The 113,158-nt window shown below is 66.6% G+C and carries 103 protein-coding genes and 1 tRNA gene (1 of these 104 cut by a window edge); 62 read left to right on the top strand and 42 right to left on the bottom strand.

Translation table 11 applies throughout. The features are described 5' to 3' along the window. The 3 genes in view from QRN34_RS10135 to QRN34_RS10125 are tightly spaced (each overlapping or abutting the next) and all read left to right on the top strand, a layout consistent with a single transcriptional unit that may run on beyond the window. Positions 1-1,515 carry the 3' end of an efflux RND transporter permease subunit gene (locus QRN34_RS10135; protein ID WP_285404166.1) on the top strand. The gene continues 1,692 nt to the left of window position 1, outside the view, so the window shows 1,515 of its 3,207 coding nt (coding positions 1,693-3,207); its start codon lies beyond the left edge, outside the window; its stop codon occupies positions 1,513-1,515. Next, positions 1,505-2,680 carry an efflux RND transporter periplasmic adaptor subunit gene (locus QRN34_RS10130; protein ID WP_285404164.1) on the top strand — a complete coding sequence of 392 codons (1,176 nt, stop codon included), beginning with the start codon at positions 1,505-1,507 and terminating at the stop codon, positions 2,678-2,680. The genes QRN34_RS10135 and QRN34_RS10130 overlap by 11 nt, the downstream gene beginning before the upstream one ends. Further along, the gene (locus tag QRN34_RS10125; protein ID WP_285404162.1) at positions 2,667-4,088 is read left to right on the top strand and encodes an efflux transporter outer membrane subunit; all 1,422 of its coding nucleotides are present in this window, start codon (positions 2,667-2,669) and stop codon (positions 4,086-4,088) included. Before QRN34_RS10130 ends, QRN34_RS10125 begins: the two co-directional genes overlap by 14 nt. Here QRN34_RS10125 and QRN34_RS10120 read toward each other — a convergent pair whose 3' ends face one another. Next, on the bottom strand, positions 4,089-4,268 hold the full coding sequence (locus QRN34_RS10120; RefSeq protein WP_285404355.1) for a hypothetical protein: 180 nt from the start codon (positions 4,266-4,268) through the stop codon (positions 4,089-4,091). It abuts the gene before it with no gap. Here QRN34_RS10120 and QRN34_RS10115 point away from each other — a divergent pair. After that, a complete protein-coding gene (locus QRN34_RS10115; RefSeq protein ID WP_285404346.1) occupies positions 4,185-5,555 on the top strand; it encodes a coniferyl aldehyde dehydrogenase in 1,371 nt (456 codons plus the stop codon). The genes QRN34_RS10120 and QRN34_RS10115 overlap by 84 nt on opposite strands. 310 nt (positions 5,556-5,865) lie before the next feature. On the opposite strand, the gene tal is transcribed toward QRN34_RS10115, so the two are convergent. From tal to QRN34_RS10100, 3 genes are all read right to left on the bottom strand, one after another. Beyond that, positions 5,866-6,819 (bottom strand): transaldolase, encoded by a 954-nt coding sequence (tal, locus tag QRN34_RS10110; RefSeq protein ID WP_285404161.1) that lies wholly within the window; start codon positions 6,817-6,819, stop codon positions 5,866-5,868. A gap of 88 nt (positions 6,820-6,907) precedes the next feature. Next, positions 6,908-9,082, bottom strand: coding sequence for a primosomal protein N' (locus QRN34_RS10105; protein WP_285404160.1), 2,175 nt, complete (start codon positions 9,080-9,082; stop codon positions 6,908-6,910). A 370-nt stretch (positions 9,083-9,452) separates the two neighbouring features. Beyond that, complete coding sequence (locus QRN34_RS10100; RefSeq protein WP_285404159.1) at positions 9,453-10,625, bottom strand: DUF3667 domain-containing protein; 1,173 nt, start codon at positions 10,623-10,625, stop codon at positions 9,453-9,455. 85 nt (positions 10,626-10,710) lie between these two features. On the opposite strand from QRN34_RS10100, the gene QRN34_RS10095 reads away from it, so the two are divergent. Then, positions 10,711-12,099: an MATE family efflux transporter gene (locus QRN34_RS10095; protein WP_285404158.1), complete on the top strand. Its 1,389-nt coding sequence runs from the start codon at positions 10,711-10,713 to the stop codon at positions 12,097-12,099. 53 nt (positions 12,100-12,152) lie between these two features. Beyond that, positions 12,153-14,084, top strand: a complete 1,932-nt coding sequence (sppA, locus tag QRN34_RS10090) for a signal peptide peptidase SppA (protein WP_285404157.1) — start codon at positions 12,153-12,155, stop codon at positions 14,082-14,084. A gap of 3 nt (positions 14,085-14,087) precedes the next feature. On the opposite strand, the gene QRN34_RS10085 is transcribed toward sppA, so the two are convergent. Together QRN34_RS10085 and QRN34_RS10080 are read right to left on the bottom strand one after the other, a co-directional pair. Further along, entirely contained in the window at positions 14,088-14,309 is a 222-nt protein-coding gene (locus QRN34_RS10085; protein WP_285404156.1) for a hypothetical protein, read from the bottom strand. A gap of 49 nt (positions 14,310-14,358) precedes the next feature. Next, positions 14,359-15,159, bottom strand: a complete 801-nt coding sequence (locus QRN34_RS10080) for an ATP-binding cassette domain-containing protein (RefSeq protein WP_285404155.1) — start codon at positions 15,157-15,159, stop codon at positions 14,359-14,361. A gap of 46 nt (positions 15,160-15,205) precedes the next feature. Here QRN34_RS10080 and QRN34_RS10075 point away from each other — a divergent pair, with 46 nt between their 5' ends. Continuing rightward, positions 15,206-15,988, top strand: a complete 783-nt coding sequence (locus QRN34_RS10075) for an SDR family oxidoreductase (protein WP_285404153.1) — start codon at positions 15,206-15,208, stop codon at positions 15,986-15,988. 12 nt (positions 15,989-16,000) lie between these two features. Here QRN34_RS10075 and QRN34_RS10070 read toward each other — a convergent pair whose 3' ends face one another. Further along, positions 16,001-16,639 carry a DUF4124 domain-containing protein gene (locus QRN34_RS10070; RefSeq protein ID WP_285404152.1) on the bottom strand — a complete coding sequence of 213 codons (639 nt, stop codon included), beginning with the start codon at positions 16,637-16,639 and terminating at the stop codon, positions 16,001-16,003. Positions 16,640-16,656: 17 nt separating this feature from the next. Further along, complete coding sequence (locus QRN34_RS10065; RefSeq protein WP_285404151.1) at positions 16,657-17,601, bottom strand: DegV family protein; 945 nt, start codon at positions 17,599-17,601, stop codon at positions 16,657-16,659. Positions 17,602-17,795: 194 nt separating this feature from the next. Here QRN34_RS10065 and QRN34_RS10060 point away from each other — a divergent pair, with 194 nt between their 5' ends. The 3 genes from QRN34_RS10060 to QRN34_RS10050 all read left to right on the top strand — a co-directional run bounded on the left by QRN34_RS10060 (position 17,796) and on the right by QRN34_RS10050 (position 20,318). After that, positions 17,796-18,581 carry an AMP nucleosidase gene (locus tag QRN34_RS10060; RefSeq protein WP_036138136.1) on the top strand — a complete coding sequence of 262 codons (786 nt, stop codon included), beginning with the start codon at positions 17,796-17,798 and terminating at the stop codon, positions 18,579-18,581. A gap of 201 nt (positions 18,582-18,782) precedes the next feature. After that, positions 18,783-19,430, top strand: a complete 648-nt coding sequence (locus QRN34_RS10055) for a hypothetical protein (RefSeq protein WP_285404150.1) — start codon at positions 18,783-18,785, stop codon at positions 19,428-19,430. Positions 19,431-19,448: 18 nt separating this feature from the next. After that, positions 19,449-20,318 carry an EamA family transporter gene (locus QRN34_RS10050; protein ID WP_285404149.1) on the top strand — a complete coding sequence of 290 codons (870 nt, stop codon included), beginning with the start codon at positions 19,449-19,451 and terminating at the stop codon, positions 20,316-20,318. A gap of 144 nt (positions 20,319-20,462) precedes the next feature. Here QRN34_RS10050 and QRN34_RS10045 read toward each other — a convergent pair whose 3' ends face one another. After that, positions 20,463-23,585: a TonB-dependent receptor gene (locus QRN34_RS10045; RefSeq protein WP_285404148.1), complete on the bottom strand. Its 3,123-nt coding sequence runs from the start codon at positions 23,583-23,585 to the stop codon at positions 20,463-20,465. Between the two features lie 476 nt (positions 23,586-24,061). Here QRN34_RS10045 and QRN34_RS10040 point away from each other — a divergent pair, with 476 nt between their 5' ends. Continuing rightward, positions 24,062-25,720: a Na+/H+ antiporter gene (locus QRN34_RS10040; RefSeq protein ID WP_285404147.1), complete on the top strand. Its 1,659-nt coding sequence runs from the start codon at positions 24,062-24,064 to the stop codon at positions 25,718-25,720. A gap of 6 nt (positions 25,721-25,726) precedes the next feature. Here the strand turns inward: QRN34_RS10040 and QRN34_RS10035 are convergent, their stop codons facing one another. Further along, positions 25,727-26,512, bottom strand: coding sequence for a TatD family hydrolase (locus QRN34_RS10035; RefSeq protein WP_285404145.1), 786 nt, complete (start codon positions 26,510-26,512; stop codon positions 25,727-25,729). Positions 26,513-26,848: 336 nt separating this feature from the next. Here QRN34_RS10035 and QRN34_RS10030 point away from each other — a divergent pair, with 336 nt between their 5' ends. The 18 genes from QRN34_RS10030 (at position 26,849) to QRN34_RS09945 (ending at position 52,455) form a co-directional block, all read left to right on the top strand. After that, complete coding sequence (locus tag QRN34_RS10030; RefSeq protein WP_285404144.1) at positions 26,849-28,807, top strand: S8 family serine peptidase; 1,959 nt, start codon at positions 26,849-26,851, stop codon at positions 28,805-28,807. 122 nt (positions 28,808-28,929) lie between these two features. Continuing rightward, positions 28,930-29,373, top strand: coding sequence for a hypothetical protein (locus QRN34_RS10025; protein ID WP_285404143.1), 444 nt, complete (start codon positions 28,930-28,932; stop codon positions 29,371-29,373). Continuing rightward, entirely contained in the window at positions 29,370-31,352 is a 1,983-nt protein-coding gene (locus tag QRN34_RS10020; protein ID WP_285404142.1) for a PA domain-containing protein, read from the top strand. The genes QRN34_RS10025 and QRN34_RS10020 overlap by 4 nt, the downstream gene beginning before the upstream one ends. A 225-nt stretch (positions 31,353-31,577) precedes the next feature. After that, the gene (locus QRN34_RS10015) at positions 31,578-36,914 is read left to right on the top strand and encodes an ESPR-type extended signal peptide-containing protein (protein ID WP_285404140.1); all 5,337 of its coding nucleotides are present in this window, start codon (positions 31,578-31,580) and stop codon (positions 36,912-36,914) included. A 200-nt stretch (positions 36,915-37,114) separates the two neighbouring features. Next, positions 37,115-38,839, top strand: coding sequence for a type II secretion system ATPase GspE (gspE, locus tag QRN34_RS10010; RefSeq protein WP_285404138.1), 1,725 nt, complete (start codon positions 37,115-37,117; stop codon positions 38,837-38,839). Between the two features lie 10 nt (positions 38,840-38,849). Continuing rightward, positions 38,850-40,067, top strand: a complete 1,218-nt coding sequence (gspF, locus tag QRN34_RS10005) for a type II secretion system inner membrane protein GspF (RefSeq protein ID WP_285404137.1) — start codon at positions 38,850-38,852, stop codon at positions 40,065-40,067. A 27-nt stretch (positions 40,068-40,094) separates the two neighbouring features. Continuing rightward, positions 40,095-40,520: a type II secretion system major pseudopilin GspG gene (gene gspG / locus QRN34_RS10000; protein ID WP_081916322.1), complete on the top strand. Its 426-nt coding sequence runs from the start codon at positions 40,095-40,097 to the stop codon at positions 40,518-40,520. Between the two features lie 24 nt (positions 40,521-40,544). Continuing rightward, a complete protein-coding gene (locus tag QRN34_RS09995; protein WP_285404135.1) occupies positions 40,545-40,985 on the top strand; it encodes a GspH/FimT family pseudopilin in 441 nt (146 codons plus the stop codon). Then, positions 40,982-41,404, top strand: coding sequence for a prepilin-type N-terminal cleavage/methylation domain-containing protein (locus QRN34_RS09990; protein WP_285404134.1), 423 nt, complete (start codon positions 40,982-40,984; stop codon positions 41,402-41,404). The genes QRN34_RS09995 and QRN34_RS09990 overlap by 4 nt, the downstream gene beginning before the upstream one ends. After that, positions 41,401-42,066: a prepilin-type N-terminal cleavage/methylation domain-containing protein gene (locus tag QRN34_RS09985; RefSeq protein ID WP_036138108.1), complete on the top strand. Its 666-nt coding sequence runs from the start codon at positions 41,401-41,403 to the stop codon at positions 42,064-42,066. Before QRN34_RS09990 ends, QRN34_RS09985 begins: the two co-directional genes overlap by 4 nt. After that, positions 42,066-42,917, top strand: a complete 852-nt coding sequence (locus QRN34_RS09980) for a type II secretion system protein GspK (protein WP_285404133.1) — start codon at positions 42,066-42,068, stop codon at positions 42,915-42,917. Before QRN34_RS09985 ends, QRN34_RS09980 begins: the two co-directional genes overlap by 1 nt. Beyond that, on the top strand, positions 42,914-44,152 hold the full coding sequence (locus QRN34_RS09975; RefSeq protein ID WP_285404132.1) for a PilN domain-containing protein: 1,239 nt from the start codon (positions 42,914-42,916) through the stop codon (positions 44,150-44,152). Before QRN34_RS09980 ends, QRN34_RS09975 begins: the two co-directional genes overlap by 4 nt. After that, positions 44,142-44,744: a type II secretion system protein GspM gene (gene gspM / locus QRN34_RS09970; protein WP_036143564.1), complete on the top strand. Its 603-nt coding sequence runs from the start codon at positions 44,142-44,144 to the stop codon at positions 44,742-44,744. The genes QRN34_RS09975 and gspM overlap by 11 nt, the downstream gene beginning before the upstream one ends. Then, entirely contained in the window at positions 44,741-45,520 is a 780-nt protein-coding gene (locus QRN34_RS09965) for a hypothetical protein (protein ID WP_051938488.1), read from the top strand. The genes gspM and QRN34_RS09965 overlap by 4 nt, the downstream gene beginning before the upstream one ends. Before the next feature lie 39 nt (positions 45,521-45,559). Beyond that, complete coding sequence (gspD, locus tag QRN34_RS09960) at positions 45,560-47,749, top strand: type II secretion system secretin GspD (RefSeq protein ID WP_285404131.1); 2,190 nt, start codon at positions 45,560-45,562, stop codon at positions 47,747-47,749. 44 nt (positions 47,750-47,793) lie between these two features. Then, positions 47,794-50,304 (top strand): ATP-dependent helicase HrpB, encoded by a 2,511-nt coding sequence (gene hrpB / locus QRN34_RS09955; protein WP_285404130.1) that lies wholly within the window; start codon positions 47,794-47,796, stop codon positions 50,302-50,304. Between the two features lie 106 nt (positions 50,305-50,410). Then, positions 50,411-51,610 carry a hypothetical protein gene (locus tag QRN34_RS09950; protein WP_285404129.1) on the top strand — a complete coding sequence of 400 codons (1,200 nt, stop codon included), beginning with the start codon at positions 50,411-50,413 and terminating at the stop codon, positions 51,608-51,610. Beyond that, positions 51,607-52,455 (top strand): hypothetical protein, encoded by an 849-nt coding sequence (locus QRN34_RS09945; protein ID WP_285404128.1) that lies wholly within the window; start codon positions 51,607-51,609, stop codon positions 52,453-52,455. The genes QRN34_RS09950 and QRN34_RS09945 overlap by 4 nt, the downstream gene beginning before the upstream one ends. A 16-nt stretch (positions 52,456-52,471) precedes the next feature. Here the strand turns inward: QRN34_RS09945 and dbpA are convergent, their stop codons facing one another. From dbpA to QRN34_RS09905, 8 genes are all read right to left on the bottom strand, one after another. Beyond that, positions 52,472-53,848, bottom strand: coding sequence for an ATP-dependent RNA helicase DbpA (gene dbpA / locus QRN34_RS09940; RefSeq protein WP_285404126.1), 1,377 nt, complete (start codon positions 53,846-53,848; stop codon positions 52,472-52,474). A 55-nt stretch (positions 53,849-53,903) separates the two neighbouring features. Next, positions 53,904-54,983: a hypothetical protein gene (locus QRN34_RS09935; RefSeq protein WP_285404125.1), complete on the bottom strand. Its 1,080-nt coding sequence runs from the start codon at positions 54,981-54,983 to the stop codon at positions 53,904-53,906. 11 nt (positions 54,984-54,994) lie between these two features. Next, complete coding sequence (locus QRN34_RS09930; protein ID WP_285404124.1) at positions 54,995-56,089, bottom strand: hypothetical protein; 1,095 nt, start codon at positions 56,087-56,089, stop codon at positions 54,995-54,997. 11 nt (positions 56,090-56,100) lie between these two features. Next, positions 56,101-57,084, bottom strand: coding sequence for a hypothetical protein (locus QRN34_RS09925; RefSeq protein ID WP_285404123.1), 984 nt, complete (start codon positions 57,082-57,084; stop codon positions 56,101-56,103). Continuing rightward, on the bottom strand, positions 57,081-58,211 hold the full coding sequence (locus QRN34_RS09920) for a hypothetical protein (RefSeq protein ID WP_285404122.1): 1,131 nt from the start codon (positions 58,209-58,211) through the stop codon (positions 57,081-57,083). Before QRN34_RS09920 ends, QRN34_RS09925 begins: the two co-directional genes overlap by 4 nt. Before the next feature lie 137 nt (positions 58,212-58,348). Continuing rightward, complete coding sequence (locus tag QRN34_RS09915; RefSeq protein ID WP_285404121.1) at positions 58,349-59,068, bottom strand: pseudouridine synthase; 720 nt, start codon at positions 59,066-59,068, stop codon at positions 58,349-58,351. 3 nt (positions 59,069-59,071) lie between these two features. Continuing rightward, complete coding sequence (locus tag QRN34_RS09910) at positions 59,072-59,845, bottom strand: ABC transporter permease (RefSeq protein ID WP_036138087.1); 774 nt, start codon at positions 59,843-59,845, stop codon at positions 59,072-59,074. After that, on the bottom strand, positions 59,842-60,774 hold the full coding sequence (locus QRN34_RS09905) for an ABC transporter ATP-binding protein (RefSeq protein WP_036138085.1): 933 nt from the start codon (positions 60,772-60,774) through the stop codon (positions 59,842-59,844). The genes QRN34_RS09910 and QRN34_RS09905 overlap by 4 nt, the downstream gene beginning before the upstream one ends. An 82-nt stretch (positions 60,775-60,856) precedes the next feature. Between QRN34_RS09905 and QRN34_RS09900 the strand changes: the two genes are divergently transcribed. Then, complete coding sequence (locus QRN34_RS09900; protein ID WP_285404120.1) at positions 60,857-61,603, top strand: FAD-binding oxidoreductase; 747 nt, start codon at positions 60,857-60,859, stop codon at positions 61,601-61,603. 11 nt (positions 61,604-61,614) lie between these two features. Then, entirely contained in the window at positions 61,615-62,895 is a 1,281-nt protein-coding gene (locus QRN34_RS09895) for a flavohemoglobin expression-modulating QEGLA motif protein (RefSeq protein WP_051938486.1), read from the top strand. Between the two features lie 44 nt (positions 62,896-62,939). Here the strand turns inward: QRN34_RS09895 and QRN34_RS09890 are convergent, their stop codons facing one another. Continuing rightward, complete coding sequence (locus tag QRN34_RS09890; RefSeq protein ID WP_285404119.1) at positions 62,940-64,817, bottom strand: reprolysin-like metallopeptidase; 1,878 nt, start codon at positions 64,815-64,817, stop codon at positions 62,940-62,942. A gap of 222 nt (positions 64,818-65,039) precedes the next feature. Between QRN34_RS09890 and QRN34_RS09885 the strand changes: the two genes are divergently transcribed. From QRN34_RS09885 to QRN34_RS09875, 3 genes are all read left to right on the top strand, one after another. After that, entirely contained in the window at positions 65,040-67,340 is a 2,301-nt protein-coding gene (locus tag QRN34_RS09885; protein ID WP_285404118.1) for an NADP-dependent malic enzyme, read from the top strand. Positions 67,341-67,480: 140 nt separating this feature from the next. Continuing rightward, the gene (gene aceE / locus QRN34_RS09880; RefSeq protein WP_285404117.1) at positions 67,481-70,174 is read left to right on the top strand and encodes a pyruvate dehydrogenase (acetyl-transferring), homodimeric type; all 2,694 of its coding nucleotides are present in this window, start codon (positions 67,481-67,483) and stop codon (positions 70,172-70,174) included. A 155-nt stretch (positions 70,175-70,329) separates the two neighbouring features. Further along, the gene (locus QRN34_RS09875) at positions 70,330-70,665 is read left to right on the top strand and encodes a DUF4377 domain-containing protein (protein WP_285404116.1); all 336 of its coding nucleotides are present in this window, start codon (positions 70,330-70,332) and stop codon (positions 70,663-70,665) included. A 75-nt stretch (positions 70,666-70,740) separates the two neighbouring features. On the opposite strand, the gene QRN34_RS09870 is transcribed toward QRN34_RS09875, so the two are convergent. Beyond that, on the bottom strand, positions 70,741-71,064 hold the full coding sequence (locus tag QRN34_RS09870) for a hypothetical protein (protein WP_285404115.1): 324 nt from the start codon (positions 71,062-71,064) through the stop codon (positions 70,741-70,743). 95 nt (positions 71,065-71,159) lie between these two features. Continuing rightward, positions 71,160-71,843, bottom strand: a complete 684-nt coding sequence (locus tag QRN34_RS09865) for a glutathione S-transferase (protein ID WP_285404114.1) — start codon at positions 71,841-71,843, stop codon at positions 71,160-71,162. A gap of 119 nt (positions 71,844-71,962) precedes the next feature. Between QRN34_RS09865 and QRN34_RS09860 the strand changes: the two genes are divergently transcribed. Then, positions 71,963-72,271: a DUF3247 family protein gene (locus QRN34_RS09860; RefSeq protein WP_285404113.1), complete on the top strand. Its 309-nt coding sequence runs from the start codon at positions 71,963-71,965 to the stop codon at positions 72,269-72,271. A 24-nt stretch (positions 72,272-72,295) separates the two neighbouring features. On the opposite strand, the gene QRN34_RS09855 is transcribed toward QRN34_RS09860, so the two are convergent. Both QRN34_RS09855 and QRN34_RS09850 read right to left on the bottom strand, forming a co-directional pair. Next, the gene (locus QRN34_RS09855; RefSeq protein ID WP_285404112.1) at positions 72,296-73,600 is read right to left on the bottom strand and encodes a thioredoxin family protein; all 1,305 of its coding nucleotides are present in this window, start codon (positions 73,598-73,600) and stop codon (positions 72,296-72,298) included. A 59-nt stretch (positions 73,601-73,659) separates the two neighbouring features. Next, positions 73,660-74,919, bottom strand: coding sequence for an MFS transporter (locus QRN34_RS09850; protein WP_285404111.1), 1,260 nt, complete (start codon positions 74,917-74,919; stop codon positions 73,660-73,662). A 100-nt stretch (positions 74,920-75,019) separates the two neighbouring features. Here QRN34_RS09850 and QRN34_RS09845 point away from each other — a divergent pair, with 100 nt between their 5' ends. After that, on the top strand, positions 75,020-75,724 hold the full coding sequence (locus QRN34_RS09845) for a hypothetical protein (protein WP_285404109.1): 705 nt from the start codon (positions 75,020-75,022) through the stop codon (positions 75,722-75,724). Here QRN34_RS09845 and QRN34_RS09840 read toward each other — a convergent pair whose 3' ends face one another. Both QRN34_RS09840 and QRN34_RS09835 read right to left on the bottom strand, forming a co-directional pair. Then, positions 75,725-76,546 (bottom strand): ferritin-like domain-containing protein, encoded by an 822-nt coding sequence (locus QRN34_RS09840; RefSeq protein WP_285404107.1) that lies wholly within the window; start codon positions 76,544-76,546, stop codon positions 75,725-75,727. Positions 76,547-76,617: 71 nt separating this feature from the next. Beyond that, positions 76,618-77,031: a universal stress protein gene (locus tag QRN34_RS09835; protein WP_285404105.1), complete on the bottom strand. Its 414-nt coding sequence runs from the start codon at positions 77,029-77,031 to the stop codon at positions 76,618-76,620. Positions 77,032-77,225: 194 nt separating this feature from the next. Here QRN34_RS09835 and QRN34_RS09830 point away from each other — a divergent pair, with 194 nt between their 5' ends. From QRN34_RS09830 to QRN34_RS09810, 5 genes are all read left to right on the top strand, one after another. Beyond that, positions 77,226-77,684, top strand: coding sequence for a hypothetical protein (locus QRN34_RS09830; protein WP_285404104.1), 459 nt, complete (start codon positions 77,226-77,228; stop codon positions 77,682-77,684). A gap of 111 nt (positions 77,685-77,795) precedes the next feature. Next, positions 77,796-78,320, top strand: coding sequence for a peroxiredoxin (locus QRN34_RS09825; RefSeq protein ID WP_036138060.1), 525 nt, complete (start codon positions 77,796-77,798; stop codon positions 78,318-78,320). A gap of 2 nt (positions 78,321-78,322) precedes the next feature. Next, entirely contained in the window at positions 78,323-78,862 is a 540-nt protein-coding gene (locus QRN34_RS09820; protein WP_285404101.1) for a hypothetical protein, read from the top strand. Positions 78,863-78,922: 60 nt separating this feature from the next. Continuing rightward, on the top strand, positions 78,923-79,675 hold the full coding sequence (locus QRN34_RS09815) for a DUF2884 family protein (RefSeq protein ID WP_285404099.1): 753 nt from the start codon (positions 78,923-78,925) through the stop codon (positions 79,673-79,675). A 66-nt stretch (positions 79,676-79,741) separates the two neighbouring features. Further along, positions 79,742-80,176, top strand: a complete 435-nt coding sequence (locus QRN34_RS09810; protein ID WP_036138055.1) for a PA2169 family four-helix-bundle protein — start codon at positions 79,742-79,744, stop codon at positions 80,174-80,176. A 16-nt stretch (positions 80,177-80,192) separates the two neighbouring features. On the opposite strand, the gene QRN34_RS09805 is transcribed toward QRN34_RS09810, so the two are convergent. Together QRN34_RS09805 and QRN34_RS09800 are read right to left on the bottom strand one after the other, a co-directional pair. Next, positions 80,193-80,432 (bottom strand): hypothetical protein, encoded by a 240-nt coding sequence (locus QRN34_RS09805; protein ID WP_285404097.1) that lies wholly within the window; start codon positions 80,430-80,432, stop codon positions 80,193-80,195. A gap of 107 nt (positions 80,433-80,539) precedes the next feature. After that, positions 80,540-83,482 carry an ATP-binding protein gene (locus QRN34_RS09800; protein WP_285404096.1) on the bottom strand — a complete coding sequence of 981 codons (2,943 nt, stop codon included), beginning with the start codon at positions 83,480-83,482 and terminating at the stop codon, positions 80,540-80,542. A 107-nt stretch (positions 83,483-83,589) separates the two neighbouring features. Between QRN34_RS09800 and QRN34_RS09795 the strand changes: the two genes are divergently transcribed. Both QRN34_RS09795 and QRN34_RS09790 read left to right on the top strand, forming a co-directional pair. Continuing rightward, positions 83,590-84,228, top strand: a complete 639-nt coding sequence (locus QRN34_RS09795; protein ID WP_285404095.1) for a response regulator — start codon at positions 83,590-83,592, stop codon at positions 84,226-84,228. 115 nt (positions 84,229-84,343) lie between these two features. Further along, complete coding sequence (locus QRN34_RS09790) at positions 84,344-85,180, top strand: DUF2884 family protein (RefSeq protein WP_285404094.1); 837 nt, start codon at positions 84,344-84,346, stop codon at positions 85,178-85,180. A gap of 50 nt (positions 85,181-85,230) precedes the next feature. Here QRN34_RS09790 and QRN34_RS09785 read toward each other — a convergent pair whose 3' ends face one another. Both QRN34_RS09785 and QRN34_RS09780 read right to left on the bottom strand, forming a co-directional pair. Continuing rightward, positions 85,231-86,175: a D-2-hydroxyacid dehydrogenase family protein gene (locus QRN34_RS09785; protein ID WP_285404093.1), complete on the bottom strand. Its 945-nt coding sequence runs from the start codon at positions 86,173-86,175 to the stop codon at positions 85,231-85,233. Between the two features lie 12 nt (positions 86,176-86,187). Further along, complete coding sequence (locus tag QRN34_RS09780; RefSeq protein WP_285404092.1) at positions 86,188-86,577, bottom strand: VOC family protein; 390 nt, start codon at positions 86,575-86,577, stop codon at positions 86,188-86,190. 194 nt (positions 86,578-86,771) lie between these two features. Between QRN34_RS09780 and QRN34_RS09775 the strand changes: the two genes are divergently transcribed. Further along, the gene (locus QRN34_RS09775; protein WP_285404091.1) at positions 86,772-87,323 is read left to right on the top strand and encodes an isochorismatase family protein; all 552 of its coding nucleotides are present in this window, start codon (positions 86,772-86,774) and stop codon (positions 87,321-87,323) included. 78 nt (positions 87,324-87,401) lie between these two features. Here QRN34_RS09775 and QRN34_RS09770 read toward each other — a convergent pair whose 3' ends face one another. Both QRN34_RS09770 and QRN34_RS09765 read right to left on the bottom strand, forming a co-directional pair. Continuing rightward, positions 87,402-87,914: a cupin gene (locus QRN34_RS09770; RefSeq protein ID WP_285404089.1), complete on the bottom strand. Its 513-nt coding sequence runs from the start codon at positions 87,912-87,914 to the stop codon at positions 87,402-87,404. A 77-nt stretch (positions 87,915-87,991) separates the two neighbouring features. Next, a complete protein-coding gene (locus QRN34_RS09765) occupies positions 87,992-88,684 on the bottom strand; it encodes a hypothetical protein (RefSeq protein WP_285404087.1) in 693 nt (230 codons plus the stop codon). Positions 88,685-88,921: 237 nt separating this feature from the next. Between QRN34_RS09765 and QRN34_RS09760 the strand changes: the two genes are divergently transcribed. From QRN34_RS09760 to QRN34_RS09745, 4 genes are read left to right on the top strand one after another with little or no spacing between them, the layout of a single operon-like run. Continuing rightward, on the top strand, positions 88,922-89,518 hold the full coding sequence (locus QRN34_RS09760) for an aminodeoxychorismate/anthranilate synthase component II (RefSeq protein ID WP_036143549.1): 597 nt from the start codon (positions 88,922-88,924) through the stop codon (positions 89,516-89,518). Positions 89,519-89,537: 19 nt separating this feature from the next. Beyond that, on the top strand, positions 89,538-90,569 hold the full coding sequence (gene trpD / locus QRN34_RS09755) for an anthranilate phosphoribosyltransferase (RefSeq protein WP_285404085.1): 1,032 nt from the start codon (positions 89,538-89,540) through the stop codon (positions 90,567-90,569). 49 nt (positions 90,570-90,618) lie between these two features. Then, complete coding sequence (gene trpC, locus QRN34_RS09750) at positions 90,619-91,458, top strand: indole-3-glycerol phosphate synthase TrpC (protein ID WP_285404083.1); 840 nt, start codon at positions 90,619-90,621, stop codon at positions 91,456-91,458. A gap of 55 nt (positions 91,459-91,513) precedes the next feature. Then, positions 91,514-92,173: a haloacid dehalogenase-like hydrolase gene (locus QRN34_RS09745; RefSeq protein WP_051938482.1), complete on the top strand. Its 660-nt coding sequence runs from the start codon at positions 91,514-91,516 to the stop codon at positions 92,171-92,173. Positions 92,174-92,192: 19 nt separating this feature from the next. Here the strand turns inward: QRN34_RS09745 and QRN34_RS09740 are convergent, their stop codons facing one another. Continuing rightward, complete coding sequence (locus QRN34_RS09740; RefSeq protein WP_285404081.1) at positions 92,193-92,939, bottom strand: sulfite exporter TauE/SafE family protein; 747 nt, start codon at positions 92,937-92,939, stop codon at positions 92,193-92,195. 140 nt (positions 92,940-93,079) lie between these two features. Here QRN34_RS09740 and QRN34_RS09735 point away from each other — a divergent pair, with 140 nt between their 5' ends. Next, a complete protein-coding gene (locus QRN34_RS09735; RefSeq protein WP_285404079.1) occupies positions 93,080-94,030 on the top strand; it encodes a bifunctional helix-turn-helix transcriptional regulator/GNAT family N-acetyltransferase in 951 nt (316 codons plus the stop codon). Between the two features lie 15 nt (positions 94,031-94,045). Here QRN34_RS09735 and crp read toward each other — a convergent pair whose 3' ends face one another. Further along, a complete protein-coding gene (gene crp / locus QRN34_RS09730; RefSeq protein ID WP_216165444.1) occupies positions 94,046-94,660 on the bottom strand; it encodes a cAMP-activated global transcriptional regulator CRP in 615 nt (204 codons plus the stop codon). A gap of 414 nt (positions 94,661-95,074) precedes the next feature. On the opposite strand from crp, the gene speD reads away from it, so the two are divergent. Continuing rightward, complete coding sequence (gene speD, locus QRN34_RS09725; protein ID WP_036109987.1) at positions 95,075-95,860, top strand: adenosylmethionine decarboxylase; 786 nt, start codon at positions 95,075-95,077, stop codon at positions 95,858-95,860. Between the two features lie 46 nt (positions 95,861-95,906). Here the strand turns inward: speD and QRN34_RS09720 are convergent, their stop codons facing one another. Beyond that, positions 95,907-96,791: a LysR family transcriptional regulator gene (locus QRN34_RS09720; protein WP_285404343.1), complete on the bottom strand. Its 885-nt coding sequence runs from the start codon at positions 96,789-96,791 to the stop codon at positions 95,907-95,909. 137 nt (positions 96,792-96,928) lie between these two features. Between QRN34_RS09720 and QRN34_RS09715 the strand changes: the two genes are divergently transcribed. Together QRN34_RS09715 and QRN34_RS09710 are read left to right on the top strand one after the other, a co-directional pair. Further along, positions 96,929-97,801, top strand: a complete 873-nt coding sequence (locus QRN34_RS09715; RefSeq protein ID WP_285404069.1) for an aldo/keto reductase family oxidoreductase — start codon at positions 96,929-96,931, stop codon at positions 97,799-97,801. 40 nt (positions 97,802-97,841) lie between these two features. Next, positions 97,842-98,528 carry an extensin family protein gene (locus QRN34_RS09710; RefSeq protein ID WP_285404067.1) on the top strand — a complete coding sequence of 229 codons (687 nt, stop codon included), beginning with the start codon at positions 97,842-97,844 and terminating at the stop codon, positions 98,526-98,528. On the opposite strand, the gene coq7 is transcribed toward QRN34_RS09710, so the two are convergent. Further along, positions 98,525-99,166 (bottom strand): 2-polyprenyl-3-methyl-6-methoxy-1,4-benzoquinone monooxygenase, encoded by a 642-nt coding sequence (gene coq7, locus QRN34_RS09705; protein WP_285404065.1) that lies wholly within the window; start codon positions 99,164-99,166, stop codon positions 98,525-98,527. The genes QRN34_RS09710 and coq7 overlap by 4 nt on opposite strands. Positions 99,167-99,436: 270 nt before the next feature. Here coq7 and rplM point away from each other — a divergent pair, with 270 nt between their 5' ends. The 6 genes from rplM (at position 99,437) to QRN34_RS09675 (ending at position 102,999) form a co-directional block, all read left to right on the top strand. Continuing rightward, positions 99,437-99,865, top strand: coding sequence for a 50S ribosomal protein L13 (rplM, locus tag QRN34_RS09700; RefSeq protein ID WP_036109995.1), 429 nt, complete (start codon positions 99,437-99,439; stop codon positions 99,863-99,865). A gap of 9 nt (positions 99,866-99,874) precedes the next feature. Continuing rightward, positions 99,875-100,267, top strand: a complete 393-nt coding sequence (gene rpsI / locus QRN34_RS09695; RefSeq protein WP_036138010.1) for a 30S ribosomal protein S9 — start codon at positions 99,875-99,877, stop codon at positions 100,265-100,267. Positions 100,268-100,321: 54 nt separating this feature from the next. Further along, positions 100,322-100,395 (top strand) — tRNA-Gln (locus QRN34_RS09690). A gap of 81 nt (positions 100,396-100,476) precedes the next feature. Further along, positions 100,477-101,940: a DUF6538 domain-containing protein gene (locus QRN34_RS09685; RefSeq protein WP_285404060.1), complete on the top strand. Its 1,464-nt coding sequence runs from the start codon at positions 100,477-100,479 to the stop codon at positions 101,938-101,940. Between the two features lie 41 nt (positions 101,941-101,981). Continuing rightward, a complete protein-coding gene (locus QRN34_RS09680) occupies positions 101,982-102,413 on the top strand; it encodes a hypothetical protein (RefSeq protein ID WP_285404058.1) in 432 nt (143 codons plus the stop codon). A gap of 328 nt (positions 102,414-102,741) precedes the next feature. Next, positions 102,742-102,999 carry a hypothetical protein gene (locus QRN34_RS09675; protein ID WP_285404056.1) on the top strand — a complete coding sequence of 86 codons (258 nt, stop codon included), beginning with the start codon at positions 102,742-102,744 and terminating at the stop codon, positions 102,997-102,999. Between the two features lie 42 nt (positions 103,000-103,041). Here QRN34_RS09675 and QRN34_RS09670 read toward each other — a convergent pair whose 3' ends face one another. The 5 genes from QRN34_RS09670 to QRN34_RS09650 form a co-directional block, all read right to left on the bottom strand. After that, entirely contained in the window at positions 103,042-103,347 is a 306-nt protein-coding gene (locus QRN34_RS09670) for a hypothetical protein (protein WP_285404055.1), read from the bottom strand. A gap of 44 nt (positions 103,348-103,391) precedes the next feature. Then, positions 103,392-104,111, bottom strand: coding sequence for a hypothetical protein (locus tag QRN34_RS09665; protein WP_285404054.1), 720 nt, complete (start codon positions 104,109-104,111; stop codon positions 103,392-103,394). Positions 104,112-104,117: 6 nt separating this feature from the next. Then, positions 104,118-104,552: a type II toxin-antitoxin system antitoxin SocA domain-containing protein gene (locus tag QRN34_RS09660; protein ID WP_285404053.1), complete on the bottom strand. Its 435-nt coding sequence runs from the start codon at positions 104,550-104,552 to the stop codon at positions 104,118-104,120. Between the two features lie 255 nt (positions 104,553-104,807). Then, positions 104,808-105,107, bottom strand: a complete 300-nt coding sequence (locus QRN34_RS09655; protein WP_285404052.1) for a hypothetical protein — start codon at positions 105,105-105,107, stop codon at positions 104,808-104,810. Between the two features lie 173 nt (positions 105,108-105,280). Next, entirely contained in the window at positions 105,281-105,811 is a 531-nt protein-coding gene (locus QRN34_RS09650; protein WP_285404051.1) for a hypothetical protein, read from the bottom strand. Positions 105,812-106,056: 245 nt separating this feature from the next. Here QRN34_RS09650 and QRN34_RS09645 point away from each other — a divergent pair, with 245 nt between their 5' ends. Beyond that, a complete protein-coding gene (locus QRN34_RS09645; RefSeq protein ID WP_285404049.1) occupies positions 106,057-107,727 on the top strand; it encodes a MobA/MobL family protein in 1,671 nt (556 codons plus the stop codon). A 1,249-nt stretch (positions 107,728-108,976) separates the two neighbouring features. Then, positions 108,977-109,420 carry a hypothetical protein gene (locus QRN34_RS09640; protein WP_285404048.1) on the top strand — a complete coding sequence of 148 codons (444 nt, stop codon included), beginning with the start codon at positions 108,977-108,979 and terminating at the stop codon, positions 109,418-109,420. 4 nt (positions 109,421-109,424) lie between these two features. Here QRN34_RS09640 and QRN34_RS09635 read toward each other — a convergent pair whose 3' ends face one another. Further along, a complete protein-coding gene (locus QRN34_RS09635) occupies positions 109,425-111,014 on the bottom strand; it encodes a site-specific integrase (protein ID WP_285404047.1) in 1,590 nt (529 codons plus the stop codon). A gap of 737 nt (positions 111,015-111,751) precedes the next feature. On the opposite strand from QRN34_RS09635, the gene QRN34_RS09630 reads away from it, so the two are divergent. Continuing rightward, positions 111,752-112,444 carry a hypothetical protein gene (locus QRN34_RS09630; RefSeq protein ID WP_285404046.1) on the top strand — a complete coding sequence of 231 codons (693 nt, stop codon included), beginning with the start codon at positions 111,752-111,754 and terminating at the stop codon, positions 112,442-112,444. 12 nt (positions 112,445-112,456) lie between these two features. Here the strand turns inward: QRN34_RS09630 and QRN34_RS09625 are convergent, their stop codons facing one another. Further along, on the bottom strand, positions 112,457-112,966 hold the full coding sequence (locus QRN34_RS09625; RefSeq protein ID WP_285404045.1) for a hypothetical protein: 510 nt from the start codon (positions 112,964-112,966) through the stop codon (positions 112,457-112,459). 93 nt (positions 112,967-113,059) lie between these two features. On the opposite strand from QRN34_RS09625, the gene QRN34_RS09620 reads away from it, so the two are divergent. Further along, a partial coding sequence (locus tag QRN34_RS09620; RefSeq protein ID WP_285404341.1) for a transposase occupies positions 113,060-113,158 on the top strand: 99 nt, incomplete at its 3' end.

Raw genomic sequence — 113,158 nt, 5'->3', positions numbered from 1 at the left:
TTCTTCCCGTCGGTGGATTCCGGCCAGATCCTCATGCATGTGCGGGCGCCGGTCGGTTCGCGCGTGGAGGAAAGCGCGCGCATCTTCGCGCAGGTGAGCAACGCCGTGCGCCGCATCATCCCGCGGGAAGAGCTGGGTACGCTGGTGGACAACATCGGCCTGTCCAACTCGGGTATCAACAACGCGTACAACAACACCGGCACCATCGGTGCGCAGGACGGCGACATCCAGATCGCATTGAACGAGGGGCACGCGCCCACGGCCGATTACATCCGCACGCTGCGCGAAAAACTTCCGCGGGAATTTCCGGGTACGACGTTCTCGTTTCCGCCCGCGGACATCATCAGCCAGATCCTGAACTTCGGCTCGCCGGCACCGATCGACCTGCAGGTGCGCGGCCCCAACCTGTCGGCCAACTTCGCCTACGCCGATCGCCTGTTGCGTGACATCCGCCGCGTGCCCGGCGTAGCCGATGCGCGGATCCAGCAATCGCAGGCCAACCCCACGCTGAACGTGAACATGGACCGCAGCCAGGCCCAGCAGGTCGGCATCACCGCGCGCGACGTCACCAGCAGCCTGGGCGTGAACCTGGCCGGCTCCAGCCAGATCGCGCCCACCTACTGGCTCAATCCGCAGAACGGCGTGTCGTATCCCATCGTGATGCAGACGCCGCAATACGCCATGGACTCGCTGGCCGACCTGCAGAACGTGCCGGTCACGCCCAGCAGCGGCACGGCGGGTTCCCAGATCCTCGGTGGCTTCGCCACCATCGAGCGGACGGCCACCAACGCGGTGGTCAGCCAGTACAACATCCAGTCGATGGTGGAGATCTACGCCACTACGCAGGATCGCGACCTGGGCGCCGTGGCCGCGGACATCCAGCGCATCATCGACGCGCACAAGAAGGACCTGCCCAAGGCGTCGAGCGTGGCCCTGCTCGGCCAGGTGCAGACGATGAACAACGCGTTCTCCGGGCTGATCTTCGGCCTGCTCGGCGCCATCGTGCTCATCTACCTGCTGATCGTGGTCAACTTCCAATCGTGGAGCGACCCGTTCGTGATCGTCACGGCGTTGCCCGCGGCCATCGCCGGCATCGTCTGGATGCTGTTCGCCACGCACACCACGCTGTCGGTGCCCGCGCTGACCGGCGCGATCATGTGCATGGGCGTAGCCACCGCCAACTCCATCCTGGTGGTCAGCTTCTGTCGCGAGCGCCTGGCCGAACTCGGCGATGCCACCGCCGCAGCGCTCGAGGGCGGCTTCGTCCGCTTCCGTCCGGTGCTGATGACCGCGCTGGCGATGATCATCGGCATGGGCCCGATGGCGCTGGGCCTGGGCGAGGGCGGTGAGCAGAACGCGCCGCTCGGCCGCGCGGTGATCGGTGGCCTGATCTTCGCCACGATCGCCACGCTGCTCTTCGTCCCCGTCGTTTTCAGCATCATCCACGGCCGTCGCGGCCATGCGTCCCCCACACCACCGGCGAAGCCCTCCGGAGAGCCTGTCCATGTCGCCTGATACGTTGCATACCCCACCGCCGCGTCGTCTGCGCATCGTCGGCATCATCGCCGTCATCGTGGTGCTGGCGATCGTCGTCGCCGGCATCGCCACGCGCGCCAACGACTCGCACAAGCTGCGCGCCTGGACGGACGAGCAGGCCGTGCCCACGGTGAATGTGGTCGAGCCGCAGGGCGGGCAGGGTGGCGGCGAGCTCAATCTTCCCGGCCGGTTGCAGGCCTATGCCCGCGCGCCGATCTACGCGCGCACCAGCGGCTACCTCAAGTACTGGAAAGCGGACATCGGCCAAAAGGTGAAGGCCGGCGACGTGCTGGCCGAGATCGAAACGCCGGATCTCGACCAGCAGCTGCTGCAGGCCCGGGCCGACCTGGCCAGTGCGCGCGCCAACGAGGCGCTGGCGCAGACCACGGCGAAGCGTTGGAAATCCATGAGCGATTCCGATTCCGTCTCCCGGCAGGAAGTGGATGAGAAAACGGGCGACTACGAGGCCAAGCATGCGCTCGCCACCGCGGCGCAGGCCAACCTGGAACGTATCCAGGCGCTGAAGGGGTTTGCCCGGCTCACCGCGCCGTTCGACGGCACCGTGACGGCGCGCGAGACGGATGTGGGTGCGCTGATCAATGCGGGTGGAGGGGGCCAGGAGCTGTTCGTCGTCTCGGACACGCGCAAGCTGCGCATGTACGTCAACGTGCCGCAGAACGACGCGCCGTCGATCAAGCGGGGCTCGACCGTGAAGCTCACCGTGCCGGAATACCCGGGGCGTACCTTCACGGGTATCGTGGAATCCTCGTCGTCCGCCATCAATGCGGCCACGGGCACCACGCTGGTCCAGGTGTCCGTCGACAACGCCGAAGGCACGCTGCTGCCCGGTGCCTACGCCAGTGTGACTTTCGACCTGCCCGGTAACGCCGCGTTGTTCAGTGTTCCTGCCAGCGCGCTGGTATTCGACGACCGGGGGCTGCGCGTCGCGGTGCTCGATGCGCACGACAAGGTGAGCTTCCGCACCGTTACCGTCGCGCGTGACATGGGCAAGACCGTGCAGCTGTCCTCCGGGATCGCCCGTGGCGATCGTCTCATCGAGAGCCCGCCGGACGGGCTGGCAGATGGCGACACCGTGCGGGTGAACGCGCCCAAGAAGGCGGAGGGTGATCATGCGCCGGCCTGAGCGGGTAGCGCTGGTGGCCCTCGTCGCCGTCGGCATGACGGCCTGTTCGCTGGCGCCGCCGTACCGGGCCCCCGAGGTGCCCGTGGCACCGCAGTACGCCAATGCAGTATCGCCGTGGACGGAGGCGAAGCCCGCCGATCGCCTGGCGCGCGATAGCTGGTGGACCCTCTATGGGGATGCCCGACTCGATGCGCTGCAGGCGAAGCTGCTGGCCAACAACGCGTCCCTCGCCGCCGCGCTGGCGCATTACGAACAGTCGGAAGCCGTTCTGCGCCAGGTGCGCGCAGGCCTTTTCCCGCAGATCGGCCTGAATGCCAACGGCACGCGTAACCGCGAGTCGGACACCCGGCCTTTGCGCGGTGCCACGTCGCCGTCGTACTACAACGCGTACACGATCGGTGCGCAGCTGGATTATGAGGTGGACCTGTGGGGGCGCGTGCGCGATACCGTCACCGCGGGCAAGGCCGAGCAGGTAGCCGCCGCGGACGATCTTGCCGCCGCGCGCCTCAGCCTGCAGGCGCAGCTTGCCGACAGCTACCTGCAACTCAACGGGTTCGACCGGCAGGTGACAGTGCTACGGGAAAGCATCGACGCGTTCGCCCGGGCACTGAAGCTGACGCAGTCGCGGCATGACGGTGGCATCGCCTCCGGCCTGGACGTGGCGCGCGCACAGACCCAGCTATCCAGTGCGAAATCGCAGCTGACCCAGGCGCAGGCACAACGCAGCCTGGTGCTGCATGCGATCGCCGTGCTGGTGGGCGATACGGCCTCGAACTTCCAGCTCGCGGCCGACGACGGGCAGGTCAAGGTGCCGACCATCCCGCTGGAGGTGCCGTCGTTGATCCTGCAGCGTCGCCCGGACATCGCGGCGGCGGAGCGACGCACGGCCGCCGCCAACGCGCGCATCGGCGTGGCGAAATCCGCGTTCTACCCACAACTGACGCTGGACGGGCAGGGCGGCTGGCAGAGTTCGTCGTGGGGCAGCATCGCCACGGCGCCCAACCGTTTCTGGGCGATCGGGCCGACGCTGGCGCTCAACCTGTTCGACGGCGGTCGCCGCAAGGCCGTGGTCGCACAGGCGCAGGCCGCCACCGACGAAGCCGGCGCGCGCTACCGCGACGTAGTGCTCAATGCCTTCGCCCAGGTCGAGGACAACCTCACGCTGCTGCGCGACCTGGGTGCGGCACTCGTCGACCAGCGCGCCGCCGCCGATGCGGCCCAGCGATCGGTCGACCTGTCGATGAACCGCTACCGGGAAGGCGCGGTGGGCTACCTGGACGTGGTGCAGGCGCAGACGACCGCGCTGGATGCCCGCCGCAACGTCATCGACCTGGAAACCCGCCAGCTGCGCGCCAGCGTGCAGCTGATCCGCGCCCTGGGTGGTGGCTGGTCTGCGTCCGCCACCTGATCACGCATCCGGGCTTACACTGGCCGGATGCAGAACATTCTCGACCGCCAGAAAGCCGCCCAGCTCGCCGAAGGCCCGCCTTCGGCAGAGACGCGCATCGACCGCCTCGATCGTGCCATCGGCCTGCTGGTCGATCACGCGGACGCCATCACCCAGGCGCTGAGCGAGGACTTCGGCCACCGCAGCGTGGATGCCTCGCTGTTCACCGATGTGGCGGCGTCCATAGAACCGTTGAAGCACGCAAAGCGCCATGTGCGGGCGTGGATGCGCCGCGAGCGCCGCGCGGTGTCGCCCGCGCCGCTCGCGTTGCTGGGTGCACGGGCGTGGGTGGACTACCTGCCCAAGGGGACGGTGGGCGTTATCTCGCCTTGGAACTTCCCGTTCAACCTCACCTTTGCGCCATTGGCGGGGGTGCTCGCGGCCGGCAACCGCGCGATGCTCAAGCCGTCCGAACTCACGCCGCGTTGTTCGGCGCTGATGCAGCAGATGATCGGCACCGCGTTCGCCGACACCGAGATCGCGGTGGTGACCGGCGGTCCGGACGTGGGTGAGGCGTTTTCCCGGCTTCCCTTCGACCATTTGTTGTTCACCGGTGCCACCTCGGTGGCGAAGCACATCGTACGTGCGGCGGCGGAACACCTCGTGCCGGTGACGCTGGAGCTGGGCGGCAAGTCGCCGGCCATCGTCGGTCGTGATGCCGATCTGGACCTCGCAGCGCGACGATTGATGTTCGGCAAGACGCTCAATGCGGGGCAGATGTGCGTGGCGCCTGATTATGCGCTGGTACAGCGCGATCGTGTCGAGGCGTTCGTCGCTGCGCTCTCGCGTGCGGCGGGGGTGATGTTTCCGAGGTGGTGGGACAGTCCGGACTACACATCGATCGTTAATGATCGGCATCATGCGCGATTGATGGGTTACCTAGACAATGCGCGTGCTGGCGGTGCGACTGTGCGCATGCTTGTTCCCACCGACACGGAGCTTGCCGTGCCCGTCGACGTTGACGTTAGCGCGGTCGCTGCCAGCGCAGATCGCCGCATCCCGCCGATGGTGGTGCTCAACGCCAACGACACGATGGACGTGATGCGCGACGAGATATTCGGGCCGATTTTGCCAATCCTGCCCTACGACGGTATCGACGATGCCATCGCGTACGTCAACCGGCACGAACGGCCGCTCAGTCTTTATTATTTCGGCAACGATGTGGCGGAGCAGGAGCGCGTGCTGTCGCGCACGGTGGTCGGTGGCGTCACGATCAACGATACGGTGATGCACCTGGCGATGGACGATTTGCCGTTCGGCGGTATCGGTGCGTCGGGGTCGGGTGCGTATCACGGCAAGACGGGGTTTCTTACTTTCAGTCATGCGCGGCCGGTCTACAGCCAGGCACGTTTCGATGTAACTGCGATGCTTAGGCCGCCGTATGGCTCGACTATAAAGCGACTGATGCGCCTCAAGCTCCGCCGCTGAAACTTTGCCGTGGCATGTGCTCGCATGTGTAGGAGCGGACGATGTCCGCGAAACCCTCAACGCGCCTATAACGACCGATGCCTTTCATTACAACAGGCGTCGCGGTTGTAGGAGCGCACGATGTCGCGAATTCATTTCGTTTTGCGTTCGGAAACGCCGGCAGGGGTGTGGGGGTGCGGCTTCGTTTGTAATAGGGAGTGTTTAGGGTTCGCGGACATCGTCCGCTCCTACATTCATTGTGCGCTGGCGGGCGCATGAAAAAGGGGCCGACGTGGGTCGGCCCCTTTTATGGTCCAGCGGTGAGCGAGGTTTACAGCTTCGCGCCCAGCAGTTCTTCGAGCTTGCGCTGGTCGACGGCGAACTTGCGGATGCCTTCGGCGAGCTTGTCGGTGGCCATGGCGTTTTCGTTGTGGCCCCAGCGGAACTTGGCTTCGTCGATGCGGCCCGGCTTGTCTTCGCGGCGGCCGCTGTCCTTCAGCGCGACCGGCAGGTCGCTGGTGTTCTCTTCCAGTTCCTTGAGCAGGTTGGGCGAGATGGTCAGGCGGTCGCAGCCGGCGAGGGCCTGGATCTGGCCGATGTTGCGGAAGCTGGCGCCCATCACGACCGTCTCGTAGCCGTGCAGCTTGTACCAGTCGTAGATGCGACGGACCGACTGCACGCCGGGATCTTCCGCCGGCTCGTAGGTCTTCTTGTCGGTGTTGGCCACGTACCAGTCGAAGATGCGACCGACGAAGGGCGAGATGAGGAACGCGCCGGCTTCGGCGCAGGCGACGGCCTGTTCGAAGCTGAAGAGCAGCGTGAGGTTGCAGTTGATGCCTTCCTTCTGCAGCTTCTCCGCGGCGCGGATGCCTTCCCACGTGGAGGCAAGCTTGATCAGGATGCGCTCTTTCTTGATGCCGATGTCTTCGTAGAAGCCGATCAGGCGCTTGGCTTTCTCGATGGACGCGTTGGTATCGAAGGAGAGGCGGGCGTCGACTTCGGTGGACACGCGGCCCGGCACGATCTTCAGGATCTCGCGGCCGACCAGCACGGCCAGACGATCGCCGGCGTCGGTCAGCTGCTGGTCGCGGCTGTTGCCCTGGCTTTTCGCCCAGTCGATGGCTTCGTCGATGTAGCCCGAGTACGCGGGGATGCCGGCGGCGGCCAGCAGCAGGGACGGGTTGGTGGTCGCGTCTTCCGGCTTGTACTTGGCGATGGCGGTGATGTCGCCGGTATCGGCCACGACGGTGGTGATCTTGCGCAGTTGCTCGAGCTGAGTGGTCACGTTGAGGGTTCCGTTACCTGATAAGACCCCTATTGTCGCGCCGTTCGGCGTGAAGGGACAGGCATCCGCACGTATCGGTTCAGCAAGTTCAATACAGGTCGATGGGATCCACGTCGAGCGACCAGCGCACCTTGCGTGCCGCGGGCAAGGCCACCAGCGCCTGTTGCCAGGGCCGCAGGAAGCCGTGCAGGCGTGCGCGCGTGCCGGCTTCGACCAGCAGCTGCCCACGGTGGCGCCCGGCCCTCAGTGGCATGGGCGCGGGCATGGGGCCGGCGACGCGCAGGTCGGCCGGATCGCCCAGGGCCCCATGCGCCTGGGCCAGGAACTCGTCCACCTCGGCGCGGCCATGCGCATCGGCGCGCAGCAGCACCTGATGGGATAGCGGTGGCAGCTCGAGGAGCCGGCGTTCATCGAGCAGCTCCGTCGCCACTGCGGCGTAACCGCCGCGCAGCAGGGCGTGCAGCATCGGATGGTCGGGGTGGTGCGTCTGCAGGAGGACGCTGCCGGGTTTGCTCGCGCGGCCGGCCCGTCCGGCCACCTGGACCACCAGCTGGGCCAGGCGCTCGCTGGCACGGAAATCGACACTATGCAGGCCTTCGTCCACCCCGACGATGGCCACCAGGGTGAGGTTGGGCAGGTCGTGACCCTTGGCCAGCATCTGCGTGCCGACGAGGATGGCCGGCTTGTCTTCACGCAGGTTGTCGAGGATCTGGCCGAAGGCATCCTTGCGCCGCGTGGTTTCCCGGTCGATGCGCACCACCGGTACGTCGGGGAAGCGCTCGACGAGGGCTTCCTCCAGGCGCTCGGTGCCCTGGCCCTGGGGACTGATGTTGGCCGAGCCGCACGCGGGGCAGGCCGTGGGCACGGCGGTGATGTTGTCGCAGTGGTGGCAGATCAGGCGGCGCCGGCCGGCGTGCAGGGTCATGGGCCGGTCGCAGCGCGGGCAGTCGGCGTGCCAGCCGCAGTCATAACACAGCAGCACCGGCGCATAGCCGCGCCGGTTGCGAAATACCAGCGCCTGCTCGCCGCGCTCGACGCAGGCCGCCACGGCGTTGATCAGGGTGGGCGACATGCCGTGGTCCAGCCGCTGGGCGCGCATGTCGACGATCTGCACGCGCGTGGACTGGGCCGCGCCCGGCCGGCCCTTCAGCACCAGCCGCCGGTAGCGGCCGGCGGCGACGTTGCCCAGGGTTTCCAGCGAGGGCGTGGCCGAACCGAGCACCACCGGTACGCCGTGCGCGCGGGCACGCACCAACGCCAGGTCGCGGGCGTGGTAGCGGAAGCCTTCCTGCTGCTTGTACGAGGCGTCGTGCTCCTCGTCGACGATGATCAGGCCGGCGGCGGGCAGGGGGGTGAACACGGCCGAACGTGTGCCGAGGACGACACGGGCGCTGCCGTTGCGCGCCCGCAGCCAGGCACGGGCGCGCTCGCCCTCCGCGAGGTTTGAGTGCAGCACCTCGATGGCCACGCCCAGGCGCTCGCGCAGGCGGCGCACCGTCTGCGGCGCAAGGCCGATCTCCGGCACCAGCAGCAGGGTCTGCTTGCCTTCCGCCAGCGCGCGTTCGATCAGGGCGAGGTAGACCTCGGTCTTGCCGCTGCCGGTGACCCCGTCCAGCAGGTAGGGCTGGAACCCGCCGAACCCCTCGGCGATGGCCGCCACCGCGGTGGCCTGCTCGTCGCTCAGCGCCGGGCCGGGCGCACGGGTCAGCAGGGGACCGGCATCGTCGTCGTCCTGCCGGACGACCAGGCCTGCCTCGGCCAGCCGTCGTGCGGCAGCCCGCCAGTCCGGCAGGGCCAGGCCCAGCTCGTCGGCGGCCCGGGGGCCCTCACGCAGCGCGTCCAGCAGCGCGGCGGAGCCGCCCTTGCGGCGTTTGGCCTCACGGGCCACGTGCCCCTCGGGCGTCAGGGACCAGGTCTCGCGACCGGTGGCGGGCAGGGCGCGCGGCTCGCGCAGCGCCAGGGGCAAGGCATTGGCGAAGGCCTCGCCCGGCGCGGCGGCCCAGTAGTCCGCCGCCCAGGCCAGGGTCGCCATCAGTTCGGCGTCCAGCAGCGGGGCGTCGTCGAGCACTTCGCTGACCCGTTTCAGCCGCTTGACCCCCACCGCGGCCTCGGCGGCGGGGTCGACGACGATGCCCACCATCTCGCCACGGCCGAACGGCAGGCGCACGCGCGAGCCCGCCCTGGCCTCGCCTGCCGCGGGCGGCAGGTAATCGAACAGGGTGAGCAGCGGTACCGGTAGGGCGACGCGGAGAACGAGTGTCATGCCAGGCCTAGTTTACCGGTGTGTGCCGATTCCGCTGGTCAAGGTTTGACCAGTGGGCCATGGGCTTGGACCCCATTGGCACCACGGCGGAGAGGAAACGCAGGTAAGTGCCCGCCGTCGGAGGGGTTTCCATGTTATCCACAAGCGCTGTGGATAAGTCTGTGGATGAGCCTCGGATGGAGGGTGCCCAAGGCGCGTGGCTAGGCCCTTCCGGTTAGCTTGCGTACATTTTAACCAGACTGAAATACACTTTATTTTCAGTAGCTTGCAAATTGGTCATGGTGGGCGTTCACAGAGCTTCCGCAAAACCTTGACAAAAGCGAAGGGTTTGCCGCGCCTGTGTACAACCGCTGCCAGGCCGGAAAAAATCCTAGTGGCTCATGCCGATAAGGAAGGCCACCGCGACGACGACGAGCAGCAGCCAGAAATACAGGCTTCCGATCAGCCAGTACTTGAGCAGGGTGATGCCCCAGCCCTGCCGATAGACGCGTTTCTGCATCAGCAGCAGGTAGACCGGCATCCATACCCACAGGGCGAACTGCACCAGGCCGATCAGGCTGCCACCCACGGCGAGGTGGGGCTGGATCGCGGTCCGTGCGAAGCCGAGCAGGGTCAGTGCCATCAGCGACAGGAACAGGAACGCGTGGCTGTGCAGGGCCACGATCACGTGTTCCATGTACAGCCGGCGCCGGAACACATAGAACAGCTTGAGGATCAGCGCAAACAGCGGAACCATCACGAACATGGCCTGGGGCAGCACCGAGAAGAAGCCTTCGATGATCCGGTGCATGGCTTCCTGGCGCTGCTCGCCGCCGTTGAGCACGGGGATAAGGTTGGCCTTGAAGTGGGCCAGCGCGGTGTCGATGCGCCGGTTGACGGGGGCGGGCAGCCAGGCGATGTCCACCTTGGTCCTGTCGCCAAACCAGCTTTCCACCTTCTGTTCGCCGGTGCGTCTCGCCTCCGGTAGGGGCTCGTCGGCCTGGTCGGGCAGGGGCGCCGCGTTCAGCTGGGTCAGGCGCGCGTTGGCGGCCTGGCGGATGACGCCGGCCGCCATGCCCAGGCCGGCCTTGGCTGCAGCGGGCATGACCGGGTCGTCGCGAGCGTCATGCACTTCGCGGATCTGGTCGTTGTAGAGGGTGTGCACCTCGTCAGCGGTCTTTGCCGACGCAAAGGCTTCCAGGGCGCCTGCGGGGGCAGGCTTGCCGTCGTTGCTGCCGAACTTCGTGTCGCCGATGGCCAGGTGCAGCAGGAAGAACGCCAGCAGGCAGAACACGAACATCAGGCGGAACGGCGCGACATAGCGCACGCGGCGGCCCGAGAAGTATTCCAGGGTGAGGTAGCTTGGCCGGCTGAACAGCGGCGGCAGCGTATGGACGATGCGTTCGTCCATGTGGAAGAAGATATCGCCCGCGTCTTCCAGCATGTGCGAGACGGGCTTCAGCACGCTTCCGATGGACTGGCCGCACGCGTGGCAGAACTCGCCCTGCAGCGGCGTGCCGCAGTTTGCGCACATCCGCCCGGCCGATGGCTCGAGATCGTTCATTCCGTAGGTTCCCCTTGTCCCCTGCGGGGTCGGATGATCGCACGGGGGACGCTACAATGGACGGCCCACACGTCATTGCCCTCCCATGTCCCTCGACCGCGCCCGCGCCCGTCGCGAGATCGGCGCCACCGTCCGGTTGGCCCTGCCGATGATCGCCGCGCAGCTTTCCGCCATCGGCACCAACGTCGTCGACGCCGTGCTCGCCGGTCACCAGGGTGCGCATACGCAGGCTTCCGTGGTCACTGGCGCCAATATCTGGGTGCTGGCGATCGTCACCGGCATCGGCACCATGATGGCCGTGCCGCCCACGGTCGCCCAGCTCGACGGGGCAGGGCGTCGCGGCGAGGTAGGCGCGGTGTTCCACCAGGCGCTGTACATCGCCTGGGCGCTCGGCCTGCTGCTGGCCGTGGCGGTGTGGCACGCCTCGCCGCTGATGGACGTGTTCGGCGTGGTCGAGTCCATGCGGGCGGACGTGCGCGCCTTCCTGCACGCGATCTGCTTCGCGGCGCCGGCGCTCACCACCTATTTCGCCCTGCGCGGGCTGTCCGAGGGGCTTTCCATGCCCCGTCCCTCCATGTACTTCAGTTTCGGCGGCCTGCTGGTGCTGGCGCCGCTGGGTTACGTGCTGATGTACGGCAAGCTCGGCATCCCGCCGATGGGCGCGCGTGGCAGCGGTATCGCCACGGCGATCGTGCTCTGGCTGGAAACCATCGGCTTCGGCATCTACGTGTTCCGCCACCGCAACTACCGCGACCTCAACCTCCGCCAGCGGATGGCCCCGCCGGACCGTCGGCAGATCGCCCAGTTGCTGCATATCGGCGTGCCCATGGCCATTACGCTGCTGATGGAGGCGGGGTTGTTCGTCGCCGTGGCGCTGTTGATCGGACGGCTGGGCGAGACGGTGACGGCCGGCCACCATGTGGCCCTCAACGTGGCCTCGGTGGCCTTCATGATCCCGCTGGGCCTGTCCATGGCGATCACGGTGCGGGTCGGCAACGCCGCCGGTCGCGGGGATGCCGCCGGGGTGCGCTACGCGGGCATGTCCGGCATCGTGCTGGTGCTGGTCACGCAATGCGTGTCGTCCGGCATCATGCTGCTCCTGCCCGGCCCCATCGCGCGCCTCTACACGGGCGATCCCGCGGTGGTCGCCATGGCGTCGCAGCTGCTCGTCCTGGCCGGCCTGTTCCAGTTTTCCGACGGCATCCAGGTCGCCTCCAATGGCGCCCTGCGCGGCCTGAAGGACACCCGGGTGCCGATGGTCATCACCCTGTTCGCTTATTGGGGAGTGGGCATGCCCATCGGCTGGTGGCTGGCATTTCCCCAACAGCTGGGCGCCCGCGGCATGTGGATGGGCCTGATCGCCGGTCTGAGCATGGCCGCCGTGTTGCTGTTCGCGCGGTTCTGGCGCAGCAGCGCCCGGGCCCGCTGGCGCGACGATCCGGACAATGTGGCGCCCGTGTCTTTCCACACGTGATGCCGACGACCCGACGCGCTACGCTGCACACCATCATCAAGGAAGCCACTTAGATGTCGGATCGCTACGACGCCGTGCCCCCGCCCCTGCCCGATCGCCCCCAGCCGGTTCCCCCGGTGCCGCCGGCGGCGACGCGTCGCGGCGGCTTCGGCCGCTTCATGCGCACGCTGGGCCGGGGTATCAACCTCACCCGGCTGATCGTCATCAACGTGTTTTTCTTCGGCCTGCTCGCACTGGTGCTGCTGGGCCTGTTCGTCGGCAGCCGCGGTGCCCGGGTCACCGACCAGACGGTGCTGGTGCTGGCGCCCGAGGGCGCCCTGGTCGAGCAGTACAGCGCCGATCCGCTGTCCCGCGCGCTGGGCCGCATGTCGGGCGACGCGGTGAAGCAGGTGCAGGTGCGCGACATGGTGCGCGCCATCGACGCCGCCGCGACGGACGCGCACGTGACCCGCATCGTGTTGCGGCCGGACCGCCTCCAGGCCGGCGGCTTCGCCTCGCTGCGTGAGGTGGGCGCCGCGCTGGACCGCTTCCGCGCCACCGGCAAGCCGGTGCTCGCGTGGGGTGCCAGCCTGGACCAGAGCCAGTACTACCTCGCCTCGCATGCGGACAAGGTCTATATCGACCCGCAGGGTGGCGTGATGGCCACGGGCCTGGCCAATTACCGCCTGTTCTACAAGGACCTGCTCGACCGCCTGGGCGTGCAGGTGCACCTGTTCCGCGTCGGCCAGTTCAAGAGCGCGGCGGAGCCGTTCATCCTCGATCACGCCTCGCCGGAATCGAAGGAAGCCGACGCGTTCTGGCTCGGCGGCCTCTGGTCCACGTGGATCGACGAGGTGGCGGCCCGCCGTCACCTCGACCCCGCGGCGCTGCGCGCCGATGTGGACGACCTGGCCGATCGCGTGCGCGATGCCAAGGGCAGCCTGGCCGACCTGGCCGTCGAGGAAAAACTCGTCGACGGCATCGCCACCGAGCAGCAGTTCGTGCAGATGCTGCGCAAGCAGGGCGTACCGGCCGGCAAGAAGGAACAGGGTTTCCGCCAGGTGGACCTGAGTGGCTACCTGGCCGATCGCGGCCTGTCAAACGCGGACATGCTGGCGACGGGCGACGGCGTCACGGTGGTGGTCGCCGAAGGCGAGATCACCGGCGGCAAGCAGGCGCAGGGTTCAATCGGTGGCGACTCCACGGCCGCGCTCATCCGCAGCGTGCGTAACGACGGCCGCACGAAGGCACTGGTGCTGCGCGTGAACTCGCCCGGTGGTGAGGTGTATGCCGCCGAGCAGATCCGCCGCGAGGTCGAACTCACCCGCGCCGCAGGCATTCCCGTGGTGGTGTCCATGGGCGACGTGGCCGCCAGCGGCGGCTACTGGATCTCGATGAATGCCAACCGCATCTATGCCGAGCCCAACACCATCACCGGCTCCATCGGCATCTTCGGCATGTTCTTCACCGTGCCCGACACCCTGGCCAAGCTGGGCGTGAAGAGCGACGGCGTGGCGACCGGTCCGCTGGCCGGCGCGTTCGACGTCACCCGCCCGCTGGACCCGAACGTCGGCGTGCTGATCCAGAGCATCATCGACAAGGGCTACCGCGATTTCGTCGGCAACGTGGCGAAGGCGCGCGGCAAGGACTTCGCGTCCATCGACGCTATCGCGCAGGGTCGCGTCTGGACCGGCCAGCAGGCGCTGGAGCGCGGCCTGGTCGACAAGCTCGGCAACCTCGACGATGCGATCCGCGATGCGGCGCAGGAGGCCCATCTGGGCAAGGATGTCCACGTGCGTTATGCCGAGAAACCGATGGGCGCGTTCGAGCGTTTCCTGACCAACGTCGGCGACAGCACCGAGGCGCACGTGGCGATGTCATGGGGCGTGCGCCTGCCGTCCTGGGTGGCGATGTTGCCGAAGCTGGCACCGGAGTTCGCCTTGTTCCGCACGGCGGAGGCGGGCAAGCCCAACGTCTACGCCTACTGCTTCTGCTCGCCGCGGTAAGGCTTATTGCTCCTGCGCGCGGAGCGCGGCGGCCTGGGCCTGGGCCTTGGCCTGGGCGTCGACCGTGTTCTGCACGTCCTGGGCTTTTTTCTTCTGCGCCTCGAGTGAGTCCCAGGGCGTGTGCACGCGCGCCTGCGGCGCCGGCGGCTCTTGGGCAGGTGCCGGCGGCTTCGAGCATCCCGCACAGGCAAGCGCGATCAACACGGGTAAAGCGGCACGGTTCATGGCAGGCAACTCCTCGGGAGACGCCCCGGAGTCTCTCGCGCAGGCGGTGTCAGCGCAATTGCGTGCCGTAGAACCCGCCGGTGCACTGCACCTGGATGGGCCAGTCGAACAACGCCGAAAGCCGTGCATCCGTCAGCAGCGCCGCTTTCGGACCCTGCGCGAACAGTGCGCCGTCATGCAGCATCACTACCTGGTCGATCTCCGGAACGATCTCCTCGACGTGATGGGTGACCAGCACCAGGGTGGTGCCCTCGCGGGCCAGTTGGCGCAGCAGTTCGACGAAGCGCCGCCGTGTGCCGGGGTCCAGTCCGGCGCTGGGCTCGTCCAGCAGCAGGGCGCGGGGACGATGCACCAGTGCGCGCGCGATCAGTACACGGCGGGCCTCGCCCGTGGAGAGGGTGCTGACGTCGCGGTCGGCGAGATGATTCGCGCCGACGCGTCGCAAGGCCTCGGTGGCGCCTTCACGCATCGTGTCACTCACCTCGTGATCGAGGCCCAGCGTCGTCGCGGCAAAGAAGCCGGAAAGCACCACATCCATCGCCGTATCGCTGGATGCCTCGAACTCGCGGCGCAGGTCCGCGGATACCACGCCGACCAGGCGACGCAGTTCGGCCACGTTCCAGCGGTCGCGACCGAAGACCTGCACGACGGGTGAGCGATCCGCATGCACCAGCGGATAGAGCCGGCGCTCGATCAGCTTCACCAGGGTGGATTTGCCCGAACCGTTGGGCCCGAGGATGGCCGTGTGCTGCCCTTCGGCGATGACCAGCGACAGCGCATCGAGCAGTGTTCGACCGTCGCGCACCACGGTGGCCCGGTCGATCGAGAGCAGGGGAGTCTGGACGTCCATCCCCGGAGCATACCTTGTAGGATGCGCTCAACGACGGAGACCTTTCATGCATCCACGACTTTCCAGCTGGCGCCTCGACGGGCGCACCGCACTCGTCACCGGCGCGAGCAAGGGCATCGGTTATGCCTGCGCGCGCGAACTGGCCGCACTCGGCGCCGATGTGCTGCTGGTCGCCCGTGACGAACTGGTCCTGCAGGAAGTACGCGACGAGCTGGCCGACGAGTGTCCCGATGTCGAGATCCTCGGCATGGCGGCCGACCTTGCCGAGCAGGAAGACCGCCTCGCCGTGTTCGACTGGGTGGTGGACCTGGACGTGGACCTTTCCATCCTGGTCAACAATGTTGGCGGCAACACGCCACGTGCCACGCTCGACTACGAGGCCGACGAATACCGCGCCTTGTTCGAACTGAATGTCTTCTCCGCGTTCGAGATGAGCCGGGCCGCTTATCCGCACCTGATCCAGCATGCCAATGCGGCCATCGTCAACGTCGGCTCGGTGTCCGGCATGACACACGTGCGTACGGGCTCCCCCTATGGCATGACCAAGGCCGCGCTGCACCAGATGACTCGCAACCTGGCCGTCGAATGGGCCGAGGACGGTATCCGGGTGAACGCCGTGGCGCCGTGGTACATCCGCACGCAGCGCAGCGAGCCCGCACTGGCCGACACGGAATACCTCGAGGAGGTGCTCGATCGCACGCCCATGGGCCGGATCGGTGAACCCGAAGAGGTCGCCGGTGCGGTGGCCTTCCTCTGCCTGCCGGCCTCCAGCTACGTCACCGGCGAGATCGTCGCGGTGGATGGCGGGTTCCTGCGTTACGGGTTCTGATCGCGCCGGCGATCAGCCGCAGCCCGCCAGTTGCCGGCTCAGCGCGGCATCTTTCGCTTCCAGCGGCGGGCGGTCGCTCTTGAAGGCGTTGCGCAAGGCCTTGCGGTTGGCGTCCGCCTCGTCGTGCAGCACACGGCAGGTCTCGTCCAGGCTCAGGCGACGGCAGGTGTCCTGCACCCAGATGTAGTTGGTGTTGGTGAGCACGCCGACGCTGCCCTTGCCACGATTGAGCTCCGGCGCCGAGGCGATGGCGGCGTTGCGGCCGCTATAGGCCTCGCCGAGGGTGCCGCCGAAGTCACCGACCACACCCGACGGCGCGAGATAGGGCTCGGTGTTGCCGTCCGACCGCGTGTACGGCGTGCCGTCGGTGGCACGGATGCAGCCGTAGCGGTGGGGCGGTGGCGCGTCGGGCATCGTGGACGGCGCGGTATCCGGCGCCGGTGCCGTCTCACCGACCGGGGGCATGTCCACCGCCGGGGGTGCACTACGCGTGGCTGCCGGCGCGGGATCGGCCAGTCGGATCATCTGTTGCTGCTGGGTCTTCGGGCATGGGGTCTGCTGGTAGATGACCTGGCCGGATGCCATGCACTTGTAGACCGTCTCCGCGCGCGTGGCGTCGCTGGCCAGCATGGCCAGGGCGACGAGGACCATGTGCCGGCCGTGCACGGTCAGAACTCGGCAACGTGGTCTTCGCCGGCCAGGCCGAGCGTCATCGCGCCTTCGCCGACGTTGACCATGCCGGTGATGCTCATCGGGCTTTCGAGGATCTCGACACCGGCATCGCCACAGGCACGGGTGAGCGGATGGTAACCGGGCAGGTTGCGCATGTCGTCCAGGTCGCCGCCGTAACTCAGCGACAGCGACGGCACCAGCAGCCCCGCCTGCACGCGGCGTGACGCGTACTCGAACAACGATTGCGCACCGTGCTCGAAACCCCGCACCTTGCCGACCGGGCCGGTCTCGCCACGGTGGGCGCGCAGGATAGGCTTGATGTCCAGGGCGCTGCCCAGCATCGACGTCAGGAAGCTGACGCTGCGGTCGCCCTTGCTGCGCGCACGCGAACGCAGGTAGTTGAGGTCCCGCGGCAGCATGTAGCCGTACGAGCAGTCGGAGATGTGGGCGGCGCGCTCGCGTACCTCGGCGGGCGATTTGCCCGCCCGGATCATGCGTACCGTCTCGGCGATGGCCGGCACGGAGCCGGCGAAGATAGTGCGCGTGTCGACGACGCGCATCAGGAACGGACCCGTCTGTCCCGCCGCCTCGCGAAGGGGGCGGTAGTTCTTGAGGATGGCGAAGCTGGCCTTGATCACGTTGTCGTGGATCGGGCTGCGCGTGGCCATGATGGTCAGGCAGACCACGCAGTCGAACCGCGCCACCATGTGATCGAGCACCAGGTTTTGCACGTCCTCGACCGAGCTGGCCTCGGTTTCTGCCGAGTGGCTGCGGCTGCCCAGCTTCTGGTCCAGGAAACGCCGGATCTCGTCGGGGTCGCGGTCGTCCTTGAAGCTTTGGCCGTCCACCTTGACCGTGACGGGCATGACCGCGATGCCGTTGTGCTCGATGAATTCACGCGGCACATCGCAGGCCGCATCGATCGCCACTCCGATTCGCATCGGCACCCTCCCATCCACGGCCGCAAAGCCTCGCGGCGCCCGAAACGCCCGCTGCGTCCCATGTCCTCCGCTGGGCCGGATGCTACACTCCGCCGATTGAATTTGGCACTCCGCCGGCGTGGCGTCGCCGGTAACCGCGCCGTCGGACCGTGAAGGTGGCCTCCGCCGCCGGCGCACGCGCAACCGGATTCCCCATGAAAACCAAGAACGAGATCGTCTCCAACTGGCTGCCCCGCTACACGGGCACCCCCCTGGAGGCCTTCGGCCGGCACATCCTGCTGACCAACTTCGGCCACTACGTCGAGCGCTTCGCCACCGACCATGGGGTGGAGGTACGCGGTCGCGACCGCGCCATGCCCAACGCCACGGCCGACGGCATCACCTTGATCAACTTCGGCATGGGCAGCCCCAATGCCGCGACCATCATGGACCTGCTCAGCGTGATCGAGCCGGAGGCCGTGCTGTTCCTCGGCAAGTGCGGTGGCCTGAAGCGCAAGAACGCCATCGGCGACCTCATCCTGCCCATTGCCGCCATCCGCGGCGAGGGCACGTCCAACGATTACCTCCTGCCCGAGGTGCCGGCCCTGCCGGCGTTCCAGCTGCAACGCGCGGTATCGACGATGATCCGCGACCTGGGCCACGACTACTGGACCGGCACCGTCTACACCACCAACCGCCGCGTATGGGAACACGACGAGGCCTTCAAGGACTACCTGCGGCGCACGCGCAGCATGGCCATCGACATGGAAACGGCCACGATCTTCGCCGCCGGCTTCGCCAACCACATTCCCTGCGGTGCACTGCTGCTGGTTTCCGACCAGCCCATGATCCCGGAAGGCGTGAAGACCGAATCCAGCGACGCGGCGGTCACGGCCAACTTCGTCGACCGACATATCAAGGTAGGTATCGAGGCCCTGAAACTCGTGCGTCGGCACGGGCGCAGCGTGAAGCACCTGCGCTTCGAGGATGAAGCGGACTGACGTGAGGTAAGGCTCAGGGGTGCGGCGCCGGCCATCGAAACGCCGGCGTTCCGCCGAGAATGTGGCGCACGTCACGTTTCACGCGGGTACCCCTGAAACTCAGAATTCTTCTATATCGCTCTCCTCGGCCGGGTCCTAGCGTTCCCGCTTCCTTTCATGGGGGGCAATGCAATGAGTCAGGCATTTCGGCTGGACGATCACGTGCGCGAGTATCACTACGATTACGCCACGACACTGGACGGGATCATGGACGCGGCCCAGTGCGCACTGCTGGTCGAGCGGATAAACGCACTCATCGATGCAGGCCAGGTGAAGCTCGTGGATCACGAAGGGCGGGGAACCGATGCAGTCTGCGACACAGGTGGCCGCTATCTTCACCACATCTTCGAGGGCGACGACGTACGCCGCCACTTGCCGGAACTGATGGCCGTCTATCGGGCGATCCTGCCCCTGGTCGCCGCGGTGACCAGCCAGGAGGCGGTTCTCTCTCCTTATCCCCGGTCGGACGTCAATATCAAGGTCTACCCGCCGGGGGGCGGCACGTTGGGCGAACACTACGACACCAACGGCATCACGGTACTGCTCTTCCTGACGGACAACCGCGAGGCGCCGCTGCGCATGCAGATACCGCGCGCGCATCCTTCGCGGGGCGCGTGGGTGGAGCGACGGACCATCCACGCCCGCGCCGGTACCCTTCTGGTGATGAAGGGGAGGGAGGTGCTTCATGATTGCGAGCCGACGATGAGCGAACAGAAAATCTCCGTGGTCCTCAATTATTACGTGCGTGGCGATACATGGCGTCACGCATCTTTCGACGATTTCGTCTACGACGGTGTGGCACCGGCCTAAGGGGCTTTGACGATGCGTATGCGCGACCTGTTGCTCGGTGTCTTGGTTACCGTGATCTGGGGCAGCAACTTCTCGGTGATCGAGGTCGGCCTTCGCGATCTCGATCCCTTCCTGCTCACGGCGCTGCGGTTCCTCATGACCGCCCTGCCGCTGATCTTCTTCTTTCGCCGGCCGGCGAACGTGCCGCTGGCTGCGGTGGCTGGCTACGGCATACTGTTCGGCGTGGGGCTATGGTTTGTTGTGAACCTTGCCATGTCCCAAGGGATGTCGCCGGGGCTATCGTCACTGGTGCTGCAGTTCGCGGTGTTCTTCACCCTGCTGCTGAGCGCGTTGGTCTTCGACGAGCGGATCCACCGGCCGCAGGTCGTCGGGATGGTCCTCGCCGTGGGTGGCCTGCTGCTGGTCATCGGCTACACGCAGGGTGCTGCCACCGTGCGCGGCGCACTGCTGGTGCTACTCGCCGCACTCAGCTGGAGTGTCTGCAACCTGCTGGTGAAACGATACAAGCCGGCGGACATGCTGGCCTTCATCGTCTGGTCGAGTGCCTTCGCCGCCCCGGCGCTGTTGCTGCTGACCGCCTGGGTGCGCGGTGCCGCGCCCTTCGTCGCGCTGGGCCATGGCGTCACGCTGGCTGCGGTTGGATCGATCCTTTTCCAGGCGTATGTCACCACGATTTTCGGCTACTCCGTCTGGAATACCTTGATGAAGACCTATCCGGCAGCCACGGTGGCGCCACTGTCGTTGCTGGTGCCCGTGTCGGGTATCGCCACGTCGTGGCTCGTCTTCGACGAGCACTTTGCACCGGGTGTGTGGGGTGGTGTGGGGGTGATGCTTTGTGGGGTGGTTGTGTTTGTGCTTGCGCCTAGGTGGGGGCGTCGGGTGCGGTGATCGCGGACATCGTCCGCTCCTACAGGCAGCGGTGAGGCCGGGGCGAAAAAAAGGCCGTCCGTGGGAGCGGACGGCGATTCGGGGAGGTTTGCAAGGTGGCGCGCCACGGAGGATGGCGCGCGCCCTGTCTTCTTGTCGTGGTGCTTAGAGCGAGAAGTCGTACTCGGCCGACAGCTGCACGTAGCGCGGCTGCTGGAAGCTGGTCGGGATCTTGTACGTGGTGCCGGACAACGAGTTGCCGTTGTTGTCTTCGCCCACTTCGTTGATCGTCGCCGTGTGCTGCTTGTTGAAGATGTTGAACACGTTGGCCGAAATGGTCAGCCCCTTGGCCCAATCGGGCTTGTAGGCCGCATTCAGGTCGATGTTCCAGTAGGTCGGCGTGCGACCCACCGAGCCGCGCTGCACCACGAAGCCGTTGCAGTAGAGGTACGCGCCGCCGCCGTAACCGCCGATGGTGCCGTCGATCGGGTTCAGGCCGTAGCAGTTTTCCGGGCGACCGGTCTGCAGCAGCGCGTTGGCACCGACCAGGAACTGCGGCGAGATCTGCCATGCCCCGTAGATCTTGAACGTGTGCTTGCGATCGTTGGGCAGGTAGCCGTTGGTGCCGGCCATGATCTCCGGATAATCGAACAGCTCGGTCGTGCCGGTATCGGCCTGGCCGTTGGCCGAGTCCACGCCACCTTCCGAATTGCCGCGGGTGTGCGACCAGACGTACGACGCCTTCATGTACCAGGTGTTGTCGAAGTTGCGCTCGGCGGTCAGCTGCATCGCCATGTAAGAGCGCTTGTACTTCGGCTCGCCCACGACGGCGCCGGGCAGGTGGATGTCGTACAGCGTGCCGGTGGCATCCACGGGCGTGCGCAGGGTGACGGAACTGCCGGGATTGAAGATGTAGCAACCCGGTACATTGGTCGCGGAGGGCGACAGGTTGGTGGTGTCGAGGTTGAGGCCGTACTGCGCATTGGCTGCCGCGGCGATCGGGCGGAAGTCGCACGAGTCGTCGATGCCGGTCAGGATCTTCCGGTAGATCGCCTTCGCGCCGAACGTCCAGTCGGCCACCTGCTGCTGCGCACCGAGGATGAACTCACGCTGCTTGAACGGCTTCAGGTCCTTGGTCGCCACGGCACCCGGATTGGGCACCACACCGGCCTCGCCGTTGGAGTACTGGGTGACGGCGCGCGCCGGGTTGGCTGCCGCATAGGCGGCCGGCACCGGACCCAGTCCGGTGGGTGCACCCGTGGTCGGATCGACCCCCGTATAGCTGAAATAGTTGATCTGGTAGAGAGAGGCTGCCGCACCACGCAACGCCACGTTGCCGTCCAGCGGAAGCGAGTAGTCGCCCGCGCTGCCGTACACCTTCAGCGAGGAGTCGCCATGCACGTCCCACGAGAAGCCCAGGCGCGGCTGCCAGCTGTGGATCTGGCTGACGTAGGTCTGGCCGAGGCTGTTGGTGTTGTTGAAACCGTCGTTGCGCACGCCGATACGGGCAACGAAGTTATCGGTGACGTGCCAGTTGTCCTGCAGGTAGTACGACTTCTGCGTGATGCCTACCTTGGCACCCGTCGCGAACACGGCCTGCTTGACGACGTTGTCCGACGGGTTGAGCGTCGCATCGTAGCCGAGGATCGAAGCCGGAATAGGCTGGTAGGTGTACGTCGAACCCCCTTCGTACGCCGTGCCGGTATCGGTCGTGAAGTGGTCGCGTGCCCAGCCGGCCTTCAGGTCGTGGTCGCCCAGGTGGTACTCGAAATCGATGCGACCGGCATTGCGCTTGTCCTCGCCGTTGGGCGTGGTCAGCTCGCCCGCCGACGTGAACGAGCAATGCGGTGCCGCAGGGGCGGAGCCGGCGACCACCGGATTGCGCTGGTCCACGATCACCGGGCAACCCGGCGAATTCACCGCGTCGAAGATGTTGCCGTCGTACTGCTCGAGCGTGCCGTCCGCCGTGGTCGCGCGTTCGACGCGACGGTTGGTGCTCTTGCCGTACTGCGCCGACACCGTGAAGTCGTCCGTGATGTAGCTGGTGTACTTCAGGATGTTGTTCATGCCGCCGGTCTTGTCGTACTGCTGACCGAGGTAGTCGCCGCGATGGGGCTGGCCGTTTTCGTCGTAGTTGTAGCCGTAGATGCTCTGTTGTTCCGTGCTGGTATCGCTGAAGCCGGTGTACTCGAGGATGTTGTTCTCGTTGATGTTCCAGTCCAGCTTGACCAGGTAGCGCGGGTCCTTGATGGTCGTCTTGTTGAAGCTGCCGCCGCCGGTGGCGTCGCCGTAGTGCTCGTCCGCCGTGCGCGTGCCGCCGACGAGCGCGAACATGAACAGCTTGTCCTTGATCAGCGGGCCGCCCAGCCACGCGTTCCAGCGCTGGCCGAAGTCGGTGGCGTTGCCACTGCCGTTGTTGCCCACCACATAGTTGCTGTTGTGGCGGTTGTTCTGCAGCAGCGATCCGTTCTGCAGGTAGATGTTGGGCTGGTTGGCCTGCAGCTGGTACGGGTTCCAGGTGTAGTCGATGCCGCCCTTCCACTCGTTGGTGCCGCGCTTGGTGTTGACCGAGATCACGCCGCCGGTGGAGTTGCCATATTCGGCGCCGTAGCCGCCGTCCTGGATCTCTTCCTGGTCGATGGCCTCGAACGGCACCTGCGCGTAGGTCAGGCTCTGGAAGAAATTGGTGACGTTGAAACCGTTGACGTAGTAGCTGTTCTCGGCCACGGAGGCACCGCCGAACGACGCCAGGTTGCCGAAGGCGCTGTCGCCCTTGGTCGCGCCGGGTGCCAGCAGCGCCACGGCGGTCTGGTTACGCGCCAGCGGCAGCTGCTTGATCTGCTCGGCGGTCATCACCGTGTTGGTCTGGCTGGAGGTGATGTCGATCGGCGGCAGTGCGTTGGCGGTCACCGACACCGTGGTCAGGTCCTGCGGGCCGCCTGCCGCGGTGGTGGAAGCGGGTGCCAGGAGGTTCAGGTTGAAGCCCTGGCCCGCCACGACGGTGACGTTCCGCGTGGTGTTCTGGCCGCCCTTCACCGAGGTGATCTTGTAGTCGCCCGGGGGCAGCGACGAGATATTGAAACGGCCGTCGCTGCCTGCGGTAGCGCTGCGGCTCAGGCCGCTGCCGCTACTGGTGGCGGTGACCTGGGCACCGGCATCCGCCGTACCGTACACACCGCCCACGGTGCTTTGCGCGAACGATGCGGCGCTGACGATACCGAGCCCGACGGCAATGGCCAACGAAAGCGAACGCCGCCGTGCGCGGTCCGATGAATGACGCAACTGCATGTAGATCTCCCCGGCCACAGGCCCATTGGTTCAAAGTCGCGCCGCCGTCGGCAGAAGGCGGTCGCGGTGTCGTGACGAAAACGGATGGCCGTCCGGGCCCCCTTGGTGGCGCCGACATCCTCCGCGTCGAAGCGCCGCGTGCGTGGTTAACGAAACCGCAACAAGCAAGCCGAAGCTAAGTCGCGCCGATGTGTGCACTCAAGGCGATTTGCATGAACGGATTTCCTTGCGCCACTTGCCTGCGCCGCGATCGCATGGATCAGTCGCTGCCGTCGAATGGGCCGATTGGCGTTACATAGCCATGGATCTCGGTTCCAGACGCAAGAACGCGCGATGCGCGCGCGTCCGGCGATAAAGAAAATTTCATGGAAGAAGGTTCCTGCGCAGGGCTTGCGGGGCCTCCTGATCTTTCAGAAGGCTTTCAAGCCGGCGACAACGGCCTTGCCTGATGTGCGTCCCGTCGCTAGTTTCCCCGGATGTCACTCGTCATCACCATCCTCGTACTGCTCCTGGTCATCGCGCTGTCCGGGGCGATCGTGCGCATCCTGCCCGTCCGGCTACCGCTACCGCTGATCCAGATCGCGCTGGGTGCCCTGCTGGCCCGCCCGTTCGGCATGCACGTGGAGTTCGACCACGAGCTGTTCTTCCTGCTGTTCATTCCGCCATTGCTGTTCGCGGACGGCTGGCGCATCCCCAAGCGGGAGCTCTTCCTGTTGCGCGGGCCCATCCTCGCCCTGGCCATCGGGTTGGTGTTCTTCACCATCGTCGGGGTGGGCTACTTCGTCCACTGGATGATCCCCACCGTGCCCCTCGCCGTGGCGTTCGCGCTGGCTGCCGTACTCTCGCCGACCGATGCCGTGGCGGTCACCTCGATCAGCGGCCAGTCGCCCATTCCCTCGCGGCTGATGCACATCCTGTCTGGCGAGGCGCTGCTCAACGACGCGTCCGGTCTGGTGGCCCTGCAGTTCGCCGTCGCCGCTGAGCTCACCGGGCGCTTCTCGCTGGCGTCCGCCGCCGGCGATTTCGTCGTGATGGCGCTGGGAGGGGTCGCCGCCGGCGTACTGGTCGGTGTCGGCTTCGGTATGTTCCGCCGCCGGCTGGTGCGCTGGAGCGGCGAGGTGGACCCCGCCGCCCAGGTGGCCCTGTTGCTCCTGCTGCCGTTCGCCGCCTACCTGCTGGCCGAGCACTTCGGCGCGTCGGGCATCCTCGCCGCCGTGGCGGCGGGCATGACCATGAACTACACCGACGTCCTCAAGGGCGGCTACGTGGCGACGCGTATGCAGAACTTCGCCGTGTGGTCGATGGTGGAGTTCGTCTTCAACGGCATGATCTTCCTGCTGCTCGGCCTGCAGCTGCCGGCCATCGTCGACGGTGCCAAGGTCGACATCGCGCAGGCGGGTGGCGGCCCCCTCTGGTACCTGGTCGCCTATGTACTGGCCATCACGCTCGCCCTGGTGGTGCTGCGCTTCATCTGGGTGTGGGTGTCGCTGCGCTTCGTGTTCATGCGGGCCCTGCATCGCGGCAAGAAGCGACCCCGTGTCGGCACGCGCCTGATCTGGACGACCGCGCTGGCCGGCGTGCGCGGAGCGATCACCCTGGCCGGCGTGCTGTCGCTGCCGCTGATGAAAGACGTGGGCGTGGCGTTTCCCACGCGCGACCTGATGATCTTCCTCGCCTCGGGGGTCATCCTCAGCACGCTTGTACTGGGCGCCATCGGTTTGCCGTGGTTGGTGAAGGGGCTGAAGATTCCCGGTGAAGATCCACGCGTGCGCGAGGAGCGCAAGGCGCGGGCGCTGGTCGCCGAAGCGGCGCTGCGCAGCATCGAGCAGGAGCAGCGGCGCGTGGCGGAGGAGGGCGACGAGCATGCCATCGCACTGGCCTCCCGGGTCGGCGCGCGCGTGATGGGCGACTACCAGCAACGCCTGGAGGCGGCGGGCGAGGAAGGCGACGTGCCACACAAGGCCCGCGCCGAGGCGGGCACCGAACGCGCGATGCGCGTGGCCGCGCTGCGTGCGGAGCGCCGCGAGCTCTACGAACTGCGGCGCAAGCACGCGATCAACGACGAGACGCTGCGTACCCTGATGCGCGAGGTGGATCTGGCCGAGGCTTCGTTGACCGGCCTGCACGCCGGCTGATCCGGTTCACAAGCCGAAGAAACGCTCGCTGGTACGGACGGTGGACTCGGTGAGTACTGCGGCCGTCTCGCCACGGTCCCGGGCCACCTCGTCACGGATGTGCGCGAGGTACATCGGCTCGTTGCGCCGGTCCTTCGGCAGCGGGCGCACCGTGCGCGGCAGCAGGTAGGGCGCATCGGTTTCCAGCATGAGCCGGTCGGCGGGTATCGATCCGACCAGCTCGCGCAGGTGGGCACCACGGCGCTCGTCGCAGATCCAGCCGGTGATGCCGATGTGGCAATCCAGGGCCAGGTAGTCGCGTAGCGCCTCACCGGTGTCGGTGAAGCAGTGCACGACCGCGGCCGGAAGGCGGTCGCGGTAGCGCGTGAGGATGGCGAGGAAGTCGTGGTGCGCGTCCCGCTGGTGCAGGAACACCGGCTTGCCCAGGTCGGCGGCGATCGCCAGCTGTCGCTCGAATACCTCCCGTTGCACCTCGCGCGGTGAGTAATTGCGGTTGTAGTCCAGCCCGGTCTCGCCGATCGCACGAACTTCCGGCTCGCTGCCCCACGCGCGCAGCAGCGCGTCGGTGGCATCGTCGTAGTCGATGGCGTGATGCGGATGCACGCCCGCCGTGGCAAAAAGTCGGCCGCCGCTGGCCTTCGCCAGAGCCAGGGCGTGCTCGCTGCCCTCTCGCGATGCCCCGGTTACCACCATCCGGCCCACGCCATGCGCCGTCGCGCGGGCCAGCACATCGTCAAAATCTTGACGGAACGATTCGTGGGTGAGGTTGGCGCCGATGTCGATCAAGTCCATGAATTGGTTCGCTTTGGGACAAGGGTTTGAATGCGGTGCGCGCGTGTTATTGCCGCGCAACACCATGAATTAAAACATGTATGGACGTCCGATCGCGGCTATTGCGGGATTTCCCGGTAACAGCTGTCCGACGTCGATCGGCATGTCGTCAAAATATTGACGTTCGTATTTTCCTACTGCTAGGTTCAACGAACGCCGTCAGGGAGACGGGCATCAGGGGACGTCAGAAGGATCTCAAAGCAGGTGTCTCAAGGGGACGTCGTCACACACGTCGAAAAAGGGAAGGGGGCCGGTCACCGGTTCCTGCAGCAGTACCACGGGCAGAGGGTAGTGCAGATGGTAAATCGCATCGTCGCGGGGACGCTCGTCGCCTCGCTTCTCCTGGGCGTCACGCCCGGTGTTTTCGCCGCGGGGCCGAACGCGCCCCAGGCCACGTTCGACGTCAGCAGCCTGCGGGCACCGACCGGCTACGACCGTTTCATCGTCACCTGGCGTGACGGCACCACGCAGCGCATCAGTGCCTCCGCGGCCACGCAGGCGATCGGCGCGGCGCTCTCGCGCACCGCTGCCACCACCAGCCAGTTGCGCGCCGGCAAGGTCGCCACGACGCAAGCCGTTTACGGACGCAAGCTCGCCACGGGTTCCGACCTGGTCCGCACCTCGCGCAAGCTGTCGCGCAGCGAAGCCGACACCTTGATCCGGCAGATCGCCGCCGATCCCGCCGTCCGGCATGTCGAGCCCGACGCGATGATGCAGAAGATCGACGATATCCGCGCCGCGGCGGTCACGCCGGTGGTAGTCGACGATACGTACTACGCCCGCTACCAGTGGCATTTCCGTCCGGCATTGGGCGAGGCCGAGAAGATCGGCAGCGACACCACCAGCTTCGCCAACCGCGGCGGCAGCAATGTCGCCAATGCATGGAACCTCGCCGACGGTTCGGGCGTCACCGTGGCCGTGCTGGATACGGGCATCACGCATCATCCGGACATCGACCTGTCGCTGGCCGATTCGGGCTACGACTTCATTTCCGACGGCTTCGTGTCGGGCCGCTCGACGGACGCGCGTGCCCCCGGCGGCTGGGATACGGGCGACTGGACCACCGAGGACAAGTACCTGCTCGCCAACGGCGGCTGCATCGATCCCTCCGCCGGCGACCAGCAGGAAGATTCCAGCTGGCACGGCACGCACGTGTCCGGGACGATCGCGGAGCTGAGCAACAACGCCACCGGCATGGCCGGCATCGCCTATAAGGCGAAGGTACTGCCGGTGCGTGTGCTCGGCCATTGCGGCGGCTACACCTCCGACATCGCGGACGCGATCGTCTGGGCTTCGGGTGGGCATGTCGACGGCGTCCCCGACAATGCCCATCCCGCGCAGGTCATCAACATGAGCCTGGGCGGCGGTGGTTCCTGCGCGTCCGATGCGGTGACCTCCGATGCCATCGCCTCCGCGATGTCGCGCGGCACGACGGTGGTCGTTGCCGCGGGCAACTCGGGCGCCGACGCAGCGAACTACTCGCCGGCCAGTTGCCCCGGCGCACTCACCGTGGCTGCCAACGGCATTGCGGGCAAGCGCGCCTACTACTCCAACTACGGCAGCACCGTGGCGCTGTCCGCACCGGGTGGCGGTATCTACGCGAACGACGGCTCCACGGGTGCCACCGTGCAGGCGGGCTTCATCTGGTCCGCGATCAACGCCGGTACGCACGAGCCCACGACCGCCAGTTACGGCGGCATGGCGGGTACCTCGCAGGCGACGCCGCATGTGTCCGGCTCCGTGGCCCTGATCCTCTCCGCGACGAAGGCGGCCGGCCTGGCCACGCCGACACCGGCCGCCATCCGCACGTTGCTCACCGCCACGGCGCAGGCCTTTCCGGCCACGCCGGACAAGCCGATCGGCGCCGGCATCCTCGATGCGTACGCCGCGGTGAACAAGGCGCTCGGCAACGATCCGGGCGAGCCCGGCGGTGACGCCACGGCCCTGGCCAACGGGGTCGCGTTGCCCGGCCAGGCCGGTCGCGCCGACGGCGTGCTGGTCTACCGCATCGATGTGCCCGCGGGTGCGCGCTCGCTTGCCTTGCGCAGCTTCGGTGGCAGCGGCGACGTGTCGCTCTACGTGAAGGGTGGCGAAGCCGCGTCGTCGAGCGTCTACGACTATCGGTCGATCAAGCCGTCGACCAACAACGAAGCGGTGACGGTTGCCCGTCCCGCGGCGGGCAGTTGGTACGTCACGGTGGTGGGTGTGAAGGATTTCGCCAACGTCACCGTGCAGGCAAGTTTCACGGCGCCATGAACCAGGCCCGCCGACGCGTCATGCGTCGGCGGGCCTGTGGGGGTTTTTTACGCTGGCGAGGGGGTCTTCGCCGGTGGGCGTGCAGGGAGGGGTCCCGCCGCCGTCTTAGGGAGGTATCGGCAATGCATTCACCAACACTGGCACAGGCCCTCGGCCTGGTGCTGACGGGCATCTTCACCGTGGCGGGCGCGGCAAGCGCCGCCGAAACGTCACCGGCCGCCGCACCGCAGACCGTCATGGTCCAGGGCGTGCAGGTCGCCATCGACCCGTCGACCGGTCGGCTGCGTGAGCCCACCGCCGCCGAGCGCGCCTCGCTGTCCAAGGCCTTCCAGGCCAGCGGTGGCAACGCCGCTTCGTTGAGCACGCAGCCACGCACCGCAGCGGAGGCGCGCTCCACCTTCCGCACGCTCAGCCTCGGCAACGGCGTGCATGCCAGGTCAGTGCGCGTGCCGCAGGAACTCATGAACAGCGTCGTCGCCGAACGCATGCCCGACGGCAGCGTCGCCGTGCACCACGACGACCACGGCGTGCAACCTGCGACGAACGCACCGGAGGTGACACGATGATCCGCCGCAACCTCCTGTTCACCGCACTGGCCGCCGCCAGCCTGTTCGGCAGCATCGGCGTGACCCAGGCCGCGGACATCAAGATCGTCAACCAGGACACCGGCACCGGCAAGGGCCTGGACGATCCGACGCCGGTCTCGCCGGTCGGCGGCAACCCGGGTACCACGTACGGCAAGCAGGCCCTCAACGTCTACCTGTTCGCCGCGGACATCTGGGGCGCCGTGTTGCAAAGCGACGTGACCATCGTCAACAACGCCACGTTCAAGCCGCTGTCGTGCGACGCGACCTCCGGCGTGCTGGGTTCGTCCGGCACCACCAACATCTACTATTTCGACGACACCAGCACGCTGCCGGCGGGCGCGGTGCGCAACACCTGGTACCACGCCGCGCTGTTCGACGCGCTGACCCACGAGGACGGCTCGCCCGGCGAGGCGGATATCCAGAGCCAGTTCAACGGCGCGCTGGGCACCACCGGATGCCTCGAAGGCTCCAAGTGGTACTTCGGCCTCGACGGCAAGACGCCGGCGGGTTCGATCAACTTCCTCAACGTCGTGCTGCACGAGATGGCCCACGGCCTGGGTTTCTCCGGCTTCAACAGCCTGACCACCGGTTCCGGCTACGTGGGTGACGACGGCGTGGCGCGTCCGGACATCTACTCGTCCTTCGTCTACAACGATACGCAGATGAAGAAGTGGTACGACCTGACACCTGCGCAGCGCGTCACGGCGGCACTGGACGACGGCAAGCTGGTGTTCACCGGGGCGACGGTGAAAGCCGAAGCGCCGCTGGCCCTCGGCCTGCCCAACGTGTTCAAGGTGACCGCGCCGGCCGCGGCCGCCGGTGAGTACGGCTATTCGCAGGCGGCCTTCGGCCCCGCCGCCACCGCGGCCAACTTCACCGGCAGCCTGGTGCAGGCCGCGCCGGCCGACGGGTGCACGGCGATCACCAACGCCTCGGCGCTGGCGGGCAAGATCGCCATCATCGATCGCGGTACCTGCGACTTCACCGTCAAGACGCTGAACGCTCAGGGTGCCGGCGCCACCGCCGTGCTCATCGCCAACAACCAGGCCGGTGCGATCACGCCGGGAGGCACCCCCGCCTCGCCGGTGAACATCCCGGTGATCGCGGTCAGCCAGGTGGACGGCAACAAGCTCAAGGCCAACCTGTCGGGCCTGACCGGTACCGTGGGGCAGGGCAGCGGCCTGGCCGGCGCGGATGCGCAGGGCAACGTGTTGCTCTATGCACCGACCACGCTGGCACAGGGCTCGTCGTTCTCGCACTACGACACCCGGCTCACGCCGAACGCGATCATGGAGTATGCGATCAACCAGGACCTGGTCGGCCAGATCGACGTGGACCTGACGCCGGCCCTGTTCCAGGACATCGGCTGGGGCCTCAACCGCACCTCGCAGAAGCTGCTCACCTGCGACACCGGTATCCCGACCCTCGTTCCGGGTGGCGTGATCATCGGTGCCAACGTGATCTCCAACGCGAAGATCCTCGCCAGTTCGTCCGCCACGGTGGGCGATTACCGCGCCGCGGTACGTGGTTATGCCACGCAGCTCGCCAGCGACGGCCTGGTCACGGCGACGCAGGCGTCCAGCCTGAATGCCTGCCTGTCCGATGCGCAGACGCAGGCGCAGTACGCGGCCTGGGGTCCGGCCACGGCACCGTCGGCCATCGTGCTGGGCAACAACGCCGCACTGGGTAACCAGAAGGGCGCGCTCGGTGCCTCGGTGGCCTACCAGCTCACCGTGCCGGACAACGCGAAGACGCTCACCCTGCGCACCTACGGCGGGTCGGGCGACGTGTCGATCTCGGTGGCCGATCCCAAGGGTGTGGTCAAGGTCCAACCGAACCGTCCGGGTAACAGCGAGCCGTTCACGGCGAGCAAGCCGGCCGCCGGCGTGTGGACGCTGACGGTGAAGGGCGAAGCGGCGTACTCGGGCGTCACCGTCCTGGGTGCGTACACGCTCTGAGGACGTGCCGGAACGCGGCCCCGGTTCGCCGGGGTCGCGCTCCACGAGGGGGCCCGCAACGCGGGGCAAGGGGTTTCGTAAAAAGACGTATGGACGGCCGAACGATGCTTGTCGTCGGGCCGTATGGACATTCTCGTCCGGCGTGTGACGACGGAAGGACGACGGGCCGCGCGCAGCGCGCCCGCGCACCGATCGCTCATGGCGGATATCTGGGAGGAACGTGACGTGAACACCATTTACAGCAAGGTTTGGAACGCATCGCTCGGCATGCTGGTCGTGGCATCGGAACTGGCACGTGCCAGGGGCAAGGGCGGCGCCTCCCGTCGCCTGCGTGCCACCATGGCGGCGCTGCCGCTGGTGGCCGGTGTGATGCTGGCCCTGGGCAGCGGGCCCGTGCAGGCCAAGGACAACGGTACCGTGTGCGGCGGTTTCCTGCTGGGCCTGCAGGGCAAGGCACCGGCGGCCAAGGGCAACGACGCCTTCGCCTGCGGTCAGGCTGCGAAAGCCATCGGCGATTTCAGCATCGCGCTGGGCACGGATGCGAAGGCCAGCGGCAACGCCAGTTCCGCCGTCGGCCAGGATGCCCAGGCCACCGGCGATTTCTCGTCCGCGATCGGGCAGGGCACGCGTGCGTCGGGTGCGGACAGCACGGCGGTGGGACAGGGTGCCAACGCCGCCTCGGTGGGCAGTACGGCGATCGGGCGTGGCGCCCGCGCCATCGCGAACAACGCGGTGGCGATCGGCAGCGACAGCATCGCCAACCGCGCCAACAGTGTGTCCGTGGGCCGCGCGGGTGCGGAGCGGCAGGTGACCAATGTCGCCGCCGGTACCCAGGCCACCGACGCGGTGAACAAGGGCCAGCTCGACAAGGTGTCCACGACCGTGACTGGCGTCTCCCGCAGCGTGGACACGCTGTCGAAGCGCGTCGATGGCGTGTCGGGCGATGTCACCGCGCTGGCCGACAGCGTCAGCGACGCCACCCATTACTACAAGGCGAACGGTGCGGGTGACGGTAGCGACGATGCGCAGGCGGTCGGCGATTACGCCACGGCCTCGGGTTCCGGCGCGTTCGCCAACGGCACGGGTACCAGCGCGTTCGGCGCCGGTGCGGTCTCGACGGGCGCGTTCGCCACGGCCACCGGCTACGGCTCGGTCGCCTCGGGCCAGAACAGCGCGGCGTACGGTTCGGGCGCACAGGCTACGGCCAACGGCACGACGGCGATCGGCGCGCAGGCGCTGGATGCGGATGGCAATCCGCTGATCACGTACACCTCGACCGGCGAAGCGGTGGGGCCGGCGACGGCCTCCGGCCTGGCCGCCACGGCGATCGGCGCGAGCGCGCAGGCGGAAGGTGCGTATGCGACCGCACTGGGCACGGCGGCGTTCGCCCAGGGCGAACAGTCCACGGCCAGTGGTTTCCTCGCCCAGGCCTCGGGCAACGGCGCGACGGCGACCGGTTCGCAGGCGTTTGCCGATGGCGAACTGTCGGTCGCGAACGGTTACGGCTCCTCGGCGTATAGCGCTGGTGCGGTGGCAGTGGGTGGCAGCGCCAGCGCGTCGGGGGCCGGCAGCGTGGCGATCGGCAACGCGGCGGAGACGGGCTTCGGCCTGTTCGGGCTGGAGGCGGAGAACGCGGTGGCGCTGGGCAGCAACAGCTGGGCGCTGGGCAACAACGCCACGGCGTTGGGTGCGAACGCCTGGGCGCTGGGCGAAAACTCGGTGGCCCTGGGCGCCGGCTCGCAGGCGGAACGCGACAACACGGTGTCGGTCGGCGATGTGGGCAGCGAGCGACAGATCACGAACGTCGCCGCGGGCACCGAATCTACCGATGCGGTGAACAAGGGACAGCTGGACGCGGTGTCCACCGCTACGGCGGATGCGGGCCATTACTTCAAGGCGAACGGCAACGGCGACGGCTCGGACGATGCGCTCGCTTCGGGTAACTACGCCACCGCGGCGGGCTCCGGTGCGTTTGCCGGCGCCGATGGCGCCACGGCGTTCGGCAGCGGTGCCGTTGCGACGGGCGCGAATGCCACCGCCAGCGGTTACGGCAGCCTCGCCACGGGTGCGAGCAGCGCGGCCTACGGTGCCAACGCCGAGGCGTCCGGTGCGGGCGCCACCGCGACCGGCGAGGGCAGTGCGGCGTTCGGTGACGAATCCAGCGCGCACGGCCACGGCGCGATCGCCGATGGTGCCGGTGCGTCGGGTTACGGCGCGGGCAGCCTCGCCAGCGGCGACTACGCCACGGCGGTCGGCCAGGGCGCGATCGCCCAGGGCACCGGTTCGTCGGCGATCGGCAGCGGTGCCAGCACCAATGCGTCGTTCGCCACGGCCGGCGGTTACGGGGCGTCGGCCTCGGGCCAGAACAGCGCGGCGTACGGTTCGGGCGCGCAGGCTACGGCCAACGGCACGACGGCGATCGGCGCGCAGGCGCTGGATGCGGATGGCAATCCGCTGATCACGTACACCTCGACCGGCGAAGCGGTGGGGCCGGCGACGGCCTCCGGCCTGGCCGCCACGGCGATCGGCGCCAGCGCGCAGGCGGAAGGTGCGTATGCGACCGCACTGGGCACGGCGGCGTTTGCTCAGGGCGAACAGTCCACGGCCAGCGGTTTCCTCGCCCAGGCCTCGGGCAACGGCGCGACGGCGACCGGTTCGCAGGCGTTTGCCGATGGCGAATTGTCGGTGGCGAACGGTTACGGTTCCTCGGCCTACAGCGCCGGTGCGGTGGCGGTGGGTGGCAGCGCCAGCGCCTCGGGCGCGGGCAGCGTGGCGATCGGTAATGCGGCGGAGACGGGCTTCGGCCTGTTCGGGCTGGAGGCGGAGAACGCGGTGGCGCTGGGCAGCAACAGCTGGGCGCTGGGCAACAACGCCACGGCGTTGGGTGCGAACGCCTGGGCGCTGGGCGAAAACTCGGTAGCCCTGGGCGCCGGCTCGCAGGCGGAACGCGACAACACGGTGTCGGTCGGCGATGTGGGCAGCGAGCGACAGATCACGAACGTCGCCGCGGGCACCGAATCTACCGATGCGGTGAACAAGGAACAGCTGGACGCGGTGTCCACCGCCACCAGCGATGCCGGTCATTATTTCCGGGCCAACGGCGCGGGCGACGGCAGCGACGATGCGCAGGCGGTCGGCGATTACGCCACGGCCTCCGGCTCGGGTGCGTTCGCGGCGGGTACCGGCGCGACGGCCACGGGTGCGGGCGCAGTCGCCACCAGCGATTTCTCCACGGCGAACGGATACGGCAGCGTGGCCAGCGGGAAGAATGCCGCGGCCTTCGGTGCCGGCGCGCAGGCCACGGGCGCCGGCAGCGTCGCGGTGGGCGGCAACGCCATCGACGCGGACGGCAATCCGTTGATCTCCGACACGAACGGCAACCCGGTCGATACCGGGGCCACGAGTGCGGGCGTTGGCGGCACGGCCATCGGCGCAAGTTCGCAGGCCAGCGGTTTCGCGTCCACGTCGGCCGGCGTCGGCGCCTATGCCTCGGGCGCGCAGTCCACGGCGCTCGGTGCGGTGGCGAATGCCACGGGCGATTACTCGACCGCGGTCGGCACGTCGACCACCGCCTCGGGCGCGGGTTCGGTGGCTGTAGGTGGCCCCGGCAACCTGGCGGGCCTGGGCCTCGTCTATACGGGTGCCACCGGTGACAGCGCCGCGGCCTTCGGTGCCGGTGCGCAGGCGACCGCCGATTACGCGACCGCCCTGGGCGGCATCGCGGCTGCCGAAGGCGTGGGCAGCACGGCGCTGGGCTATTTCGCTTATGCGCCGGGTGACAATGCCACTGCCCTGGGCATCAACAGCTGGGCATCCGGTGCCAGCAGCGCGGCCGTGGGCGACTTCTCCACCGCACGCGGTGCCGCCAGCGTCGCGCTGGGCGCGAACAGCCTGGTCACGACGCCGGCCACCGGCGCGGTGGCGATCGGCAGCGGCGCGACGGCCACTGCGGCGAACAGCGTGGCGCTGGGCGCCGGCGCCAACGCCGATCGTGAGGGCACCGTATCGGTCGGTGCACGGGGCAGCGAACGTCAGGTGACCAACGTGGCGGCCGGTTCGCAGGGCACGGATGCCGCCAATGTCCAGCAGTTGACGGATCTGGCCGGTAGCGTCAGCTCGGCGGCCCACTATGTGTCCGCGACGGGCGCCGGTGACGGCAGCGACGACGCCAGCGCCACCGGCGCCTTCGCCACCGCCATCGGTGCGGGCAGCCGCGCCAGCGGTGACCTGTCGACGGCGCAGGGCGCGTTCGCGACAGCCAGCAGGACGTCGGCCACCGCGATCGGCGCCTCCGCCAACGCCGGCGCCACCAGCGCCACGGCGATCGGCGACAGCGCCCGCGCCCTCGGCGTGAATTCCGTGGCCCTGGGTGCCGGCTCGGTCGCCACGCGCGCCAACACGGTATCCGTCGGCGGCACGAGCGGGAACCGCCAGATCACCAACGTGGCCGCGGGCACGCAGACCACGGATGCGGTGAACCTGGGTCAGTTGAACACGGCGATGTCGGGGGCCTTTTCCGGCACGTCCAGCCTTGCCGGGAACACCATGGCCATGGCGCTCGGCGGCGGCGCCACGATGGGCGCCAACGGCTTCGTCGGCCCGGTATACAAGGTGCAGGGCGGCGCCTACAGCACCGTAGGCGACGCGGTGGGTGCCCTGGACGGCGCGCTGTCGTCGATCGGCACGCGGGTGAACAAGCTGGAGTCTGCCGCGGGTGGCAGCACGATCCCCGGTACCACGCCGGTAAGGCGCAACGCCCTGGTCTCGACCAGCGTGGCCAGCACGACGCAGGCCACGGCAGCCGACGCGGCCGCTTCCGCACCGGTGACGGCGGCCGCGGCGCCGGTGGTCGCGGCTGCGCCCGTGACCGCCGCCGCCGTGGCGGAAGGCACCGGCGGCGGCACGGCCATCGGCACCGGCAGCTTCGCCAAGGACCCGACCGACCTGGCCGTGGGCACCAACGCCACCGTCGGCGCCGACAACGGTACCGCGGTGGGCACGGGGGCGACGGTGACGGCGGCCGCCACCAACAGCGTCGCGCTGGGCGCCAACTCGGTGGCCGACCAGGCCGACACCGTGTCGGTCGGCAGTGCCACCGCGCAACGTCGCGTCACCAACGTCGCCGCCGGCACCGCCACCACCGATGCCGCCAATGTCGGCCAGGTGGACCAGGCAGTCGCTACCGCAAAGTCCTACGCCGACCAGGGAGATGCCACGACGCTTACCAGCGCCAAGGCCTATACCGATCAGAAGTTCGGGGATGTGGTCAGCGGCGGCGCGTTCGATGACTACAAGCGCCAGGTCGATCATCGCTTCAACAACCTCAACGACCGCCTCAACCGGGTGGGCGCCATGGGTGCGGCGATGTCGCAGATGGCGTTCAGTACGCAGGGGGTCAGCGGCGACAACCGGCTCGGCGTCGGCGTAGGCGGGTACAAGGGGCAGGGAGCCCTGTCGGTCGGCTACTCGCGTAGCCTCTCGCCGCGCGCCAGTCTGACCTTCGGTGCCGCCGTCAGCGGTGGTGAGTCCTCGGGTGGCGTGGGTGTGGGCGTTGGCTGGTAATTACTACCGGTAAGTGCCTACACGGCACGGCCAAGTCCTTGAAAGCCGGCGGCAACGCCGGCTTTCTCTTGTTGCGCCCTGTCGCGGATCGAACACGGCCGGGTCGCCGTTGACATGTGGTCTGTGCTACCAATAGCGGCCCGGGCGGTCAGGAACGACCGCGTGGCAAGACGTAAACCTGTAGACCGTATGGAGTTGGCATGTCTGCGATGACCGAACCCACCGACATGCTGACCGGCGCACCCGGGGAAGCGCAGGTTTGTGCGCACCTGGTCGCGCATGGCCGTCTCAAGGACACCGATCTCGCGCGGGCGCGTCGCCTGCACGACGAAACCCCCGACGGCACGCTCACGTCGCTGATGGCTCGCCTCGGCCTGGTCTCCGAACGCGACCTCGCCGATGCCTGGGCCGACCTGCTGCGCCTGGACCTGCTGGCCGCCAAGGACGCCCCGGAGCTGCCTCCGACGGACGTGGAACTGTCGGTGCGTTTCCTCAAGCAGTACCACGTGGTGCCCGTGCGCGAAGGCGACGACGGCCTGGGCCTGCTCGTGGCCGATCCGGCCGATCCTTACCCGCTGCAGGCCGTGCGCCTGGCCACCGGGCGCGACGTGCAGCTCCGCGTGGGGCTGCGCTCGGAAATCGACGACCTCATCGAACGCTATTACGGCCAGGGCCGCTCGGCCATGGGCAGCATCGTCGAAAGCCTGGACGGCAACGCCGCGGAAGAAGACGACGTGGAGCACCTGCGCGACCTCGCTTCCGAGGCGCCGGTCATCCGCCTGGTCAACCTGATCCTGCAGCGTGCCGTCGAGCAGCGCGCGTCCGACGTGCACATCGAACCGTTCGAAAACCGCCTCAAGGTGCGCTACCGCATCGACGGCGTGCTGCATGAAGTGGAAGCGCCGCCGTCCAGTTCCACCGCGGCGGTGATCTCGCGCGTGAAGATCATGGCGCGGCTCAACATCGCCGAGCGCCGCCTGCCGCAGGACGGACGCATCCAGCTGCGTGTGCAGGGCAAGGAACTCGACCTGCGCGTGTCCACGGTGCCCACCAGTTTCGGCGAGTCGGTGGTCATGCGCATCCTCGACCGCGAGTCGGTCATCTTCGATTTCGCGTCGCTGGGCTTCACCGACGCGTTCCGCGACCGCTTCGTCGAGGTGCTGGACCGCCCCCACGGCATCCTGCTGGTCACCGGTCCCACCGGCTCGGGCAAGACGACCACGCTGTACACGGCGTTGTCGCAGATCAACACGCCCGACGTGAAGATCATCACCGTCGAGGATCCCGTCGAATACCAGATCGAAGGCATCAACCAGATCCAGGTCAAGCCGCAGATCGGGCTCGACTTCACCGGTGCCCTGCGCTCCATCGTGCGCCAGGATCCGGACGTCATCATGATCGGCGAAATGCGCGACCTGGAAACCTGCCGCATCGCGATCCAGTCGGCACTCACCGGACACCTGGTGTTGTCCACGCTGCATACCAACAGCGCGTCGGGCGGCATCACCCGCATGCTCGACATGGGCGTGGAGGATTACCTGCTCGGGTCCACCGTCAACGGCATCCTGGCGCAGCGCCTGGTCCGCCGCCTCGACCCGGAAACGGCGGTGCCCTACGAAGCCCTGCCCGAAGTGATCGAGCAGTTCGAGTTGCACAAGTACACCGACGAGCGTCCCATCCGCTTGTGGAAGCCCGGCACCAGCGCGGTCAATCCCACGGGCTATCGCGGCCGCCGGGCCATCATGGAATTCCTGGTCATGAGCGATCCGCTGCGCCGCCTGCTGATGAAACGCGCCGACGCGGGCGAGATCGAGCGCCAGGCACGCGCCGAAGGCATGCGCACGATGTACGAGGACGGCCTGGCCAAGGCCGTGGCCGGCATCACCACGATCGAGGAAGTCCTGCGCGTCACGCAGGAATCCTAGGCCCCCACGCATGAGCATGTTCCGCTATCGCGCCATCAGTGCCGCCGGTGAGGCCCTTACCGGTCGCATGGAAGCCGCGTCCGTGGCCGACGTGGTCGCACGCCTGCAAGACCAGGGGCACACGCCGCTCGAAGCCGCGCCCGCCGACGGCGCGGCTTCGAGCGGCGGTCTCGCGGGCATGTTCCGCAAGGGCACCTTCACCGGCGACCAGCTGGCCCAGTTCACCCACCAGCTGGCCACGCTGCTCGGCGCCGGCCAGCCGCTGGATCGCGCCCTCGGCATCCTGCTCGATCTCCCGGAAGGCGAACGGGCAAAAAACCTGGTCGAGCGCGTTCGCGATCGCGTGCGTGGCGGCACCACCCTCTCCACGGCACTGGACGAGGAAAACGGCGTCTTCCCGCGGCTTTACGTCAGCCTGGTACGGGCCGGCGAAGCGGGCGGCTCGCTGGACGAAACCCTGCGGCGTCTGGCCGATTACCTCGAACGCGCGCAGGCGCTGCGTGGCAGCATCGTCAACGCGCTGATCTACCCGGCCTTCCTCATGGTCGGCGTGCTCGGATCGCTGGTCCTGCTGCTCGCCTACGTCGTGCCGCAGTTCGTGCCGATCTTCGCCGACATGCAGGTACCCATTCCGCTTATCACCCAGGTAGTACTCGCGCTGGGCACGGTCATCAGCGACTGGTGGTGGGCGATCGTCCTGGTGATGGTGGTGCTCGGACTGGTGCTGCGCCTGCGGCTGCGCGATCCGGACACGCGGCTGGCCTTCCATGGCCGGTTGCTGACGATGCGTGTGGCCGGCCCCTTGCTGCTGAAGGTGGAAACGGCGCGCATCGCACGCACCCTGGGCACGCTGCTGAAGAACGGCGTGCCGCTGTTGTCGTCGCTGGCCATCGCCCGCCAGGTCACCGGCAACCGCGCGCTCGACCAGGCACTGGAGCAGGCAGCCGAGCGGGTCAAGGGCGGGTCGGGACTGGGCAGTTCGCTCGCCCAGACCGAACGCTTTCCCCGTCTCGCGCTGCAGATGATCCAGGTGGGTGAAGAAGCCGGCGCGCTCGACACCATGCTGCTCAAGGTCGCCGACACCTTCGACGTGGAAGCCAAGCGCGCCATCGATCGCCTGCTGGCGGCGCTGGTGCCGGCACTCACCATCGTCATGACCGTCATGGTCGCTTTCATCATGGCGGCGATCCTCCTGCCGCTGCTCAGCCTCACCAGCAACATCAACTGATCCGACCCGTTTCAAGGAGCCTGACCCATGCGTGTGAACCGTACCCTTCGTCACAGCCACGCCCGCGGCTTCACGCTGCTGGAAATGCTCGCCGTGATCGTCCTGATCGGCATCATCGGCGCCATCGTCGTGACCCAGGTCGGCAAGAACGTCGACAAGGGCAAGTACGGCGCCGGCAAGGCACAGCTGACCACGCTGGGCCAGAAGGTCGAGAACTACGCGCTGGACAACGGAAGCCCGCCGCACTCGCTGGACGACCTCGCCACCAAGCCGGCCGATGCGCAGAACTGGCAAGGTCCCTACGCCAAGGCGTCCGACCTGAAGGACCCGTGGGGCCACCCGTTCGGCTACCGCTACCCCGGTGAGCACGGCAGCTTCGACCTGGTCTTCTACGGGCAGGACGGCAAGGCGGGCGGCGACGGCTATTCGGCCGACGTCGGCAACTGGCAGTAAGCCGGCGCGATTCCCGGACCGGCCATGCGCGCGCGCGGATTCACGCTTTTCGAGATGCTGGCGGTCATCCTGTTGATCGGGATCGCGGCGGCGGCCGTCTCGATTCCCGTCACGCAAGGCCTGGCCAGCGCACGGGTGAATGCGGCCAGCGGTGAACTCGCGGCCGCGCTACGCTGGACGCGCGCGCAGTCCATCGTGAAAGGCGAAAGCCTGGCGCTCGAGGTCGATACCTCCGCGGCCACCTATCACGCCCCGGGCAAGCCCGTGGTGCACCTGCCCAGGGACATGCGCGTGGCGATCACCAGCGCACGCGAAGACCAGGCCAACGCCACCACCGGACGCATCCGATTCTTTCCCGACGGCAGTTCCACGGGTGGCCGTATCACGCTCACGCGTGGCGATCGCCAGTGGCACGTCAACGTGGCCTGGCTTACCGGCGCCATCCAGGTGGTGGACAGCCGATGACACGCATGGGCCGCCAGGGTGGTTTCAGCCTGCTCGAAGTCATTGCCGCCATCGCCGTGCTGGCCATCGCCTTTTCCGCGTTGATGCAGGTGGCAGGCAGTTCCATGAGCCTGACCGCGCGCGCGAACGAGCGCACGCAGGCGGCGTTGCGGGCACGCAGCCTGCTCGACGGCGCCTTCGTCATGGAGCCCCTGCGCGAGGGCAGCAGCGAAGGGCGGATCGACGATGTCTACCGCTGGCGCATGAACGTCAGTCGTTACCAGTCACCCGGCGATCGTCCCGCCGCGGACGGTGTCAGCCCGGCGGCCTTGCTGTATCGACTCGACCTGGACGTGATGTGGGGGCCGGAGGGCAGCGAGCGACACGCGCGCTTCGCCACGCTGCGCATGGGCAACCCCAACCAGGACGCTTCGCCATGAGGCGACAGCAGGGTTTCAGCCTGATGGAGGTGCTGGCCGCGCTCGCGCTGCTGACCATCGTGCTGTTGGGCGTGTATTCCGGGATCAGCACCGCGTCGCGCATCGTGCGCAGCGGTGGCCAGGCCATCCAGCGGATGGACGAGATCCGCTCGGCCCAGGGCTACCTGCGCAGCGAGATCGCCCAGGCGCTGATCGTGCCGTTCGGCGAAACCGACGACGGCGATCCCATCGTGTTCTCCGGTGATGCCAGCACGCTCCGCTTCGTGGCGCCGATGCCCGGCTACCTGTCGCGCCTGGGGCCGCAACTGCAAACGGTGTCGCTGGTGCGCGACGGCAACCAGGGCTACCGGCTGGAAGTGGCCCTGGCCATGCTGCCGCCCAACGGGGGCGATCCCAAGCCGCTGGGCGAGCCCGAGGTATTGCTGCGCGGCATCCGGCGCGGCGCCTTCGCCTATCGCGGCATGGACGACAAGAACCAGCCGGGCGACTGGCAGGACACCTGGGACGACGGCCGGCGCACGCCCATGTTGGTCAGGCTGTCGCTCGATGTGGGCAGCAACGTGGTTTTTCCGACCCTGGTCGCGCCCATCCGGCTCGATCCCACGGCGTCGCGCAATGGGTTCTCACTGACGCGCGGCGGGCGCGGGCCGGTGCTCCGGTGATGCGGCGCAGGCAACGCGGCGTCGCCCTGCTGATCGTGCTATGGGGCTGCACGCTGCTGGCCATCATGCTGGGTGGCTTCGCGGCACTGGCCCGCACCGAGGGACTTCAGGCCCGCTATCAGTTCGCCCAGACACGTGCGCACTACGCGGCCGAGGCGGGCCTGGTACGTGCCATCCAGGCGCTTCAATCGCCCGACATCGATTCGCGCTGGGTAGCGGACGGCCGGCCGTACCTGTTCACGTTCGACGATGCCAAGGTCACCCTCACCATCATCGACGAGGACGGCAAGGTCGATCTCAACGCCGCCTCCGACGACGTGCTGACCGGTCTGTTCAAGGCGGCGGGCGCGCCCGACGACAAGGCGAGCCGGCTCTCCGCGGCCATCCAGGACTGGCGGCGGGCAGGCGACGAAGCCTTGCCCAACGGCGCCAAGCTGCCGCAGTACCAGGCGGCGGGTCTCGATTACGGCCCACGCAACGGACCCTTCGCCACGGTGGAAGAGGGGCGCATGGTGCTCGGCATGGATGCGGCCCTGTGGACCCAGGTGGCTCCCGTGCTGACGATCTGGTCGGGCCGCGAACGGCCGAACACCGAGCACGCGCCGCCGCTGGCCCTTGCCGCGATTCCAGGCATGGGCACCGCCGGTGCCGCCGCGGTCCTTGCCGCGCGCGGGCAAGCCACGGGTGCCGTGGCGGCAGGAGGCAACGGTGTCACGCACACGATACGTGCGCAGGCGATCCTTGACGACGGGACTCGGAGTTCCCTTACAGCGACGATCCGACTGCGTGGGATAAGATCCGGAAACCAGCCCTACGCGGTATTGCGTTGGCGCGAAGGAGACGAGGAATGAGCGCTTTGCAGGACGCCTCCCAGTTGCAGCTCGAGCGCTTCCGCCGCGCCTGGCGGGGCAGTGCGTTGCCCGGGCTGTTGCGCTGGTGGGGCGGCGAACTGGCCGCCCTCATGCCCGTCCGCTGGCGCGAAGCCTTCGCCGGTGGCGAGCGTTGGTACGCGGTGGAGCGTCACGACACCGGCTGGCAGATGCGCCGCGCGGGCGAGTCCCTGCCCGTGGCCGAGGCCGCCGATGCCGACACACCGGAGCACCGCGCCGCCGTGCTGGCCGGGGCGCTCGCCGAGGCCGATCCCGCCGACCGGCGCGTGGCCCTGGTGCTGCCCGCGGCCCAGGTGATGCGCCGTCGGCTGGTACTGCCGCTCGCGGCGCGCGACAACCTGCGTCAGGTGGTCGGGTTCGACCTGGACCGGCAAACCCCGTTTCGCGCAGAGGATATCCACTACGGCGTACGCGAGATCGGCGCTGCCGGCACCGAGGGCCGTTTCATCGCCGAACTGGCGGCCACGCCGCGCATCGCGCTCGATCCGCTGCTCGACGAACTCGCCGGTCTGGGTGTCATGCCGGACCGTGTCGATGTCGCCGAGGGCCACGACCTCGCCGGGGTGGATCTGCTGCCGCCCGCACGGGCGCCGCGCCGTGTCGACCGACGCCGACGCCTCAACCTCATGCTGCTCGCGGCCATCGTGCTGCTGGCGATCGCCACCATGGCGATGTGGCTGCACAACCGCACCCTCGCGCTGGAGACGATGCGCGCCGAAGTCGAAGCCATGCAGGGCGATGCCCAGCGGGTGAAGGCCCTTCGCCAGAAGCTCACCGACAGCGCCGGTGCGTCCGGTTTCCTCGCCCGTCGAAAAACCGAAACGCCGGCCGTCCTGCCCGTTCTCGACGAACTCACCCGCCGGCTCCCCGACGACACCTGGCTGGAGCGCTTCACCCTCAACACCACGGGCCAGCTCGGTTTCCAGGGACAAAGCCCCCAGGCGGCGCGCCTTATCGATGCGTTGAAGGGTGCGCGCACCATTGGCGACCCCAGCTTCCAGGGCACGATCCAGTCCGACCCCACCTCGGGCAAGGAGCGCTTCTACATGCAGGCCAAGGCGATCATCCCCAAGGCGGCGGCCCCCGCCGCATCCGCGGGTCCCGCCCGCGCCGGCACCACGGGTACATCCACGCAGGGTGGCGCGCGCGGCGCCGCCGCCGCGTCCACCGCCAGGGAGGCCCCCAATGCGCCTTAAGCCCGCCGAATCGCGCATCGCCGCCATCCTGCTCGCGCTGGTCGTGCTCGTCCTTGCCTACTTCATCTTCATCCACTGGTGGTTCGTGGCCCCGCAAGCGGCCATCGCCGACGAAATGGACGATCTGCGCGACACGCAGCGGCGCTACGCCGCCGCTATCGCCGAACGCCCGCAGCTGGAAAAACGGCTGGCTTCGCTCGAACAGGGGCAGACCCGCAGCGATGCCTTCCTGCCGGGCGACGATACCAACGCCGCGGCGGCGGGCCTCATGCAACGCATCGTCGATGTCGCCGCCGCGCACAAGGAAGACGGCGCCTGCGACGTGGTGCAGAAGATGCCGGTGCCCAGCCAGGAAAAAACCGGCGACCCCTACCGCAAGGTCACGGTGAACATCAGCCTGCGTTGCCAGATGCAACCGATGACGGCCGTCATCCACGACATCGAGAACGCCACGCCATACCTGTTCATTGAAGATTTCAGCATCTATCGCAACCCGGTCGCGGCGCGTGCCGGCGGCGCCGCGCCGATGGAAGTCCAGTTCACCGTCTCCGGTTACATCCATGCCGCCAGCGCGGCGAAGGCGGCCACATGAACGCGGCCGGACAGCGGCGGCTGACGCCCTTGCTGGCGGGCGTAGCCCTGGTGCTTGCCGCCACCTTGTGTGTCTTCGCACTGGGCGTGGGGCGGGGCGTCCGCTGGGACCCACCGGGCGATCCGCAGGCACTGCCTGCCGCCCGTCCGGTCGCCATGCCGACGCCGGTGCCGCTCGCGCGCTTTGTCGAGGTCTGGCAACGGCCCTTGTTCATGGCCGACCGCAAGCCGGTCGCGGCGGCGGGCGACGATGACAGCGCCAGCAACATCGGCGATCTCGAACTCACGGGCATCATCATGACGCCTGGCCTGCGCATGGCCTTGCTGCGTGACAAGGGCAAGGACGTCACCGTGCGCGTGAAGGAGGGCTCGCCCCTCGCCGAGGGCCACTGGACGCTCGCCTCGCTCACGCCGCGCAGTGCCGTGTTCGACAATGGCGGCGAACGCCGCGAGCTGACGTTGAAGGTCAGCGCGCCGGAAGCCCTGGCCAAGGACGGGAAGCGTCCCGGCGTGCCGCCAGGTCAACCCGCGCAGCCTGGTCAGCCCACGCCCTCGCCGTCGCTGCCCCCGGGCGCCATGCGTATCGAACAACCGCAGGCATCGGGCATGACGGGCCCGGCACTGCCGCGTCCGGCCGATGCCGGTGCACGACAGGCTCCGCCGCGTCAGGACGACGAAGCCCTGCAGCGTGCCCGTATCGACGCACTCAAGCAGGCGGTGCAGAAGCGCCGAATGGAACAGCAGCAACAACACCCGCAGGCGCAGGACTCGCAATAGCGGGCGCGTCCCGCGCCCCCAAGGAAGGAGGAGCAACACATGAAACCATGCACACTCGGCATGGCCGCCCTGTCGGCCCTGCTGATGGTCGGCTGCGCCTCGCATTCGTCCCGGCTCGCCTCGCACGCGCTGGAATACGAAGCGCTGGCCGGCACCGAACGGCCCGTACCCGCGCCCTTGCCGCTGAACGAGCCGCCCGAGGCCGATGTCACCGATGCCGCCGCGCCGTCGATCCAGCCCGGCAACGGACACTTCATCAGGCCGCAGGCGCGGACGGTGCCATCCCCCATGGCCAGCGGAACCGACGCGGTGACCTTCAACTTCGAAGACCAGCCCGTGGAGGCCGTGGTCAAGGCCATCCTGGGCGACCTGCTGAAGGCCAACTACGCGGTATTGCCTGGCGTGCGCGGCACCGTGTCGTTCTCCACGGCGCAGCCCGTGACGCGCGAGCAGGCCCTGCCCATCCTGGAGACCTTGCTGTCCTGGACGGGCAATGCGCTGGTCCACGAGCAGGGCCGCTACAACGTGCTGCCTTCGACGCAGGCCGTCGCCGGCCACCTCGTGCCCCGCCTGAAGGCCGGCGCACCGGCCGCGGGCATGTCCGCACGCCTCTTCACCCTTCGCCACGTGGCGGCGCCGGAAATGGCCAGGCTGCTGGCACCGTTCGTGCTCCCCGAGGCCGTGCTGCTCGCGGATCCCGCGAGGCCGGTGCTCGTGCTTGCCGGCACGCCCGATGAACTCGCGAATTACCAGGCCACCATCGACACGTTCGATGTCGATTGGGTGGCCGGCATGTCGGTCGGGGTGTTCAGCCTGAAGCATGCCACCGTCGGTGAGTTACTGCCTGCCCTGGAGTCGGTATTCGGGAAGGACAGCGGTGGCCCGGTCGCCGGCCTCGTCCGCTTCCTGCCCGTCGAGCGTACCGGCAGCATCGTGGTCATCGGTACACAGGAATCGCATGTCAGTCAGGTGGGCGAATGGATCGCGCGCATCGACGGCGGGGGTGGCAACGAACCCCGCCTCTTCGTCTACGACCTGCGTAACCTGCCGGCCACCGATGTGGCGCGCTACATCGGCAGCGTGTTCGATGCATCGGTCGGTGGCGACCAGGGCGGTCGGGTGGTGCCGGGGCTGGAGGCGGACACCTTGGGCGGCACTGTGGGAACCACGGACGCCGGTGGCATCGGCGCCGGCTTTGGCGACCGTGACACGGCCGAGGATCCCACCTTCTTCCAGTCCGCCACGCCCTCGTTATCCGGATCGGGCCGCGGCACGGGTGCCGGCACCATACGGGTCACCGCCATCGACGCGAACAACCAGCTGATGATTCGCGCGCGCCCCTCGGAGTGGTCGGAGGTGCGCAAGGCGATCGAGCGCCTGGACGCGGTGCCCCTGCAGGTGCAGATCGAAACACGCATCCTCGAAGTGCAGCTGCGCGACGCCTTTCGCTTTGGCGTGCAGTGGTACCTCGAAGGCCTCGCGGGTGGCAACGGCGGAGTGGCACAACCCGGCAACAAGCAGCAGTGGGCACTGGGCGGCGGCATCGGGGCCGTGCCCACCGGTCGGCCGGACACCTTGTTCTACTCGTTCGTCAACAGCGAGTTGCAGGTGGCGTTGCGCGCGATGGAACACAACGGACATACCAAGATCCTCTCGGCACCCTCGCTGGTGGTGGTGAACAACCACAAGGCGCGCATCCAGGTCGGTGACCAGATTCCGGTGACGCAGACCTACGTGAACACGAACGTCGGCAGCGGCAATCCGGTGGGGCAGGTGGAATACAAGGATACCGGCGTCATCCTCGACGTGCGCCCGCGCGTGAATCCGGGTGGCCTGGTTTACCTCGACGTGGTCCAGGAAGTCAGCCGGGCCGGTAGCGACACCAACGCCACCAACCTGCCGATCATGAAGCGCAAGCTGACCACCCAGGTGGCGGTGCAGAGCGGCCAGACGGTGCTGCTCGGCGGGCTCATCCGCGAACTGGACACGGAAAACCGCAGTGGGGTGCCAGGCCTGTCGCGCGTACCGTTGCTGGGCGCGTTGTTCCGCAACCAGGACAACGGCGGTATGCGTACGGAACTCGTCGTACTGATTACGCCGCGGGTGATCGCCAACGGCGTGGAGGCCAAACGGGTGCTGGACGACTACCGCCGATCGTTCCGCTCACTGCGGCCGCTGGAGCGTGTCGCCCGCGATACGCTCACGGACGAACCTCCGGAAGAGGGCTGATAAAGCGCGCAACGCGGCGCCGCCTTGCGTACCATGTCGAGCGCATGACTCCATCGTTTCCGATCACGCCGCTGCTGCCCCGGATCGTCGCTTCGCTGATGACGCACACGCGTCTCGTGCTCGAGGCGCCGCCGGGCGCCGGCAAGACCACCCAGGTGCCGCTGGCGCTGCTGGATGCGCCGTGGTTGGGCGACCAACGCATCCTGATGCTGGAGCCACGCCGCATCGCCGCGCGCGCCGCGGCATCGTTCATGGCCGCGCAACTCGGCGAGGACGTCGGCGGCACGGTCGGCTACCGCATCCGGTTCGAATCGCGTGTCGGGCCGCGTACGCGCATCGAAGTGGTCACCGAAGGCATCCTGGGCCGGATGATCCAGGACGATCCGGGGCTGGACGGCGTCGGCGCGATCCTGTTCGACGAGTTCCACGAGCGCCACCTTGCGGGTGACCTCGGCGCAGCGCTGGCGCTGGATGTCCAGGCCAGCCTGCGACCGGACCTGCGCCTGCTGGTGATGTCCGCCACCCTGGACGGCGAGCGCATGGCGCAATGGCTGGATGCGCCTCGGGTGAGCAGCCCGGGGCGCAGTTTCCCGGTAAGGGTCGAGTATGCCCCGGCCCGCATGCAGGAGGGTCTCGAACAGCACCTTGCGCGCGTGGTGGCGCAGGCACTCGCGGAAAACGAAGGCGATGTGCTTGCGTTCCTGCCCGGCCGTCGCGAGATCGAGCGCGCGCGTGGCCTGGTCGAGCGCCGCGATGAGACCCTCGAGGTGGTCGCCCTGCATGGCGAGCTTTCACTGGCCGAGCAGCAACTGGCCCTGACGCCTGCAGATGCCGGCACACGGCGGGTCATCCTTGCCACCAACGTGGCCGAGTCCAGCGTCACGCTGCCGGGTATTCGCGCGGTGGTGGACGCAGGCCTGGCACGCGAGCCGCGTTTCGACCCCACGTCGGGCTTCGCGCGTCTGGAGACCGTGCACATCTCGCAGGCATCCGCCGATCAGCGTGCGGGTCGTGCCGGGCGTGTGGCCCCTGGGACGGCCTACCGGCTCTGGCCGCAGAGCCGCCGCCTAGAAGCATCGCGCACGGCGGAGATCCAACACACCGAACTGTCCGGGCTGGCGCTCGAACTGGCTGGCTGGGGCAGCGACGACCTGCCCTGGCTGGACGCGCCGCCGGCTGGCGCGATGGGCCAGGCACGCGACCTGTTACAGCGGCTAGGCGCCCTGGACACCACCTCGGCACTCAGCCGACTTGGCCGCGAGATGCTGGCGCTGGGGGCCACCCCCCGGCTGGGCGCGGCCGCCTGTCGCGCGCCGGCCGGGCACAGGGCGCTGGTGGCCGACCTGCTGGCGCTGGTGGATGCGCGTTCGCCCCTGCGCGGCGAGCAGGGCCGCAGCGACGATTTTCGTCAGCGGGTGGCGGCGTTGCACCTTTGGCGCGACGCGGGTGCGCGTGGTGCGCGTGCCGCCTCCGCGGACATCGGTGCGCTGGCGGCGATCGAAAAAGCCGCCGCGGGATGGCGGCGGCGTCTCGACGTCCGCACGGCCGCCAGCGGCATGCCGGACAGCCATGCCGTGGGCGACTTGCTCGTGCATGCGTTTCCCGACCGGGTGGCGCGGCGTGACGACGGCCATGCGTCGCGCTACCTCCTGGCAAACGGGCGCGGCGCGCGGCTGCACGAGAACAGCGCGCTGCACGGCGAGCCGTGGATCGTCGTCCTGGACCTGCGCCTGGAAGCGCGCGACAGCCTGATCTACGCTGCGGCGCCTTTCGATGCCGCCTTACTCGAGCGCGACCATGCCGATCGCTTCGTCACGGAGCGCGTGCTGCTTTGGGACGACGAGCGACAGATCGCCGAGGCCTTCGAAGAGCGTCGTTTCGACGCCCTGCCGATCTCACGCAAGCCGTTGCCCCTGCGTGGCGACGACGCTGTTCCCGCGTTGTTGGCCGCCATCCGGTCGCGGGGCATCGCGGCCTTGCCCTGGAGCGATACGGCGAGGCGCCTGCGCGCGCGGATCGGTGCCCTGCGCGTGTGGCATCCGGCCGTCGGCTTGCCCGATGTCGCCGATGCGGCCCTGCTGGACACACTGGATACGTGGCTGGCACCTTTCCTGACAGGCAAGCGACGGCTCGACGCGCTGCAGGTCTCGGATCTTTCCGAGGCACTCGCTGGCATGCTCGATTACGAGCAGCGCCGTGCGCTGGACGCGCATGCGCCCGAGGACCTGAAAGTGCCCAGCGGCATGACCCGCCGCCTCGAGTACGGCGCGCGCGACGACGACCCGGGCGCACCGCCGGTGCTGGCGGTAAAGCTCCAGGAACTCTTCGGCCTGGCGGACACGCCCCGCGTGGGCGACGGACGCATCGCCGTCATGCTCCACCTTCTCTCACCGGCCGGGCGACCCATCCAGGTCACCCAGGACCTGGCGGGCTTCTGGGATCGCACCTATCCGGAAGTGAAGAAAGAACTGAAGGGTCGCTATCCCCGTCATCCGTGGCCGGACGATCCCTGGACGGCCACGGCGACGCACCGCGCGAAGCCACGCGGAACCTGACACAGGCCAGATTGGGCTATTCGCCTACGCACTGCTGCGGGTATACCCGCTGACGGCCTGCCGTGCCGGTCGCTTCAATAGCGCTCCCCCCTGCGGAGATCGCCCCATGCCTGTCGTTCCGAACCCCGGTGCCCGGTGGCGGGTCTGCGTTGTGCTTGCCTGCCTCGCCGCATCGCCAGGCAGCGCGGCCACGCCGACGGGCGCGCGCTTCCACCGGCCACCGCCACCGGGCAACGAGTATGCCGCCTGGACCATGCGAAGCCTGGCCCTGATGAATGCCTACGACCTGGGCGATGTCTCACCCTTCCACCCCGATGCCGAGTGGACGCGGGAGTACCTGGCCGATCCCTCGTCGATCTACAGCGACCTCCACCCACGGCTGTTCTCGGGCAACCGGGCTGAGTCGGCGGACGCCACCGCGTTCCCGGACAGCAAACGGACCGCGCGTGCCATCGCCTGGGACCTGGGTCTGGACAAGGCGCTGCCCGGCTACCAGACGCTGCCGGATTATCCAGGCCCTACGCCGGGCAACCTGACGCTGGCGGTGGCCGCGAACCTCGACAAGTCAGGCGTCGCCCCGATCTATTACGAGAAAGCCTACGCCCTTGGCGGGAATGACCTCTTTACGCTCAACGCGGAGTTCGCCGTCGCGCTGCAGACCCTGCATGACTGGGTGGAGGCCACGCCATGGGCCGATCGCGAGGCCTTCGGGGTCGATGAGGACGCCCTGCGCCGGGTGATGTCCGCGCGTTCCCTGGACGACGTGAGCGATCACGACCTGGTGTACCTGGCCGATATCCTGCGCGCGGAACTGTCCGCGCGTTCCACCGGCGACGCGGCTGCCGGCGCCCGGCGCGCCTTGCCGGCACCGCTGCGCATCGCGCGTGTCGCCGCAGCCTATCGGGCGAGCAATGCCGGCTATGCCGCCTGCCACAGTGATGGCTCGCGGAAGGATACGGCGGGCTCTCTGCCGGAAGACCTCGCGCGCCCGATCTGCTTCTCCGATGCCACCGATCGTGCCGTCTACCGTTGGTACCGGTCCATGCGGCGACATCAGCTGGCCCAGCCACCGGAACCCTTCCATGGCGACTTCGGCCAGGTGGCCCGGCTGATCGATCACTTCGCCGACGTGCGACCCGCCTGGGCCGGGGCCTATACCAACGAGGCCCTGGACTGGTCGAACCATGCCGAAGTCGTCGAAGCGCAGCTGGCCCTCGACAGCCCCGTGCCCCGCGACGCCGACACGGGTTTCTACCGGCTCGTCGAGCGCACCAACCTCCTTATCTGCCGGACCACCACACGATGACCGCCTGCCGCTTCTTCCGCTGTGTCGCCATAGGCACAGCCCTGTGGCTCCCTATCGGTGCCGTCGCGGCGGCGCCCGTCGTCAAACGCGTCATCCACGACGATCCGAGAAACAGTGTAGGCGCGCGCCTTCTCGCGTCGTTCGCCGCACACGTCGTGCCGGCGCAGGCGTGGTATGTCGATGCCCTCGACGGCCGGCGACCGGATGCCGCACAGTTTGCGCGGTTCTCGCGCCAGTGGCAGACCGCGACCTTCGTCAGCTTCACCTACGAGTTTGAGGTCAACGGCGAGCGGCACCAACGCGTCTACCACGCCCGCTCCGGGCGCAACGAACTCGACACGGGGCTCGACGGCGAACGGCCACGCCGCGCCTACGCAAGCTATTTCACGCGGGGGACGCCCGTCGTCGCATGGGCCGACGCGCCTCCGCGGGGCAGCCAGGTCACCGCGTCCCCCGTGCAGGGTGATCGCTACGACGATGCGCGCAAACGCGATGCCGAGCTCAAGGTGGCCCGGTGGATCGAGCGTGACATCCGCGAGGGCAGGGTGGCGGCCGGCGGCCGCCTCAACGGCTACACCAGCCAGGCCCCGTGCCCCTCCTGCGAGGCCGCCCTGCAGGCGCTATCCGACCAGCATGGCATCCGTGTCCACGTGGCCTACCTGGGCCATGGTAGCCCCGCCTATACACGCTTCGATCGACAGCGGCACCAGCACATGACATCGATCGAAGTGGCGGTACACGGTGGGCAGCTGAACCTGCTCGGCCAGGCGGCGGGAACGCCGGCGCAGGAGGCGAGCGTCGCCTGCCTGGATACGCCGGGGGATGGCGAGATCAACGACCTTTGACAGGGTCGCCCGCCAGTCAGCCCAGGGGGCGGACGCGGAACGTGCGCCCCTTGATCTTGCCGGCACGCAGGCGTTCGAGGGCGCGATTGGCGAGATCGCGGCGGATCGCCACATAAGCCCGCGTGGCGAAGACATCGATCTTGCCGATGTCCTTCGCATCGAGCCCGGCATCGCCCGTCAGTGCGCCCAGGATGTCGCCGGGACGCATCTTGTCCCTGCGGCCACCGTCGATGACCAGCGTTTTCATGGGGGCCAGGTTGAGGACCTTCTTGCCTTCCGCCTGCGCCCGCGCGGGATGACGTGGCAACGTTTTACCCAGTCGCTCCTCGATGGCCTTGATCTTGGGCAACTCGCGCGAGCCGGCCAGCGAGATGGCCATGCCGTTGGCACCCGCGCGGCCGGTGCGACCGATGCGGTGCGTATGGGTATCCACATCGTGCGCGACGTCGTAGCTGACCACCAGCGGCAGGGCCGCGATGTCGAGGCCGCGCGCGGCAACGTCCGTGGCCACCAGGATGGAGCAGCTGTGATTGGCGAAGCGCACCAGCACTTCATCGCGATCGCGCTGTTCCAGATCGCCGTGCAGGGCGAGCGCGGTAAAGCCGCGACGATCGAGCTCGGCGGCCAGGCCCTCGGTATCCTTGCGCATGTTGCAGAACACCAGCGCGGCTTCGGGTTTCTCGTGCGTCAGGATGCGCGCCAGCACGTCCGCTTTGTGGGCGGGCTCGACCTCGACGACGCGTTGCTCGATGGTCGGCACGGCCTGCGGCTCGTCCGCCGTGACCGTGACCGGATCGCGCTGCACGCGTCCACTCATCGTGCGGATGTCGTCGGGGTAGGTGGCGGAGAACAGCAGTGTCTGGTGGTGCTTCGAAATACGCTTGACGATATCGTCGATGGCTTCCTCGAAGCCCATGTCGAGCATGCGGTCGGCCTCGTCGAGCACCAGCATCCGGATGCCGCCGCCGTGCAGGCTGCCGCGCTTGAGGTGCTCCTGCACACGACCGGGAGTGCCCACCACGATGTGCGGATCGTGCTCGAGCGACGCCAGCTGCGGGCCGAGCGGCATGCCACCGCACAGCGTCAGCAGCTTCACGTTGGGGATGTTGACCGCCAGCCGGCGCAGTGCCTTGCTGACCTGGTCGGCCAGCTCGCGCGTAGGACAAAGCACGAGGGCCTGCAGGCGGATCTCGTCGGGGTTCAGGTGTTCCAGCAGGCCCAGCCCGAAGGCCGCCGTCTTGCCGCTACCCGTGCGTGCCTGGGCGATGACGTCGCGACCGTCGAGGATCGGCGGGAGGCTGTCACGCTGGATGGGTGTCATCGATGCGTAGCCCAGTCCCTCCACGGCGGCGAGGAGGGTGGGTTTGAGGGGCAGGGAAGCGAAGGTATCCATGCGCCCATGATCGCACATCGTCCCTCCAGGGCCGTTGCGCCCGAGCCGCAACCGGTCAGCAGTCGGGCGGCGAGGATATAGCGGAGTGTGCCGGGTCATCCGTGCCCGAGCCTTCCGACACCCGCGGAAGACGGGGCGATCCCAGCCGGAACGAGCGCTGCCGCCACGGCATGCCCTTGAAGGCCCGACCCAGTGAGCCGGCGCTCAGTTCGCGCCGCACCTGCGCCGCCCGCGCCCCGCCAAGGATGTCGCGCGCCAGCAAGGGCTCGCCGCCGTGCGCGTCGACCAGCAGTTGCCCGCGCATCCGTGCGCGCCCGGATGCGATCAGCGCTTGCTGCTCGCTCCGCGCGATCGAACCGTACATCTGCGTGACCTGCACGTCGGCATCGTACGCGCGGGCGAAATCGCGCATGGCGTCGCGGCAGGAGCTGCACGTGGCGCCCCCGATGGCACCGCGCACGCGGCCGCCACGCGGCACCACCCGGGCCTGGATGTCGTGCTCGATCGCGCGCAGGGCCTTGAACTCGGCATCCAGGTCGCCCTGCATGGAGGGCACGGGATAGCCGTCGATCACGGAACCCGTGGCTGGCAAGACGCGGGCGCGTACATTCAGTGAGTCGAACTCCGCGAAGAGGATGTCGTCGCTGATGTCCGCGGCGACCATGTCGCGGTGTTCGCTCACCGTGCCGACCCCGGAGGCGGTCTCGGCATCGCTGTCGATCGAGCCGTCCGGCGAGGCCGGCGATCGAGGCGGCGTGGGCGAGCCGCGTGGTGTGGGACCGGAAAAGACGTCCTCGGCGACGATGCTCAGCGGTTTGCCGTCCATGGCGTGATACACCCTGACGTACTCCGTGCCATGCACGGTGTAGTGGTACTCAAAACGGGCGACACGCGCCTGGGTCATGGCTTCCTCGAGGTGTTCCCAGCGGATCGCGCGGTACGAATCCGCGTAGTCTTCGGTGAGCAGCCGGCGCATCGCATTGACGAAATACTGGCTGGTGCGCTCGAGCTGTGCCGTGACGTTGCCCTGGTCGATGCCCATCGCGTCCACGGTGACCATGGGCGTGGCGTGCCCCGCGCCACCGTGCAGTGCGATGCCACCGCCGACCAGCGACAGGACGAGGAAACGATACATCGGACGATCTCCTAGAGCGGGCAGGAAAGCAGGTTGGCCGGTTCGGACGCGGCGTTCGCCTCGGTCGGGCCGATCGCCTCGGCCGTGGCAAGGTCGTCGGCCACCGAGGCTTCAATGAATTCCACCGCGCCCGCCAGGTCGACCAGGGCGAGAACGAGACCGGCAGCGACAGCCAGACGGTGCAATCCGGTATCGCGGTGTGGCGGCGGTGCGGCCCTGGCCTGGCGTTGGTATTCCGCGATGTACCAGGCATGCACGGCACGATCCGTCGCCGCGACGAAGCACAGCGGACGCTCGTCGTCATCGTCACCCGTTCCGGCGACGGGGACATGGGGCGCGGCATCGCGCGTGCACGGCGGCGCCCCCACGTAACCCTTCGCATCGCGATACGCCGCGGCGACCCGGGCAACCCGGTAGGCGGCAGGCAGGCTGCGCCGTCCCTGACCGACCGCCTCGCTGACCCGGCGATGGATCAGCCGGTACTGCACGAGGGTGGACAGGTAGTCGAGGTCGTAGGCGGTCAGCTGGTTGCCATGCTGCGCCCGCATCACGCGGGTGAAGACGGCTGGATCGATCCCGCCGGGTGTCCATTGTTCGTGCGGCGTGGTGGTCATCTGCGCGCGCAGGATCTGTAGCCCCACCGCATAGATGGCGGCTTTGGTCGAATGGCGATAGCCCGTGAGGTCCAGCATGTGCCAGAAGATGTCCGCGTCCACCCCCGCCTTGGTCGCGCTGGCGGCGATGAAATCGTCGCGAAAGCCCGGCGCCGGCGTGACATCCAGGCGCGGACGGGCGCGCGTCACGCCCAGGTCCCGGCGCAGGGCAGCCAGTGCCGCACCGCCGTCCAGCCCCGTGCTTGCCAGGGTGGCCGGCCAGTCGATCTCGTTGGTGAACGCCGGTTGGTCGACGGTCGCGCTATAGGCCGACGACGGCTGGACCAGCAACTGCGCGACGATATCCTGCCGCGACAGCGACGCCTGGCCACCGCCCAGCCGTTCGATCCGGTGGTGCTGCCACTGCGCCAGGACATCCGTCCCGGCGACCTGGCTTGCGGCGACCGCGCCCGGCAGGATGGCCAGTACAGCGATGAAACAATGCATCCGCATGGGGCTCTCCTTCATTCGCAGGGGTCGGACAACTCGGGCAGGGCAGTCGACGCCTCGGCACGTTCGATCGTGCGGACATCCGTCCAGCTCGTGGCGGGTTTTCGATACACGTCCTTGGCCAGGGTGCTGTTGGCATAGGCGCTGCGTAGGGACTTGAGATCACGCGATGATTGCTGGCTGCGTTCGAGTAGCGTGCTTTTGTCAGTAAGCGGCTCGCGGGCTCGGCCGCTGGCTGGGTCGGGCTCGATCAGTTGGTAGACCGTGCCGTCGATATCGTGGCGCATGGCCAGTTCGTCGAGTGCGTTCCTGCAGGATTCGCAGACCGTCTTGCTCACGTAGCCGGTGACCTTGCCGTTGCGGGGAACCACGCCCTGCTGAATGTCCGCGTCGAGACGACGGGCGATCTTCACTTCGGCGTCGGTGGCATGCGATTTGCCGTCGCCGATGTCCACCGATTCGATAGGGCTCGCGTCGTCGGGCAGGGCGGCGACACGCACGTTGGTCGGGGTGTCGGGGGGATAGAAGATGGCCTCGCCGGCATCGCGCGTCACGTCGTCGGTGACGCCGCTATCGACCGATGGCGTGTCGGTGTCGCCGGATTCGGTCGCCGACGAGGCGCCCCGGCCGTGCTTGGCAGAGATAATATCGGCGATCAGCGCCATGGAGCGCCCGCTTCGCGCGTGGTACGTCCGCACATGGGTCATGCCGTTCGTCTCGTAGCTGTAGTCGATACGGGCGAGCGTGGCGCCGTGCATCCGTCCGCTGATGGCCTTGAAGAACGTCCGCGTGCCTTGATTGGCCATGGTCGGGCGCTCAAGGATCAACATGGCCTGCATGGCGTCGACGTGCAGGCGCCCCTCCGCATCGAGAAGGTCGACGACGAAGGAGCCTTCGCCCTTCTCGATATCGATGACGCCGGCGCATGCCAGCCAGGGCATCGCGGCGAGCAAAAGGGCAGACAGGAGGGCGCCGGGGCGCCGCAGCGTGGGGGTCATCGGGATATCCTGCACATGAGTCGGTCGGCACGCTCGCTGGCGAGCGCGGCGGTGTCGTCGTCGATGCTGCCTTCGACAGCGAGGCGATCGGCGACGAGCGCGTCGGCGATCTCGACGAACGAGACGAAGTCCATGAGGATCAGGACCGTGCCCAGAAGGTGGGCGAGGTGGGCGAACCCGTGATGGGTGTTCTCGTGGATACGCAGTCTCAACGCGTCGATGCGCAACTGACGGCGGAACCAGGCGTGCACGCCGCGGTCGGTGGCGGCGATGAAGCACAAGGGACGGTCGGCCTCTAAAGCGTCCGCTCCGAGCGGTTGCCCAGGTGCGGGGGCATCGTTTGCGCAGAAGGCGCGGCTGCTGTAATACCCCTTGCTGTCGGCATAGGCGGCGGTGACGCGCGCGAGGCGGTAGGCCGCGGGCAGTCGTTGCCCCGGTGTTCCCGTGACTGCTGCATCGCGACGCTGGATGGCACCGCGCAAAAGGTCCGACAGATAGCGTAGGTCGGCTTCCGGGATGCGATCCGGATGGGTCTGGCCCAGGTAGCGCGTCAGCACGTCCGGCCGGATGGCGGCACGACCGTAGTCGGCGGGAGCGTGTGTGGCCATCGCCTCGCGCAGCAGTTGCAGGGCCAGTGCATAGCCGGCGGCGGCCGTGATCGCCGTGCCGCTCATGTCCCTTGCCTGCCAGAAGATGTCGGGATCGATGCCCGCCTTGATCGCGTTGGCGGCGGCCTCGCGCCCGCGGTACGCGCGCACCGCTGCGTCACTCACCGTCACCTCGTGCCCGGGTCGGGCCTTGGTGAAGCCGCCCTGCCATTGCAGCGTGGCCAATGCCGCGTCGGCGCCGTCGATGCCGAGGGGCCGTAGCGTGTCGACGTAATCGTTCCACCAGACCGTATTGGTGAACTCGGGCTGCTCGACGAGCGCGCTGTAGGGAGAGCTCGGTGTATCGAGGAAACGGGCGACGAACTGAGCGGTGTCGGTATCGAGCGCCTGCGCGGGGCCTACCTGGCGTATCTGTTCACGCAGGAAGGCGCCGTAGGCGTCCACGCGTGGGAGAGGCGCGGCCATGGCCGACGCGCTGAGCAGGGCGGCGACGAGCGCTGCCCCGAGAGATGACTTCATGTCGGGGAATCCTTGATGGGGCGTAGCACCGTTTCCAGCGGCGTACGCATTGTCCTTCAAGGGTCGCCCGTTACATGTCGGCCGTCACCGTGCCGAAGTGTCAGCCTGCGCCTGATGTCGCGGCCGGCACGCGTTTCTCACCACTGCGTTCGCTGCGGCAGCAGGCCGGCCAGTTCCTGTTCGGTCAGGTTGCGCCACTGTCCGGACTTCAGGTGGCCGAGTTTGACGTTGACGATACGCACGCGACGCAACTGGGTGACGCGGTAGCCGAACTCGGCCGCCATGAGGCGGATCTGCCGGTTGAGGCCCTGGGTAAGCACGATGGCGAAACCGAATTTCGCAATCTTGCGCACCTTGCATGGCTGGGTCATCTGTCCGTGGATCCGCACGCCCCGCGCCATGCCGCGGAGGAACTCGTCGGTCACCGCCTTGTTCACCGCCACCAGGTATTCCTTCTCGTGGTGGTTTTCCGCACGCAGGATCTCGTTGACGATGTCGCCGTTGCTCGTCATCAGGATCAGGCCCTCGGAATCCTTGTCGAGGCGGCCGATGGGAAAGATGCGCTGCGGGTGGTCGACGAAATCCACGATGTTGCCGTCGACGGTCTGGTCGGTGGTGCAGGTGATGCCCACTGGCTTGTTCAGCGCGATGTAGACGCCGCGGCTTTTCGCGGGGCTGGCGATCAGCGTGCGTGCGACCACCACCTCGCCATCCACCTTGACCACGTCGCCGTCGAGCGCCTTGGCCCCCATGCCCACGACCGTATCGTTGATGGTGACGCGGCCGGCGACCAGCAGCTCGTCGGCCTCGCGACGCGAGCAGCGTCCGGACTCACTGATGTACTTGTTGACGCGCATGGATTACGAACGCATGCCCACGCCGCGGCCGAGCAGGCGCAGCGCGACGGCCGAGAGTCCGGCCACGAAAACGCCCATGACCACGAACGCCGTGCCTACCGGCACGTCGCTGACGCCCAGTACGCCGAACCGGAACGCGTTCACCATGTACAGGATCGGGTTGACCATCGAGAGGGAGCGCCAGGGCTCGGACAGCAGGTCGACCGAGTAGAACACGCCGCCCAGGTAAGTCAGCGGCGTGAGGATGAAGGTCGGTACCAGCGCGATGTCGTCGAACTTCTTGGCGAACACGGCGTTGACGAAACCGGCCAGCGAGAACACCGTGGCGCCCAGCACCACCGAGAGGAAGGTGATCAGCGGGTGCGACACGTGCAGGTCGGTGAAGAACAATGCGATGACCAGCACCAGCGCGCCCACCGTGACGCCGCGCACCACCGCGCCGATGACGTAGCCGAGCAGGATCACCCAGTTGGGCATCGGCGACACCAGCATTTCTTCCACGTAGCGGCCGAACTTGGCGCCGAAGAACGATGACGAGATGTTGCCGTAGCTGTTGGTGATGATGCTCATCATCACCAGGCCGGGCACGATGTACTGCATGTAGGTAAAGCCATGCATTTCACCGATGCGGCTGCCGATCAGCTTGCCGAAGATGACGAAGTACAGCGTCATCGTGATGGCCGGGGGGATCAGCGTCTGCGTCCAGATGCGCGCGATGCGCATGATCTCGCGACGCACCAGGGTGCCCAGCGCGACGAGGTTGTGGGCGGCGCTCATGCCGCGTTCTCCCGGCCGTGCTCCACCAGGCGGACGAAGAGTTCCTCCAACCGGTTGGACTTGTTGCGCAGCGACGTCACGGTGATGCCGTGGGCGGACAGCGTGGCGAACAGCGAATTGAGGTCGTGGGAGCGGGACATTTCGGCTTCGATGGTGTGGGCGTCCAGCGCGCGGAGCACCACGCCCTGCGGCGTGGGCAGGGAGGTGGGCATGCTGGCCACGTCGAGCATGAAGGTCTCCACGTCGAGGGTGGCCAGCAGGCTCTTCATCGAGGTGTTCTGCACGATGCGGCCCCGGTCGATGATCGCGATGTTGCGGCACAGCTGCTCCGCTTCCTCCAGGTAGTGCGTGGTGAGGATCACGGTGGTGCCGGCTTCGTTGATGGCCGAGACGAACTGCCACATGGACCGGCGGATCTCGATGTCCACACCGGCGGTGGGCTCGTCCAGGATCAGCAGCTTCGGCTCGTTCATCATCGCGCGGGCGATCATCAGCCGGCGCTTCATGCCGCCCGACAGGGTGCGTGCCTGCTCGTGCGCCTTGTCCCACAGGCGCAGTTCCTTCAGGTACTTCTCGGCACGGACCGCGGCTTCCGCGCGGCCAATGCCGTAGAAGCCGGCCTGGTTCACGCAGATGTCGAACGGTTTCTCGAACTGGTTGAAGTTGATTTCCTGGGGCACCAGGCCGATCAGGCGCATCGCATCGCTGCGGTGCCTGTGGATGGATACCCCGAAGACCTCGGCGTCGCCCGAGGTGGAGTTCACCAGCGAGGACAGGATGCCGATCAGCGTGGACTTGCCGGCGCCGTTCGGCCCCAGCAGGGCGAAGAAATCCCCCGGCTGCACCGTGAGCGAGATGCCCTTGAGGGCTTCCACACCGTTGGCGTAGGTCTTGCGGAGGTCGTGGACGTGTAGAGCGGGAGTGGTCATGGGCTGCGCCGGGATGACAAGCCGCTTATTATAGCGGGCTTTGCCGGGCCCCTTTGTCGCCTGGCGTCAACAGGGAGTTTCCATGGCCGACCCCTTCCAGCTTCGTCTGACCGACAGCTTCATGCTCGCCCCCGCGGTGCGGCACCTGTCCTTCGAGCGGACGGACGGCCAGCCGCTGGCTTTCGTCCCTGGCCAGTTCCTGCAGGTCCACTTCCATTACGACGACGGCAAGCCGACCAAGCGCAGCTATTCCGTCGCCACCGTGGGCGACGGCGATAGCCCCGCCGGGCGCATCGAGATCGCGGTGAGCTATGTCGAGGGAGGGGCCGCCACCAAGCTGCTGGGCGGGCTGGAACACGGCCAGACCGTGGACGCCAGCGGCCCGTATGGCCGGTTCTGCCTGATGGAGGGCGACACCAACGCGCGTTACATCCTCATCGCCACCGGCACCGGCGTTACCCCGTACCGCGCCATGCTGCCCCAGATCGAGGCCCTGATCGCCTCGCGCGGCTGCCGTTTCGTGCTGCTCTACGGCGCCCGCAACGAGGGCGAATTGCTCTACGGCGAGGAGTTCGAGGCCTTCGCGCGGGCGCACGAGGGGTTCACATTCCATCCGTGCCTGTCCCGTGGCGCCCGGCCCAACCCGCGCCCGAACGACCGCCTGGGTTATGTCCAGGACATGCTGGCCGAGCTGGAGCCCAGCGCCGGAGACGACATCGCCTACCTGTGCGGCAACCCCAACATGGTGGACGCCGCCTTCGCCACCCTGAAGGACCACGGCCTGGCGGTGCAGCACATCCGCCGCGAGAAATACATTTCGTCGCGCTAGACTCTTCGTCTATGCACGCCCATGTCGACCCACGTCACCTCTCTGCCGAGATGCGGCGCTATGCGGCGCTCGACCAGCGCCTCCTCGGCGCCGTCCGGGCGATCCGTATCCTTCCCACGGTGTCGTGGTCGGCGTCGATCGAAGAACGCCTGATCGCGGAGTTCGGCGCTGGTCGCCTCTCGATTCCCGACATTCGCTACCACCCGCCGCAGTTGAACGAGACGCGGGCGGAACTGGAAGCGATCGAGGCGGAAGCCGCCGAGGATCATCCGATCGCCGATTACCTGCGGCGCACGGCCGAATCCTGGCGGATCGCCGCGCAGATGCTCGAATCGGCCGGTACGGATGGCGTCACCCGCGCATCCGTGGCCTTGTACGGCCGCCCCGGCGACGCGATCCCCGGCAGCAACCGCAGCAACCTGGATGCGGCGCGCTATTTCGTGGACCTGGCCGACGAACTGGGTGCCGACCTGGAAACCGAGGATGCCTCCGGCAGCATCCCCGCCGACGAGCTTCGCTGCGACATGGCCGCGCAGCTGGATGCCTTCTTCTCGCCCGGGGTCATCTCCGTGGAGGTCGATCCTGAGTTGACGGCCAAGGCGGCGGCCGGTGCAACCCGTATCCGCCTGCGTGGCGGGGTCCGCTTCACCGAATACGACCGCCACCAGCTGCTGGCCCATGAAGCCTTCGTGCATTCGCTTACGGCGCTCAATGGCCGGGAGCAGCCCGTGCTGGCGTCGCTGGCACGTACCTCGCCCCGTGTGACGGCCACGCAGGAAGGCCTGGCGGTGTTCGCCGAGCTGATGTCGGGCGCTATCGACATCTCCCGGCTCAAGCGGATCAGCCTGCGCATCCTGGCGATCGACATGGCGCTGAACGGTGCCGACTTCGTCGAGGTGTTCCGTTATTTCCGGGCGTGCGGGCAGAACGTCGCCGACAGTTTCCACTCCGCGCAGCGCGTGTTCCGTGGCGTGCCGCTGGGCGGTGGTTCGGCCTTCGCCAAGGACAACGTGTACCTGACCGGGTTGCTGGCGGTGCATACGTTCTTCCGTTGGGCGCTGCGCCAGCGTCGCCTCGACCTGCTGCGCAACCTGTTCGCGGGCAAGCTGGCGCTGCATGACGTGATGAGCCTGGAGGCCCACTTCGCCTCCGGCGACATCGCCGCACCTCGCTACCTGCCACCCTGGATGCAGCACGTGCACGGGCTGGCCGGAAAGCTGGCTTTTTCTTTGTTCGTCAACCACATCCACATGGCGGGCGTCGAAGCCGAGGAAATCTCGCTCGGCCTCTGAATGCAGCCCGCGGTGCCCTGGTCGTGCAGCATGGGCCTGCCTGTTCAACGGATGCGGAAATCGCCCGGCGACACGGCGAAGAAGGGCCGCCAGTCGCAGCGCACGCGCAGCCTGGCCGCCTCCGTGGTCTCCCGGTGTGCGGGAAGGGTGACCTCCGCTTCGCCATCGTTGCGCTCGTCGACCGCCAGGGCGGGCGCCAGCCACGACAGCCCGCCATCCAGCGACAGGTCGATGGCCACGAAATGGCACGAGATGGGTGCGGTGTCGGTTCCCGCGACGTCCCACGCTACCCGCAAGCGGCCTCCCGCCGGGGCCGTGCTGCCTGCCGTCGGTGCCACGACCGCGAAGGCCCGCCCGGTGTCCACGACACGAAGGCGCGTGTCGGCCGATGCGACCGTGGCACTGTCGCCGCCGTTGTCGCGCACGGTGAGGCGGAAGGCGAGCTGGCGTGATGTGGTCGGCAGGGTTTCGCCGGGTTCGGCGACCGCGTGACCGAGCACGGCAGCCATGCGCGGGAAGACCCGCCAGCTGACGGCCACCGGGGGGAACGAGCGGAACAGCGGGCCATCGCCCATATCGTGCAAGGGGCCGCGTTGCCCGGTGCCGGGGTCCATCTGCTCCCAGGCGTAGGTGAGGCGGCGATCGGGTGTGCTGGCCTCCACGCGCGCGTCGAGCACGAAGGGCGTGCGGGCCGGTATCACGGCCCGGTCCGCCAGCGATTCGGGATCGATCCAGGGTGCCGCGACGTCGCGCAGTCGTCGGGTGGCGCAACGACCGCCCCGCGAGGCCAGCCATGCCTGCATCTGCTCGATGCTGGCGGCGTGGAAGTAGCGGTCCGAGCGGGTCTGCAACCACTGCCCCTCACCGCCGCAACCGGCGGGCGCATAGCCCATGGCCGTGCTGCCATCGCCGGGCTCCATGGCCCGATCGTCCAAAGTATCGTGACGGCAGCCGTTGGCGGTGGGCCACGCGCCGAGCTGGCGGCCTAAAACGTGGATGAGATAGCCGGTGGCGAAGGATTCCGTGGCGGGCGCCGGGTGGCCGCTCCAGGCCGCGGCCTTGTGCGTGGCGAAGAAATCGGCGTCGCGCGCGTCGCTGCACGAGGTGCCGACGTGGCTTTCGCCGCCCGTGTAGGTCAGGACGGCGTGGCCGATGTCGTAGCGCCCGGCACCGACGTCCCGGTCGATCAGCATGACCGCGGCCATGCCGGGGTCATGGGTTTCGAACGGGTCGCGTTCCGGATCGGGCCGGATGATCCGGTCATTGCGGTCGACCAGGGTGAAGTGCACGCCGACGTCCGTCTCGAATACCTCGTTCGCCTGGTTGACCGCATGGGCGATCTCCGCGAGCGCGCTGGCCACCGTGCCGCCCGTGCTGGCGACATAGCGGCTGCTGGCGGCCACCGCCAGGCGGAAATCGTGACGAATCGCACCGGCGCCGTGGGCCAGGGTGGCCGTGACCGGCGCGCCGCTCATGGCCGGGTCCGCGGGCGTGCCGGTCGCCGAGCCCGGCATGGTCCCGACATGCGCCTCCGGGCCGGTGTACCCCGTTCGCTCGCGTCGCACCGGCTGCCCGGGTCGGAACGTCCACATGGTTCCGCCGTCGCGCACGCTGGCCCGCACCCCGGAAGGCGAAAGATCGAGGCGAAGCGTACGGCCCTTGTCGTCGGCGCCACGGAAGCTGCGCAGCCCCGGATAGCGCTTGAGCAACGCAAGCGGCAGCGTGCCGGAGTCACGTATCCGGAACGGCCAGGCAGGGCCGTCCTCGACGGGAAGTTCCACGACCGTCTCGCGCGGGCCCTGTGTGGGCAGGGCGAGCAGACGCCGTCGCAACGCTGCTTCGTCCAGCGGTGGCGGCGATGCGATGGCGAGCGCGGGAAGGACGATGCAGGCATGCATGGCGGCGACGACCAGACGTTTCATGACAGTCCGTGTGATGGCGTGGGCCGGTCACCGTAGGTCGGTCGGGGCGGTGGGTCTGTCGGCCTTACAGAGAAGTAACCGTAGGTTTTTCATATCACTGGATGTCGCAATGCAACACACCCCGAGGCAGGATCGTCGCAGTCGCGGTGCTACCATCGTGTGCTGCCGGCGCGCGGCACCGTTCGCGCCGGCCCCCTCTCCCCAAAGCCCCCACAGGACGCCATGGCCATCTCCGAGGAACTGAGGCAAGCCGCTCTCGAATACCACCGGCTTCCGCGCCCGGGCAAGATCAAGGTCACGCCCACGACATCGCTGCTGACCCAGCGCGATCTCTCGCTGGCCTATTCCCCGGGTGTGGCCGCCGCGTGCGACGAAATCGTCGCGCATCCCTCCGCCGCCGCGGAACTCACCGCACGGTCCAACCTGGTCGCGGTGATCACCAACGGCACCGCGGTGCTGGGCCTGGGCAACATCGGCGCGCTGGCCAGCAAGCCGGTGATGGAAGGCAAGGGCGTGCTGTTCCAGAAGTTCGCCGGCATCGACGTGTTCGACATCGAGATCGACGAGACGGACCCGGAAAAACTGGTCGACATCATCGCCAGCCTCGAGCCCACCTTCGGCGGCATCAACCTGGAAGACATCAAGGCACCGGAGTGCTTCATCGTCGAGCGCAAGCTGCGCGAGCGGATGAAGATCCCGGTGTTCCACGACGACCAGCACGGCACGGCGATCATCGTGGGCGCGGCGGTGATCAACGCCCTGATGGTCACGGGCAAGAAGATCGAGGACGTGAAGCTGGCCACCACCGGCATGGGCGCCGCGGGTATTTCCTGCGTGGACATGCTGGTCACCCTCGGCCTGAAGCCGGAAAACATCTTTGCCTTCGACCGCGACGGCGTGCTGCACACCGGGCGCACCGACCTGGACCCGGACAAGCAGCGCTATGCGCGCGATACCGACAAGCGCACGCTCGCCGATATCGTCGAGGGGGCGGATATCTTCCTGGGCCTGTCGGCCGGCGGCATCCTCAAGCCGGAGATGGTCGCCACCATGGCTGCGCGACCGATCATCTTCGCGCTGGCCAACCCCAATCCGGAAATCCTGCCCGAAGACGCCAAGGCCGTGCGCCCCGACTGCATCATGGCGACGGGTCGTTCGGACTACCCCAACCAGGTCAACAACGCGCTGTGCTTCCCGTACCTGTTCCGCGGCGCGCTGGACGTGGGCGCCTCGGTGATCAACGAACCGATGAAGGTGGCCTGCGTCAAGGCGATCGCCGAGCTGGCACGCCGTGAAGCCTCCGACGTCAGCGCGCGGGCATACGGCGGCAAGCCGCCCAGCTTCGGTCCCGAATACCTCATTCCGCAGCCGTTCGACCCGCGCCTGCTGATCCAGCTGCCGCCGGCGATCGCCCAGGCGGCGATGGATTCCGGCGTGGCCGAACGCCCCATCACCGATTTCCCCGCCTACATCGAGACCCTCACCAGCTTCGTCTTCCGCACCGGCCTGCTGATGAAGCCGGTGTTCGAGCGTGCCAAGGCCGATCCCAAGCGCGTGGTGTATGCCGAAGGCGAAGAGGAAACCACCCTGCGCGCGGTGCAGACCGTGGTGGACGAAGGCCTGGCCAAACCGATCCTGGTCGGTCGCCCCGACGTCATCGAGAAGCGCATCGCGCGTGCCGGCCTGCGCCTGCGTCCGGGCGTCGACTTCGAGATGTGCAACATCCATTCGGACCCGCGTTTCGAGGCCTACTGGCGCTTGTACCACTCGATCATGGAGCGCCGCGGGGTCACCCCTGCGTCGGCCAAGGCGGTGGTGCGTTCGCGTCCCACGGTCATCGCGGCGCTGATGGTGGAGCGCGGCGAGGCGGACGCGATGATCTGCGGCCTGGTCGGCACCTACCAGAGCAAGCTGGAATACATCGCCGACATCATCGGGCTGGACGAGGGCGTTTCGGAGGCCTCGGCCATGGCCGCGGTGGCGACGGAGAAGGGCACTTTCTTCTTCCTCGACACCTACGTGCAGGAAGATCCCAGCGCCGAGCAGATCGCCGAGGCCACGCTGCAGGCATCCATCCGCCTCAAGCTGTTCGGCATCCAGCCGAAGATCGCCCTGCTGTCCAGTTCCAACTTCGGCAGCCGCGAGACGCGCAACTCACGCAAGATGCGCGAGGCCCTCAGCCTGATCCGCAAGACGGTGCCCAAGCTGGAAGTGGAGGGCGAGATGCAGGCCGACGTGGCGCTCAATCCCGAATTGCGCGAACGGATCTTCCCGAACTCGCGGCTGGAAGGTAAGGCCAACGTGTTCGTGTTCCCGAACCTGGATGCCGCCAACACCGCCTACAACATGGTGCGCACCTTGTGCGACGGCGTGGTCATCGGCCCGATCCTGATGGGCGTGGCCAAGCCGGCCCACATCCTGACGCCCCAGGCCACGGTGCGCCGGGTGGTCAACATGACCTCGGTGGCCTGCGTCGAGGCGCAGATCCGCGCGGGCAAGCCGAGGACGGTCGTCAACGACTGATCGTCCCGTTTGCCACGAGGCAAATCCCCCATACCGCCGCGTATGTGAATACGTTGCGGTATCATGGAAAGGTTTTCCCGCCACCCCGCGGGCTTCTTCAGACCCCCCATGAGCGCGCGTGACGCGCGAGCGGAGCTTCCATGGACCAGATCGACGACATCCTGAACCAGGATCTCGACCCCACCGAGACCCGTGAATGGGTCGAGTCGCTCAACGCCGTCATCAACCACGACGGCACCGAGCGAGCGCATTACCTGCTGGAGCGCATGGTCGACTCCACCCGTCGCGCGGGCGGCTACCTGCCGTTCGACCCGACCACGGAGTACGTCAACACCATCCCGCCGCACATGGAAGCGCGCAGCCCCGGCGATGCCGCCATCGAGTGGCGCATCCGCTCGCTGGTCCGCTGGAACGCCCTGGCCACCGTGGTGCGCGCCAACCGCAAGCCCGGCGACCTCGGCGGGCATATTTCCAGCTTCGCCTCGTCGGCCACGCTGTACGACGTCGGCTTCAACCATTTCTGGCGCGCGCCCAGCGCGGACCATCCGGGCGACCTGGTGTTCCACCAGGGCCATTCGGCGCCCGGCGTCTATGCGCGCTCGTTCCTCGAGGGCCGCATCGGCGAAGACCAGCTCGACCTCTTCCGCATGGAAGTGGAGGGCAAGGGTCGTGGCCTGTCGTCCTACCCGCATCCCTGGCTGATGCCGGACTACTGGCAGGTGCCCACCGTGTCCATGGGCCTGGGCCCCATCCAGGCGATCTACCAGGCGCAGTTCTGGAAGTACCTCGAGCACCGCGGGCTCATTCCCAAGTCCGATCGCAAGATCTGGTGCTTCATGGGCGACGGCGAATCCGACGAGCCGGAATCGCTCGGCGCCATTTCGCTGGCCGGTCGCGAAGGCCTCGACAACCTCATCTTCGTCATCAACTGCAACCTGCAGCGCCTCGACGGTCCCGTCCGTGGCAATGGCAAGATCATCCAGGAACTGGAAGGCGTGTTCCGTGGCGCCGGCTGGAATGCCATCAAGGTGGCCTGGGGCAGCTACTGGGATCCGCTCCTCGCCCGCGACACCTCGGGCAAGCTGCGCCAGCTGATGATGGAAACCGTGGACGGCGAGTACCAGGCCTGCAAGGCCTTCGGTGGCGCCTATACGCGCGAGAAGTTCTTCGGCAAGTACCCGGAAACCGCCGCGCTGGTCGCCAACATGTCCGACGACGACATCTGGCGCCTCAACCGCGGCGGTCACGACCCGCACAAGGTCTATGCGGCCTACCACGCGGCCGTGAACACCAAGGGCATGCCCACCGTCGTCCTCGCCAAGACGGTGAAGGGCTACGGCATGGGCGCCGCGGGTGAGTCGCAGAACCCGGCGCACAACCAGAAGAAGATGGATCTGGACGCCATCCGCGCCTTCCGCGACCGCTTCAATATCCCCGTATCCGACGACAAGCTCGAAGACGTGCCGTACTACCACCCGGGCAAGGACTCGGAGGAAGTGCAGTACATGCTCGAGCGCCGCCGCGCGCTCGGCGGCTCGCTGCCGCAGCGCCGCCGCAAGTCCGACCAGTCGTTCAAGGCGCCTGACCTCGCCTCGTTCGAGCAGATCACCAAGGGCACCGGCGACCGCGAGATCTCCACCACGATGGCCCTGGTGCGTGGCATGAACCTCATGCTGCGCGACAAGGAGCTCGGCCCGCGCATCGTGCCGATCGTGGCCGACGAGGCCCGCACCTTCGGCATGGAAGGCATGTTCCGCCAGATCGGTATCTACGCGCCGTTCGGCCAGAAGTACCGCCCGCAGGACGCCGACCAGCTGCTCTACTACCGCGAGGACCAGAAGGGCCAGGTGCTGCAGGAAGGCATCAGCGAGGCGGGCGGCATGAGCGCCTGGCTGGCCGCGGCCACCAGCTACAGTATCAGCAACGTGCCGATGCTGCCGTTCTTCATCTACTACTCGATGTTCGGCTTCCAGCGTATCGGCGACCTCTGCTGGGCCGCTGGCGACATGCGCGCTCGCGGCTTCCTCATCGGTGGCACCTCGGGTCGCACCACGCTCAACGGTGAAGGCCTGCAGCACGAGGACGGTCACTCGCACCTGCTGTCCGGCGCGATCCCGAACGTCGTCTCCTACGACCCGACCTTCTCCTACGAGCTGGCCGTGATCATGCAGGACGGCACGCGCCGCATGATGCAGGAGCAGGAAGACGTCTACTACTACATCACCGTGATGAACGAGAACTATGCCCACCCCGACCTGCCCAAGGGCAGCGAGGAAGGCATCGTCAAGGGCATGTACCTGTTCAAGGACGGTGGCAAGGCGAAGAAGAACGAGCCGCGCGTCCAGCTGATGGGCTCGGGCACGATTTTGCGCGAAGTCATCGCCGCGGCCGAGTTGCTCGAGAAAGATTTCGGCGTGTCGTCGGACATCTGGTCGGTACCGAGCTTCTCCGAGGTCCGTCGCGAGGGCTTCGATGCCGAACGCTGGAATCGCCTGCATCCGGAATCCCCGCAGCGCGTGCCGTACATCACCGGTCTGCTTGCCGACCGCCAGGGCCCGGCCATCGCCGCGACCGACTACGTCCGCGAGTTCGCTGACCAGGTGCGCGCGTTCATGCCGGACGGCATGCGTTACACGGTGCTGGGCACGGACGGTTACGGCCGTAGCGATAGCCGTGCTCACCTGCGCAGCCACTTCGAGGTCGATCGCTACTGGATCGCCCAGGCGGCCCTGTCCGCGCTGGCGAAGGAAGGCAAGGTCAACGCCAAGGACGTCAGCCGCGCCATCAAGGAGTACAAGCTCGACATGGACAAGCCGAACCCGATGACGGTCTGACCGGGCTCGCGCCCTTACACACCACGTCGAAGGGGGCCGGAACCATCCGGCCCCCTTTTTTTGGGTGATCGCCGATGCAGGCGTCACGCACCGTCCATGGTATTGCCGCGACGATGCTGCTATTTCTCTTTCGCATACGACTTCGGATATCCGCCATGCGCCTCGTGTTGCTTTCTGCCGCCGTTCTCTCGCTTGCCGCCTGCGCCACCACCGCCCCCGATAACGGGTCGCGTTCCCGGCTGCTGTACATCGCCGGCACGAAGGCACCATGCACGCCCGGCGCGGTGAAGGCCGAGTGCCTGCAATACCGCGAGACGCCGAAGCAGCCCTGGCAGGTCACCTCGGCATCCGTCGAGGGCCTGGACTGGAAGGCGGGCAACGAGTACCTGCTGAAGGTGACGGAGGTGCACGCACGGGCCCCGATGGCAGGCGCGTCGTCCGTGACATGGCATGTCGACAAGGTCGTCGAGCAGCATCCCGTGGCGGAATGATCCGTCGGGATTTTTCGTGCCAAAAAAAAGGGCCGGACAATTGTCCGGCCCTTTCTCGTCATCCGATGCGAAGAATCAGTCGTCGCTGCGCAGCGCGTGGCGAATCAGCAGGAACGTGCCGATCGCAGCGGCGGCGATGCCGATGGTGACGCCCGGGTTACGGCGAACCTGCTTGCGCAGCCGACGATACTGGTAGCTGGCTTCGTCGGCGAGATCCTCGGCCATATAACGCGCGCGCCGGCTGCTGCTCTTGCTGGCGAACTTGTTCGTGATGCGGCGGGTGCGGTCGAGCAGGTCGCTACCGGCGCCGTGAGCCTCGTCGGCATAGTGACGGACACGCCCCGACACATCGTTGACGGTGCTTTCGACCTGGCGCGCAAACTCGCGATTTCTGCTCATGGTGGATCCCTCGTCATGTGATTCGTACGGGAACCGACTGTGAGGGCGGTCCCGTGAGCAGGGTGTAAATGCGAGCCGGCCGGTTGAGCCGCGATTCAGCCGGCCGGCTTGGGCGCAAAATCGTAATCGCCGCCGCGTTTCAGGGCCGCCTGGTACGCCGGTCTGGCATGGATGCGTGCCAGGAAACCGGTCAGCCGTGGGCGCGAAGCGTCCAGGCCGCCGCGGCTCGCCGCCGCTTCCAGCGGGAAGCTCATCTGGATATCCGCTGCAGTGAAATCGTCGCCGGCGAACCAGCCTGACGCGCCCAGCTCGTTTTCCAGGTAGTCCAGGTGCAGGTTCAGTTGCGGATCGATAAAGGTCTTCTGCGCGCCCTTGGCCATCAGGCGCGCCACCGGTTTCGCGAAAAACGGCACGGGTGCCGTTTCCATGCGTATGAAAACCAGTTTCAACAGCAGCGGCGGCATCGCCGAGCCTTCCGCGTAGTGCAGGAAATAGGTATAGCGCCGCGCCTCGGCCGTGCCGGCCGCGGGCTTCAGGCGCCCCTCGCCGTAGCGATCCACCAGGTACTCCACGATCGCGCCGGATTCCACCACGGTGATGTCGCCGTCGACCACGATGGGCGACTTGCCGAGTGGGTGGATGGCACGCAGCGACTTCGGTGCCAGCATCGTTTTCGGGTCGCGCTCGTAGCGCACGATCTCGTAGGGCACGCCCAGCTCTTCCAGCAGCCAGAGGACGCGCTGGGAGCGCGAGTTGTTCAGGTGGTGGACCGTGATCATGGCGGCGTCTCGTGGAGAGGAGCCGGCAGGGTAGCAGCGTGCGATGCAGGCGATGTAGACATTCCATCGACGCGCGCGGAGTAGCGTCGGTGCCCTCGATGACGAACAGGAGCCTTGCCATGAGCCGTGAAGCCGAAACGATCCACCAGGGCGCGGGGGAGATCGACCGCCTGCAGGCCTTGATCGCCGAGTTGCGCGACAACGCGAAGGTCACCCTGCATATGCGCGATGGATCGACCCTGAGCGGCATGGTATCCGTCGTGCCAACGGTGCAGACCTTCGTCGATGCGGAGGGCGCCGAGGGCATCAACGGCGTGGTCAAGCTGGTCGACACGGCACGGCCGGCGTGGTCGGCCACCGTGCCGCTGGATACGATCGCCCGGGTGGAGCACCTGGACTCGGTGGTCTACGGCACGTCGCAGAGCTGACATCGCGCGCCGCGTACCCCGGCATCAACCCGCTGCGGTAAGCGACTCGCGGAGCTTCCTGGTCTGCTCGGGGAAGGCCTTGCCCTCGGTGGCCACGGTATCGGCGACCACCTTCTTGGCCTCCGCGTCGCGGTGGAGTGCCTTCAGTGCCTTGACGCGGTAGGTCGCCACGCTGATGCGATTGGCTCCGTAGGCTTTCGTTGCCGCCGCATCGAGGTAGGGCAGGCCGCCTGCGGCATCGCCCGACTCGACCAGGCGCTTGCCGTAGCGGTAACTGTAGACGTAGTCGTCCGGGTAAGCGGCAATGAGCTGCTTTTCGAAGGTATCCAGCTCGGCACCGGCCTTGGCGCGGACCAGGTAGACGCGCAGGTTGTCGGCGACGTTGCGGTCGCTTTTCAGGTCGCCGTGCAGTTTCTCGCGGCTGAGGTCGATCGCCTTGCGCAGAACGGCCGCCTCACCGGCGGGGTCGTTCAGGGCGGCATCCAGGTCGGCGGCCGTCAGCACCGCGCTGCGCTGGTCGGCGCACACGGGCGCCTCGGTGAATACCTGCGTTGCGAGGAAGGTCTCGTAGGGCGCTTTCTGCGGCACCAGTGCCGCCTGCCGTGACTCGGGGTAGTTGGCCGCCGTGGCCTCGAGGAGATCGTCGAGCACATAGGGCCGATCGCAGCCGATATCACCCGCGAGGATGTTCTTCGCCGCAGACGCGATGGCAGGGTTGGCCTTCTTGTCCTTGGCCTGCAGGAGCAGGAGGCGCTGCTTGGCCAGGGCGACGCGTTTGTCCTTGTCGGACACGTTGCGTACCAGCGGCGGCAAGGTGTCGAACCAGGCCATGCCTTCCGTGCCCTGGTAACGTTGTTGATACGTTTCGAGCACGTCGGCGACCGCCGCCATCGAGCCCTTGCTGGCGTTCGATTTCTGTTTCGACAGGCGCGCGTCACCGGAAAGCAGCCCGTCCACCTCCTTGTAGAAGACATCGCGCGGGCGCTCGGCCAGGATGCGACCGAGTTCTTCCCCATCCGGGCCGATGGCCACGTAGGTCGGCAGGAAATGCACGTTCCACTTCGTCATCCAGGCCTTGTCGGCGGGCTGGTCGGCATCGGCCTCGTAGAACACGACCTTGGTGTTGAGGTCGGTCCACTCCTTGCCGTTGAGCACGTGGCTGGCCATGAAATAGCACGAGTAGCACCACACGGCCTGGAAATCGACGAGCACCGGCTTGTGCTCGCGCTTGCCCTGCGCCAGGGCGGCGTCCAGGCTGGCGGGGCCCTGGTGGCCGGCGAAGGCCGGCGCGGTGAGGGCGAGGAGGCTGGTGGCAAGCAGGCGCTTCATGGCGGGCATCCCCTTTGGCGGTATAGACGTCCACCTAATAACACGTTTCCGCGGGCGTGTCAGATGGTGCTGCTGGCGCCCTCGACGGGCAGCGGTTCGGAGACGAGCCCCTGTCGCCGGCGCAACGAAGGGAACCACCACATCCACAGCCCCACCACCACCAGGGTGCCGATGCCACCGATGAGCGTGGCGTTCACCGCCCCGAGCGCAGCGGCAAGGATGCCGGATTCGAATTCGCCGAGCTGGTTGGACGTATTGATGAAGATGGCATTGACGGCGCTGACCCGGCCGCGCATGTCGTCCGGCGTCTCCAGTTGTACCAGTGCGCCGCGGATCACCATGCTGACCATGTCGAAAGCGCCCAGCGCGAATAGCGCGCCCACCGACAGCCATAGCGACGTGGACAACGCGAACACCAGTGTGGACAGGCCGAAGCCGGCCACGGAGGCGAACATGATGGGCCCGACGCGGCGCTCCAGGGTATGCCGCGACAGCCAGATGGACATCAGCAGGGCGCCGACCGCCGGAGCGGCGCGCAGCACGCCCAGGCCCCAGGGGCCGGTGTGCAGGATGTCCTTGGCGAAGATCGGCAGCAGCGCCGTGGCCCCGCCGAGCAGCACGGCGAACAGGTCCAGCGAGATCACGCCGAGCACGGCGGGCCGGTGGCGTATGAAATGCACGCCGGCGAACACGCTTTTCAGCGTGGCGGGCTCGCGTCGGGGTGGGGCGTGGTCGTAGGAAAGGCGCGACATCAGGACCAGTGCGACAAGGTAGAGGGCCGCCGACACGCCATACACGGTCGCCGGGCCGGCAATGTAGAGCAGGCCGCCCAGCGCGGGCCCGACGATCATCGCCGCCTCGCCGGCCGCAGCCGTGGAGGCCATGGCTCGGGGCAGCACGTGCGTGGGCACGATGGCGGGCAGCATGGATTGCAGGGCCGGGAACTCGAAGGCCTTGCCGACGCCGATGACGAAGACCAGCGCCAGGATGCCGGCCTCGTGTAGACGGCCCGTAAAACTGAGGAGGGCAAGCGCAGCGATGGCCAGCCATTCGATCGTCTGGCACAGCGTGACGATGCGGCGCCGGTCGAACTGGTCGGCGACATGGCCCGCAGGCAGGGCGAGGACCACCGAGGGCACGAACTGCGCCAGGCCGATCAGCCCGAGGTCCAGCGCGCGTCCGGTGATCTCGTAGATCTGCCAGCCCACCGCCACCGACATCATCTGGAACGCAAAGCTGGACGCGTTCTTGGCGAACCAGAATTGCAGGAAGGCGCGATGCTGCATCAGGCGAACGGGCGCCGGGGGCGGGGACGACATGGACGATTCCTTCGGAAGCTTGCGCCAGTCTACCTGCCGCCTTGCCACTGACGGCCGTCGCGGCGAAGCTAGGGTCCTTCCCTCCCGGAATCGCAAAATCATGCGCCGAATCGCCACCCTTTTTGCCGCCACCGCCCTGCTGGCCGCGTGTTCCTCCCCCTCCGACCCGGCACCCGCGGCGCCGGCAGCGACGTCACGCGCCGACGAGGCGGCCAAGAAGCTGGAAACCTATCGCCAGTTGCTCAAGCTTCACAACGACGGACCCGCCGTGCAACTCGGCCACGAGATCGTCGACACCTATCCGGAAACCCCGGCCGCAGCCGAGGTCGGCAAGACCCTGGCCGGGCTGGAGTCCGGCTACAAGGCGGCCAGCGAGAAGGCCCGCCTGTCGGCCTTGTGGCTGTACCAGACCTCGCCGATGCAGGGGGGTACCCAGAGCACCGCGACCCTTCAGTCCAGCCGGCCGTCCGGCGAGGAAAGCGTGCGCCTGATCCTGCGGCGGCACACCGCCTGGGGGCAGAGCGTGTTCCTGTATGCCACCGCCGGCAAGGGCTTCGTCTGCAAGAGCGATTGCACCCTCAAGGCCACCTTCGACGGCAAGGCGAAGACGATCAAGGCGTTCCGTCCGCCCACCGGCGAGCCGGCGCTGCTGTTCCGCAACGATGCCGCCTTCCTGAAGGACCTGGCGAAGACGAAGCGGCTCACCATCGACGTGGTGACGGTGAGCCGCGGCGAGACCACGCTCACCTTCGAGACGGGCGGTTTCGACAACGACAAATGGACGCCTTTGCCGAAGAAGAAGTGATCAGTGCAGGAACAGCTTCTCGGTGATCCGGGTCAGCGGCCATTCCAGCATGGCGTTGACCCGGGCCGGTAGATCCAGCGGTCGAAGCAGCATCTTCACCGTCATCTCGGCGGGGATATGGCGCTTCAACAGCCCTTCGGCACGGCTGGTCACGCGGCGGAATTCCGCATCGTCCGTGGCCTTGTCGGGGTAGCGCACGTTGAACACGTGGCGCAGCGCGATATCGCTGTCCTCGTTCTTGATCTCGTTCAGCCGTTTCAGCAGTACGCGCAGCGTGCGGAGGCGTCCGATGCCGTCGCGCTGACGGTAGATGCGGAAGTGCTGGTAGAAGTGCTTGTAATGCCGCACTTCGTCGCTCTTGATGTAGTTGGTCAGTTCCCGCAGCACGGGTTCGTCGGTGACATCGTTGAGGGCGCGATAGAGGCTGGCTGTGCCGGTCTCGACGACACAGCGGGCCGCCAGTTCCAGGCCGCGGTCGGATTCCAGTTCCTCGGCCGTGCATACGGAGCCGTAGTGCGCGAAGAAGTTCCTGAAACCTTCGTCCCAGTCGAATTCGGGCCACACATGCCGCACATAGGCAGCCAGTGCGCGGCCGTGCTGCATCTCCTCGTGCTCCCAGTGGTCGCGCAGCCAGGATTGCAGTTCGTCGTCACCGGCAAAATGATCGACCAGGTTGTGCGTGTACAGGTCGGAACCGCTCTCGACGAAAGAGGAACTGCAAAGCAGGAGGAACAGGTCTTCGTTGTGCCTGACCTTCTCGATGTCGATACGCGAGAAGTCCAGTTTTTCGAGCGTCCATGGCAAGGTGGCGGCGTAGCTCACTTAGGGTGTTCCTCGATCGCTTAAGCATGTCGCCCCCGTGGGCGTTGCCGAATTGTGACAAAGCCGGACGATTAGCGCACCACGGTCACCGGTACATGGGCTCTGGCGAGCACGTCGGTAGCGGTGGAGCCCACCAGCCAGCGGGCCAGGGCGCCCCGCTCGGTGTGGCCGATGACGATATGGTCCACGTCCTGTTGGGCGACGTAGGCAAGCAGGGCGTCGCCGGGCGCGCCATGGACCATGTCGACCACCACGTCCAGGCCGTGGGCCTCATGCAGGGCGGCGATCTCCGTCCGCAAGGCGTCGAGTTGCTCGGCACCGTTGTCGTTCATCAGCAGCGCGGCGGTGTCGGCGCCGTTCTCCACCTGCCGGACGGACACCACATGCACGCTGGCCCTGGCGCAGGTGGCCAGTTCGATGGCGAACTGAAAGGCCCGGCGGGCCGTCTCGGAGCCGTCGTAACCAACGAGTATCTTCTTGGGCATGGGGGCGTTCCTCTGGGTTGAAGGCACCGCTCGATGGTAGGTCGGGCGGGGCGGCGCACCAAGCGGTTCACCGTGCGTGCACATAACCGGCGCCTTCATGAACGAACGCAGGCATGCTCCGTGTTTCTTCACATTCGTGAGCGGAGAATCCGCCCTCACACAGTCCCTGCCACTCTTTCTTACGGAGAACGAACATGATCAAGCGCATCGCGGGTATGGCCATTATTGCAGTGGCGGCGGCAGGTGCTTTCACGGTGCAGCCGGCACGCGCGGAGTCCACCGCCGCGACCAAGTGCCACATGACCTTCAGCACCACCGGCTGGGCGGCCATCTACAAGAAGGCCGACGGCCGCGGCCACGTGCGCTGCGACAACGGCCAGAGCGCCGACGTGATGATCCACGTCCGTGGCGGTGGTCTGACCGCCGGCAAGTTCAGCATCGAAGGCGGCAAGGGCGAGTTCACCAACGTCAAGGGCATCAGCGAGATCTTCGGTGAGTACGCCTCTGGCGGTGCCAACGCCGGTGTCGTGAAGAGCGCCGAAAGCGCCGCCATGACCAAGGGCGAAGTGTCGCTGGCCGTCACCGGTACGGGCCGCGGCTTCAACCTTGGCGTCGACCTGAGCAAGTTCGAGATCGAGCGCCTCGGCAAGTAAGCCAAGCGCCGCGACTCCTGAAGGGCACCCCACGGGGTGCCCTTTTTTTATGACTCTTTCCCGGCCATCGCCGATACACTCGTGACCTTTCCCGTCCTTCGAGGTTTGCCCATGCGTCGCCTCCTCAGCGTTATCGCCCTGTCCCTGGTCACCTTTGCCGCCTGGGCCGCCGCCCCCGTGGTGGGCGACAAGGCGCCCGATTTCCGCCTGCAGGACCAGAAGGGCGACTGGCACACGCTGGACACCCACAAGGGCAAGTGGCTGGTCATGTACTTCTATCCGAAGGATTTCACGGCCGGCTGCACCACCGAGGTCTGCACTTTCCGCGATGACATCGCCAAGCTGCACAAGGCCGGCGCGGACGTGGTCGGCGTCAGCCTGGACGACGTGAAGTCGCATGCCGAGTTTGCCGAGAAGTACCACGTGCCGTTCCCCCTGCTGTCCGACGCCGACGGCGCCACGGCCGTGAAATACGACGTGCTGAACAAGACGCTGGGCATGAAGTACGCCCGTCGCGAGACCTTCCTGATCGATCCCGCGGGCAAGATCGTCAAGGTCTACAAGGACGTCGATCCCGAAAAGAACTCCGGCCAGGTGCTTTCCGACCTCGACCAGTTCAAGAAGGCGGGTGCCTGAGCGTGTTCCAAGCCGCCCTGAATGCACGCCGCGCCCGTCCGTTCGCGCCGTGGCGCATCGTCGTGTGGCTGGTCATGTTGCTGGCCGCCGCCGGTTTCGTCGTCAATGCCTATGCCTGCGTGGTCATCGGCCAGGCGGTCGGCGCGATGAGTGCCGAGGCGGTGGCAGGCGGCCCCGACCCGCGCATCGCATTGCTGTGGTCGCTGGGCTACACGCTGGCGGCGTTCGCGATCATCGTCGTCACGCTATCCACCCTGCGCTGGCGCGACTGGGCACGTGGCGCCATGCGTATCGTGGCGCTCCTGCTTATGGTGTGGGCCGCCTATACGGCATGGTTCGCTTATGGACAGTGGCAGCAGTTGGGCATCGTGCTGGGTCAGGCGGGCCTGCCGCCGGACCTCGTCATGGTGGCCGGTCGCCAGCGCAGCATCATGCTGGTCGGCGTGGTGCTGAAAGTGGTGTCGGTGCCGCTACTGGCATGGCTGGCCTGGGCGCTGGGCAGCCTGCGTGTGCGCCAGCAGTTCATGACGCCAGCCCTCTGACCGGTTCAGCGGCCATTCGCCCGGCCGACGCTATCGAATGGCTTTAGCCGGGATGTATCCATGACCGCACGTCTGCTCGTTCTTGCCCTCGCCGTCGGGTTTGCCGGCGCCGCGACGGCCCAGGACATCGATCACAGCTGTCGTATCGCAAGCAGTTACGACCTGACCGTTCGCCCAGAGTCCCTGACATTCGATAGGGCACAGGGGGCGCCGCGCAGTGTTCGCATCCAGGACGGCACGCTCGCCGCCGACGGCAGGAGCGTGGCGCTACGCCCGGACGAGCAGGACCGTGTGGCCCTTTTCGAGCGCAACGTCCGGCTGCTGGTGCCCAAGGCCAAGGCCCTGGCCAGCGATGGCGTGGACATCGCGGCCAAGGCGGTGCGTGACGAAGCCGCCACGGCCGCGCCCGGGGCGGCGGCCAGCGGCGACCTCGATCGCGCGCTCACCGCGCGGGTGACCGACATCAAACGGCGCATTGCCGCCAGCCAGAGCACCCGCGACTGGCAGGAGGACGCCATGCGCGCCTATGCCCAGGAGATCGTGTCCGATATCACGCCCATCCTGACGGAGGACGTGGGTGGGGAAGCGATGCAGCTGGCCATGAACGGCGACCTGCAAGGCGCCGCCGCCCTGCGGGATCGCGTCGCGGCGGTGTCCAGCGGTGGGCAGGCCCGGGTCATCGCACGGGTCGAGACTGCGCTGCGGCCACGCGTACAGGCGCTGTGCCCCTCGGTCCAGCAACTTCTCGACCTGCAATCCGGCCTGCATGACAGCGCGGGTCATCCACTGCTGCTGCTCGAAAGCGGCGAATGACCCCAGGCTGACCGAAATCGCCGGCATTTATGACCGGCTAAGTCCGGGGGGTCTAACGTCCGCCCTATGGAACGTACTTCGATCCGTGTCGTGAATGGGCTGATCCGCCGCGTCATCGCGGATCGCGATCTGTATCGCCACGCGTCACGGGGTGTCAGGGAACCCGGCCTGAAGGCGATCCTCGAAGAATCGGCCGACTCCCTGAACGCCATTGCCGGCGATCTCCAGGGCCAGGTGAGTGCCACCGGTGGCAAGCCGGCTTCTGCCGGCGGCGCCATGAGCGGGGTCAGGCGTACCGTGGTCGAGGCGTCCGTAAAGCTCTCACACGACCCGGATGTCACCTGGATTCGTACCCTGGAGCAGATGGAGCGCCGTCTGCTGGATGCCTTCCTCAAGCTGGAGGCGTCATCGGGCGACCGCGCCACGGTGGGTAGGCACATTGCGCGTCTGCGCCTGCTTCATTTGGATATGAGCAACCTGGGTGGCGTGACGGGCCGCTGAGCCCGAGCGCAAACGATCAGGCCACCGCTCGCACGGCTTCAGCCTTGCGCATGTTCTTGAGCGTGCGGTGCATGACGGTATCCGCGGACACGCGTACTCGTCGGAGATTCATCAGGGTCTCGCGGTCGGCAAAGAAGTTGGCAAAGGCGATAGCGTCCGCGGGATCGGACCGGACGGCGATCTGCGTGCCCTCGCGATAGATGCCCCAGGACGTGCCCGATTGGGCAATGTGATACTCGATAGCCGGTCTGCGCATGATTGCCTCCCTCGCGGCGTGGTCCGCGTGTCTGCAAGGGTGGCGTAGTGAGGCAGCGGGGGTAATCAGACAATTCTGAAAAATCCCACTATTTTTTGAGTAATAACTCAGAGCGCGAGCTGCCTGGTGACCGCTTCCCTCAAGCGTCCGACGAAGCGACGCAGCATGTCGTGGACGCCGGCCAGTCGCAGCATGGCATCGGCCCGGGTCGCCTCGGCGCGAAGCAGGGTCTCCAGCATCTCCAGGTGCGCCGCCTCCGCTGACGCGCCGAAAACCCGCATGCCGCCCAGTACACGATGCAGGTGACCGGCCACGGCGTCCGGCGTCTCCGAGGTGCGAAGGCGATCCATGGCGTCGTCCAGATCGGCTTCGAAACGATCGATCATGTCGGGCATGGCGGCCAGGTCGCCGAACAGGTCGCGCCACAGGTCGACATCCCATGCATCGACCTCGCCGCCAACTTCGCCGGCGTGTCCTGTGGAATCCTCGGGCCCGGACGCCAGCGCCTCGCGCAGGGCGGCGAGACGCAGGGGCTTGGTCACGAACGCGTTGGCGCCTGCTGCCATGCAGCGGTCGCGTTCGCTCGCCATGACGTCCGCGGTCATGACCACGATGCGCATCGTGGCGCCGCGCTCGCGCAGGGTGCGTATCAGCGTGTGGCCATCCATGCCGGGCATGTGCAGGTCGGTGAGCAGCACGTCGACCGGCCACGTGCCGGCAGTGCGCAGGGCATCGGTGCCGTCACCGGCGATGCGGCACCGATGGCCGATTCGCTGGAGTTGCGCGGCCACCAGTTCGCGATTGATGGGGTGGTCCTCGGCGACCAGCACGTTCCGGGCGATGGTCGTTCTCTCCGTCTGGACGGTGGGCGAAGGCGTGTCCTGCGCAGGCATGACGGCCACGGGCAACGCGCATTCGACCGTGACCCGCGTGCCGACGCCGGGGGAGCTGGTCATGGCGATATATCCACCCAGCAACTCGACGAGGCGCCGGCTGATCGCCAGCCCGAGGCCGCTGCCGCCGAAGCGACGGGTGATCGATGCCTCGGCCTGGCTGAAGGGCGAGAACAAACGGGCGATGTCCGCATCGGCGATGCCCATGCCGGTATCGCTCACGCTGAAACGCAACCGCTGACGGCTATCGTCCGCCTCGATGACATCCAGATGGACATCGACGCTGCCATGCGACGTGAACTTCACGGCATTGCTGACCAGATTGACGATGACCTGGCGAAGGCGACTGCCGTCCACCATCACGCCCGGTGCCACCCGCGGATCGACCCGGGCCGTGATTCGCAGTCCCTTCTGGCCGGCTTGCCAGGCAAAGAGGTCCACGATGCCGGCGACCAGTTCGCGCAGGTCGACGGGAACGGGATCGATAGCGACCTGGCCTGCCTCGATCCGCGAGAAATCCAGGATGTCGTCGAGGATCTGCAGGAGTGCCTCGGCCGAGGTTTCCGCGGTTTCGAGCAGGCGTCGCTGCCCGGGTTCCAGAGGGGTCCGGCCCAGTATCTCGAGGGTGCCCAGTACCCCATGCATCGGCGTGCGGATCTCGTGGCTCATCGTGGCAAGGAACAGGCTCTTGGCCTGTGTCGCCGCTTCGGCCGCGCGCTTTGCTGCCGCCAGTTGGGCCGACTGTCGATGGCGCTCGGAGATGTCGATCCAGTAACCCGTGAACTCGGTGCCTTCGGCGACCGCACGCGGCAGCGCATGCGAGGCGACCCAGCGCTCGGGATCGCTGTCGCGCACACGCAGCTCCGCGTGCAGTGGCTGGAGGGTTGCCGCGCTGTGTGCCATGGCCGCGAGCAGGGTAGGTTGGTCGCGTTCGTCCACTCGTGCGAATGCGCGTCGCTCGTCGGCCATGAGGGTGGCCGCGTCGATGCCGAACATGGGTTCCGGATTGCCACCGACATAGACAAACGTGATGGATCCACCCTGCCGATACAGGAAGCGATAGACCACGGCCGGCATGTGCCGTGTCACGTCGGCCAGTTGGGCCTCGCTGCGCAGCCGCAGGCGTGTTTCACGGCGAAGCCGCAGGTAGGCGTAAGACACGGCTAGCAGCAACAGCATGACCAGTGCGCCGGCCGGTCCCACCTTGCGCGCGATTTCCTTCCACGATCCACCCCACGTGTACTGCGAGCGCAGCCAGGTGTTGCGGATGGCCTGCGAGCGACGCTCCGGCATACGCGCCAGGGCGCGATCGATGAGCGATGCCAGGCGGGCGTAGCGGTTGGCGACGCCAATGGTGAGGGCGGCACGTTCGTTCGTGGGAGCGGCGAGCTTGAGCTGCGCCGGATAATCGCGTCGGATCTGCAATTCCGCAGTAGCGATATCGCCGACGTAGGCATCGGCGTCGCCTGCGGCCACGGCCTGCAGTCCCGCCGCCGTCGTCCTCACGTCGATGGCGACTGCCCCAGGTATCGCCGCCACCGCGGCTGCCACCGCGCCTTGCGACAGGTTGGCCGCGATGCGTCGCCCGGACAGGTCGTGGATGTCGCCGATGGTGGGGAACGCCTCACGCGTGACGATCATCACGGGGAATTCGGCGTAGGCCCGTGAAAACACGAAGTGCCTGCCAAGTGCGCCGTTTCGTGGCGACGCGGCGGCAAGCAGGTCGATGTCGCCCGCGGAGGCTGCGCGCACCGTCTCCGGCCAGTCCGTGGTGGCGACCGTGCGCGATCGCACGCCGAGCGCCTGCAGCGCCGCTTGCAGGTAGTCGAGCGACAGGCCTTCGGCTTCGCCATCGCGATCGATGAGCGACAGTGGCGCGGCGGTGGGATCGATGCCGATGCGCAGTATCGGTAGGTTCGCCAGCCAGCGCCGCTCGTCGTCGTTCAACGCCACGGCGATGGCAGGCGTGTTCGTGTGGCCTGCATCGTCGTGCAAGGAGGGCATCGCCCACGCGCGGACGTCCGTCGTATGCGTTTCGGCCTGCCACTGCGATGCCGACGCCAGCGGTGGGTGGCCGTCCGCGCGTGCAGCGCCGACGGGTGCCTGCCATGCGATCGCTGCACAGCTTAATTTGACCAACATTCTCAAGCGCGTCATGGCGTTCCTTCGACCACGCACGGAGCTTTACTGTAATCTCCGCCGTGCGAAGAGATGTAACACATGGCATGGAAAACGGCTGCGCGTTTCCGCCGTCGAGGGAAGACATGGTTCTGCGAACGATCATTGCCGACGATCATCCGGTGGTCCTGATGGGCACGCGTGCCGCGCTCGAGGCCACGGGGGATATCGAGGTGGTCGGTGAAGCCGCCAACGGCGACCAGTTGCTCGACCTGCTGACCACCCGTCCCTGCGACGTCGTGGTCACCGACTTCTCGATGCCGGGTGGACGCCACGGTGACGGGCTGGCCCTGATCGACCTGATGCGTCGTCGTTATCCCCGGCTTCCTGTGGTCGTGCTCACCATGGTCAACAATGCCGCGGTGCTCCAGGCCATGCGTGCGCGGGGCGCACTCGGCCTGTGCGACAAGCGGGCACCGCTGAAAGAGGTCGCGGTGGCGGTCAGGCAGGCCGCCGCCGGAAGGCCCTACCTCAGCGACACCATTCGTCGCCAGTTCGACGTCGCCGGTGTCCAGGCGCCCTGCGATGCATCGCGGCTTTCCGCGCGCGAGATGGAGGTGGTCCGGCTGTACGTCGGGGGCATGTCGATCACGCAGATTGCCGAACGCCTCAGTCGTAGCGTCAAGACGGTAAGCCGGCAGAAGCGCGACGCGATGCGCAAACTCGGCCTCGATCACGACAGCCGCCTCTCCGAATATGCCCGCGAGCGGGGTATCGCCTCCTGACCCTGCCAAAGGTCACCCCGTGACCTCAGGCCCATGCGTGGGGTACCGAGGGGGTTTAAACCAAAGGCCAGCCGCGCGCGTCCAAGCCGGTGTCATCACCCAGGGAGCAGGATTCATGCGCCATTCCTCGATCGCCGCAAGCCTTGTCGTCGCCCTTGCCCTGTCCGTCGCGACAGCCCACGCCGGCATGATCGAATTCAGCACCGACACCTGCAAGAACGATTACGCCACCCCCTACGACGTGGACGTCACGGATGCGGGACTGTCGTTCCATCGCAAGGCGGGCACGCCGGCGGATATCTTCCTGCACGACGGCAGCATTCGCATCGACGGCCGCCAGACGACGGTGTCGTCCGCCGATGCCGACGCGCTACGGCGCTACGAGGCCGGTGTGCGCAAGCTGGTTCCCGAGGTGGCCGCCATCGCCCGCGAAGGTGTACAGCTCGGCTTCTCGGCCATGACCACCATCACGCTGTCCTTCGCCGATGGTGAGCAACGCGCCAGCATGCTGGAAAAACTCAAGCGCAAACAGGCGCAGGCCCTGCGCCAGATCGACGAAGGCGTGGGCGCCGGGCATTGGTCCAACGACCACCTGGCGGAAACCGTCGGCGGGTCGGTCTCCGATACGGTGGGCGAACTGGTGGGCTCGGTTACGTCCAGCGCCGTCACAGCGGCCCTGTCCGGCGATGCCAGCAAGGTCGCCGCACTGCAGGCCCGTGCCGAGTCGCTCGAAAAATCGCTGGACGGCGCCATGGACAAACGGTCGAAGGCGCTGGATCGTCGTTCCGACCAGATCTGCCCGCAACTCAACGACCTGGCGGATCTCCAACGCGGCTGGACGATACGTCAGCCGGACGGCAAGCCGCTGGAGCTGATGACGATCAAGCCCAAGGACAGCGATAAGGGCGACAAAGCAGTAGCGAAGGACGCTGGCAAGGTGGCGTCACGCTAACGAGCCTGGCCTCGGCCGCACCGGCCCTTGGCATGCAGGGCCGCTTCGGCTCAGGGCAGCGTGTCCAGCCAGGCAAGCACGTTCTTTACCGTATCGCTGTAGAACGTCCGGTACATCTCCTCGGTGACATAGCCGATATGCGGTGTGGCCAGCACGTTCGGCAGGTCGCGGAAGGCGTGGTCGGCGGGTAGCGGTTCGGTCTCGAACACGTCCACCGCGGCGCCGGCGATGCGACCGCCTATCAGCGCATCCACCAGTGCCGCCTCGTCCACGATCGGGCCGCGTGAGCTGTTGATGAGGCGCGCGGTCGGCTTCATGGACGCCAGTTCCGCCGCGCCGATGAGGCCGCGCGTCCGTTCGCTGAGCCGGGTGTGGATGGTGAGAAAGTCGGAACGCGAGAGCAGCGCCTGCTTGTCGACGCGCTGTACGCCGAGCGCGCTGGCCGTTTCTTCCTGGAGGTTTTCGCTCCATGCAATGACATGCATGCCAAAGGCCTTGCCGATGCTGGCCACGGCCGAACCGATCCGGCCCAGGCCAAGGATGCCGAGCGTCTTGCCGCGCAGTTCGGTGCCCAGCCCGGCCTGCCAGCCGCCGGCGCGCACGGAGGCCGCTTCGCCGGCGATGTCGCGTGCCAGCCCGAGGATGGCGGCCCAGGTGAATTCGATGGTGGGCGTAGACGCATAACCGGTGTGCGCCACGGTGACTCCATGCGCCGCCGCAGCCTCGGTGTCGATGGACGCATTGGCCGCCCCGGTGGAGGCGATCAGCCGCAGGCGGGGCAGGGCGGCGATCAGGGCGGCCGTCATCGGCGTGCGCTCGCGCATCACGCAGATGACGTCGAAGCGGGCCAGTCGACGCACCAGCGCCTCGTGATCATGCAGGTGGTCGTGGAAGACGGTGAGTTCCGCCCTGGCTTCCACGGACGACCAGTCGGCGCTGGTACGCGCGACCTTCTGGTAATCATCCAGCACTGCCACGCGAATCGGGTCATTCATGCATGTTCCTTGTCAGCCGGCCGGCTGGATCAGGTCCCATCCGTTGCCGTAGAGATCGTCGAACACCGCGACCGTGCCATAGGGCTCATGGCGCGGTGTTTCCCGGAAGCGTACGCCGTGTGCCTGCATACGCGCGTGATCGGCGGCGAAGTCGTCGGTGTGCAGGAACAGGAACACGCGGCCGCCCCCCTGCTTGCCGACCTGGGCGCGCTGCCCGTCGTCGATGGCGCGGGCCAGCAGAAGCTTCGTTCCATCCGACCCCCGCGGCGCGACCGTGACCCAGCGCTTGCCCTCGCCCTGGGGCGTGTCCTCTACCAGTGAGAAGCCCAGCGCATCGACGAAGAAGGCGATGGCCTCGTCGTAATCGTGGACGAGGAAAGCGATGGCGCCGAGGGACTGCATGGGGGGAATCCTTGCTGTGGGGACCAACAAGCATCGGCTCTGCCCAGGCCGGCCGCAAGTCCCTTTGCGTCAGGGTGCGGCGGTTGCGCGAGAACGCTCGACGCCAACCTTGCACGTCTGGCTTGTAAGTTGGGGTGCGCAACCTTAGCCTTCGGGCATGTCCAATCGCACCACCTCGATGAACAGGTCACGCCATGCCGCTTAGCCAACTCGACAACCAGGCCGCCCTTGTCGTTATCGATCTGCAGAAGGGCATTGTCGCCCTGCCGACGGTTCACCCGGCCGCCGATGTAGTGGCGAAGTCCGCGTCGATCGCGCGTGCGTTCCGCGCGAAGAACCACCCTGTCGTGCTGGTCAATGTGGTGGAGGCCGCTCCCGGTCGCACCGACGCTCCGAAGCATCCGTTCCCGACCGACCCATCGTTTGCCGAACTGGTACCGCAGCTCGAAGCCGCGACCAGCGACATGCGCGTAAGCAAGAAGCGCTGGGGTGCCTTCCAGACCACCGATCTCGATGCGCAGCTGCGTGCCAAGGGCATCAAACAGATCGTGCTGGTCGGTATCGCCACCAGCATCGGCATCGAGTCCACGGCGCGTTATGCCAGCGAACTCGGCTACGACGTCGTTCTGGTGACAGATGCCATGACGGACCTCAACGCCGCTGCGCACGAGAACAGCGTCAAGACGATCTTCCCGCGTATTGGCGAGACGGTCACCACGGACGAGCTGTTGAAGGTGCTCGGTTAGGTGCAATTGTCAGCCTAAAGGAAGTGCTGGGATCGGCTTGATGTTCGGCGATCGTGATCGCTTCACGAAGTTGCTTGCCTAGCGTTTCTCATGCCGGGGCAGGGATATTTTGTCGCCGTTGACAGGGTTGCTCTTCGGGAAGGGCAGCGCGCGCATCCGTTCGATCATCGCGGCAGTTGGCGGCTCACGGCAGATATCCCAGTGCTGCCCCTCGGGATAGGCACCGACGACAAGAAAGTCGTTGGAAGCATCGACGCGGCAATGACCGGTGCCCACCGGCAATAGGATGACATCGCCAGCCTTCACTTCGATATCGTGCCCTCCGGGTCCGCCCAGAACGAGTCGCGCCCAGCCGGTGGCGAAGCCGAGCACTTCGTGCGCCGTGGAGTGGTAGTGGTGATAGTCGAAAACGCCATCGCGCCATTGCGGTGGCCATCCGTTGGTTGCGAAGGTCGCCTCGATGTTCGACGCGAGATCGTCGCCCTCAATGACATTCCTATAGACGAGAACGGGATACGCCTCGTTGTTAGGCACCCAGCCGTTGCGATGCATCCACACTGTTTCAGGCTCGGCACTCTGCTTCGGTGTCATAGCGCTGCACTCCGTCGGTGTCGTGGGCGGCAAGCATGCGACAAGCGCACGTGATGGCAGCGCCCAGGCGAGCCGGCCTACTCGTGATGCCCGTGCGCATCGTCCGCAGCGATCCCGCCGCCGAGGCCCAACCCTGCGCCGGCCGCCATACCGCCGCCCATGCCACCGCCCACGCCGCTGCCTTTACCTGCGCCACCGCCTTCAGCCTTCGCGCCGCCATCGGCCTTTCCCTTCGCCGCCACCACGCGCGCGGGCCCCTGGTTCGGAATGGCGATCTTCCGCGACACCGGTTCCAGGTCGAGGACTTTCCGAATGAAGTTACGCAGCGAAACGACGAGGTCGTGCATGTGCACCGGGCGTCCCTCGACCATCTCGGTGGCGGCTCGGGCCGCCAGCGCCACCTGTTCTTCGGTGCCGAGCAGGATGATGTCCGAAAGGGCCGCTTCCACCGCATCGCGAACCCGGCGCGCCCGGTCCGAGCCCGAAGCGAACTCACCCGCAGAGCCTTCAGCCGAGGCGGCACGAAGTCGCAGGTCGCGCATATGGGTGGGGTCGACCGCGAGATTACCGGTGAACGAGCCGCCCAACGTCTTGTAGGCAGCGATCAGGGTGCGCAGTCGCTCATTGATCTGTCGGTTTTCCCGTTCTCGGCGTTGCTGCACCGTCTGCATGGCCAGCAAACGGATGCCCACGCCTATGAGGGTGATGACGGCCAGCCCGAAGAGGGTGGAGAGCAGGCCCTGCCATGAACTGAAGTCGAGATTGCGCATGTGAGCCATCCTCGCCCAGGCCATGCGATTTCCTTGCGAAGAAAAGGCGTGCTGCCCACCTTCGCCGCTGCGCGTCGGCCGTCTGGCATCGGGGATGGCGTGAGCTGACGCGGCTGTGCGCCGGTTTGGACCTGGACCAGGTGTGCGCGATTCGGCACCACCCGTGCCCGGTCAGCGTCTTCGCGATGTGCCGTACAATGGCCGACCACGGCAATGAACGAAACCGGTCAGGTCCATATGCTGCTCATGATCGACAACTACGACTCCTTCACCTTCAACCTCGTCCAGTACCTGGGCGAGCTGGGGCAGGAGGTCAAGGTGGTTCGCAACGATGCCCTCACTGTCGCGGATATCCGCGCCCTGGCACCCTCGCGCATCATGATCTCGCCGGGCCCAGGCACGCCGGACGATTCGGGCGTGTCCATGGATATCCTGCGGGAGCTGGCCGGCGAGTTACCGATCTTCGGGGTCTGCCTCGGCCACCAGGCCATCGGGCAGGTGTTCGGCGGCACGGTGATCCGGGCGCGCGAGATCATGCACGGCAAGACCTCGCCGGTGCGCCATCGGGGGCAGGGTGTGTTCGCCGGGCTGCCCGACCCGTTCGAGGCCACGCGCTACCACTCGCTGGTGGTCGAGAAGGGCTCGGTGCCCGATTGCCTTGAGGTCACCGCCTGGACGGAGCGCGAGGACGGTTCGATCGACGAGATCATGGGCCTGCGCCATCGCACGCTGGATATCGAGGGCGTGCAGTTCCATCCGGAGTCGATCCTCACCCAGCACGGTCACGACCTGTTGCGCAATTTCCTCGGCATGCCGCTGCCGCTCGCCGCGTAACGACAAGGATTCACGCGCCATGCCGATGACCCCCTCCGAGGCGCTGCAGCGCACGATCGAGCACCGCGAGATCTTCCACGACGAGATGATCGAGCTGATGCACCAGATCATGCGCGGCGATGTCAGCCCGCTGATGACGGCCGCCATCCTTACCGGCCTTCGGGTGAAGAAGGAAACGGTGGGCGAGATCACCGGCGCGGCGCGCGTGATGCGCGACCTCTCGGCGCGTGTGGACGCTGGCACCCACCCGCATTTCGTCGATATCGTGGGTACGGGCGGCGATGGCGCGTCCACCTTCAATATCTCCACGGCATCCATGTTCGTCGCCGCCGCCGCCGGTGCGCGGGTGGCGAAGCACGGTGGCCGCAGCGTGTCGTCCAAGTCCGGCAGCGCCGATGTGCTGGAGGCCCTGGGCGCGCGGATCGACCTGCTGCCGGCCCAGGTGGCCGTCTGCATGGCCGAGGTGGATATCGGCTTCATGTTCGCGCCGAACCACCATCCCGCGATGAAGGTGGTCTCCCCGGTCCGGCGCGAGATGGGTGTCCGCACCCTCTTCAACATCCTCGGTCCGCTGACCAATCCCGCCGGGGCGCCGAACATCCTGATGGGCGTGTTCCATCCTGACCTGGTCGGCATCCAGATCCGCGCGCTGCAGGCCCTGGGCGCGAAGCACGCCCTGGTGGTGTGGGGCCGCGACGGCATGGACGAGATCTCGCTGGGTGCCGCCACCCTGGTGGGCGAACTGCGCGACGGCGTGGTCCGCGAATACGAGATCGAGCCGGAGGATTTCGGGCTGGCCATGGCATCCAGCCGCAACCTGCGGGTAGAGGATGCCGAGGGCTCCATGGCGATGCTGGTGGACGCCATCTCCGGCGTGCCCGGCGTACCCCACGACATCGTCTGCCTGAATGCCGGTGCCGCCCTGTACACGGCGGATGTGGCGCCCACGATCCGGGCGGGTATCGATCTTGCCCGCCAGACGATCGCAAGTGGCGCGGCTCGTGCAAAAATGCATGCGTTCGTGGCCGCCACCCGGCGGCTCGGTGCCTGAGATCGCCGGGAATCCCCCTCTGCCCGGCCTTACCCAAGGAAGCGCTTCGATGCCCGACATTCTCCATCGCATTCTCGCCCGCAAGGCGGAAGAAGTAGCCGAACGCAAGCGTCATCGCTCGCTGGATGACCTCGCCGCAATGATCGCCGACCTGGAGCCCACGCGCGGCTTCGTGGCGGCCATTGACGCCAAGCTGCACGACGGCCAGCCGGCGGTGATCGCCGAGATCAAGAAGGCCAGCCCGAGCAAGGGGCTGATCCGCGCCGACTTCAATCCGGCGGAGATTGCCCGCAGCTACGAGCAAGGCGGAGCTGCCTGCCTTTCCGTCCTCACCGACGCCGATTTCTTCCAGGGCCACGAGGACTTCGTGCGCCAGGCGCGCGCGGCCTGCAAGTTGCCCATCCTGCGCAAGGATTTCATCGTCGACGAATATCAGGTGTACGAGGCACGCACCATCGGCGCCGACTGCATCCTGCTGATCGTCGCCGCGTTCGCCACCAAGACGGGCGACGATGTCATCCATGATCATGATGCCCTGCTCGAGCTATCCATGCTGGCCGCCGAACTCGACCTGGACGTCTTGGTCGAGGTCCACAACGAGGAAGAGCTCGAAGTCGCACTCGAACTCCCCGTGCCCCTCATCGGCGTCAACAACCGCAACCTGCGCACGTTCGAGACGTCGCTGGGCACCTCGCTGCGCCTGAAGGAACTGGTCGGTGACGGCACACTGGTCGCCGAATCCGGTATCCACAACCGCGAAGACGTCAAGATGCTGCGCGACAAGGGCATCGACTGCTTCCTGGTTGGCGAGGCCTTCATGCGCGCCGCCGATCCCGGCACGGAACTGCGCAAGCTGTTCGACACGCCCAGCCCGACGCACAAGCACTAGGCGCGGCATGGACCAGGGGAGTGAAACGACGGGGTCACCTGGCCCCGTCGCCGACGTGCGTCGCGTCGTCCTGTTCGACTTCGACGGCGTCATCGTGCGCCACCAGACGCTCGAGCTGTATTTCCGCGAGTGTCTTTCCGGCGCCGGTCGCTGGCGCCTGTTGCTCGGCCTGCCTTTGCTGCCCTTCGTTCCTTTGCTGCTGCCGACCGTGGCGGGCAGCCGCCTCCTCGGGCGCGTCTTCCTGCGCGTGGTGACCTTCGGCCGGCGGGAAGCCAGTTACCGTCGCCGGGTCGGTGCGTTCGCCAGGGTCTACGCGCGGCGCCCCGGCGTGTTCCTGCGCGATGCGGTAGCGACGTTGCGCCGGCACGTCGCCCTGGGCGACCGGGTCGTCATCGTCAGCGGCAACGACCTCACGATGGTCGAGTCCATCCTGGACGAGGTGAGCCTGGCCGGTTACGAACTGATCGCGTCGTCCACGCGTGGCGGCCCGCTGGGGGTGCATTTCACCGTGCACAACGTCGAAGGCATGAAGGTGCGCAATCTCGACAAGGCCGGCATCCCGCGGCCCTGGGCCCTGGCCTACAGCGATTCCCTTTCCGACCTGGCCATGCTGCGCGCCGCCGACAAGGCGGTGCTGGTCAATCCATCGCCCAAGATGGAGAGGAAGGCCCGCCGCGCCCTGGGCGATCGGCTGGACGTGCTGCACTGGTTCTGACCCAAGTACGGCAAGCGCCTCAGCGCAGGAAGTACGAGCCCAGCTGGTAGAGGCTGATACCCACGATCAGGCAACCCACCGCGACCATGACGTAACGGGGCGGCAGGTGCCTGACCAGCCACGCGGCGATCGGCGCGGCGATGACGCCGCCCGTGAGCAGGCCCAGCACGATGGGCCAGTGCTGCACGCCCATGTGGAAGATCAGCGTCGACGAGATGGCGATCGTCACCACGAACTCCGCCGCGTTCACCGTGCCGATGGTCTGCCGCACGTCCCCGCCCCTGGCCAGCAGCGTGGAGGTGGCGATCGGGCCCCAGCCACCCCCGCCGATGGCGTCGAGCAGCCCGGCGCAGAAGCCCAGGATGCCCTTGTGCCGGACCCGATGGCGCGAAACGGTGCGGCCCGTGGCGCGCACCAGCACCACCATCCCCAGGACCAGCAGGTAGGCATAGACGAAGGGCTTCAGCACGTCGCCGTCGACACTGGCCAGGAACCAGGCCCCCAGGATGCCGCCCACCACCCCGGGAATGGCCAGGCGGCGGAAGGTCTTCCAGTCCACGTTGCCGAAGAAGGCGTGGGCCCCGCCCGATACCCCGGTGGTGAACACTTCGGCCGTATGTACGGTGGCGCTCGCCACCGCCGGGGGCAGGCCGAGTGCGAGCAGCACGGCGTTGGACACGAGTCCATAGGCCATGCCCAGCGCGCCGTCGACCAGCTGGGCGAGCAGGCCGACGCCGGCGAAGATGAGGAACTGGCTCCAGTCCATGCGCCGTCGTTGTCGTGGATGGTGGGACACACCATAGCCCACCGACATGCGTGCCGGGAATGAAGGGGTTGCCCGTATCGCTTGCGTGCGACATCCCGCCGCCGCTAGCCTCGGCTTCCGACCCCTTGCGCGGATGCCCGATGTACCTCTCCTCCCTGCGTGAACTTGCGCTAGGCAGCCGGCTCAAGGCGCTCAGCGATCATTTCTACCAGGCGGTGGACGAGGTTTACCGGGCCTGTGACGCGGGCATCGAGTCGCGCTGGTTTCCGGTGCTGCGATTCCTGCGCGATGTCGGGCCCACCACCGTGACCGAAGTGGCCTCGGCCATCGGGCAGACGCATTCGGCAGTCAGCCAGCTGGCGGATCGACTGGTGGAGGCGGGCATGGTGGTTCGCCATCGCGACCCGCGGGACGGCCGGCGCAGCGTGCTGGCGCTGACCGACGCGGGGGAGTCGGCGCTCGGTGCGTTGGGGCCGGTATGGCTATCCATTCGCCGCGGCATGGCGGCGTCCATGGGGGCCCGGGGGCTGGCGCTGCTGGAGGCGATCGACGGCTGCGAACAGGTCCTGGCCGAGCGTCCACTGGTCGCGGCCATCCTCGACCAGCGCGCGGCGCTGGCCAGCGAAACCGTGCGTATCGTTCCCTACGAGCCGGCGCTGGCACCGCATTTCCAGCGCCTCAACCAGCAGTGGCTGGAACGCCATTTCCGGGTCGAGGACGTCGACCGGGCCTTGTTCGCCGATCCGGAGGGGAAGGTGCTGGCCCGCGGCGGCACGATCCTGTTCGCGCTCTACGCCAGCGAAGTCATAGGCACCTGCGCTTTGCTGCACCATGGGGGCGGGGTCTACGAGCTGTCGAAAATGGGCGTGGACGAGAACTACCGAGGGCTGGGCGCGGGCCGCAAGCTGCTCGACGCGGCGATCGCCGACTACCGCGCCCGGGCGGGTACGGAACTGTTCCTGGAATCCAACAGCCGGCTGGCGAGGGCCCTGGGCATGTACCGGCGCGCCGGGTTCGAGTTGCAGCCGGCACTGCGTCCGGGCTCGCACTACGAGCGCGCGGACGTCCACATGATCTACCGGGGCGGCTGAGCCGCGCCCTGGGGCCTAGCGGGTGCCGCGCACCACGATGGTCTTGCCCGCCACGTCGATCATCCGCTCTTCCTCCAACTGCTTGAGCACGCGTCCCACCATTTCGCGCGAGCAACCCACGATCCGGCTGACCTCCTGTCGGGAGATGCGTATCTGGGTGCCGTCCGGGTGGGTCATGGCGTCCGGCTCCTGGCACAGGTCCAGCAGCGTGCGGGATACCCGGTTGGTCACGTCCATGAAGGCCATGCGGCTGACTTGGCGCGAGGTGCGCAGCAGGCGATGGGTCAGCTGGGAACCTATGGCGAACAGCAGCTTGGGGCATTCGGCGGCGAGCGGGCCCTCCAGCAGCTGGAACAGCCGCTCGTAACTGATCTCGGCCATCTCCACCGCGGTGCGGGTGCGCACCAGCGACTCGCGCTGGGCCTGCTCGACGAACAGGCCCATCTCGCCGATGAACTGCCCCCGGTTGATATAGGCCAGGATCAGCTCACGGCCTTCCTCGTCCTCGGTGCACACCGCCAGCGAGCCTTCGACCACGTAGTAGAGGGTGTTGGCCGGATCGCCCGGGCGGATGATCGCGGTCTTGCCGGGGTAGCGGCGACGATGGCATGCGTCCAGGAAGCGGCCCATCGCGATGGGGTCCGGCGCAAAGCCCGTCGGCGCTTGCGAACGTTCGAAAGCCTGTTGAAGCAAGTATTTGAGTTGGGCCACAGCTGATTCCGATGGGTCGCAATGGCATGGCAGCCCCGGATGAGTGTATGCCGACGGTTTTCCGTCAGGCGTCGCCTACTTGCCATGTGTCGGGGCGATTATTGCAGACAACCGGGGCACAAAATCCACAAATTAAATCGATCCACCCCGGGCATGTTCAATTCCTGAGCGTCTTGCCTCATAATTTCACCCCCTCGGCGTAGGGACCCTTTGTCTTATGCCGTACACAAGCGCCGGGCAGAATGACGCCCCGTCGCTTACATCATCTGCGGGGACCCTAGCTGCTAACCCGCGTCTACTGCTGGCCGTTCCTCCCGGCCTCGGAGAGTCGCTGTGGTCAAACCGCTCCCCCGCCTTCGTCTGCAAGGTTTCAACAACCTCACCAAGGCGCTCAGCTTCAACATCTACGACATCTGCTACGCGGTGTCCGAACAGCAGCGACAGAATTACATCGAGTACATCGATGAGCAGTACGACGCCGATCGCCTGACCCAGATCCTCACGGATGTGGCCGAGATCATCGGCGCCAACATCCTGAACATCGCCCGCCAGGATTACGACCCGCAGGGCGCGTCGGTCACCATCCTGATCTCGGAAGAGCCGGTGGTCGAGAAGCTGGGCCGCGACACCATCTCCGGTGCCGTCGTCGCCCACATGGACAAGAGCCACATCACCGTCCATACCTACCCGGAAACGCATCCGCACAACGGCATCGCGACGTTCCGCGCGGACATCGACGTCGCCACGTGCGGCGTCATCTCGCCGTTGAAGGCACTGAACTACCTGATCGACAGCTTCGAGTCGGACATCGTGATCGCCGATTACCGCGTGCGCGGCTTCACACGCGACGTGAAGGGCAAGAAGCACTTCATCGACCACAAGATCAATTCGGTGCAGGACTACCTCGCCAAGCACATCCGTCAGAAGTACGAGATGTTCGACGTGAACGTCTACCAGGAAAACATCTTCCACACCAAGATGCACATCAAGGATTTCGACCTCGACACTTACCTGTTCGAGGCCCAGGCCGACGATCTTTCCTTCAAGGAGCGCCAGCGCATCGAATCGCTGCTGCGCCGGGAAATCGAGGAGCTCTTCCACGGCCGCAACCTGATGTGATCCACGAAACCCCGCGAAAGCGGGGTTTTTTTTGCCCGTCGTTTGTTCAGGCCGGCGCCGTCGCCCGGATGAAGTCGATGAAGGCGCGCAGGGGTGCGGGCACCAGGCGTCGTCCGGGGTAGTAGAGGAACGGTCCGGGGAATGACAGCCACCAGGGCGCCAGCACGGGTTCGAGCGCGCCGCTGTCCAGGTGCGGCCGCAGCCAGTCCTCGAACAGCATGACGATGCCCGTGCCGGCGATGGCCGCATCCACCGCGAGGTCGGCGGCACCGCCGATCCGGACCACCAGTGGGCCGGTCGGCTCGACCCAGACCGTCTCGCCGTCCTTTTCAAATTCCCAGGCGGGCATGTTGCCGCTGGCGAACCGCCCGCGCAGGCAGGCGTGCCCCAGCAGTTCGCGTGGGTGCGCCGGGCGGCCGTGGCGATCCAGGTACGCCGGCGAGGCGGCCGTGGCGAAGCGCTGGACCCGGGGGCCGATCGGTATCGCGATCATGTCCTGCTCCAGGCGCTCGTCGTAGCGGATGCCGGCGTCGCAGCCGGCCGCGAGGACATCGACGAAGCTCTCGTCCGTGAGGACCTCGAGCCGGATATCCGGATAAGCCGCCAGGAAGGTTGGGACAAGGGCCGGCAGGACCAGCCGGGAGGCGCTCATGGGAACGTTCAGGCGCAGCGTGCCGGCTGGGCGGTCGCGGAAGCTGTTGACGACATCCAGCGCCTGTCCCACCTCGGCCAGGGCCGGCGCGAGGCGATCGAGCAGGCCGCGACCGGCCTCGGTCGGTGCCACGCTGCGCGTGGTGCGGTTCAGCAGGCGCACCCCGAGACGGGCCTCCAGCCGGCGGACCGCCTCGCTCAGGGCGGAGGCGCTGCCGCCGCTCAGGCGTGCCCCTTCGCGAAATCCGCCGGCCGTCGCGACAGTGACGAAGGCATGCAGGTCGCCGAGGTCCGCTTTCATGGTCATCTCCGATACGTTGATTGTGCGGAATGCGGGACAAGCCGTGCCGATTGTGCCCTCTTATCGGCTTATCCGTCGGCGCCTACGCTACGTACTCACTTAACCGGAGTTCTTCCATGACCACGATCCAGACGTCGGGCACCTTCCATCTCGGCGACCTTCCGGTCCATCGGCTGGGCTACGGGGCGATGCAGCTGGCCGGCCCGGGGGTGTTCGGCCCACCGAAGGACCGCGATGCCGCGTTGGCCGTGCTGCGTGCCGCCGTGGAACAGGGCGTGGACCATATCGACACCAGCGACTTCTACGGTCCGCATGTCACCAACCAGCTGATTCGCGAGGCCCTGCATCCGTACCGCGACGACCTGGTCATCGTGACCAAGATCGGCGCGCGCCGCGACGAGAAGGGCGGTTGGCTGCCCGCCTTCTCCCCGGGGGAGCTCACCGCCGCCGTGCACGACAACCTGCGCAACCTGGGCCGGGACGTGCTCGATGTGGTGAACCTCCGGGTGATGTTCGACACCCATGGCCCCGCGGAAGGGTCCATCGCGCCCATGCTGGAAACGGTGGCGGCCCTGCAGCAGCAGGGCCTGGTGCGGCACATCGGGCTGAGCAACATCACCCCGGCCCAGCTGGCCGAAGGCCGTGGCCTGTGCGACATCGTCTGCGTCCAGAACATGTACAACCTGGCCCAGCGCGCGGACGACGCGTTCATCGACGACCTGAAGGCGGCCGGTATCGCCTACGTGCCCTTCTTCCCGCTGGGCGGGTTCAGTCCACTGCAGTCGGATACGCTGAGCGGCATCGCCACGCGTCTGGGCGCAACGCCCATGCAGGTGGCCCTGGCGTGGTTGCTGCACCGCTCGCCGAACATCCTGTTGATCCCCGGCACGTCATCGGTCGCCCACCTGACCGAGAACCTGGCCGCCGCCGATCTCACGCTGGACGCCGATGTGCTGCGCAAACTGGACGCCGTGGGCAAGGCGGCCTGACCGGAGCCGCCTTCACGCACGCATGCCTAGGATGTCGGGCATGCGCGCGCTGCTGCTTTTCGTCCTCTTGCTGTCCGTCGTCGCCCTTGTCTGGACGAGGGGCTGGCGGCCGCCGGATCGTTACAACCCGTGGGCGCCGCTGGACCTCACTGCGCCACCGGATGTCTTTCTTCGCTACAAGCTGGATCGCCTCGGTGGCAACCCCGCGATGTGCCGGGCCGCCCTCCGGCATGCCGGCGCCGTCTTCGTTCCGCTGGTCGACCACGAGGAAGCCGGCGGCTGCGGCTGGAGCGATGCCGTGCGCGTGTCCGCCCTGGGCGAGGCGCGGCTGGGGTCGCCCGTCATGCTTACCTGCCCGTTAGCCGCCGCGATGGTGCTATTCGAGCGGAGGGCGCTACAACCGGGCGCCGGGGCGGCGTTCGGTTCGCCCGTGCGCGTGATCGAGCATGTGGGCAGCTACGCCTGCCGTAATGTCTATCACCGCAACGATGCGCCGCTGAGTCGCCACGCGCGGGCCGACGCGATCGATCTCACGGCGTTCCGCCTGGCCGATGGCCGGCGCATCGTCGTCGCGCGTGACTGGAGCGCCCCGCGCGAGGGGCTTTTCCTGCACGGGCTGCAGGCCGACGGTTGCGGTTATTTCGGCGCGTTGTTGGGGCCGGATTACAACGCCGCCCACCGCACGCACTTCCATGCGCAGGGAAGCGGCTACGGCGGTTGCCGCTAGATGCGGTAGGCCACGGTCTTCATCACGGCCGAGGCCGCCTGCATCAAACGGGGCAGGGGCCAGGGCAGCGCGATGCCGCCACGGGCCTGTGCCGCGTCCGCGTGGCGCACCTCGTCTTCCTGCATGCGCGCGAGGATCGCCCGGGATCGTTCGTCCTGCGGTGGCAGGCGCGTGAGATGCTCGGCAAGGTGCGCTTCCACCTGGCGTTCCGTTTCCACGACGAAACCCAGGCTGATCGGATCGCCGATGGCCGCGGCCGCGACACCGATCGCATAACTGCCCGCATACCACAGGGGATTGAGCAGGCTGGGGCGGCTGTCGAGCTGGCTGAGCCGCTCCGCACACCAGGCCAGGTGATCCGTTTCCTCGCGGGCGGCGTGCATCAGGTGTGCGCGGGTTTCGTCGGTGCGCGCCAGGGCGGCCTGGCCGACGTAGAGCGCCTGCGCGCACACCTCGCCCACATGGTTGATCCGCATCAGTCCGGCCGCGTGGCGGCGCTCCCTTTCCGACATCGGTGCCTCGGGCACGGTATCGCCGGGCGACGGACGCGCCGCTTCCGGCGAGCCCGCGACTGCCTCCATGGCGCGCTCCACACCGGCCAGCAGGCGATCGAGGGGGCTGAGCGTGCGAACGGACATGATCGAAAACTCCTGACGAAACGGGATACCTCACGTTACAATGCGCGGGTAACGGGAAAAGGTGAAGTCGCTGCGGCCGCTTGTCGCGCCAGTCGTCCTTTCGCTTCCCGAGGCTTGTGAAACGGGCCGTTCATCATGTTATGATTGTCGGCCCGAAGCTCACCTGCACGGTGGGCTTGCGCGATGAGGGAAAAGTCCGCTATTCTCTCGCGCCTTTGCTTTAACCGATTCCGTGTTCCGCCCATCAAGGCGGCAAACCAGGTATTTGAAATGAAAACGTTCACCGCCAAGCCGGAAAGCGTCAAGCGTGATTGGTTCGTGGTCGATGCCACGAACAAGACGCTCGGTCGTCTCTCGACCGAGATCGCGCGTCGCCTCCGCGGCAAGCACAAGCCCGAGTTCACCCCGCACGTCGATACCGGCGACTACATCGTCGTGATCAACGCCGAGAAGGTGGCCGTGACCGGTGCGAAGCTGGACGACAAGATGTACCACCGCTTCACCGGCTACGTCGGTAACCTGAAGACCACCAGTCTCAAGGATCTGCTCGCCACGCACCCGGAGCGAGTCATCGAAATCGCCGTCAAGGGCATGCTGCCGAAAAACCCGCTGGGTCGTGCCATGTACCGCAAGCTCAAGGTGTACGGCGGCGCCGAGCACCCGCATACCGCGCAGCTGCCCCAGGCGCTGGAAATCTAAGGAAACGACATGGCTACCCAGCAGAATTACGGTACCGGCCGCCGCAAGACCTCCGCCGCTCGCGTGTTCCTTCGCAAGGGCACCGGTGGTATTGTGGTCAACGGCAAGCCGCTTGATCAGTTCTTCGGTCGCGAGACCTCGCGCATGATTGTTCGTCAGCCGCTCGAACTTACCGAAAATGTCGATAAGTTTGATATCATGGTGACGGTGGCAGGCGGTGGCATTACGGGTCAGGCCGGTGCGATTCGTCTCGGCATCTCCCGCGCCCTCGTCGAATACGACGAAGCGCTGAAGTCGCCGCTGCGCAAGGCTGGTTTCATGACCCGCGACGCCCGTGAAGTCGAGCGTAAGAAGGTCGGTCTCCATAAGGCTCGTCGCGCCACGCAGTTCTCGAAGCGCTAATACCGCTTCAAAGTTCGACGCTTCAAGGTCAGAGCGCGTCGAAACCCGCTTTATTGGGAGATCGTCTAACGGTAGGACGACAGCCTCTGACGCTGTCTATCTAGGTTCGAATCCTAGTCTCCCAGCCACATTGAGAAGGGCCCCGGTTTCCGGGGCCCTTTTCTTTTGGGGCAGATGCGGCGCCCGTCAACTTGGTTGGGCAACACCGTATGCGCCTCGCCCATCACTTACTTCGCCACCCCGTTTCCGGGATGTGGCACTTTCGCGCCGTCGTTCCGAAGGACCTGCGCCCGCTCTTCCGCCTGCGCGTCATCAAGCGGTCCCTTGGCACCCGTGATCCCAGGGAGGCCCGCGCCTGGTCTTACGCGATCAGTGGTCGCTATGCTCAAATGGTCGCCACCGCACGCGCCAGGATGAAGGCAGGGATGAGCGAGCAGGATGATGAGTGGGATCAGGACTATGTTGCTGGCATCTTCGGAGGCGACCAGCCCCGTCCTCGCCAGCCACCTCGGGCATCGAAGTGGGAAGTCGAAACTCCCGATGGCTTTCGGTTCAAAACCGATGGGTCAGACCGCGACCACCAGCACGGGATGGAGGCTCTGCGAGCTGTCCTTGATGCCCGCACGCATCTGCCTGCCACTGCCGCTCCTCGCCATAGCGGCTCCCGCCTCACCCTGGCCGACGCCATCCAGGCCTATTCGGAGGTCGAGGCAAAGGCGATGAAGCCCAACACCTGGGGCCAGCGCCGGCGGGCACTCGATCAGTTCGCCAAGGCGATTGGTCCCACGGCTTGGGTGGTCACCATCACGCGGCCGAAGGCGAGCCGGTGGAGCGACGATCTCCTGCGCTCGGGCCAGAGCAAGCCCTATGTCGCGAATCAGGTCAGCCATGTCGCCCAGCTCTTCGAAACCCTGATCCAGAAGGGTGTGATCCAGGACAACCCGGTAAAGGGACTGGTTGTCGCGAAGAAGGCGGAAAAGGCCGCTCGCAGAAGCAGCGGACACGGTTGGGAGCCCTTTGAAGAGCCGACGCTTAAGCGCATCTTTGACCCGGAGAACTTCAAGCGTATCCGCAAGGACCATGTCCGCTGGGGCGCCATCATCGGGCTCTACACGGGGGCGCGCGTGGGCGAGATCGCACAACTGTTCCTGCGCGATTTCGTCGTCATGGATGGCGTGCCGTGCGTGAAGATCTGCGCGGATTCAGACGGCCAGAGCGTCAAAACCGGCGAAGGTGGTGAGCGCCTCGTGCCGCTCCATCCGGACCTGCTTGCCCTGGGCGTCATGGAGCGTGTCGAACGGCTCCGCGCTTACGGGCATGAGCGATTTTTTCCGCAGATGCGCATTGATAGCGCGGCCGGCAAGGGAAACTCGATCAGCAAGGGATTCAACTATTACCTCGGCACCATCGGAGTGAAGCCCCGGCGTGCCGCCGGCATCATCGGAATCCACTCCCTTCGAAAGACGCTGATTCAGCAGCTTCAGGGTTGGTTGCCGCTGCCGGCAGAGCGTCGTCGTGCGCTTGTGGGGCATGAGAATGGCGACCCGGCGCCGGACACGCATGCTGGCTCTTACATGCGAGCCTGGAAACCGGAGGAGTTGGCCGCGTTTTTTCCGGGGTTGCCATGGGCGAACTGGCTCTTGCTAGGTGCTGTCCGTAGCCTTCTCGCCTAAGCAACGCTAATCGTTTTTACAATGTGGATTGGAGACGTTCGATGGCTTATCCCTGGGACGAAATCATAGGAAGCGTGGCGGGGCCCTACTACGCTATCAAGGCGAAGCGACTGGAGGGGCAGAAGATCGTTTTCGACGGACTTTTTGTCTATCTGCTTAATGGTTTCGTCAAAAAATGCGACTTCGAAGAAGAGGCGATCAACTACGCCGTTGAGCAAAACAACAAGTTCCGATCGGCGGGGCTAGCCTGGCCGCGGCCAACTAAAGCACGCGTCAACAGGGTGCTCGTATCAGAGGCGTGGGGGCAGGTCGTCGAGGTTGTTGATTACTTGATCGATGAGAACGGAAACGAGACGCCATTCGCTCCAAGTTTTGAAACTTGGACCAAAGCTGGGGCAGTCAAGCACACAACCTTGGCCGAGGCTCATGCCGACTTGAAGGTTAAACGACCGCGGCGGCTTACACCGAGGTAAGTCAATCAGCTTCCTGGCTCAAGCGACGGATTAGATGGACAGTCGAAACGGATTGGCTGTGGCCAACCATCGGCGTCTGCCAGCACCAGTTGCGCAAACCCTAGAAGACGAGGATCGAAGCGTTCTTCGAAAGTGCTGTCATCGTCCACAAAGGAGCCCGTGTCTTTAGAGAGGCTACCCTCTCTGGTATCGGACCTGCCGGGAACGAGGGACGGGTGAGTGCCGACACTTTGGTGAGTCATTGAGGGTCTCCTTGGGGGCTCTGAGACCCTAGGCCGAATGATTGGACTGTCAAGACCATATCGAGGCTATCTGCCCGGAAACGCTCATGTTGGCCAAGGAGATAACCATGGCGCGGTCTAAGCCAAAGGCCCCGGTGGGCGACGACGCGAGCGATGTAAGTCCGTCGCCCATCGTCTGGTCCGCCTCGATCGCCATGCGCGCCGATGGCACCCTAGAGGTTCATGTCAAAGGAGAGACCGGCCACCAGATGATGAAGGCCGCCATGGACGAACTGCGGGCGATCGAGCGGCTCCGAAAAGAACCCGCTTATAACTTCGGCAGGCTTCGGGGATCGAGCGATTAAATGCTGTCGCGGAGGTAACTGCGGGGCCCGTTTCAGCGGGATCTAGGCATCGTCCAAGAGACGATCCAGCGCCCGGCTCAGCCGCTCATAGGACGCCCCGACCCCGATGGCAGGCCGATCCCTGGCCTCTGCCAGGCGCCGCCCGAGATCCTCAGCCAGGGTGGCAATCCCGCTAAGGTCCCTCGACCGGGCCAGTCCGGCGATAAGGGCCGCCCGAAACCTCGCCTCATCGCCATCGCGGTCGAGCAGGGCGGCGCCCAGGGCCTGCGCCTCTGCGATCAGCTCGGCGTAGAGAAGGATTGCGGCTTCGCGGTCGCGGTCAGCATTCATCCGATCGGAATCATCCATCAGCATGCCCTTCAGCAAGGTCAGCGGACAGGTCCCACTAGCCCTCAACGTCGCTTTTTGGCCTTCGCATCAGCCAACTTCTTTTCATTTTCACGTTTTTTTCTATCCTTCTTGCGCTTCTGACGATCCTTGTCCTTCTCGGCGGACACATAGATTTTATGAAGCCGCTCCCACCAGACAAAAAAGAAATGCGTTTGAAGGATGTAGCCCCACGCATGCGATTTCTGGCCACCGATTCGAAATCGAAAAAGGGTGTCGAATTGGCCCAGTCCGATCTCGTGCCATCGTTGGATTGCCTCAGGGGCAATGCTGCCAAGGTCTTGCTCGTGGTGCATGCGGTGGCTGCCGCCAGAGTTGAGACTTTCGATTTCGCCCCACGTCAGTGGGGCAAGCATCTCCATCCCAGGATAGATCGTCTCTTTCCACTCCCCATCTGCCCACTTACGTGGCTCACCCCAGCTCCACTCCCCAACCTTGTCGCTGGCAGTGATGCACCAAGTCATGCGCTCTTGATGGCGACTAAAGGTGTCGGCAGCGGGCGCCTTCGGCGTCACCGCGACAGGGATCACAGAGGCGGTTCTTGGAGTGTCGCTGGCTAGATCATGGCCTGAGGCCACTCGTGGAACGCTGACAAATGCGGTCCTGACGACGATTTTTGGCTCTTGCTCAACATTCATCCGGGCAAGAATCTTCTTCTTGCTCTCCTCGAACTTGATCCGCTGTTCTTCCTCTCTGCGTGCGCGTTCCTCGCGTCTCTTTCCCATCGCTGACTAAAGCGACGAGTAATATTCAGCGATGGCAGCGTCGGAGATCACGGCGTTGGAGTTCGCACCGGGCGGCAGGCCGCCCCGCGCCTCCAGCCATGGACGTTCCTGATGAGTAAGGTTGCTGAGCCAGTGCGCCGACTTGTCGCCATAGAAGTCGAGGACCTTTTTGATCGTCGCTTTTTCATCTTTGGAGAGGTTCTGGACGCTCCCATCCTTAAACATGTCGGCGTCGACCTTGAACTCGCCACGGTGACGGTTATACAGGGCGGGAACGACGGGACCGTTCGCCCAAGCTTCGAACTGATTGGTGATGAGCGGCTCCTCGTCCCAGACCAGATGCCAGGCATGCGAGTAGTAAACGAGCTTCTGCAGCTTCATGGCAGACATGCTTCCAGTTTTCTCGGTAATGAACCGAGCAACATCAAAGACGGTGGCCATGGCAGTTTCCTCAAGGCGCCCTTTGCGGGCGCTAAAAATCTCTCAACCTCAGAATGTTACCACCCTGGTGACTGAACTCTGTTAAGGCTTTACATCCATCTTAGGCAAAAAATGCGTCCCCACAAGGGGGTGCCTCCGGGGCCGTTCGAGCCCCAGGGCGCGGCTTACGTTCCGGAGCAAGGAGCCAGCGGAGAAGGGTGGAGATGAACCACCGCCAGGGCGTGGCTCCGGGCCTCGTTGCCGCGTGCTTCCCGGCTACAGCCGCGGTTTACAACGACCTTCATGGCCTGCGAGATAAGCGCACCCCGGCGTGGCCTGACACCGCGGGGTGGGGGCGTCACCCATCGCCTCAGCGATCCCGTGGCTGCTTTCTTCCGCGATCTTGAACCTTTCGGCGAAATATACCTCTTCTGCATCGGTCGCCATCTGACGTGATGACGCTGCGTATCCGGCCAGGACATCCACTTGGGACGAGCCGGCTGCCTGGGCCTTGCCCAGCCATTCCTCGTCCTCATTGGCCAAGTTCTTAAGGCGTTCGAGTTCTTCGTAGGTCACAACATTCCCTGTAGTTAGGCGCACACCAAGCTATCGGCCGTCATCCTCCGAACTTGAAGAAATGAAGCTGCCAGGCGGAAACCGAGAGCAAGAGCGCGTCTATGTGTTGTCCCAACACGCCGCTAAAAGCAAAAGTCACCAGCAACTGCTGAAAGTCAAAATCCTTCCTTCCGTCAGGGGCCAAGTATGTCCATGTTGTCCCCGCAGGTCTGGCGTTCGACTTCCTGAAGTTGCGTCATGTTCCAGTAACCAGTGGACCCTTGCCGCATTAGGGAAACCTGCGCGGTGATCTTTGCTCGAATGCTGCGGCACGCGGCCGCCGTGCGGACGGCCGCGCGGTCCTCCGGCGCGATCCGGACCATGTCGTTGTCCGTCAGCACCATGCGCCCATCGCTGGCCTTATAGGCGTTCCAGTCGGCCGCAAGGGCACTGATATGTTCCTTTGGCATTGCCTCTGCGGCCGCCTCGCAGTCGAGCGCCGCGATGCCAGATTGATCCTGAGAGCGCACCAACTCCAGACAGAGCACCAGTTGCTGGTCCTTTGGAGGCAGCGTTCGGAGCCAGTCCTTTTTCTGGCCGTCCATCGAGTTCATCGCCCGTGCCCCGGCAGCAGCCGCCTCGGCCACAGTGGTGCCATGGATGATCCCTGGCGCCACGATCACCAGCGCGCTACTGAAGAAAAGGGTCGAGGCTCTTCGGCTCACATGAACTCCTTGTCCACTATCCCCCGTTTGCGAGATCGGCAGGATACAGGGTTCCTGTGCCCTTTCAGGAAGGAGCATCACCGCTGCCACAATCCCATATCCCTAGGGTGCTTGACACCTCCCGACCGTCTGCTTTGATGGGTGGCAATGGGGGCGGCGTGGTCGGACACGGCTGCGCCAGCCATAGACGGTCATAAGGCCGCGACCAACACGCCGCATTAGACGGCGGACAAGGGGACTGTTACATGGTGCTGCGCCACGCTCGCCCTCACCTAGAGATCCATAGCCGGTCGAAAGGCCATAGCGCCGTTGCCGGCGTCGCCTACCGCCTCGGGTTGAGGCTATGGGACGAACGCCAACAATGCTGGCACGACTACACCCGCCGGGCACTGGGCGAGGAGGTCGTCATGGCGATGACCGTGGCGCCCGATGACGCGCCCGAGTGGGCCACGGATCCGGGGCAACTCTGGAACGCGGTCGAGCTGGCAGAAAAGCGGAAGGACTCTCAGGTTGCCAGGGATTACAGGATTCCGGTCCCCCTGGGCCTCGATGACCAGCGCGCTGGACGCCTCGCCGAGAAGTTGGCCCGCTTCATCATGTCGGAGTTGGGCACCCCCGTCTCCGTCGGGCTCCATCGCGACGCCGATGCCGACGCCCTCGGCCAAGTGAAGCCGCCCGAAAAGCAGGGTTACCACGCGCACCTGTATTTTCCCTCTCGCCCCCTGGTCGTCAGTTCGCCCGAAGTCGAGGGCACGGGCACCGGCATGGCAACGGCAACCTTTGGCGCACGCCATCCGATGCTCGCCAGCAAGGCCCTGGGCCGGGGGATGGTGGAGACCTTCAACCGGGTCTGGGCTGAACTGTCTACCGAAGCCGCAGCGGATGCCGGCATCCATGCGCAGTATGACCACCGCAGTTACGAGCGCATGGGATTGGACCTGGCACCGCAGCCGACCCTGGGAGCGGGCGCCGTGGCTTTGGAACGAAAAGGTTTCTGGACTCGGAAGGGTGACGCGGTTCGGGATATCGTGGTGGCGAGCAAGGCCTACGAGTTGGCGCATGCGGAAGTCGTCGCGGTCCAACAGGCCGCAGCGGTGGCGGATGTGGCTCGAGAGCGTTCGGCGGGGGATAAGACAGAGGCAGAAGCGGGTCATCCGTCCGTTCCGGACACCGAGCGGGGCCTGGCACACCACGAAGTGCCGGCCAGCTCACGGGCGAGCACAGACCAACCCGATCTTGTCCTGAGCGCGCTCGCCCCCGACACGCCTCTGCTCGGGCGCTTTCAGGCCCTGGCCCCGCGGCCCTCGCCGGAGGATGGGGCCCGGTGGGCGCAGGTGCTTCGCCTAGTTCGGGTAATCCAGCGTGCGTTGCTGGTGATCCGGGAACTAACCGATCGTTTGGTGGATGCCGAGGGACGCGCCCGCCGCGCTAAGGCTGCGGAGCTAGAAGCCCGGTATGAACTGGATCAGGCCCGCCGACATCGGGCTGCAGCCACTGCACGGGCCGACAACTGGGCGAAAGCCCATCCGTTCCGTATGCGCGCCGGCAAGCTGGTCGGACGGCGCCCGGCTGCCTGGCGCGATCTGTCCCACGACATTCGTTTTCATCAGAAGGGGGTCCAGGCCACCAAGGACATCGTGGCCAAACAGGCCTTCGAGGTGACAGCGCGCCAGGGCAAAGTAGGGGCGATCAAGAACCGTGTAACTACAGCTCGCGGTCGTCTCCGGACAGCTGCGGCGGGTCTGGGTCAGCTTGGGCCGGACTACCTTCCCCCGTTGCTGGCGGTATTGAGTCCGGAGCAGCGGATCGAGCTGGAGCCGACCTTGGCAGGGTTCGATCTGCCGACGGTGCCGGTCGCGGTTCGGCTGGACGAGCAACTTGCGTATCGACCGCCATTGCCTCGGCTGGGTCGGTGACTGGTGAGGGTGGGCGACGCATACGATTCATCCACGCGGGTGGTTTAAATCCGCCAGCAGACTGCGTCGCGCTTTCGGCCAAACGCATCGCATACGCGTGAGCCAAGTCAGGCTGAGACATGGCGGCCAAATGGTGCTGATTCGGCCAGTTCTTAAGTTGGGCCAGAATGTTTTCCTTCGGTGTTTTCAGTAGCGATTTATGGAAGAAATCGTAGAGATCCAGAGGGGATTTCGATGGCGGATTGTAATCTCGAACCTCTCCAAAGAAGGTCTCGGGATATCTTCGCCACGCGGCCAGCTCTTCGTCAGAAATCGGCAGGAAGGTGATGCCCCGGGTGCCATCGTCCAGGCATATCGCCGCGGCAACCTGTTTGTCTTGCTCCATGACGCAAGCATCTTCGAGAACGCCGCTGATGCCAGGCTCGACCTCGTATCGGGCACCGATGCGGATGCGGTCGGGCCGATCGTCCAGTCCTGGCACTGTGCCGTCGAAGGTGGAGGGGATTGAAGCGTGTTCTGCGATCGAGCGCATCAAAATGCCCACTTCGCAATACCGATCCCGTTGTGCGATGGCCTCTGGCAAGGTCAACGGTTTGCCCATTCGGAAGTCGTCAATCTTGAAGCCTTCAATGACGCCGCCAGCATCCGGCACGATCTCATCCAGGTGATGGTGGTCGGGGAAGTTGGTCACCATCACCAGAGCTGGCGGGAGGTCCTTAGCGCCGGGACCTTCTTCAAACTTCCGAAGCTTGTTAATCGCCCGATTACGCCAGTCGTATTCATCCGCTTGAGTTTTTGGTTTGGCGGGGGTGTTGAGATCCACAAAAATCAGCCTGTCCAGATCGGTCGGCTTTTTGAGCGCATCCACCACGAGCGAAACGAACTTTCCCAGGTTCTTGCCGTGGTCTGACTTGGGATGGGGCTGACGAATCTTACATTCGACCCAGAACGACTTCCCGGTGGGCGGATAGGTCGCCACAAACTCACCGTGCCGATGTGAGCCATCGGTCTCGTCGGCCCATTGAAGAGTGAACCCGGCTCGGAGGAAGAAGGCCGCAACTCTCAGTTCGTAGCGCGCACCCACAAACTGATCCGCATGGCGCAGGCGATTGAAGAGGCGATCTCGGGCTGCTGCCTCCGGAGCGCTCTCTGTGTTGTGGTCGATCAAGTAGAGGTCATAGGCCAGACCAAGGTAGGCCGCCGCCACGCCGAAGGTGGGCATGCTGGAGACTTGGCCAGGACCGGTGCTGTGTTGCTGCTGGAGATAGCAAAGCTGCTGATACCACCGGATGATCGGATGACGATCTTCGCCGGGCTTTGCCATCTCAGCATTGCCCCAGGGTTCGCCCAAAGTGGTTTTTATGTGGCCGTGGAGAAAGTCCGGGAAAGTCTTCCATCGTCCTGTTACGAAGTTTCCGCCTACCGCAACAAGCCGGAGGTCGCCAACCTCCGTCGAAACAATCGGGTGCCCTTTGCCCTGCTGGCGACTGCGCTGAAGTTGCTCGGCTTCGACTTTTCGGAAGCCGGCAGCTGCCCGGGCTCGAAGCTCCGTCATCAACTGATCGCTGCCGTGGCAACGCTTGAACTTCTTGCCGCTACCGCAGGGGCAGGGTTCGTTCCGACCGATCCGAGTCATTCAGGGCGCCCTCCAGATGAGCAGGCTGGGCCGATCTTAAAACACGGCCGATGGTGAGCGCTCAACCTGCGGGAAAAGAGCTATCTCCGGTGGGCAGGCGCGGGCGCGGCCCCTTCCTCGGCTTGAACTCTGTGCCCTCCGCTAACGCGCGCGCCTCCCGCTCCCGCTCGGCGGCTGCGTGCTCAAGGTATCCAGCGAATCGACTGGACACATATGGCTCTAGTGCCAGCTCGGGGAACGGCAGGGCGTCGAGCACGCGCTGGCATTCCAAAACCGTGCCGTCGGCGATGTAGTTCCGGCGATCAATACTGACTCCGGTAGAGTGACCGTTGATCGCGCAGATGATGCTTTCCGGGACCTTGGTTCGATCCATGAGAGTTGTCAGGTTGTGCCGGAAACAATGGAGGGTTTTGCGCTTGCTGGTGATTTCGCAGGTCTTGCGCAGATGGGTGCCGTTGAACCACTCGCTCAGCGTTTGACCTGGGCCACCTTCGGCCCACCTTAGGCCTGGAAAGAGGACCTCGGAACCACTGGCCCTGACATCTGCCAGGTAGCGCTCAAAGCCGAGATCCAGGATGGCTCGCGGGATGGGAATGCGACGGATGCCGTAGTCGGTCTTGACGCTTTGGCCGGCGCGGTCCGCCGTGATATCGAAGGTCATGACATTCCGCTCCTGTCCCGTCTCGTCCAGATATGGGTCCACGCGCACATCGTCGAGGTAAAGCTGACAGATTTCATTGACCCGCATGCCAGTGAAGTGCGCGATGAGCGGCACCCAGTATTTGTGCGGGGAGATGAGCTTAGCCATATGTGTCGAAGCGAAGATCGTGGTCAGGTCGGCGTGGTGGAAGATGTCCTTTTTCTTCCGGCGCCGGCCATGCTCGTCCTTCGAATAGCGGGCGAGGTCCACATACCTAAACGGATTTTCGGCCAAATCCCCGGACTTGATCGCGGCGTTCATCAGCGCATTGATGTGGCCGAGGTGTTTGCGCTGGGTGCCCAGGCTGATCGGTGGCAGTTTCTCCCGCTTCGCCCGGGCGGCGACCGCCAGGGCATCGAGGCCATCGAGCTGGTGCAGGTGGTGCCGGCGTGCGGGCCAGATTGCCAAGAAGTCCGCAAAGTTGCTGGCATCGTCCGGGGTTAGGTCGGCCGCCGGCCGATCGCCCAGAACCTGGACGAGCAGGTCGAGCGCATAGCCGCGATCCCGCGTCGCTGGCGTCGCTCGTTTAGGCCCTCGGGCAACATTGGCGAGGTGGAGCCTGACCAGCTCCCCCAAGCGTTTGCCGGTGGCGCCCGCAGGTTGCGGTGCGGCGGCCGGCTCGGCCGGACTGCCTAGGGTATTCACCGAACCAGGCTCCAGAGCGGGCTCGGGCGCGGCTTCTTGGCTGACAGGTCCAGGTGCCGGAGCAAGTGGCGGCGTTGGCGCGGGGAGCGGCCGGCCGAAAACGCGGGCCAGTATGTCGTCCTCCAAGAGGGCGCGCGATTGCCCGGCGGCCACGGCCTTCTCTAGCCCCAGCCGCTCGCACAGTTCGAGCACGCAGGCATGCCCTTCTGCAGATCGGGGCGACAACCGGATGCCTTCCGGCCCGGCGTGGAAGTCATACAGCGGCGGCGGATAGGGAGCGGGGGAGGGGAAGGACGCGAGGAGCATGCGGGCAGTCGAAAAAGGCGATGCATGGTCTTAGGACCCTCGCCAGATCGGTCAACCCATTCGAGTGAACCCGACCCGTGCGCCACGTCACAAAACCGTGCATCGACAACAACTTGCGATCGCCTTGACACCTTTTAGGGCTGTGAGAGGCTGTCTGGGTCAGGTTCGGAGCCACCCATGCCCCTTGCATTTCGATATGGTCGTTTTTTCACCACTTCGCCAGCCAGGGACAGTAACTAGGGTCTAATAGTGTTACTAGGTAAACACCAGTAACCCCAAGCCCCTGTTGAACCTTTTTCCATCCGCTCCGCGATCAATACTCTAGCCACTGCAAGCCTTCCCTTGGTTCTACCCGGACCAAACCTTCGTGTGGTCGTCCCGAGCGCTGTCCCGTGGAAGTCGGATTTTCGGACCGGTTTCGGCCGAATCTCCGCCGCTGTCGGCAACTTGGTCAATGAGAGGCCTGCCAATAGTCGTTGATTGTTCGCCCGTTAACCAAGTCAAAAGCACTCCAAAGGGTTGAAGTGAAACGAAAAATCTGCGCTAATGGCCGAAAGTTGTGTGGAGCGCTATCTAGAGAAGGGTCCGCCGGAATCCGAAACTGCGATCACCTTAATCCAGGTCGGTTTTCCCATGCTCATCCTTCTCGAAAAAGCACTCACTAATGGACCTTGGTTCGTGGTCGCGCTCCTGGCGCTGTTGATCGCCTACGAGGCGGTTCGGGGGAAAAAGGGGTCATGAGTTTCGGACAAATGCCGCCCGGCTGGATCGCCGCAGGCGGGCTTACCGAGTTCAGCGGTGGCGCCGGGGTCAGCGGTCGTATGTTGGCCGCCGCCAAGTGCTACCTGGCGATTGCCGGTTACCGGATGGCGCAGACCGACGACACCGTGCTATCGACCTCAGACTTCCAGGCCGTTACCGGGCTCTCGAAGCCGATGATCTTTGAGGGCCTGACGATACTGGATTCGATGGAGCTGATTACAATCGACTCCCGGTTCGCAGCCAACACGAACGCCTACCGGGTCGGCGATTTAACGGCTGGCTTCCGCAAGGTGCCCCAGGACATCCTGGCCGAGTGCTTGCCGCTTATCCCCAATCGTGGGATTGGCGGGCTGGATGCGGTGAAACTCTACATTGCGCTGCTCTATTACCGGGACGAGGCTACGCACTCGGCCACGGTCTCCCACCAAAGCCTGCGCACCATTACCGGGATCCGCCCGGAGAACATCACAAAGGCCTACAGCGTCCTCCACACGGCGGGCTTGGTCGTAGTGGAACGGATGTCGTCCTGGTCGTCGAACGGCGGTCACCCGATGAACGTTTACCGATTGAAGGGGGACTTCGTCGGCAGGCGCGCTAGGGTCCTGCGACCCACAGAACAGCGGCGCAAGAGTCGGGCCACGGCTAAGGTGGCCCCGTGGGCTCAGTAAGCCGAATCCGCGCTATCCGTTGATGAGGGTCGTGATCCGGGCTTGCCAGGTCGCGGCCTCCTCAAAGTTTTTGTTGCCGTTGAAGGCGTCGGAATATCGCCGGAACAACACCCTCACGGTGGGGATATCCAGCCGGCGGAGCCGGAACGCCAGTTCGTTCCGAATGCGTGACCGGTGGCCCCAGGCGTTCGAGGTGTCGGTCCAGGTATGTTCCCAGGCGGCTACGTCGGCCAGGTCCACGATCAGGCGGCGACCGGTTACATCACGGAGCCAAAGTCGCCCCGAGGTCGCATCCAGGGCGAGGTTGTCGGAGGCATAGGTGGCGTTGAGCGGTGGCTCACCCTTGGCAAGGAAGGGGCGAGCCACAAGTGGCTGGGGCCGCCACCGCAAGCGGGTCAGCCCGCCGGTCATGAGCGCCGGCACGAAGGCCAGGATGGCCGAGACCGTGAACGGGGCGCCCAGGACCAGGAGCAGTCCAGTCACCAGCACCCAGGCCACCACCAAAACGGGGATAAAAGGCATGTCTTCGTCCTTAGTAGGTCAGGGCGACGTCCCCCCAAATTTGAGTAGCGCCCCGGTTTCGAGTTCAATCCCCCCACAAGAAGGAGATTGGACGTGAAGAAGCGTTTTTCCGAAGAGCAGATCATCGGCTTCCTGCGCGAGGCCGAGGCAGGCATGCCGGTCAAGGACCTATGTCGCAAGCACGGCTTCAGT

Origin of the sequence: Luteibacter sp. ME-Dv--P-043b (genome assembly GCF_030209605.1) — a bacterium.
Taxonomy (GTDB): Bacteria; Pseudomonadota; Gammaproteobacteria; order Xanthomonadales; family Rhodanobacteraceae; genus Luteibacter.
This window is presented reverse-complemented; position numbering and strand designations above follow the sequence as displayed.

Excerpts from the sequence above, each read along its gene's own strand:
- QRN34_RS09980 (WP_285404133.1), top strand. The coding sequence starts at position 42,066 with ATGCGGCGCAGGCAACGCGGCGTCGCCCTGCTGATCGTGCTATGGGGC.
- QRN34_RS09765 (WP_285404087.1), bottom strand. The coding sequence starts at position 88,684 with ATGCGCAATCTCGACTTCAGTTCATGGCAGGGCCTGCTCTCCACCCTC.
- QRN34_RS09945 (WP_285404128.1), top strand. The coding sequence starts at position 51,607 with ATGACCGCCTGCCGCTTCTTCCGCTGTGTCGCCATAGGCACAGCCCTG.
- QRN34_RS10100 (WP_285404159.1), bottom strand. The coding sequence starts at position 10,625 with ATGAACGATCTCGAGCCATCGGCCGGGCGGATGTGCGCAAACTGCGGC.
- QRN34_RS09975 (WP_285404132.1), top strand. The coding sequence starts at position 42,914 with ATGAGCGCTTTGCAGGACGCCTCCCAGTTGCAGCTCGAGCGCTTCCGC.
- crp (WP_216165444.1), bottom strand. The coding sequence starts at position 94,660 with ATGGGCCGCTTCCTGGACGCATGCCATCGTCGCCGCTACCCCGGCAAG.
- QRN34_RS09675 (WP_285404056.1), top strand. The coding sequence starts at position 102,742 with ATGTTGGCCAAGGAGATAACCATGGCGCGGTCTAAGCCAAAGGCCCCG.
- QRN34_RS09885 (WP_285404118.1), top strand. The coding sequence starts at position 65,040 with ATGGCCATCTCCGAGGAACTGAGGCAAGCCGCTCTCGAATACCACCGG.
- QRN34_RS09930 (WP_285404124.1), bottom strand. The coding sequence starts at position 56,089 with ATGCGGATGCATTGTTTCATCGCTGTACTGGCCATCCTGCCGGGCGCG.
- QRN34_RS09710 (WP_285404067.1), top strand. The coding sequence starts at position 97,842 with ATGCGCGCGCTGCTGCTTTTCGTCCTCTTGCTGTCCGTCGTCGCCCTT.
- QRN34_RS09770 (WP_285404089.1), bottom strand. The coding sequence starts at position 87,914 with ATGACACCGAAGCAGAGTGCCGAGCCTGAAACAGTGTGGATGCATCGC.
- QRN34_RS10125 (WP_285404162.1), top strand. The coding sequence starts at position 2,667 with ATGCGCCGGCCTGAGCGGGTAGCGCTGGTGGCCCTCGTCGCCGTCGGC.
- QRN34_RS09810 (WP_036138055.1), top strand. The coding sequence starts at position 79,742 with ATGGAACGTACTTCGATCCGTGTCGTGAATGGGCTGATCCGCCGCGTC.
- QRN34_RS09870 (WP_285404115.1), bottom strand. The coding sequence starts at position 71,064 with ATGAGCAGAAATCGCGAGTTTGCGCGCCAGGTCGAAAGCACCGTCAAC.
- dbpA (WP_285404126.1), bottom strand. The coding sequence starts at position 53,848 with ATGGATACCTTCGCTTCCCTGCCCCTCAAACCCACCCTCCTCGCCGCC.
- QRN34_RS09670 (WP_285404055.1), bottom strand. The coding sequence starts at position 103,347 with ATGGATGATTCCGATCGGATGAATGCTGACCGCGACCGCGAAGCCGCA.
- aceE (WP_285404117.1), top strand. The coding sequence starts at position 67,481 with ATGGACCAGATCGACGACATCCTGAACCAGGATCTCGACCCCACCGAG.
- QRN34_RS09630 (WP_285404046.1), top strand. The coding sequence starts at position 111,752 with ATGAGTTTCGGACAAATGCCGCCCGGCTGGATCGCCGCAGGCGGGCTT.
- QRN34_RS09785 (WP_285404093.1), bottom strand. The coding sequence starts at position 86,175 with ATGAATGACCCGATTCGCGTGGCAGTGCTGGATGATTACCAGAAGGTC.
- trpD (WP_285404085.1), top strand. The coding sequence starts at position 89,538 with ATGCCGATGACCCCCTCCGAGGCGCTGCAGCGCACGATCGAGCACCGC.
- QRN34_RS09915 (WP_285404121.1), bottom strand. The coding sequence starts at position 59,068 with ATGCGCGTCAACAAGTACATCAGTGAGTCCGGACGCTGCTCGCGTCGC.
- QRN34_RS09860 (WP_285404113.1), top strand. The coding sequence starts at position 71,963 with ATGAGCCGTGAAGCCGAAACGATCCACCAGGGCGCGGGGGAGATCGAC.
- QRN34_RS09645 (WP_285404049.1), top strand. The coding sequence starts at position 106,057 with ATGGTGCTGCGCCACGCTCGCCCTCACCTAGAGATCCATAGCCGGTCG.
- gspD (WP_285404131.1), top strand. The coding sequence starts at position 45,560 with ATGAAACCATGCACACTCGGCATGGCCGCCCTGTCGGCCCTGCTGATG.
- QRN34_RS09715 (WP_285404069.1), top strand. The coding sequence starts at position 96,929 with ATGACCACGATCCAGACGTCGGGCACCTTCCATCTCGGCGACCTTCCG.
- QRN34_RS10080 (WP_285404155.1), bottom strand. The coding sequence starts at position 15,159 with ATGGACGTCCAGACTCCCCTGCTCTCGATCGACCGGGCCACCGTGGTG.
- rplM (WP_036109995.1), top strand. The coding sequence starts at position 99,437 with ATGAAAACGTTCACCGCCAAGCCGGAAAGCGTCAAGCGTGATTGGTTC.
- QRN34_RS09895 (WP_051938486.1), top strand. The coding sequence starts at position 61,615 with ATGCACGCCCATGTCGACCCACGTCACCTCTCTGCCGAGATGCGGCGC.
- gspF (WP_285404137.1), top strand. The coding sequence starts at position 38,850 with ATGAGCATGTTCCGCTATCGCGCCATCAGTGCCGCCGGTGAGGCCCTT.
- QRN34_RS09825 (WP_036138060.1), top strand. The coding sequence starts at position 77,796 with ATGCGTCGCCTCCTCAGCGTTATCGCCCTGTCCCTGGTCACCTTTGCC.
- QRN34_RS09875 (WP_285404116.1), top strand. The coding sequence starts at position 70,330 with ATGCGCCTCGTGTTGCTTTCTGCCGCCGTTCTCTCGCTTGCCGCCTGC.
- hrpB (WP_285404130.1), top strand. The coding sequence starts at position 47,794 with ATGACTCCATCGTTTCCGATCACGCCGCTGCTGCCCCGGATCGTCGCT.
- QRN34_RS09990 (WP_285404134.1), top strand. The coding sequence starts at position 40,982 with ATGACACGCATGGGCCGCCAGGGTGGTTTCAGCCTGCTCGAAGTCATT.
- QRN34_RS09985 (WP_036138108.1), top strand. The coding sequence starts at position 41,401 with ATGAGGCGACAGCAGGGTTTCAGCCTGATGGAGGTGCTGGCCGCGCTC.
- QRN34_RS09900 (WP_285404120.1), top strand. The coding sequence starts at position 60,857 with ATGGCCGACCCCTTCCAGCTTCGTCTGACCGACAGCTTCATGCTCGCC.
- QRN34_RS09805 (WP_285404097.1), bottom strand. The coding sequence starts at position 80,432 with ATGCGCAGACCGGCTATCGAGTATCACATTGCCCAATCGGGCACGTCC.
- QRN34_RS09890 (WP_285404119.1), bottom strand. The coding sequence starts at position 64,817 with ATGAAACGTCTGGTCGTCGCCGCCATGCATGCCTGCATCGTCCTTCCC.
- QRN34_RS09830 (WP_285404104.1), top strand. The coding sequence starts at position 77,226 with ATGATCAAGCGCATCGCGGGTATGGCCATTATTGCAGTGGCGGCGGCA.
- QRN34_RS10060 (WP_036138136.1), top strand. The coding sequence starts at position 17,796 with ATGAAAACCAAGAACGAGATCGTCTCCAACTGGCTGCCCCGCTACACG.
- gspG (WP_081916322.1), top strand. The coding sequence starts at position 40,095 with ATGCGTGTGAACCGTACCCTTCGTCACAGCCACGCCCGCGGCTTCACG.
- QRN34_RS10035 (WP_285404145.1), bottom strand. The coding sequence starts at position 26,512 with ATGGACTTGATCGACATCGGCGCCAACCTCACCCACGAATCGTTCCGT.
- QRN34_RS09835 (WP_285404105.1), bottom strand. The coding sequence starts at position 77,031 with ATGCCCAAGAAGATACTCGTTGGTTACGACGGCTCCGAGACGGCCCGC.
- coq7 (WP_285404065.1), bottom strand. The coding sequence starts at position 99,166 with ATGTCCGTTCGCACGCTCAGCCCCCTCGATCGCCTGCTGGCCGGTGTG.
- gspE (WP_285404138.1), top strand. The coding sequence starts at position 37,115 with ATGTCTGCGATGACCGAACCCACCGACATGCTGACCGGCGCACCCGGG.
- QRN34_RS10085 (WP_285404156.1), bottom strand. The coding sequence starts at position 14,309 with ATGAACCGTGCCGCTTTACCCGTGTTGATCGCGCTTGCCTGTGCGGGA.
- QRN34_RS09965 (WP_051938488.1), top strand. The coding sequence starts at position 44,741 with ATGAACGCGGCCGGACAGCGGCGGCTGACGCCCTTGCTGGCGGGCGTA.
- QRN34_RS09680 (WP_285404058.1), top strand. The coding sequence starts at position 101,982 with ATGGCTTATCCCTGGGACGAAATCATAGGAAGCGTGGCGGGGCCCTAC.
- QRN34_RS10105 (WP_285404160.1), bottom strand. The coding sequence starts at position 9,082 with ATGACACTCGTTCTCCGCGTCGCCCTACCGGTACCGCTGCTCACCCTG.
- QRN34_RS09775 (WP_285404091.1), top strand. The coding sequence starts at position 86,772 with ATGCCGCTTAGCCAACTCGACAACCAGGCCGCCCTTGTCGTTATCGAT.
- QRN34_RS10075 (WP_285404153.1), top strand. The coding sequence starts at position 15,206 with ATGCATCCACGACTTTCCAGCTGGCGCCTCGACGGGCGCACCGCACTC.
- QRN34_RS10025 (WP_285404143.1), top strand. The coding sequence starts at position 28,930 with ATGCATTCACCAACACTGGCACAGGCCCTCGGCCTGGTGCTGACGGGC.
- QRN34_RS10065 (WP_285404151.1), bottom strand. The coding sequence starts at position 17,601 with ATGCGAATCGGAGTGGCGATCGATGCGGCCTGCGATGTGCCGCGTGAA.
- QRN34_RS09760 (WP_036143549.1), top strand. The coding sequence starts at position 88,922 with ATGCTGCTCATGATCGACAACTACGACTCCTTCACCTTCAACCTCGTC.
- QRN34_RS10030 (WP_285404144.1), top strand. The coding sequence starts at position 26,849 with ATGGTAAATCGCATCGTCGCGGGGACGCTCGTCGCCTCGCTTCTCCTG.
- QRN34_RS09665 (WP_285404054.1), bottom strand. The coding sequence starts at position 104,111 with ATGGGAAAGAGACGCGAGGAACGCGCACGCAGAGAGGAAGAACAGCGG.
- QRN34_RS10040 (WP_285404147.1), top strand. The coding sequence starts at position 24,062 with ATGTCACTCGTCATCACCATCCTCGTACTGCTCCTGGTCATCGCGCTG.
- QRN34_RS09935 (WP_285404125.1), bottom strand. The coding sequence starts at position 54,983 with ATGTATCGTTTCCTCGTCCTGTCGCTGGTCGGCGGTGGCATCGCACTG.
- QRN34_RS09635 (WP_285404047.1), bottom strand. The coding sequence starts at position 111,014 with ATGCTCCTCGCGTCCTTCCCCTCCCCCGCTCCCTATCCGCCGCCGCTG.
- QRN34_RS09995 (WP_285404135.1), top strand. The coding sequence starts at position 40,545 with ATGCGCGCGCGCGGATTCACGCTTTTCGAGATGCTGGCGGTCATCCTG.
- QRN34_RS09625 (WP_285404045.1), bottom strand. The coding sequence starts at position 112,966 with ATGCCTTTTATCCCCGTTTTGGTGGTGGCCTGGGTGCTGGTGACTGGA.
- QRN34_RS09905 (WP_036138085.1), bottom strand. The coding sequence starts at position 60,774 with ATGACCACTCCCGCTCTACACGTCCACGACCTCCGCAAGACCTACGCC.
- QRN34_RS09795 (WP_285404095.1), top strand. The coding sequence starts at position 83,590 with ATGGTTCTGCGAACGATCATTGCCGACGATCATCCGGTGGTCCTGATG.
- QRN34_RS10045 (WP_285404148.1), bottom strand. The coding sequence starts at position 23,585 with ATGCAGTTGCGTCATTCATCGGACCGCGCACGGCGGCGTTCGCTTTCG.
- QRN34_RS09845 (WP_285404109.1), top strand. The coding sequence starts at position 75,020 with ATGCGCCGAATCGCCACCCTTTTTGCCGCCACCGCCCTGCTGGCCGCG.
- trpC (WP_285404083.1), top strand. The coding sequence starts at position 90,619 with ATGCCCGACATTCTCCATCGCATTCTCGCCCGCAAGGCGGAAGAAGTA.
- QRN34_RS10020 (WP_285404142.1), top strand. The coding sequence starts at position 29,370 with ATGATCCGCCGCAACCTCCTGTTCACCGCACTGGCCGCCGCCAGCCTG.
- rpsI (WP_036138010.1), top strand. The coding sequence starts at position 99,875 with ATGGCTACCCAGCAGAATTACGGTACCGGCCGCCGCAAGACCTCCGCC.
- QRN34_RS09800 (WP_285404096.1), bottom strand. The coding sequence starts at position 83,482 with ATGACGCGCTTGAGAATGTTGGTCAAATTAAGCTGTGCAGCGATCGCA.
- gspM (WP_036143564.1), top strand. The coding sequence starts at position 44,142 with ATGCGCCTTAAGCCCGCCGAATCGCGCATCGCCGCCATCCTGCTCGCG.
- QRN34_RS09850 (WP_285404111.1), bottom strand. The coding sequence starts at position 74,919 with ATGTCGTCCCCGCCCCCGGCGCCCGTTCGCCTGATGCAGCATCGCGCC.
- QRN34_RS09920 (WP_285404122.1), bottom strand. The coding sequence starts at position 58,211 with ATGAAGTCATCTCTCGGGGCAGCGCTCGTCGCCGCCCTGCTCAGCGCG.
- QRN34_RS09855 (WP_285404112.1), bottom strand. The coding sequence starts at position 73,600 with ATGAAGCGCCTGCTTGCCACCAGCCTCCTCGCCCTCACCGCGCCGGCC.
- QRN34_RS09735 (WP_285404079.1), top strand. The coding sequence starts at position 93,080 with ATGTACCTCTCCTCCCTGCGTGAACTTGCGCTAGGCAGCCGGCTCAAG.
- QRN34_RS09780 (WP_285404092.1), bottom strand. The coding sequence starts at position 86,577 with ATGCAGTCCCTCGGCGCCATCGCTTTCCTCGTCCACGATTACGACGAG.
- QRN34_RS09865 (WP_285404114.1), bottom strand. The coding sequence starts at position 71,843 with ATGATCACGGTCCACCACCTGAACAACTCGCGCTCCCAGCGCGTCCTC.
- QRN34_RS09950 (WP_285404129.1), top strand. The coding sequence starts at position 50,411 with ATGCCTGTCGTTCCGAACCCCGGTGCCCGGTGGCGGGTCTGCGTTGTG.
- QRN34_RS10050 (WP_285404149.1), top strand. The coding sequence starts at position 19,449 with ATGCGCGACCTGTTGCTCGGTGTCTTGGTTACCGTGATCTGGGGCAGC.
- QRN34_RS09925 (WP_285404123.1), bottom strand. The coding sequence starts at position 57,084 with ATGACCCCCACGCTGCGGCGCCCCGGCGCCCTCCTGTCTGCCCTTTTG.
- QRN34_RS09815 (WP_285404099.1), top strand. The coding sequence starts at position 78,923 with ATGACCGCACGTCTGCTCGTTCTTGCCCTCGCCGTCGGGTTTGCCGGC.
- QRN34_RS10130 (WP_285404164.1), top strand. The coding sequence starts at position 1,505 with ATGTCGCCTGATACGTTGCATACCCCACCGCCGCGTCGTCTGCGCATC.
- QRN34_RS10070 (WP_285404152.1), bottom strand. The coding sequence starts at position 16,639 with ATGGTCCTCGTCGCCCTGGCCATGCTGGCCAGCGACGCCACGCGCGCG.
- sppA (WP_285404157.1), top strand. The coding sequence starts at position 12,153 with ATGTCGGATCGCTACGACGCCGTGCCCCCGCCCCTGCCCGATCGCCCC.
- QRN34_RS09910 (WP_036138087.1), bottom strand. The coding sequence starts at position 59,845 with ATGAGCGCCGCCCACAACCTCGTCGCGCTGGGCACCCTGGTGCGTCGC.
- QRN34_RS10095 (WP_285404158.1), top strand. The coding sequence starts at position 10,711 with ATGTCCCTCGACCGCGCCCGCGCCCGTCGCGAGATCGGCGCCACCGTC.
- QRN34_RS09790 (WP_285404094.1), top strand. The coding sequence starts at position 84,344 with ATGCGCCATTCCTCGATCGCCGCAAGCCTTGTCGTCGCCCTTGCCCTG.
- QRN34_RS09660 (WP_285404053.1), bottom strand. The coding sequence starts at position 104,552 with ATGGCCACCGTCTTTGATGTTGCTCGGTTCATTACCGAGAAAACTGGA.
- QRN34_RS09740 (WP_285404081.1), bottom strand. The coding sequence starts at position 92,939 with ATGGACTGGAGCCAGTTCCTCATCTTCGCCGGCGTCGGCCTGCTCGCC.
- QRN34_RS09685 (WP_285404060.1), top strand. The coding sequence starts at position 100,477 with ATGCGCCTCGCCCATCACTTACTTCGCCACCCCGTTTCCGGGATGTGG.